The following is a 112,594-nucleotide window of genomic DNA, read 5'->3' as shown; positions in this document are numbered from 1 at the left end:
GCCCTGGTGGACGGTGGTCATGGCGGGGCGGGCGCCGTTGTAGGCGACGGTGAGGAAGGGCTGCGGGTCGAGGGCGGCGCGGGTCAGGGGCTTGGTGGGGTCCCAGCCGTTCTTGGTGACGTAGTACCGGAAGTCGGTGGTGGAGTGGTTCGCGGTGAACTGCCAGCGGAAGCTGTAGCTCTGCCCGCTGGTCACCGGGGTGGCCGGCCAGGCGCCGCCGCGCGGGTCGTCGAGCTGCGCGAACTCCGAGTGGTTGCCCGCACATATTTTGCCGTCGGCGGGACCGGCCGCGGGGAAGCCCTTGAGGCCCTCGACGCTCTGGGGCTCCCACTGGATGGGGCCGCAGTCGGACACGGTCTTGTTGGCACAGAGCTTCTGGCGGCTGATCGGGGTGTCGGTGTACCCGTGGCTGCTGGCCGTGGGGGCCGTGACGAGCGCGAGGGCGGCGACGACTCCGAGGCCGACGGTGGTGGCGGTGGCCGTGGCGGCGGCCCGCTTGGTTCTGGGCATGCGGAAGGAACGCATGAGGCTGATGCTCCTTGAACGTGGGGGGATGTCCGGAGAGAGCGTGCGCACGCGTGGGGATGGGCCGTACCGGTTTCGGCGGCACGGCCCGTTCACGAGCTCTGGTGTAGGTCTAGACCAAGTTCCACAGTATTGACGGGAGTTGGCCCTGTCCAGACCAACGGAAGAACGGGTGGTCCGGACCAACCGGATTCCACCCGTTCTCCATGGGGCCGGTGCCGGCCGGTGGGACTACTCCGTGCGGCCCGTGTAGAAGGCGACGGTCAGGTCCTTCACGAGGGCCTTGCGCTCGTAGTCGTCGAGCTCGACGATCCCGCGCGAGGTGAGGCGGTGGACCGTGTCGTCCACCGCGTCGACCACCGAGGTCAGCACGGTGTCCCGGTGCTTCGCGTCGATCGCCGCGACCCGGCGGCGGCGCATGGCGTCCGCGACCTCGGGGGCGTACTCGATCCGGGTCGGCTGCGCCGAGAACACCTCCACCCCGACCGCCTCGGTCTCGGCCGCCAGCATCCGGGTCAGCGCGTCGCCGACGGCCTCGGCGTCGCGCAGGGTCGGGGCGTCCTCGTGGAAGGCGTCGGCGGGGAGCTGGGACAGGACCCGGGCCATGGCCGACTCGACCTGCTCGGCGAGGTAGTCGACGTGGTCCTCCACGGCCAGGGTCGCCCGGGCGGTGTCCTTGACCTGCCAGACCACCTGGACCACGACCTGGAGGGCGAGCCCGCCGGAGTCCACGGCGGGCATCGGGTCACTGCGCCAGTGGCGCAGCCGGACGTCGACCCGGCGCCGCAGCAGGAGGGGGCTGATCCAGGTCAGGCCGCTGCGGCGGACGGTGCCGCGGTAGCGGCCGAAGAGGGTGAGCACCCAGGCGTGGCCGGCCCGGCCGCGGCCGAGACCGCCGAGGGCGAGCAGGGCGACGACCCCGAGGAAGGCCAGCGGCGGCCAGAACCGCGCCTGCAGCCCGCGGTACGGGCGGGGCTCCGCCCCGAAGGCCTGCGCGAGGGCGTCGGGGACGGCCCCGGCCCGCCAGAGCACGACGGCGCAGCCAGCGAGCGCGATGCCGCCGACGGCCACCGCGATCCAGCCCGGGAGCACCGGGCCGCGGTGCTCGTGGAGCCGGTCGTCGCCCCGGGGCACGCGGCGTCCGGGGGCGGCGCGGGTCACGGCGGCCTTGGCCTTCGGCTCCGGAGCCCGCCGGCCCGGCTGGGGCTTCGGCTGCGGCCGGCTCGCGCCGCGGAACGGCAGGTGCACCGGCACCTCGGTCACCGCGGCTCCGCGCGGCGGGGCGACCCGGGGCAGGTCCTGCGTGTCGTCCTCCCCGATCCGCGCGACGGCCCGCGCGACGACATCGGCGATGTCGGCACCGCCTGTCCCGTCCGTACCGGCTGCGCCGTCGGGGATCCCGGGTCCGGGGACGCCTCCGTGGCCGGTCGCGCGCTGCGGGTCGGGCCCGGCGTCGCCGGCGGGGCCAGGAGCGGGCACGGACCAGGTCGGCTCCCGCCCGTCGCGAACGGCGTCTCCCGGCTCGGACAGGTCCCGTACGAGGCCCGGGTCCGGGTCCAGGTCCGGGTCCAGGTCCAGGTCCGCGTAGGCGGCCTCCGCGGCGGGGCCCGGGACCGCGTGCTGCGGCGCACGGCCGTGCTCGGCCGGCGAACCGCCCTGTCCCGGCAGGTCCCAGGCGGCGGGCGGACCCGCGTGCCGCGGCGCGTGCTCGGTGCCGAGAGGAGCGGCCGGCGGCCAGGCCTCGTCCTGCGGGTGCGGTCGGGCGGCTTCGGCGTCGGGGTTCCGCGGCCGCAGCGTGGTCGCCCCGGTGTGGGCCGCCTCGTCCTGGGGGTGCGGGATGTCCACCCCCGGCCCGGCCTGCGCCCGAGCCGCCGGTACGTCGCTGCGCGCCGCGCCCACGACGACGAGGCCGTCCTCGTCCCGACCGCCCCCGCCCGGGACCGCGGTGTCGTCCCGCGCGGGCCCGGCCGCCTCGGCGGCAACCGCCCACCCGGTGGGCGCAGCCCACTCGGTCACGGCCACCGCGGACGCCTCCCTATCGGGCCCCGACGACGGGTGCACAACTCGCTCGGCCGCGGAGGCCGACACGTGCGAGCCCCGCCCGGCATAAGCCTGGGCTGCCACCCGGTCGGCGTCGGCCGACGCCTCCGAACCCCGCCCAGTAGCGGCACCGGCCGCAGCCCAACCGGCAGCCTGGGTGACGGCGGCCTGCGTGCCGGTGGCCTGCCCAGACGAGACCCCGTCGGACGAGAACGCCAGATCTGCAACCTGCCCAGCACCCACCACGGCGGAGCCGCTTCCTGCCAAAGCCGACCCTGCCGCGCCGGGTACGGACGCCGCCCGGTCGGCATCGACCGACGCCTCCGAACCCCGCCCAGTAGCGGCACCGGCCCCCGCCCAACCGGCGGCCCGCGTGCCGGCCGCCCGCCCGGACAAGGCCAGGTCGGACGCGGCCGACAGGTCTGCACCCTGCCCGGCACCGACCGCGGCGGAGCCGCTTCCTGCCGAGGCCGACCCTGCCGCGCCGGGTACGGACGCCGCCCGGTCGGCATCGACCGACGCCTCCGAACCCCGCCCAGTAGCGGCACCGGCCGCTGCCCAACCGGCGGCCTGGGTGCCGGCCGCCCGCCCGGACAAGGCCAGGTCGGACGCGGCCGACAAGTCTGCGCCCTGACTGGCACCGGCCCTGCCGGAGAACCACCCTGCCGAGGCCGACCCTGCCGCGCCGGACGCGGACGCGGCCGACGCCTCCGAACCCCGCTCAGCGGCGGCACCGGCCCCGGCGGGGACGCCCCCTGCCGCGGCCGACTCGTGCGATTCCCGTTCGGCACCGGACCCGGCCGCTGCCCAGCCTGCGGCGACGGGCGCAGGCGCGGACTGCGCGGACGTGGCCCCGTGGGGCTCGGCCCGGTCGGACGACGCCGACAGGTACGCGCCCCGCCCGGCGTCGGCCTCGGCGGAGACCCGCCCCGCCGCGACCGGCGCGGAGCCGGCCCCGGCATGCACGCCCGACGGGTTCGAGCCGTACTCGGCACCGACTTCGAATCCTGCCCGCCCTGCGGCGACCGCTGCGGGCGCGGGCTGCGCGGACGCGGTCCGCTCGGTGCCGGCCTCGGCCGCTGCGTGCCCCTCCGGGGCCGGCGCGGGGACGGCCCGGTCGTGGTCGGCCCAACGCGGGGCGGCAGCAGCCGGTGCGGCTACGGCCTGGTCCCGGTCGGCGCCGCCCGACGCGGACACGGTCGGCGCCGCCACCACCCGGCCGGGCTCGGCCGGTGCCGCCCACCGGGGGCCGGAGGCTGCCGGCCCGGCAGCCCCGGGCCCGGCTCCCGCCAGGGCAGCTCCCGCCAGGGTGGCTTCGACCGGCCCAGCTCCTGCCGAGGCAGCTCCCGCCTGAACGGGCCCACCCGAGGCGGCTCCCGCCTGAGCGGCTCCCGCCAGGGCAGTTCCGCCCGGGGCGACTTCCGACACGGTGGCTCCGGCCGGGCCGACTCCGGCCAGGGCGGCTCCGCCCGGGGCTACTCCCGCCAGGGCAGCTCCCGCCAGGGTGGCTTCGACCGGCCCAGTTCCTGCCGAGGCAGCTCCCGCCTGAACGGGCCCACCCGGGGCGGCTCCGGCCAAAGCAGTTCCACCCGGGGCGGTTCCCGCCACGGTGGCTCCGGCCGGGCCGGCTCCCGCCAGGGTGGCGCCGCCCGGAGTCGCCAGGGTGGCTCCCGCCGGGGGCGTCTGGGCGGGGCCCGCCGGGGGCGGCTCCGTCGGGGCAACGGCCTCCCGGTGCGGGGGTTCCGGCCGCAGGGGCGGGTGTGGGGGGATCTCGAAGGTGCCTGTGGTCGATGTCGTGCGCGTGGGGTACATCGTTGCCTCCGTCATGCGAACAGCCGGCGCCAGGTTTCCGGGCCCGGGTAGCCGTCGGCCTCGGCGCCGCGCCAGCCCTGGGCACGCTGGAACGCCTCGACGTTGCGGCGGTCGGCCTCGCCCCAGCGGGGGCCCGGACCGGTCGTGTAGTACTTGCCGAAGCCCTTCTTCACCAGCTGGCGGCCAAGGGCGGTGACGGCCGGGTGGGACGCGCCCGGCCGGAAGAAGGACGCCCCCGGGTAGGCGGGCTTGCCCGCCGGGCCCGGTGCGGCGCCCGTGGTCGGCGGGATGTCCTTGCCCTGGTGCAGGGCGAGCAGCCGCCAGGTGTGCGCGCCCGGGAGGCCGTCGGCGTCGGCGCCCGTCCAGCCCTGGGCGCGCTGGAAGGCCGCGGTCGCCAGCCGGTCGGCGTCGGACCACTTCGTGCCGACGCCCTTCGGGTAGAAGCGCAGCCCGCCCCGGTCGGACAGCATCCGGCCGAGCTGGGCGACGTAGGCGTTGTCCGCGCCCGGCCCGAACTTCGAGGCTCCGGGGAAGGTGGCCGAGACTCCGCCCGCGCCGCCCGGCGCCGGCGGCTCGCCCGTGACCGGGGGCTCGGGAACGACTCCGCCGGTCACCCCGTTGAAGCGGTACGGGAGGTACTTCGTCGCGTTGTTCCAGTAGCCGTAGGGCGTGGCGAGCTTCCGCGTGGTCGGGCGCGTCTGCTCGTAGGCGACGTAGTGCGTGCGCGTCTCGTCCACCCAGCCGCCGAAGATCACGACGTGCGAGCCCTTGTTGGGGTCGGCCGGGTTGTGGAAGAGCAGCATGTCTCCGGGGAGCAGCTCCTCCTTCGTGATCCGGGTCGCGAACTTGTCGAGGCTGCCGGTCCATTCGTTCGTGCCGAGGTTCCAGGCCATCGAGACGAAGCCGGAGCAGTCCTGCCGGTACCCGTCCGACCAGTACTCCTCCATGCTGTACGGGACCTGCGCGTTCAGCCACAGCTTCGCCCGGTTGATGATCGTGGTCCGGTCGGTGCGCCGCACCGCCGCGGGTGCTCCCGGCTGACCGGCCGGCTTCCCTGCGGTGCCCTTGCCGCCCTTCGGCCCGTGCAGCGGGGCCCGGCCGCCCTGGGGGGTGCCCGGGCCCGGGTCGTGGCCCGGGTCGTCCAGGACCGCCCGGCCGCCGGGGCCCGGCGTGGCCGCCGCGGCCACGGACGCGCCGCCTCCGCCGAGGACCACCCCCGCGGCGGTGGCCAGCACCAGTGCGCGGCGGGCTCCGCGCGCGGCGGGGTGTCCGCCGTCGCGCAGCGGTATGGCCCGGGCGCGCGCGAGCCCGCGGCGACGCTGGGCGCAGCCCTGGCACGGGCAGTCGCCGGCGGGTTCGTACTCCTCGAAGGAGGGCAGTGGCATCGGCGGGATCGCCTCGGCCATCGGCGTCACTTCGTACACATGCGTCGGAGGCTGCATCGTCATGCGGTTCCGTCCACTCCCCTGCTCGTCGCTGGTCGGCCGGGACCGCATCTGGCGGGGCATCAGATTCGGCCTGGCCCAGACATATCGTGCACGACAAAACCCCCAAACATGGGTTAATCGGACAGAACGCGCGCGGCTTGTCACGAGCACCCGCAGCGGTGGGGTAGAGTTTTGCCTGTCACCAAGCGCCGCTAGCTCAGTTGGTTAGAGCAGCTGACTCTTAATCAGCGGGTCCGGGGTTCGAGTCCCTGGCGGCGCACAGACGCAGAGAAGCCCCTCGCAGTGAAAGCTGCGAGGGGCTTCTTCGTTTTCACCCGGACGGAGCCGGACAGCGCCGGCCGCGCCGGGTCAGACCGCAGTGCCCGGGCGGACTCCGACGCCCGTCAGGTACGCCGACACGACCACGTTCGCCGAGTACTCCTTGGCCGCCTTGTCGTAGGTGCCGCCGCAGGTGACCAGCCGCAGTTCGGCCCGGCCGCGGACCCTGGGGCCGTACGCCTTCGCGGGATCGAAGTCCGCGCGCTCGTGGACCCGTACGTCCTCGATCGTGAACTCCGCCACCGAGCCGTCGGCCCGCACCACGCGGATCTTGCCGCCGGTCTTCGCCGAGCTCAGGCCGTAGAACACGGCCGGCTTCGACTTCGTGTCCACGTGCCCGACCAGCAGCGCGGTCCCGGCCGTGCCGGGCTGGGCGCCGCCGCGCCACCAGCCGACCGTGCCCGGGTTCTCGTACGGGGGCGGTTCGATCGCCCCCTGCGCGTCGAGGTCCCGGACGATCACCGGGGCCTGGACGCCCAGGGACGGTACGTCGACCCGCGCGGGCGCGGCCGGCCCCAGCGGGGTGTGCGCCGCGGGCAGTCCCGGGACGGCCGGTCCTCCGGCCTGCCCGGGCAGGGGTATCGCCACTCCGGTGATCTCCCGGCCCCACAGCCACAGCCCCAGGACCAGCACCGACCAGGCCGCGAAGGTCAGCACCCGGGAGCCGCCGGAGCTCCTCGGCTCGCCGCTCACCCGATCACCCGGTCACTCGCCGCTGCGGCGGCGGCGCAGGGTCAGCGCACGGCCGGCGACCGCGAGGGTGGCCGCGGCGGCGAGCACGGCGCCGATCACCGTGTGCGGCAGGCCCGGGCCCTGGCCCTCGTGGCTCTTCTTCGCCGCCGCGGCGAGCTGGGCCGAGTCCGCGGCATTCGCCGCGCCCGCCGCCTTCGACTTCGCGGCGATCTCCTCGGACATGCCGCCGCCGCCCGCGTGGACCGGCCAGACGGGTGTGTGGTGGGGGTCGGGGCGGTGCTCGCGGCGGCGCTCGATCTCGATCGTGCCCCACTCGCGTTCGCCGCCGCGGCCACCGCACTTGATCTTGATGTCGTGGCGGCCGGGCTCGGCCCAGGAGCGGATCATCGCGTCGCCCCACAGCGTCCGGCGGTCGTCGCGGCCGGTGGAGAGGCGGACCTCGGAGACGAAGGCGACGGACGAGGCGACGGCCCAGTCCTCCTCGCAGCCGCGGACGCGCAGTTTGACCTGCGCCCCGGGCTCGGCCGGGTTGGGGTCGGCCGAGACGCTGCCGCGTTCCCGGTTCCAGTCGTCCTCCCCCGCGAAGGCGAAGGGTGCGGTCACGGCGGACAGGGCCGTCAGGGCGACGGCCACCCCGGTGACACGGAGAGCGATCAAATCACTGCGCATGGTGAACCTCCTCAACAAGGAGATTCACGCGCGGCGCGCCGCTCCGCATCCGGAGCGGCGCCCGCTTGGCCCGTACGTGTCAGCCGTACGACCTAAACCAGATCGACCAGATCGGCGATGGAGTCGAAGGTGTGGGTCGGCCGGTAGGGGAACTTCTCGGTGTCCTCGACGGACGTCAGGCCGGTCAGCACGAGGAAGGTCTGCATGCCCGCCTCCAGCCCGGCCAGGATGTCGGTGTCCATCCGGTCGCCGATCATCGCGCTGCTGTGGGAGTGCGCGCCGATGGCGTTCAGGCCGGTGCGCATCATCAGCGGATTGGGCTTGCCGGCGAAGTACGGCTGCTTGCCGGTCGCCTTGGTGATCAGCGCGGCGACGGCGCCCGTGGCGGGCAGCGGGCCCTCGGTGGAGGGGCCGGTCTCGTCCGGGTTGGTGCAGATGAAGCGGGCGCCCGCGTTGATCAGGCGGACCGCCTTGGTCATGGCCTCGAAGCTGTACGTCCGGGTCTCGCCCAGGACCACGTAGTCCGGTTCGTGGTCGGTCAGGACGTAGCCGATGTCGTGCAGGGCGGTGGTCAGACCGGCCTCGCCGATGACGTACGCGGTGCCGCCCGGGCGCTGGTCGTCGAGGAACTTCGCGGTGGCCAGGGCCGAGGTCCAGATGTTCTCCACCGGGACGGACAGGCCCATCCGGCTCAGGCGGGCCTGGAGGTCGCGCGGGGTGTAGATGGAGTTGTTCGTCAGCACGAGGAAAGGCTTGCCGGACTCGCGCAGCCGGTTGATGAAGGCGTCGGCGCCGGGGATCGGGGTGCCCTCGTGGATGAGGACCCCGTCCATGTCGGTGAGCCAGGATTCGATCGGCTTGCGCTCTGCCACTGGACTGTTCTCCGCTCTCGGTGGCGTCTGACCTCTGTGACCTCTGGTCTCTACCACCTTATCCGGGCCGGACCGCGGACGCGGTGGGCGTCCACGGCCCGGACCGGAGGGCTGAACGGGGTGAGGGAACGGGGCCGGCGGAACGGGTGGGTACGAAGGTCCCGTCAGCCGAGCTTGACGTTGTCGACGGTCCAGTACCAGTTGTTGCTGCCCGCGTAGCGGAAGCGGACCTGGACGTCGGTGGCGCCGGCCGGGACCTGGAGCGCGATCGACTCGGAGCGGGCCACCGCGTCGGCGGTGTAGCTCTTGACGACCGACGCCGTGCCGCCGTTGTAGGAGACCAGGACCTGGGCGGTCTGGCCGGCCTCGTGGTGGTAGTGCGTCTGGAAGGTCAGGGTGCGCGTGGAGCCGCCGGTGACCGCCCACTTGGGGGTGGCCAGGGTGGAGTCGTAGGAGCCGGTGTGGCTCTTGTCGTCCCACTCGTCGGAGTCGGCGACGGCGAACACGTCACGGGAGCGGACGTTCAGCTCGCGCCACTGGTCGCGCTGGGACTGGCTCCAGAACTCGTCGGTCGCGAAGGCCCACCCGGCCCACTCGGTGACACCGCCCGTGCCCATCTTGGAGTTGTCGACCGACCAGCCGGCCGGCGGGGTGTGCGTGAAGCCCTTCGTGGCGGCCGGGATGCCCGTCTCGTCCACGCGCGCCTGGAGGTTGGGGCGCAGGGTGTCGAAGGGGTCGTTGTCGTCCGGGGCGTCCAGCGGGATGCCGTCGATCGCGGAGCCGGGATTGACCCCGACCTGGGCGAGCGCGGTCGCCGCCACGTCGACGAGCTTCACGTCGCTGCGCACCGAACCGGCGGGGATTCCGGCTCCCTTGGCGATGACGAAGGTGCCGCGCTCCTGGATGGTGGAGCCGCCGTGGCCGCCCGCGTCGGTGTGACCGTGGTCGGTGGTGACCAGGACCTTCCAGTTCTCCTGGCCGTAGGTCGGGCGGGCCTGGACGGCGGTGAGGAGCTGGCCGACCAGCGTGTCGACGCGGGCGATGGTGTTCAGGTACTCCTGGCTCGCGGCGCCGGAGGAGTGGCCCGCGTGGTCGATCTCGCCGAAGTAGACGAAGGCGGCGTCGGGGTTCTGGTCGCGGAGCTCGGCGGAGGCCGCCGCGGCGATCTTCGGGTCCTCGCTGCCGTAGCCGTCGCGGTCGCCCTTGAGGGAGAGGCGCTTGTCGACCTTGGCCGAGAAGATCGGGCCGTTCTGGTCGGTGGAGGTGATGGGCTCCCAGTCGGCGGCCGCATAGGTGTTGAGCGCCGGCTTGGCGTTCTCGATGCGGGTCAGGAAGTCCGGGTAGGCCGTGTAGTTCTTGCCGGTGAAGGAGTTGTCCTTCACCCCGTGCTTGTCGGGCCAGACGCCGGTGGCGATCGTGGACCATCCGGGGCCCGAGGAGGTGGCGGCCATCGGGTTGGCGTACAGGGTGCTGCGGGCGGTCAGCCCCTGGGCCATCAGGCCGTTCAGGTTGGGGGCGTTGGCGGCCTTGACGCGGTCCAGGACCGTGCCGTCGATGCCGATGACCAGGACCTTGTTCGTGACGGCGGCGGCGCCGGCTTCGTCGGCGGTCGCGGCGTGGGCGGCGAGGCCGGTGGCGAGCAGGGCGGTGGCGGTGGCCGCCACGGCGAGGGTCCGTCCGGACAGGACAGTGGGCACGTACTCCTCCGGGAGTAATCGTGGGGAAGGCGCAGGGGACGTACGGGGCGTGCGGTCGTACGGAGCGTGCGGGTCGTGCGGTCGTACGGGGCGTGCGGGTCATGCGGGTCGTGCGGGCGTGCGGCGGGTCCGGACCGAGGGCGAGGCTCGGTCCAGACCCGTTATCCAGACGTCACTATCCCGGTCGTGGGTGACCGGGAGGCGACCAGTCAGCTTCCGGTGGCCGACTTCCACGCGTCGACGTAGCCGGTGAGGTTCTTGTCGATGTCGGCCCAGTCCGGCTCGAAGATCTCGACCCCGGTCATGAGCTTGGTGAGCTCGACGGCGTTGGCGTCGGTGGGCTTGACGTCCGTGCGGGCCGGGAAGCCGCCGCCGATGCCGCTGACCAGCTTCTGCGCGTCCTCGCTGAGCAGGTAGTCGAGGAGCTTCTTGCCGTTCTCGGTGTGCGGGGCCTTGGCGACGAGGCCGGCCGCGTACGGGAGGGAGAAGGTGGTGGGCTTGCCGCCGTCCTTGGCGGGGAACCAGATGCCGAGGTTCGGCATGGACTTGGACTGCGCGAAGTTCATCTGGACGTCGCCGTTGGCGACGAGCAGCTCGCCCTTGTCGGTCTTCGGCGCGAGCTTGCTGGTGGAGGAGGACGGGCCGACGTTGTTGGCCTGGAGCTTCTTCAGGTACTCGTTGGCCTGGTCCTTGCCGCCGAAGTCGTGCATCGCCTTGATGAGCACGGCGGTGCCGTCGCCCGCGACGCCCGGGGTGGAGTACTGGAGCTTGCCCTTGTACTTGGCGTCCAGCAGCTCCTCCCAGGTCTTGGGGGCGGCCGGCAGCTCCTTCTTGTTGTAGACGAAGCCGAAGTAGTTGTTGACGACCGAGGTCCACTTGCCCTCGGAGGACTTGTCCGCCCCGTTGACCTTGTCGGCGCCCTGCGGGGTGTAGGCCTGGAGGAGGCCCTTGCCGTCGGCCTGCTGGATGAACGGGGGCAGCGTGATCAGGAGGTCGGCCTGCGTGTTGGTCTTCTCGCGGACGGCGCGCTGCACCATCTCGCCCGAGCCGCCCTCCACGTACTTGACCTCGATGCCGGTCTTCTTCGTGAAGTCGGCGAAGACCTTGTCGTACCAGCCGTCGCCCTTCTCGCCCTTGAGGCCGTCGGCGCTGTAGACGGTGACGACCTTCTCGCCGCCGTCCTTGGAGTCGGCGGAGGAGGAACCACCGCAGGCGGTGAGGCCGGCGGCGAGGGCGAGGCTGCCGGTGACGGCGGTGGTGATGCGCAGGAGTCTGGTGCTGGGCATGGAACTTCCTTACGGGGAAAGGGAGTCAGCAGGGGATTCAGCGGGGTGCGGCAGTGGGGGGCGGCAGTGGGGTGCGACAGTGCGGATCTAGCGGTACGTGGCCCTGGTGCGGACGCGGGAGACGGCCAGCAGGACCAGCAGGGTGGTGGCCATGAGGACCACGGCGACGGCGGATCCGCTGAAGAGCGAACCGCGGTCGGTCGCGGTGAAGATGCGGACCGGGAGGGGCATCCAGTCCGGCGGGTAGAGCATCATCGTGGCGCTCAGCTCGCCCATGGACAGGGCGAAGCAGAGCCCGGCCGCCGCGGTGAGCGAGGGCAGCAGGAGGGGGAGCTTGACCCGCCACAGCACGTACGCGGGGCGGGCGCCCAGGGAGGCCGCCGCCTGCTCGTACGCGGGGTCGAGACGCACGATGGCAGCCGAAACCGACTGGTGGGCGAACGCCGTGACAAGAATCGTGTGCGCCAGGATCACGATCGAGCTGGTGCCGTTGAGGAGCAGCGGCGGCTTGCTGAAGGCGACGAGCACGGCGAGGCCGACGACCACGGACGGCACGGCGACCGGCAGCATGAACAGCGCGTCCAGTGCGCTCTTGCCGCGCTTCTTCAGGCGTGCCGCGGCGAGCGCGGCCCAGGTGCCGACGGTGAGCGCGGTCAGGCTGGCGACCAGGGCGGTGATCAGCGAGGTGGTCAGCGCCTGGAGGGATTCGCCCCGGACGGCCGCCGCGTAGTTCTCGGTGGTGGGACCGGAGGGGAAGGCCCCGGACCAGTGCGTCGAGAAGGACGCGGCCACCACGACGAGCAGGGGCAGGGCGAAGAGGGGCAGGAAGAGGATGCCGAAGAGGCTCCAGGCGGCCCAGCGGCCGCTCTTGCTATGCACCAGCACGCTTGCTCACCACCCGGTAGAGGCCGAACAGGCCGACGGAGATCACGATGTTGACGACGGCGACCACGCAGGCGGCGGCGTAGTCGGATTCGAGGATCGCCTTGCCGTAGATGAGCATCGGGAGCGTGGTGACGTCCTTGGCTCCGGTGAACAGGACGATCCCGAACTCGTTGAGGCACATGACCAGGACGAGGCTGCCGCCGGCGGCGAGGGCCGGGAGGGATTCGGGGAGGATCACCCGGCGGACGATGCGGCCGGGCTTCGCGCCGAGCGAGGAGGCCACTTCCAGCTGGGCGGTGTCCAGTTGGGAGAAGGCGGCGAGCAGCGGGCGCATCACGAAGGGCGTGAAGTAGGTGATCTCCGCGAGGAGGACGCCCCAGGGGGTGGTCAGGAAGTGGAAGGGGCCCTCGGCGGCGCCGAACCCTTCGGTCCACAGGCCGTTGGCCATGCCGACCGTGCCGTAGATGAAGAGGAGGGCGAGGGTGATGAGGAAGGAGGGGAAGGAGAGGAAGACGTCGATGAACTTGGCGACGGCGCGGGCCCCGGGGAACGGGACGAAGGCGATGACCAGCGCGAGCGCGAAGCCGAGGACCAGGCAGCCGACGGTGGCGCCGACCGCGAGCCAGACCGTGGTGCCGAGCGCTTCGCGGAAGGAGTGCGAGGCGAAGACGGAGGCGTAGGTGTCGAAGGCCCCGCCCCCGTTCTCGGGGGACAGCGACTGCTGGACGACCAGCGCGAGGGGGTAGAGGAAGATCGCCGCGAGGACGGCGACGGGGGGCACGGTCCACAGCCAGCCGGGCACGCTACGGGGCGCGGCGGCGGCCTTCTCCGCGAAGCCGTCGGGGGCTCCGGCCGGGCTTTCGGGCGGGCCGGGGGCAGGGCCTCGTACGGGCTGGTGGGGTATGACCGCGGCTTCGGGGTCGGTGGGGGCCGGTCCGGGGTCGGGGGTGGATGCGGGGTCGGGGGCGGGGGTGGATGCGGGGGCGGGGGTGGATGCGGGGGCGGGGCCGGGGTCGGTGGGGGCCGGTCCGGGGTCGGGGGTGCGGCGGTGCGTGGCCTCAGGCATCGGAGACCCCTGCGGCCAGCAGCACCGCGTCCCGCGGCTCGAAGTGCAGGGTGACCTGGTCGCCCAGCGCCGGGGTCTCGCGCAGTTCGGGCAGGTCCGCCTTGACCCGGTGGCCCTCGATGTCCACGTAGAGCCGGTGGGTCGAACCGCGCCACTGCACCTCGGTGATGGTCCCGCTCAGCGCGTTGGGGCCGGCGCCGAGGCCGAGCAGGTGCGGGCGGACGCACAGGGTGGCGGTGGCGCCGACGGCCGCGCGGCCGGGGTCGAGGGCGAGGGGGTGGCCGGCGAAGAGCGCGCCCCCGTCGGCGACGGTGACGGGCAGCAGGTTGGCGTTGCCGACGAAGGAGGCCGTGAACTCGGTGCGCGGGGCCCGGTACAGCTCCTGCGGGGTGCCGCAGTCCTGGAGGCGGGCCTGGTCCATGACGGCGATGCGGTCGGCCAGGGTGAGGGCCTCGACCTGGTCGTGGGTGACGTAGAGGATGGACACGTCGGGGAGTTCGCGGTGCAGCCGGGCCAGCTCGGCGAGCATCCCGGAGCGCAGCTGCGCGTCGAGCGCGGACAGCGGCTCGTCCAGGAGGAGGACCCCGGGGCGGATGGCGAGGGCGCGGGCGATGGCCACGCGCTGCTGCTGTCCGCCGGAGAGCTCGCGGGGGTAGCGCTGGGCGTAGGCCGCCATCCCGGTCATCTCCAGGGCCTCGGCGACGCGGCCGGGGATGTCCGCCTTGGGCGCCTTCTGCGCCCGCAGGCCGAAGGCGACGTTGTCGGCGACGCGCATGTGCGGGAAGAGCGCGTACTGCTGGACGACCATGCCGATGCCGCGCTTGTGCGGCGGGAGCGCGGTGACGTCCCGGCCGCCGATCAGGATCCGGCCCGAGGCGGGCCGGACGAAGCCGGCCACCGCGCGCAGGGCCGTGGTCTTGCCCGAGCCGGAGGGGCCGAGCAGCGCCATGACCTCGCCGGGCTCGACGGTCAGGTCGAGGGAGTCCAGGACGGTGGCGGCGCCGTAGGCGACCGAGACGGAGTCGAAGCGGATGCCGCTCACGCGCCGGGCTCCCCGGCCGCTCCGAGCAGCGCGGGCAGTTCGGCGATGGAGCCGAGGACGTGGGTGGCGCCGTGTGCGGTCAGGGCCGCGCGGTCGTGGGCGCCGGTGAGGACGCCCGCCACGGTCCCGGCGCCGGCGCGGACGCCGCTGAGCATGTCGTACGCCGTGTCGCCGGCGACCACGGTGTCGCGTACGTCGGCCACGGCGCCGGTGCGCAGGAAGGCGGCCAGCACCATGTCCGGGTAGGGCCGGCCGCGGCCGCCCGCGTCGGCGGGGCACAGGGTGAGGTCGGCCAGGCCCTGCCAGCCGAGGGCGTCGAGGATGGCGTCCTGGGTGACGCGGGCGAAGCCGGTGGTCAGGACCACGGTGCGGCCGTCGGCGCGGAGCTTTTCGACGGCCTCGCGGGCGCCGGGGATCGGGGCGATGAGGCCGCCGTCCACGAGTTCCCCGTAGGCCTGCTCGAAGGCGGAGTTGGCGCGCTGGGCGAGGTCCTCGGCGCCGAAGAGGTGGCGGAAGACCGAGATCTTCGACTCGCCCATGGTGTCGCGGACGTACTGGAGCTTCGCGGCGTGGTCGGCGCTGCCCGGCTCGACGCCGAGGCGTTCGGCGGCCCGCTCGAAGGCGCGCTCGACGAGGCCGCCGTCGGCGACGGTGGTGCCGGCCATGTCGAGGACGATCAGCAGACGGGCTTCGCCGTGGGGGGTGTTGGCGTTGATGTCGGCGTCGGTGTCGGTGTCGGCGTTGATGTCAGTGTTGGTGTTGGTGTCGGTCATGGTGCTTACCAGCCCAGTTCGTTCGCGGTGGTTTCGGCTATGGCGGGCGAGCACGTCATGCCCCGGCCGCCGGGCCCGGTCACCAGCCAGACGCCGTCGGCCACCTGCTGGCGGTGGATGACGCGGGTGGTGTCGGTGCACTGCGCGTACACGCCCGCCCAGCGGTGCCTGATCTGCGGCAGCGGGCGGCCCAGGAAGGACTCGACGACCTCGGTGAGGTGCGTGTACGGGTCTTCGAGGGTGTCGAACGCGAAGGGGTGCTCGTACTCGTGGGTGTCGCCGATGGTCAGTCCGCCGTCCTGCCGCTGCACCATCAGGAGCTGCATCTTGTGCGCGGCGGCGATCGGCGCCTGGGCCTGCTCGGCGTTGAGCTCGTCGAGGGCGGCGCTCTTGTAGGCGGGGTAGTAGCGGAAGCTGTCGGCGTCGGCGACCGAGGTCGTCAGGATCTCGCCGAGCGGGGCGGTCTGCATCATCTGCAGCCGGACGCGGCGCACGGGCAGCTCGGGGACCAGTTCGCGGACCAGGCCGGAGAGCCAGGCGCCGGTGGCCAGGACGACCGCGTCGCCCCGGTGGACGTCGCCGTGGTCGTCGCGGACGGCGCCGGGGCCGGTGACCTCGCGCACTTCCCGCCCCGGGAGGAAGGTGTAGCGGCCGGAGGCCTTGAGGGCTTCGCGCAGGTGGAGCTGTGCGGTGCGCGGCTCCACGGCGGCGTCCCGCTCGCACCACAGGGCGGCCTCGAACGCGCCGCGCAGGGCGGGGTTGATCGCCCGGGCCTCCTCGGCGGTGACCAGCTTGTAGCCACGGGCGGCGGCGTCGGGGCGGGCCACGGCGGCCTCGGCGACGGCGTACTCGCGGGAGTTGCGCACCGGGGTCAGGGAGCCGATGGCGCGGAAGCCCAGGCCGGGCACCCGTTCGCCGATCGCCTCCCACAGCTCGCGGGCCCGCAGGGCGGTGTCGAGCTCCTCGCCCCCGGCCCGGCCGCTGACCCAGATCTGGCCGAAATTGCGCAAGGACGCGCCGCGGGCCTCCGCTTCTCGCTCGATCTGGACGACCTCGTGGCCGCGTTCCACTGCTTGCCAGGCGTGCATGGTGCCTACCACGCCGCCTCCGACGACTATGACTCTCACGTGCTCCAAGGTGGCGGCGGCCCGTGACCTCGGAGGATCCCCCGGGCGACGCTCCGGTGAACAGCCTCCGACGCTTGGACTAGACCCGTTACCATTCTGTGATATGACTTCGTCCTTTTTCCTCCCATACAGGGGTCCGGGCAGAGGCTATTCGGGCTGCAGGTGGGTCGTGAAGCTGAACCGGTCACCACGGTAGAGAGAACGCACCCGCTCCAGCGGCCTGCCGTCCCGATCCCGGGAGAAGCGGTGGATGAGCAGCATCGGGAGCGCGGGCGGGGTGCCGATCAGCAGGGCTTCGCGGGGGGTGGCCAGGACCGTTTCCAGCTTTTCGTCGGCGTCACCGAAGGAGATCCCGAGACTGTCGTGGAGGTACCCGTAGAAGGAGGAGTCCGGCTGGAAATCGACGTCGAGGCGGGGCGCGCGGGCGACCCGGACGTACGTGCTCTCCAGCCCGACCCGCTCCTCGTCGGCGAGCAGCACCCGCTCCAGGTGCCAGACCGGCTCCCCCGGCTCGGCGCCGATGCCGGGGGCCACGGGGGCCGGGCAGGGGAAGCGTTCCAGGCCGATCAGGTGGCGCCCCGGGGTGCGTCCCTGGCGGCGCACGCCCTCGGTGTAACTCGCCAGCGAGAGGGGTTGTTCGAGCTTGGGCCCGGCGGCGACGGTCCCCCGGCCGGAGCGGCGCAGCCGGCCCTCCAGCAGCAGCTCGCGCAGGGCCTGGCGGACGGTCTCGCGGGAGACCTCGTACTGCTCGGCGAGATCCCGCTCGGTGGGGAGCAGCCCTCCCTCGCCGAGCTCGTCGAGCAGCCCGGCGATGCGGGCCTTGACGGCGTAGTACTTGGGGATGCGGCCGTGCTCGGGGATGCCGGAGCGGACGGGCAGGCCGGGCTGGTGGTGGTGCGCGTAGGCGGTCGGTTCTTCCACCCTCGGACTCTACGCGGCGACTTGGGCGGGGCGGGGGGCCAGGCGGGGCGGCGGGGGCAGGGGGGCTACGGGCCTACGGGGTCTGCGGGGTCTGCGGGCTCACGGGGGCTACGGGCTTACGGGGGCTACGGGGTCTGCGGGCTTACGGGGGCTACGGGCTTACGGGGGCTACGGGCCTACGGGGTCTGCGGGCCTTGGCCCTTGCGCAGCCGGCGGGCCCCGAGCAGGAGTCCGCCGCCACCGGCCAGGGCGGCCGCGGCGCCGGCCCCGTACGCCCAGGCCGACGGGGTGCGGCCGGTCTCGGCCAGCGCTCCGGCCTCGCCGGTCTCCGTGTCGGTGCCGGTGCCCGTGTCCGTGCCCGGGCCCTGCACCTCGAACCGGTAGCCGCCCGCCTCCCCGATCCAGTCCCCGTCATCGCCCTTGCGCTGCACCAGCGCCGCGTCGGCGACGGCTTCGCCGCGCGGGGCGTCGGGGGCGAAGGCGAGCCGGACGGTGACGGTCACCGACCCGCCGGGGCCGATGGTGAAGCCGGAGAACGCGTCGCCACCGTCGAAGACGGCGACGATCTCGTCCCGGTCGGTGCGCTCCAGAGTGACGGGGAGGACATGGCCGGGCGCGTCGAACTCCATCCGGAAATGCGCGGGGCGCAGGGCGTGGGCCGGGTCGGTGAAGACCACCACGGGGTGGATGGCCGTGCACTGGGTCGTGGTGGTGTTGGTGAGGTCGAGGTACCAGGTCTGCGCCGCACCGCCGGTCCGGTACACGGCCGGTCCACCGCGGATACGGGCACCGATGGGGAACTGCGTGCTCTTCCCGTCACCGCAGCTGGCCTCCACCCGCGAGGGCAACGCGGGCGCGGGGCGCGCTCCGCCGCCGTTGCCGATGTCCGCGGACGCGCTGGTCACGGCGGGGGCGGTGGCGGCCATGAAGACGGCTGCGAGGGCGAGGGCTTTGCGCAGTCGCATGAAGAACCCCTACTCGCCGACACCAGAACGGAGACAGAACAGAGAAACAAGACCAGACCGGACCGGACCGGACCAGACCAGACCGGCCCATTAAACGATTGCCGGACAAGCCGACAATCACTCCGGCCCTGCCCGCACCCTCCCACGCCCACCGATCCCCCTGTCCAGCACCACGCCCCACCTCTCCCCATTTCCCCCCATTCGGCGCACACGTGACCCGAGGCCAGGGCACTGACCGGGGTCAGGGGCCAAGCCGGGGTCAGGGGTCAGGGGCCAGCCCGGGGCCAGGCCGGGGCCAGGGGCTGCGCCCCCTCGGCGCAATGGCCCTACTCCCCCCGCCCGAACAGGGGGCCGAGTACCAGCTCCGCCGCCCCCTCCGCCACTCCCCCCTCCGCGAGTTCCACCCTCACCGCACCCCCCACGAAGGCCCGCACCCCCAGAACCCCCCGCACCCCCTCCAGGAACACCCCCGGCGCAGCCGCCACCACCCGCCCCCCGAGCACCACCCGGTCCACGTCGAGCAGTGCGACCAGGTTCGCCGCCGCCTCCCCCACGATCCGGGCCGCTTCCTCCAGCCGGCCCGCCGCCACCGCGTCCAGGCACAGCACCTCCGCGCACCCGCGCCCCCCGCACCGGCAGGCCGGCCCGTCCAGTCGCAGCACCTGGTGTCCGAACTCCCCGGCCGCCGAGCGCCGCCCCCGGTAGACCTCGCCGCCGCCGGCCAGCCGGAGTCCCGCCCCCAGTCCGGTGCCCACGTGCACGTACGCCACGGCCTCCCCGAAGCCGCCCGCCCCCGCCGCGACCGCCGCGTTGGTGTCCTTGTCCACCCGCACAGGAAGCCCCAACCGCCCCTCCAGCACCTCTCGCAACGGGAATCCCTCCCATTCCGGGAACCCCGTCACCCTCCCCAGCACCCCGGTCCGCCAGTCCAGCGGCCCCGGCGCGGCCACCCCCACACCGAGGACCCGCCGCCCCGCATCGCCGCCGCCGCACACCCGCGCGACCGCCCGTACCGCCTCCTCGACCACCGCCTCCGGACCGGCCCCGAAGTCCAGCGGGCCGTGCCCGTCGGCGACGACGCGGCCCGCCAGGTCGACCCGTACCGCCGTGAGCTCGTCGCGGTCCAGGTGCACCCCGACCGCGTGCCGCGCCTCCGGTACCAGCCTCAGCAGCGTGCGCGGCTTGCCTCCCGTCGAGGCCTCGCGGCCGGCGTCGGCCACCAGGCCCTCGCCCCGGAGCCGCGCGGCGATCTTGCTGACCGCCTGCGGGGTGAGCCCCGTACGCGCGGCGAGGTCACCGCGGCCGAGCCCGGCGGGGCCGGCTCCGCGCAGGAGGTCCAGTACCAGCGCGTCGTTGTGCCCCCGCAGCACCGGCAGATTCACACCGCTGCCACCACTGACCTCACCCCTGCTACCCCTGTCCACCTGGCCATTGTCCACCCTCCTTGCACTTAAGCAACAGTGTTGCCAAAGTGGTCACCATGAACGCCACCGCCCCCGCCTCCCCCCTCCGCGTCGGACTCGTCGGCTACGGCCTGGCCGGTTCCGTCTTCCACGCCCCGCTCGTCTCCGCGACCGAGGGCCTGGTCCTCGACACCGTCGTCACCTCCGACCCGGGCCGCGCCGCCCAGGTTCGCGAGGCCCACCCGGACGTCCGGATCGCCGCCACCGCCGACGAACTGCTCGCCCAGAGCCCCGCCCCCGACCTGATCGTCATCGCCTCCCCCAACAAGACGCACGTCCCGCTCGCCACGGCCGCCCTCACCGCCGGCATCCCCGTGGTCGTGGACAAGCCGCTGGCCGCCACCGCCGCCGAGGCCCGCGAGCTGGCCGCGCTCGCCGAGCGGACCGGAACCTTCCTCTCGGTCTTCCAGAACCGCCGCTGGGACAACGACTTCCTCACCCTGCGCCGCCTCATCGCCGACGGCGAGCTGGGCGAGGTGCAGCGCTTCGAGTCCCGGTACGAGCGCTGGCGCCCGCAGCTCAAGGGCGGCTGGCGGGAGTCCGGCGCCCCGGAGGAGATCGGCGGGCTGCTGTACGACCTCGGCAGCCATGTGGTGGACCAGGCGCTGGTGCTGTTCGGCCCTGCCGTACGGGTCTACGCGGAGACCGACGTGCGCCGCCCGGGCGCCGAGGCGGACGACGACACCTTCATCGCCCTCACCCACGCGAGCGGGGTCCGCTCCCACCTCTACGTCAGCGCCACCACGGCCCAGCTGGGCCCGCGCTTTCGGGTACTGGGCTCCCGCGCGGGCTACGTCAAGTACGGGCTGGACCCGCAGGAGGGGGCACTGCGCGAGGGCCTGCGCCCCGGCGACCCCGAGCGCACCTGGGGCGAGGAGCCCGAGCACCTGTGGGGCCGGCTGGGCTCCGGGGAATCGCCGCTGACCGGCGGGGGCGCGCCGGTGCGGACGGCGCCGGGCGACTACCCGGCGTACTACGCGGCCGTGGCGGCGGCCCTGCGTGACGGCGGCCCGGCCCCCGTCACGGCCCTGGAGGCGGCGCACTGCCTGGACGTGCTGGAGGCGGCCCGCAGGTCGTCGCAGGAGGGGTGCACGGTGAAGGTCTGAGCTTCCCCTTCTCCAGCCGGGAAACGGGAAAGGGGCGGTGGCGTCGACGACGGCACCGCCCCTCCTGCGCGCCTGCGCACCTACGCGTCTGCACGCCTGCGCGCTTCCACGCCTACGCGCCTACGCGTCCTTGAACTCCTGGCGCTGACGGCCGAGCCCGTCGATCTCCAGCTCCACGACGTCGCCCGCCCGCAGGAACGGCTTCGGCTCCGGCTGGCCCGCGGCCACACCGGCCGGGGTGCCGGTGATGATGACATCGCCCGGGTACAGGGTCATGAACTGGCTCACGTACCGCACGACCTCGCCGACCGGGAAGATCTGGTCGGACGTGTGGCCGTCCTGCTTGAGCTCGCCGTTGACCCACAGCTTGACGTCGAGCGCCTGCGGGTCCGGGATCTCGTCCGCGGTGACCAGCCAGGGGCCGAGCGGGGTGAAGGTCTCGCAGTTCTTGCCCTTGTCCCAGGTGCCGCCGCGCTCGTTCTGGAAGGCGCGCTCGGTCACATCGTTGACCAGTACGTAGCCGCCGACGTGCGCGAGGCCCTCCTCGGGGGAGGCCAGGTAGCGGGCGGTGGCACCGATGACGACGCCGAGCTCGGCCTCCCAGTCGGTCTTGACGCTGGTGCGCGGGATCAGCACGGTGTCGTCGGGGCCGACCACGGTGTCCGGGGCCTTGAGGAACACGATCGGCTCGGCCGGCGCCTCGGCGCCCACCTCGGCCGCGTGCCCGTGGTAGTTCAGGCCGATGCCCACGACCTTGCCTATGCGGCCGACGGCGGACCCGATCCGCAGACCCTCGGCGTCCAGCACCGGGAGCTCACCGGACTCGGCCGCGTCCCGTACCCGGGACAGCACGGAGTCGTCGGCGAGCAGCGCGCCGTCCACATCCGTGATCAGGCCGGACAGGTCCCGCAGGGTCCCGTCCTGGTCGAGCAGCGCGGGGCGCTCCGACCCGACGGGTCCTACACGCAGCAGCTTCATGGGCATTCTCCCGTGGTCGAGGGTGGTCGGCCCATGGGCATGCCCCGGGCCGGACGATGGGTTGCGGCCATCGGAGGATTGGTCGATCCTCCAAGATGTTGACCTCATCCGCAAGACCCTGTTCACATGGCGGAACGCTCAGCTCCGCTGACCGCCGTCCCCGCCCGCTCCACCCGCTCCATCCGCTCCACCCGGTCCTTGCGGTACTGGAGCCAGGCACGCTCGGCCACCGACCACGCGGTGGTGGTGACCAGGTACAACCCGGCCGCCAGCGGCACCAGGGCGGCCGTGATCAGCGTCCCGAAGGACAGCAGGGGCAGTACGCCGCCCAGCTTGCGCATGAGTTCCTGCTGCTCGGCCGTCACCCCGGCGGCCGCCCCGGCGCCCCGGGTCCCGCCGGCGCCCGAGGCCTTGCCCGCCCTGGCCTTCGCCCCGGCCCCGCCGGTCTTGGCCGCGCCGGTCTTGGCCCCGCCGGCGGCAAGGGTGGCAGCGGCGGTCGCGGCCATCAGGGCCGCCGCCTTGCGTCCGCGCACCGCACTCCACGCGGCCACCACCGCGACGACGGCGAACAGCCCGAGGAACACGAGCCCCTGCTCGCCGAAGAGGCCGCCCTCCCCCAGCGCCTGGCCCCACCGGTCCCCGAGCGGCGCGGCGAACAACCGGTGGCCGAGCAGCTCGTTGGCGGCGCCGCCGATCTCCGCCGAGGAGAACGCCCGGTACATCAGGTAGAACACCGGCAGCTGGAGCAGCACCGGCAGGATGCCCGCCACCGGGGTCGCCCCGCGGAAGGCGGCCCGGCTCAGCGGGTGCAGCGCGAGCCGCACGAGCACGGTGAACAGCACGATCGCGGCAGCGGTCGCGGACTCGGCCAGCACCGGCTCCAGGAACCGGCCCAGCACAGCAACAAGATCGATGAAAACGGACACGTGGGCCCTCCGAAGGGACTCGTCGAACGTCGAAAAGAGGTGCGTTTCGGCGTGACGACCCGCGAGGGGCGGCAGGGTGAGGCGATCAGAAGCGATCAGGAGGAAGGAGCTGCGCGCCCCTACGCGGCCGTCCGAAGGAGACGGCCGGGTGCCCTGGGCCGCGACCGGCCCGAGGCGTCGGGATCGCGCTGCGGCAGGAACGCCGTGCGCTGCTCGCGATCACGTATCGCGGTACGTATGCGGTGCGGCGGGACCGGCCGGACCAGCCGGGCGGCCAGGGCCGAGGTGCCCACGGCGACGGTCGCCGCGAGGACCGCCACGATCGCTCCGAGCCCGCCCTCCCCGGCGAACAGCCCGAGGAACCCGCCGAGCAGCAGGAGGGAGGCCAGCGGGGTCAGCAAGGCGACGAGGCGCGCGGACGGCACGGCGAACCGCAGGGGGCGAAGCCCGCTGTGCTGCTCTGCCATACGAACCACCCCCTCCGTCTCCCCGCGCACGAACTCCCGTAGGAGATCGGCCACTCGCACCCGCACCGGCACTCACACCCGCACGTGCACTCGATACTAACCGTGCCCCCTGACAACGGACGGGGCCCCGCATTGATCCCCGGATCCGGACGCGGACTCGGACGCGGACTCGGACCCGGACTCGGACCCGGACCCCGGCAGCGGATCGCGCGCCAGCACCTCCTCGTCCGGCCGGGGGTCCCCCGCCCCGCTCCCCACCCGCTCCGGCGGGCCGAGCCAGGTCACCGCCAGCGCGATCGCGAGGTTCACCGCGAGGGCGATCATGCCGGCGTTCACGCCCCACACCGGGTCGTTGCCCGTGAAGACCAGCCCGCACACCACCGCGACCCCCGCGGCCAGTCCGCACACCGCGGCCACCGTCGTGAGCCTGCGCCACACCAGCCCCAGCAGCAGCATCGGCACCAGTTGCGCCATGCCCTCGTAGGACACGAGCGAGAGCCTGACCAGCGTGTTCGGCGCCGTGTACGTCATCACCAGCGCGATCGTCCCGGCCGCCACCACCACCAGCTGCGAGGCGAGCTTCTGCCGCTCGCCCGAGCTCCAGCGCGGCAGGAACGACAGCACGCTGCGCCCCCACATCGTCCCGATGACCAGCATGAACACCGCCATCGGCACGATCGACGACAGCGCCGCCGCCACCCCGATCACCCCCACCGCCCAGGCCGGCAGGGAGTCCACGACCAGCTTGAACAGCGCGAGGTTGGACTCGGCGCCCGTCAGCCCCGGTACGACGAACAGCGCCGCCATGCCCAGCAGCATCGGCACGAGGAGCAGCACGTTGTAGGCGGGCAGCAGGATGGCGTTGCGGCGCAGCGCATCGGCGTTCCGCGCGCCCAGGTACCCCGCCACGGTGGTCGGGAAGATGACGACGGTCAGCGCGTTCAGCACGGTGGTGGAGGCGAACCACCCCACCCCCAGCTCGCCCCGGCCGCCCGTCCCGCTCCCGGCGCCGGGCAGCGTCAGCCACTGGGGGCGTTCGGCCGTGAGCCGGGCGAAGAGTTCCCCGTAGCCGCCGAAGTAGTGCAGGGGCACGTAGACGGCGAGGAACCCGAGCGTGCCGATGACCAGCACGTCCTTGAGCACGGACACCCACGCACTGCCGCGCAGCCCGCTCACCACGACGAAGCCGGTGGTGACGGCGAAGGCGATGAAGTAGGCCCATTCCAGGGACACCGCCCCGTAGGTGACGGTCGAGACCACCACGCCCATGCCGGTGATCTGGAGCTGGATGTAGGGGAGCAGGAAGACGGTCGCGAGCACCGCGACCGCGGCGCCGAGCCAGGGGCGCCCGTACCGGTGGCTCACCATGTCGGCGATCCCGACCAGACCGTGCCGGCGGGCGTAGTCCCACAGCATGGGTCCGACGACGTAACCGACCGCGTAGCCGCAGGACATGTACGCGATCACGTACATCACCGGGGCGCCGTAGTTGTAGCCCCAGCCGGCCGCGCCGAGGTAGCTGAAGCTCGTGTACCCCTCGCCCGCCATCAGGACCCAGATGAACACGGTGCCCAGCGAGCGCCCGCCCACCGACCACTCGGCGAGCCCACCGCCGCCGCCTCCCCCTCCCCCTCCCCCTCCACGCCCACCGCGCCCCTGCCCCCGCCCTCGCCCCTGCCCTCGCACCGCGAGCAGTCCGAGCGCGACGGTGGCCACCATGAACACGCCGAAGACGGTGGTCGCCACGGCCACCCGGCTCACCGGTGATCACCGCGCCAGGTCAGCCAGACCGCCAGCGGGGTCAGCAGGGTCGCCCCGACGAACCAGAGGAGCAGGAACGGTACGCCGCCCAGCGCCGGCTCCACCCGGTTCGCGAGGGGCAGAGCCCCGACGAACAGGACGAACGGCACGGCGAGCCACATCAACTGCGGACGTTTCATCCTTTTCCGACGCACCGCCCCACACTAAGGCCGTCAACGCCTGAGGATCCCCCACACCACGAGCCGGTACTTGGAGCTGTACTCGGGTGTGCAGGTCGTCAGCGTGATGTACGCACCGGGCGCGCCGTACCCGGCGCCGGGCGTGACGATGCTGCGCGGGACGGGCGCGATCACCCCGGTGTCGTGCTCGGTCGTCTCCGCCAGCGTCTGCCCGACGAGGTACACGTACCGCTTCCCCCGCACGTCCACGATCAGCTCGTCCCCGGCCCTGAGCCGGTTGATGTAACGGAACGGCTCCCCGTGCGTGTTGCGGTGTCCGGCGAGCGCGAAGTTCCCCTCGGCCCCGGGCTGCGCGGTCCCGCCGTAGTGCCCGGCGTACCCCTTGTCGAGCACGGTCCGCTTGTCCACGCCCTGCGCGACGGGCACGGCGACGCCGAGACGCGGAATGCGCAGGATCCCGTACGCCCCCTCCCGCGGCGGCGGCTTCCCGGCGCGCGGCCCGGAGTTCCCGGGCGCGGCGCCCGAGGTCCCACCCGCCCCGCCGGCGCCCCCCGGCTCCCCCTCCGCACCCTCCCCGCTCCCCTCCCCGCTCTCCTCCCCGCCCTCATCCCCGCCCTCATCCGCCCCGGGCGCGGAACGGGACGCGTCCTCCTCCAGCTCCCGCACCACCTCGTGCGCGGCGCTCAGCGCCTGCCGGTTGGTCCACCACACCTGGTGCACCACCAGCAGCATCACCACCACGCCGACGGTGACGGCCAGTTCACCCGCGGCCCACAGCACCCCCGCGAGACCGACCCGGCGCGCCCGCCGTCCCCGCCGGCCCTTCCCCTGCACCACGACCCGCACGCGATCTCGCACGGGCGGCACCTTAAGTCCTCCCCCCTCAACTGACCAGCGGCAGTACGCTGCCAACCATGCGCCCCGACACGCCTGCCGAGCACATCGCCGAAGCCGAGCGCCTCATCCGCACGGCGACCCGCTACCCCGAGGACCAGGAGCCGTTGCTCCTCCAGGCCGCGGCCCACCTCGAACTGGCCGACGAACGCGAACGGGCGAGCGCCCTCTACGACCAACTCCTGGCCGCGGACACGACGGACGACCCGTCCCTCATCAAGGCCCTCCAGGCGGCCAACCTCTGGGAGTACGGCCACGAGCCCGAGGCCCGCGCCCTCATCCAGGGCATCCGTGCGGCGGCCCCCGCGGACCCCGCCCCCTGGGAAGTCATCGCCGAAGCCCTGGAAGCCCACGACGAACTCGAAGCCTCCCACGAGTGCTTCACCGAGGCCGCCACCCTCCTGGCCCCGGACAACACCCCCCTCACCCCGGCCACGACCGCGCTCCTCACCGGGCGCCACCGCGTACGCCGCCTCCTGGGGCTCCCCCACGACGACTGGGACATGGTCGCGGACACCCGCCACATCGGCCCGATCCCGCTGGACGAACTCCACGACCCCAAGCGCATCTGGGCCCTCGGCTCCGACGACCCCGCCGAACTCCGCGCCGAGATCGCCCGCCTGCGCGCCGAACTCGGCGACCGCCGCGCGGCGCTCTCCCGCCCCTTCCCGGTGGCCATCCTCCACTGGCCGGCCCGCGAACTGGCAGAGCTCCTCACCAGCTACCCCACCCTGTCCGCGGAGTACCCCTCCCACGACGCCCACCTGGCCCAGGTCGAAGCCTCCCTCCGCACCCTGGCCGCCTCGGGCACCACGAACCTGGGCATCGTCACGGCCAGCGTCCCCTCGTACGAAGCCTTCGCCGCCTCGGAGAAAACCTCCCCGTCCTCCCCGTCCCTCCTGGCGGAATACGCCACCACCCTGGCCGCCCGAGGCAAAGCCACCCCCTGGCCCCCCACCCCCACAAACCCCTGCTGGTGCACCTCGGGCCGGGCATACGGGGAGTGCCACGGAGGCTCGTAGGTCCGGGGGCTCGGCCCGGCGGCGCCGTCCGGCCAGTCAGCCGGACGGCTGGCCGAGATGACCAATCAGGGCGTGGAGGTCCGCGGTGTCCATGCCCCATGGGGTCAGGTCCTCCTCCGGATCTGCCAGTTCCTGCACCAGCGGGTCATCAAGGATCTTGCCCATGAACTCGAGTTTGCGGCCGAGCCGGTCGTGGACGATGCCGTCGATGGTCCCCCGCGCGATGAGCACCGTCACGCGCGTCTGCGTATCGGCCGCCAGTCCCAGGCGGTGGATGCGGTCCAGGCTCTGCAGGAAACGGCCCGCCGCGAAGTCCCTGTCCACGTAGACCGCGTCATGGCACACGTGATGGAGACTGATCCCTTCGCCCAGTGTCGCGGGATTGGACAGCAGGACCATGCAGTCGGGATCCTCACGGAACCGGCGGATCTCCTCGTCCCGGTCCGCTGTCCCGCCGTGCACCACCGCCGGCCTGTACCTGCCCAGCACTGTGGCGAGCGTGGTCAGGTTCCTGACGAACGTGGACCACACCAGGGTCTTCCGGCCCGCGCGGGCGTTGTCCGCGACCGTCTGCAGTACCGCCTCGTATTTGGGTGAACTCTCATATCTGGGAAGGTCCCTCATCAGTTCCTTCAGCGGGAGACCGTCTGAGGGCTGCAGCGGGGGGACGTGAAAGGGCAGCGGCTCGTAACGGTCCGAGCCTGCCTCCAGCAGCGCCGGATTGGTGCTCGCCATCATGAGGTACACGAGGATCTTGCCCAGCCTCGCGAACTCCTCTTGTTCTCTGCCCGCAAGCCCGGTGAGCTGGTTGCGCAGAGCCGAGTACAGCTTCCGGTGCGCTTCTGGAAGCTCCACATACCTGACCCTGACGTCGACCGGCGGCAGACCCAGCTCGTTCTTCGTGGTACGGGTGAACAGCGGCCGCAGGACCCTGCTCGCGTGCGCGAGGTCTCCGCCGGCCACCGCTCTGTCCACGGCGCTCCGGCCGTGCCCCGGCCACACGAAGGACAGCAGGCTCTCCAGGTCCTTGGCGCCGTTCGGAGCGGGCGTACCGGTAAGGATCAGCCGGTGGCCGGCCAGCGGCCCCAGCGCCATACAGGTGGCCCCGTAGGTTCCCCTGATGCCGAGCTTCATCCGGTGGGCCTCGTCCAGCACCATCATGGCGCGCCCCACGCTGAGCCAGTCCGCGAGTTCGGTCTGGTACCGGCTCAGCCTCTCGTAATTGACGAGCAGTATCTCGGCGTCGTTATCGGGCCAGCGCTTGAATACACGCACGGCCGGGGGTGAGGCGAAGCACAGCTCCGCTTCGTCTTGCCATGCCTCGTACGCGGACTTGGGGCTGACGACGAGCATGCGCCGGACGGCCCCGGCCTCACGCAGGGCCGCGTACACGGCCAGCGCCGTGCGGGTCTTGCCTGCGCCGGGCACGCTGAAGTTCGCTCCGTGCGTCAGGGACAGCAGCTTGGCGATGTCCCGCGTCTGGAAGTCCGTCAGAGGCGCCACCCAGGAATCTCCAAGCATCCCGAGGACGGCGGAGTCAGCAACAAGCCCCGCAACCTCCCTGCCCTGGCCGCCAGCCGTGAGACGCGCTTCGACCGCCTGGGCGTCCCGTACGGACGCCTCGGCAAGTTCCTTCAGGTCAGGCGCGAAGAGCACCCCTGCCGGGTCGTGCCAATACCCAAGCAGAGTGAGACGTGAGAGGAAGTCCTCAAGATCGACTTCAGCTGCGAGGTTCCCCCTCTGACTGCCGCTGTTGAACCGGGCAATCAGCCTGACCAGGTGGCTCTGCCCCCCAGGCACAGCCCTGAAGAGCACCTTCGTCCTGGTCTCGTCGAAACCCAGCCGGAGCGACGGCTGCGCGGTATCGAGCATCTCAGCCCTCGCTCGCCTTGATCAGCCAGTCGACACCGCGACCAGGCTTGGACACACCGCGGCTCGCCTGGCGTGCCAGCTTCGTCATGCTTCCCTTCAGCCGCAGCAGCGCGCTGTCGAAGCTCTCCACATCCAGGCTGTCTTTGCCCAGGGCTTGCACGAGGTCGTCTACGCTCTGATCGATCGCCGCCCGGGCATCGTCCAGCCGCTCCGCGGTGGTCTGCCGGACCCGCTTGAGCCTGTCATCCCGCTCCGCCTCATCGAGCGCCCGCCGCATGCCCTTGCGCGCGTTCACCACCTCCCGCTGAGCGGCTTCCCGCGTCTCGGCGGAAAGATGACGGGCGGATTCCAATGCCCTGGCGCGAAGCACACGGTCCGTCGCAGCACGGGCCTGACGGACGGGATCCGAGGCAGCGGGCACCGAAACGCCGAGCCCCGGGATCGCGACGGCGGCCGGCACATCGCTGGGGACCGCGCTCAGGAGCGCCGGCAGGTTGCCCTCCAGGTAGTCGCCCTGGAACTCGGTACCGATCAGACGCGTCTTCGTCTTCGCGAAGTCGAGGAGGATCGCAACGATCCGGTTTTCCTTGACCTGCTCGGCACGATCCTGGCTCGAAGCCGCCACCCTCATGAAAGTGCGCTGGAGTTCCTTGAGGTTCTCCTGATGCCCCTCGAAGTCGGACAGCGCCAGCTGGGCTCCTTCCGGGGTTGCACTCCGGTCGATCATGTCCCTGATGACGCCCAGGATCCACCGTTCCTGCTTGAACGTCTTGAGCTGAACGTGGAAAGCACGTGCGATGTCGGCCGCATCACGGCCCATCAGCTCCTGCTCCTCCATGGCGATCAGCCGGTTGATGTAGGAGTAGTCGCGACGCTCGTCGGGCCTCAGCTGAAGGGCCAGTTCGACTGCGTTGATGTCCTCCCAGGTGAAGTGCTGGGGCAGTACGCCGACCCGGATCGACTGCCGCTTCAGCTCCCGGAGTGCGGCGGCCCGCGTGTTGCCGTTGACCAGGATCCCTTCGTGGGTGATCAGCCCCGGCTCCTGCTGGTCAACCGACCTGAGGCTTTCCGTCAGATCTTCGAAGTCGGGGTCGATCTCGTCCGGGTTCGTCGGCTTGCCGACCAGCAGACGGTGGAGGTACCGCTGGCTCTCCGGGCTCCACGGGTCATCGTCCAGAGCACGCGCGGCCTCAGGGTCGTGCCCGCGCTGCGCCCTGATCCGGTGTGTCGCCGGGTTGTAGTAGAGAGAGCGCAGCGGGACGTCGATGACTCCCACATGGAGCGGCCGGCCATTCCATTCAACGGTGACGGTCTCCCGGACGCCTTCGGCCTCCATGGGCTCCTTGAGCCGGCGCGCGACGAACTCCGCGTTCGCCGCTGCGTCCGGAGGAAGATTGAAGTTCAGCATCTCCACAGATCTCCTTGACTCGGGCGTCCGCCCGTCTTACTGCCGGCCATCCCCCGCGCCCGCTTCACGACTGCTCGAGAGCCTGGCGGACCGTCCCCCGCGACTCCGCCGGCAGGCTCCGGTACTCCCCCCAGAGCCGCTCCAGCAGGCTGAAGTCCCTGCGGTCGACCTCAACCCATTGCGCGAAGTGCTCTCGCTCGACCTGACTCATCTGTTCCAGGCGCCCGAGTACGCCGCTCAGGTCAGTCGGCCGCCCTCTGCCGCCGATCCGGCAACGCCGGCACTCGGTCACCAGCTCGACGGTCACGCCCCCGCCGGGCCGGATGACCTCCCGTCGTGCGAGGTCCAGTTGGGCAGTTTCCATTTCGCCCTCGTAGGCCTCACCGGCCGCGATCCCGCACACACGGCACAGATGATCGTCACGATCCAGGATCTCACGTCGCTGCGGAGCCGAGATGACCGCAGCCGCCTTCACCCTTGACTGCCCGGGCTTCCAGACTTCGGCCCCCTTCTCCACGAAGCGGTGCTCGCTCGGGGTGAGCGTCGCGTCGTCCCGGTTTGTGGCGATACGCCAGCCACGGTCCCTGAGGTCCCGCATGCGGCGGTCGATCTGGGACGTCTCCGGAAAGGCCTCGCGCAGCTGGGTCTTCGTGAAGATCTCCCCCACTCCGACCTCAGTGAGGAGCCATAGGGCGCAGCGAGCCATCGTCGAGAGGTTCCCATTTCGCCACGACGGAATGTCTGCAATGGCCACGATTCATCCCCTAAATTGCGTTCCCCGGCCGGCCGTTCCCGGCCAGGCGCTCAGCGACAGAACCCCATTCTCACGGGCAGCGCACCCCGCAGATCAAGCCCATTCGGATGTTTGCGGCTTAACGCAAACACGTTCACCGCGAGGCACCAGCCAAACGCAAACACCGGAATCCGCCACCACTCCTCGCAGCGCAAACACCTTTTCCACGATTCCGAATTTTTTCGCTTGGCGCCTCACCGACGATCGCGAAGACTGATCATCCGTCAATCCACATGCTCAGGAGGTTCCATGGCCGTCGCGGGCCAAGTCGGCAGCGCCTATTGGCCTGGATGCAGTGCAGAGCGGAGGACGTACGTGGCGAGCTTCCGCACCCTCGTATCCGCCATGTCCATACAGAAGCAGGGGAACCGGGCCAGGCACCTCGGGATCCCACTGAGCACCTTGTCCAATTACTGGACCGGGCGGCGCGTGCCCTCCGCAGCAGCTCTCAGCTCGATCTACGAGGCGGTGGCCCTGAGCGCCGGATCGGCACTGGACCGGCTGGAGCGTCTTGAGCACCTGCGCAAGTCCGCGGCGCGGCGCGGCACGCGCCCCGGTCCACCGCAGGAGATGAGCGACATCCGTGCGGCGAACAGCATCTCCGGGGTCTCATCCGCCCCGCCCGCACCCCCTGGCTCATCTGGTGGCTCAACCGGCACCGTTCCGGCACGGGGACCGGCACACGACCGGCACAACAGCCAGAACGGCAAGGTGAAGGAGACAGTCCGCGCGCTCCTCGCAGCCGAGGCCGCTGGTAATCGCCGTGGTGTCATCGGCATCGCCTGGTCCGCGAGCAAGGCGCTCACCCACGGGGAGCTCAGCGTTGCTGCCGCCGACCTGTACGCAAGTGCTCACTCCACGCTCGGCGAAGCCCTGCTCCTCGGCGGCCGCGAGCGCGCCCACGAGGACACCATGCGGCTGGCGGTCACTCTGATCCGCTCCGGCCTCACCGGTCAGGCAGATCTTGTCCTGAGCGCCGCCCTGCCCCGCGGAGGCGGTGCCACAGGACAGCCGTAGCCGACCGGAGCACCCGTACGTCACCACCTGTGCCGAATCCGACAGCCCGCAGGGCAGGCCACACGATGCTCTGCCCCTCCGCCCTGCCCTGGTACGGACGGGGCGCCTGCAGCCACACCTTCCCCTCCAATGGAGTTGACCGTTCCATGCTGAACATCTCGATGTCCGCACTCTTCCTCACGATCGCCATGGCCTTCATCCTCGCCCTGCTCGTCGCCGGAGGCGCGGTCGCGCTGGCCCGGTGGGACAACCGGTCGGCGGCAGGAGCGATCATCATGGGTGCCGTCGCCTTCGCCGGCACCCTGACCCTGGCGATCCTGCTGCTCGGCCTGGTGCTCGGAGTCGGCAACTGATGGTCTCGGGCCGTCCGCCCAGCCATCCCCTGACCGCCGGTAAGCTCGGGCCATCCTGCGGTCAACTGCTGCGAGACCGCTCACCCTTCGCCAGACAGGGGGACAGCTTGCTGCCTTCGGACGTCTCCGCCGCCATGAACATCCAGAGCCAGGTGGTTCCCCAGGACGATCCCGAACTGGCATTGGTGTACTCCCAGCTGGTCCGGCTCGACCCGGACGGTCAGCGGTTCGCGAGGGTACTGAGAGACACCATCGACCAGCTCCTGAACGGCGAGGTGACCGGCCGGTACGACTGGAAAACTCTGTTCAAGACGGAGAAGACCCACGCCGGCACGGTCGTCGAGATCAATCTGCAGCGCGAGTTCGCGTTCGATGACGGCACCGAAATGGACTACCGGATCGCGGGTGTCGACGTCGACTGCAAGTACTCCCAGCTGTTCGGCGGCTGGATGATCCCGCCGGAGGCAGTGGGGCACCTCTGCCTCCTCGTGTGGGCAGACGACTACAAGAGCCAGTGGAGCGCCGGCCTGCTCCGCATAACGCCCACCCTGCTCAACGGGGGAAGCAACCGGGACATGAAGCTGACCGTCAAAGCGGAACACCGCACGAAAATCCTCTGGCTCTGGCGCGACCAGGAGCTTCCCGAGAACACCCTGCTCCACATGGACCCCGCTGACCGCGAGGCCGTATTCGCCCAGAAATCCGGCCAGGCCAGGCTGAATGAACTGTTCCGGCATGCACAGCGCCGCCGGATCGGGCGGAACGTCGTACGCACCGTCGCGCAGCAGAAGGACTACATGAAGCGCGTCCGGGGAAATGGGGGGTCCAGGTCCTCGCTCCGCCACGAGGGGATCATCATCATGGGCGACTATCGAGCACACCAGGAGATCGCCAGGCAGCTCGCCCTCCCTGTGCCACAGGAAGGTGACTTCGTCAGCGCTCGCGTCGTCCCAAGCCTCCCGGGAGACAGCAGGCCGTGCGCCGTGATCGACGGCTGCTCCTGGACCCTGGCAGAGAAGGGGGACCCGGTGACCACTGCACCCCTGCTCCCTGTCCATACGGCGCCGGCCGCAAGCGGCGTCTGAAGACATGAGCGACCCCTGGGAGCCACCCGAAGGATCTTGGGCCTCATCAGCCGCGCGGCGACGGAACATGCAGGCCATCCGCAGCCGGGACACGAAGCCGGAACGGCTCATCCGCAGCCTGCTGCACGCTCGGGGGCTGCGGTACCGCGTGGCAGCCCGACCCGTCAAAGACCTTCGGCGGACAGCCGACATCGTTTTTGGTCCGGCGAAGGTGGCCGTGTTCATCGACGGCTGCTACTGGCACGGCTGCCCCGAGCACTACGTCCCGCCAAAGACGAATCCGGGCTACTGGTCCGGCAAGGTCGCGGGGAACATGGCACGCGACCGTGACACCAACCAGCGCCTGCGAGACGCCGGCTGGACCGTGCTGCGGTTCTGGGAGCACGAAGCAGCCGCTGACTGCGCCCTGCGGATCGCAGCCGAGGTGGAGAAGCACCGTGCCCGCGGAACCGGTGCGGGCACGGGCTGACTAGGACTTGTCCGGGCGATCTCTGAGCCGACAAGTGCCTGACACTGTGAATCTCGCTGTCGAAGGGCTTGCCGAGTGAGGTAGAAGAGCGGCATGGACACCGCAGAACTTCAGCGGACGCTGAACGAGCCCATCGAAGCCGTTGTCGTGCACCACGGATACACCACCTACATGCGCGACTACGAGGTCATCATCAATGTGTGGGACGGCCCCCAAAGCCCATCGACCTACCTGCGGTATCTCTTCCGGTACTGCGTCGAGGCCCGATGCGAGACGTTCCTGTCCACGGATACCTGGCGGGATTCCTTGGACGAGCGGCTCCTCGACCGCGAAACCGCCATCGACCTCGACGGTTATGTTTGGGGCGCGAACCATCACGAGTTGTACGGAGCCGAGCTTCGTCTCAAGTCGGAGGCTGCCCTCCGCTGGTCGAAGGCTGTCGGGATCGACTTCCATGAGGTTCACATTGAGACCAACGCTCATGATCTGACCTTGGTCTTCTCAGACCTTGAGGTGAGCGAGGTGCCGGTCGGATACGCACCCTTCGTCACGGACTGAGAGTCAGAATTCGTGTGATCTTGTGACGGGCGTGGGTCCGGGTCGTTGATGTGAACATGGGGCGGGGCGATCTGAGCGATGCCGAGTGGGAACGGCTACGGCCGTTCCTGCCGGTCAGCAACAGGCGTTGTGGCAGGTGGCGGGACCACCGGCAGGTAATCGACGGGATTCTGCACCGGGTGCGCACCGGCGTTCAGTGGCGAGACCTGCCCGAACGGTTCGGCCCGTGGAAGACCGTCTACGAACGGCACCGACTGTGGTCGAGCGACGGGACATGGGAGCGACTGCTCCAACAGGTTCAGGCCGCCGCTGATGCGGCGGGTGAGATCGACTGGGACATCTCGGTCGACTCCACCATCGTGCGGGCTCATCAGCATGCGGCCGGCGCCCGCACCGACCCGCCGCGAGCACCCGCCTCAAAGGGGGACGAAGTTCCAGAACACCAGGGCGAAACAGCGTGGCAGAGCTTGCACGCCCGCCTGGTGGAGGTGGTGCTGGAGGTGAGGGCCTGGGCCGCTCGCGCGGCGGGTTCACCTCCAAGCTCCACCTGAGCGCGGACGGCCGCTGCCGCCCTCTGTCTCTGATCGTCACCCCAGGTCAGCGGGCGGACTGCACCCAGTTCAAGCCCGTTCTGGAAAAGATTCGTGTCCCGAAGCTCGGTCCAGGCAGGCCCCGCAAGAGGCCCGACAGCGTCGCCGCCGACAAGGCATACAGCAACGGGCCGTGCCGCGAGTACCTGCGGCACCGGGGCATCCGCCACACGATTCCGGAGAAGACCGACAGTCGGGCCACCCGCCTACGCAAAGGTTCACGCGGCGGACGGCCCCCGGGCTTCGACGAAGAGCGGTACAGGAAACGCAACACCGTCGAGCGGGCCATCAACCGGTTGAAGCAGCACCGGGCGGTGGCCACTCGTTACGACTGTGAGGATGTTCGGGTGCCGCTCCGGGCGGTGGCCTGACCCGCGTTACGACTGGCCCTGGTGCCTTGCGTTTGATCTGTCGGCCACTGTCTGGGGCGGTACTTGCTGCCGCTGGACCGGCGGGCGTGTCCCGATAGGGGCCTTCGCGAGAGGCACCATCACAGTCCTGACCGCCCTGACCGATCCAGCGATGGCCGCCCCGCTTCCCATGGCTGCAGGAGACAGGTGACCGTGACCAGGATGACCCAGCCCGCCCCGCTCGACCAAGGCAACCCCGACATCGTGCTGGGTGTCGACACGCACAAGGACGTCCACGTTGCCGCCGTGGTCACGGCCGCCGGTTCCTTCGTCGAGAGCCGGAGCTTTCCGACGACAGCCGAGGGCTACGAACAGTTACTGGACTGGGCCCGGACACTGGGCCACCTCAGCCAAGCCGGGGTGGAGTGCACGGGCTCATACGGCGCCGCACTCAGTCGGTATCTGCATGGTCAGGGCATCACCGTCTTCGAGGTGAACCAGCCCGACAAAGCCACCCGCCGACGCCGCGGCAAGAGCGACATTGTCGATGCCGAGGCTGCAGCCCGCGCAGTGATCACCGGCAGGGCGACCGCGACCGCGAAGGCCGGCGACGGGCCCGTGGAGATGCTCAGGCTGTTCAAGATGGCGAAGGCTTCTGCCATCAAGTCCCGGGCTCAGGCGATCAACCAACTCAAGGCCGTTCTCGTGGCCACCGACCCCGAGCTCCGCGAGTCTCTGGCCGGCCTGAGCAACCCCAAACTGATACGCGCTTGCGCCGCGCTCGACAGCTCGGCCTCCGGAACGGCAGGCGCCGCCGCCCACACGCTCAAACTGCTGGCCCGGCGGATTCAGCACCTCACCGAGGAGATCGAAGATCTCACCACCCGGATCAGAGACGTCATCACGCAGCACAATCCGCAGCTCCTGGCCTGCTACGGCGTCGGCCCCGACACTGCCGCGACGCTTCTAATCGCAGCGGGTGACAATCCGGAACGCCTCCGCAGCGAGGGCTCGTTCGCAGCCCTCTGCGGCGTCAGCCCAGTCGAAGCCTCCTCCGGGAAAACCCAGCGTCGGCGCCTCAACCGGGGCGGAAACCGGCAGGCCAACTCCGCCCTCTACACCATCGTCCTGGCCCGTCTCCGCTGGGACACCCGCACCCGCGGCTACATCGACAGGCGCGTCTCCGAAGGCAAGACCCGCCGCGAAGCACTCCGCTGCCTCAAACGCTACGTCGCACGCGAGATCCACCGGCTCATCACCCGCACCACCACCCACGTCCTGGCGGCTTGACATCCATAGGGGCATCAAGCGCCGCTACGTCTACCTCGGCACCGCAACCGTCGCAGCCCTCACCATCTGGCTCCGCACATGATCGGCCGGACAAGTCCTAGGCCTGCTTCTGATCCCGCTCGCGGGCCGCCCTGAGAACCTCGATGATCGACGTTCCTACCGCGGCGGCCACCGGCGGGGGGAAAGCATTGCCAACCTGCCGGTACTGCGCGGTCTTCCCTCCGCTGAACTCCCAGCCACGCGGGAAACCCTGGATGATCGCACCCTGCTCCACGGTGAGCATCGGTCCGACCGGACCGAGGAGGTCCCTCACCTGGGAGCCCTTCTCCTCGCACATGTCGATGGTATTGGCCACGCCCATACCCGACACGCCCAGCTGCCTCCAGGCCTCCTTGGCCCGGCTGGGACCGAGGTCGGCGCCGCCGTGCTTCTTGGAGCCGCCGACCAGCGTGGGTGCGATTCCACCGCCCTTGCCCTTCAGCTCGGCAGCCCGGGCCGTGGCTTTGTCGCGCCACTGCTCGTACGCCGTGAGGGCGCGCTCCGCAAACTCACCCTCGAAGTACTTCTCATATCGCTCGAGCATCGTCGGCTGGAGGGCTTCCACGACGCTGACCGGGTCCTCGTGGGTCGGGGTCGGCCACTCGTACTTGACGTCCTTGATCACGTCTGCACGGATGGCCACCAGGATCGCCCGCGGACGCAGCTGGGGTACCCCGAAGTCACTCGCTTCCAGAACATCCCAACGGCAGACTTCGTATCCGAGTCCGACCTCGCGCGTCTCGGTCCCGTCTTCTTCCCGGTAGGTTCCTCCGGCCAGCTTGGCCTCGATCTGCTCCCGGTATTCGGAGAACTTCGGGTCCATGATCCCGCGTACGTTTTCGATCATCACGGCGCGCGGCTTCAGCTGCTCGACCAGGGCGATCATCCGCGGGAAGAGGTCACGCTCGTCGTCCTTGCCCAGCTGCTTGCCTGCATGGGAGAACGGCGGGCAGGGAACACCGCCCGCGAGGAGATCGAGCTCGCCTGGCTGGAGGTGCGCACCCTTCTTCGTGAGGCACGCGAAGGGGTCGAAGTCCTTGACGTCCATCTCAAGCACGTCACAGTGCTGCTGCTCCCACGCCCACGTCTCGTGCGCGTCGACGTTGGTGCGCAGCGTCTCGGCCGCGAACCGGTCGATCTCCACCAGCGCGAGGTGCTTGAAGCCTGCCGCATGCAGGCCGATGGCCTGCCCTCCGGCTCCAGCACAAATCTCGATCGAGGTGAATTCCGCCTCAGTGCTGGTCATGCACCCTCCTTCAATCACGGACAACGCTGGCGCCCTGTGCCACCAGCCATCACAGAGGGTGACAGATCCCACTGACATCGACTCCGGCTCCCAATAATTGTGCGGCATCACCGCCGACGCTCCTGCCACTGTCGTGCTGACCGTGCACGCCCAGCAGGGCCGGAGCTGAAGAGCCGCAGTTGTTCGTGGCCGACCGCGCGAACCCGGGGTGGGGTGGGGCGCCTGGCCACGGCGAGGAGGGTGCGCAGTGCGGCGAGAACGTCCGCCGGGGTGTCACGGAGTATCGACGGGGTGGCGCTGACCACCAGGATCCCATGGGACTCCAGGCGCAGGCGGCGGCGGAGGGTGGCATGCCAGGCATCGCGTGTGTAGTGGTACTCGGCCGAGTCGACCTCGAGGGCCACGCCCTCATCGGGCCAGTAGGCATCCGGGCTGGCCAGAAAGGCGCCGCTTGGGCCGTACAGGCGCGCGTTCCACAAGGGAGTGGGGATGTCCGTCGTCGCGAGTGCGTCACGGGCACGGGCCTCGGCCAGCGAGCGGGTGCCGGCGATCAGTTCCGCTGCCGCCGCCCGGACCGAGGGGCGGGCCAGGAGGCGGGCCGCGCCCAGTTCGGCGTGCAGGTCGTGCGGGTGGCACCATCCGGCCTGGACCACATGGGCAAGGACGGAGCGGATCCTGTCGGGTTGTTCTTCCCGGGCTGCGAAGTCGGCTGCGGCGCGCACCGGGCGCGTGCTGGGGACGCCCGAGACCATCATCGTGGGCGGCCAGCGGGAGGTCGTCAGCGGCCGGACCCCGGAGGCGGCCGTGAGCCGGCGCGGGGCGCGGACCAGAACGTCAGCCGGGGTGTGCGGGGCCTCGCGGACGCCTAGCAGGGCGAGTGCGGCCCCACCGGTGAGGGCAGCGGTCTCCCCCGACAACGGATCCTTGTCGGGGGCGGCGGCGTACAGGACGGCAGCAAGTGCCTGCTGGCACCGGTCCGGCGCGCCGGTCTGAAGGAGGTAGACCCGGGGCAGCATCCGCTGCCAGGGGCCGCCGGGACGGGTGCGAGAGGTGATCGTGCCATCGGGAACGCCGGAACTGAGGAGCTGGTGGCGGGTGGCCAGGTTGAGCTGCCGGCAGGCTGCCCGGGTCCGCTGATGCTGTCGCTGCCCTGGAGTGATCATGCGGCGGGTATGCCCGGCAGTGAGAGGGCCGACCCCTCAGCGGTTCGGGTGGTTCGGGGACAGGAAGACGATGACGCCCGTTTCCGTGCCGGGGAGGGGTGCCACCTCGTGCCAGCCCAGGCGGCGGTACGTGGCCACCGTGTTTCTGGCCAGGCGGCTCGTCAGGAGCCAGGCCCGGTGGTCCGGGGCGTCGGTGGTGATCTCGGTGAGGAGGTCCCGGGCGGTGCCGCGGCCGCGCGCGTGGGGGCGTACCGCGAGTTCGTCTATCTCCAGCGCCCCGGTGAGGAGTTCCTTCACCCGGGCCGAACCGAGCTGCGCCGCGACCTGCGCGTACGCGCGGTTCTTCGGGAAGGCCGCCGGGGTGATCCAGCCCGTGGCGAAGCCGTCGATGCCGGTGGCGGACTGGGCCAGGGCCGTACGGAAGCCCCGGCGCCGGGCGTCGGCCGGGAGGCGGGCGGCGAATTGGCGAATGGTTTCTTCGTCTTCGTTCCACGGCGGGGCGGAGAAGACGTCGGCGTAGGCGTCGACCAGTTCGTCCGCGAGGTCGAGGACGGACTGTCCGTAGCAGATCACGATGTCCTGGCTCCTGATGTGGGTGAGGTGGGGTGGGGTGAGGTGAGGTGGGGTGGAGGGGGTGGGCGGGTGGGTGGGGCTCAGGTGGTTTGCCCCTTTGGGTGGGAGATTGAATTTATGCCCATCGGGTTCCCTCAGCAGACATCGCGCGGATCCGGCGAGTGTGCGACAAATCCCCTCGGCGCGGTCCGTGTCGGGCGGCCGGGCGGCCGCGTTGTGCACCGTGTGGACAGACTGCTTCGGGCCGTCGGCGGGTGCGGGCTCGCGTTTCTGCTCGTGTTGGGCGTGGTGGCGGTGCTGCCGCGCGGTGTACGGGACGCGGTGCCGGATCCGGTGATCGGCGGCGCCGTACTGGTGCTGGGTGCGGTGGGGGCCCGGCGGGTGGTCAAGCGGTCGGGTTAGCCTCGGGGGCGAAGAGGTGTGCGCGTAGGAACCGATGAACTGAGGGAGTTGGACAGCATGGCACGGGTACCGAGCTCTGTGGTGGCGGCCGCCGGTCTGGTCGGGGGTTACGCCGTCGCGCGGTGGACCAAGAAGCGGCCGCTCGGCGGTGTCGTGCTCGGCGCCGCGGGCGTCGTGGCCGGCCGGGAGTGGCACAAGCGCGGCGGCGCTCCGGCCGCGGCCGGGCTCGGTGCGCTGTACCTCGCCGGGTTCGCCGGGGCGCACCCGCTGGCGAAGAAGGTCGGCGCCTGGCCGGCCGTCATCGGGGCCGCGGGTGTCGTGGCCGCCGCCTCCTGGGCCGTCGCCGACCGCGGCTGAGCCCTGGCCGGGGCCCGGCCCCGCAGCGCTGTATCCGGGCCCTGTGGCCTCCCGTACGAGAAGGGTCCCCGGCATGCCCGATCGCGCACTGAGTTTCGGCGAGCGGGCGCAGGCGTACGAGCGGTTCCGGCCGGGGTGTCCCCCGGAGCTGTTCGACCTCGTGCGGGAGTACGCCGGCGGTCCGGTCCCGAGCGCCCTGGAGATCGGGGCCGGCACCGGCAAGGCGACCCGGCTGTTCGCCGCGCGAGGGGTCGCGGTCACCGCCACCGACCCGGACGGGGCCATGCTCGCCGAGCTGCGCAAGCACGTGCCGGCCGGCGTCCGGACGGTACGGAGCTCCCTCGAGGACCTGCGGCCGGGCCGGCGGCGGTACGCGCTCGTCTACGCGGTGGCTGCGCTGCACTGGACCGACCCGGAGGGCCGGTGGGCGCGGGTGGCCTCCCTGCTGGAACCGGCGGGCGTGTTCGCCTCGGCGGGCGGGCAGGTGCGGACGGCCGATCCGGCCGTGACGGAAGCCGTTCGTGCGGCACGGGCTCCCCTCCTGGAGAGCGACGAGGTCCCGTCCCCGGACGGGACGGCGTCGGACGGGATCCCGTCCCCGGACGGGACGACGCCGGACGGGACCACGTCGGACGGCGCCATGCAGTGGCCGGGGACCGAGCTGCAGCGGTCCGCCTCCGCCTCCGCGTGGTTCACCGATGTCCGGCAGGCACTGATCGGCCGCCGTTTGACGATGAGCAGCGAGGACTACCTCGGCTACCTCTCCACCGTCTCGGCCTATGCCGTGCTGCCGGCCACCGAGCGGGAGCAGGTGTTCCGCCGGATCGCACGGGTCCTGCCGGCCCGCGTCGAGATCGTCGCCGACCTCACCGTCCATCTCGCCCGGCGCCGCTGATCGAGCCCGGGAGCCGGTTGCTCGGCCGGCGCCGCCGGCCGCGGACCGCCCCCGGGCGCGACGACTCGTACGGCGCCCCCGACCACGCCAGCCCGGAGCGCGTCCCGTACGCCGCCGCGCCGCCAACCCGGCCCCGCCCGGCCCCGCCCCGCCCCCGCTACGCCCCGAAGGCCCGCGACAGGGTGTAGATCAGCAGGCCCGCCAAGGCTCCGACCACCGTGCCGTTGATGCGGATGAACTGCAGGTCGCGGCCGATGTGGGCCTCGATCTTGCGCGAGGTGTGCTCCGCGTCCCAGCCCGCGACCGTGTCCGTGATCAGGGAGGTGATCTCCGTACGGTACGTGGTGACCACGTACACGACCGCGCCCTCGATCCAGCCCTCCACCTTGTCCTGGAGGCGGCCGTCCGTGGCCAGCCTGGCGCCCAGGGACATCAGCGAGGAACGGACCCGCAGGCGCAGCGCGCTGCGCTCGTCCTCCGCCGCCGAGATGATCATCGAGCGGACCGCCGTCCAGGTGGAGGCGATCACGTCCTGGACCTCCTCCCGCTGCAGGATCTCCGACTTCAGGCGCTCCACCCGGGCCCGCGTGTCCGTGTCCGACTGGAGGTCCGCCGCGAAGTCCGCGAGGAAGCGGTCCACCGCTCCGCGCGCCGGGTGCTCCGGCATGTCCCGCATCTCCTGGACGAAGCGGAGCAGTTCCTTGTAGACGCGGTCGCCGATCTTGCGGTCCACGAACCTCGGGGTCCAGCCGGGCGCCCCGCCCTGCACCGCCGCCTCGACCGACTCGGCGTGGGTGACCAGCCAGTCGTACGCCCGCGCGCACACGAGGTCCACGACCCGGCGGTGGCCGCCGTCCGCGACGACCTTCTCCAGTGCCTTGCCGATCCCCGGCGCGATCTCCGCCGTCTCCGCCCGCCGCGTGATCGCCTCGCCCACGACGGCCTGCACGTCGGAGTCCCGCAGCACGGTCAGCGCCCCGCGCAGGGCCGTGGCCAGTTCTGCCGTGACCCGGTCGGCGTGCGCGGGCTCGGCCAGCCAGGCGCCGAGCCGGCCGCCGATGCCGAGGGCGTGCAGCCTCGTGCGCACGACGTCCGCGGAGAGGAAGTTCTCCCCGACGAACTCCCCGAGCGAGATGCCGAGCTGATCCTTCTTCGTCGGGATGATCGCGGTGTGCGGGATGGGCAGGCCGAGCGGCCGCCGGAAGAGCGCGGTGACGGCGAACCAGTCCGCGAGCGCGCCGACCATGCCCGCCTCGGCCCCGGCCGCGACGTACCCGGCCCAGCCGCCCGCGCCCGCGTGCTCCGCCCATGTCGCCGCCACGTAGATCAGCGCGACCAGGAGCAGCAGGCCGGTGGCGGTGCGCTTCATCCGGCGGACGCCGCGCCTGCGCTCCTCGTCCGCCTCGCTGAACACGAACCCGCCCCGCGCGGTCGATGCGGTCGATGCGGTCGATGACGGGGGCCGCGCCGTCCGCCTCGTCGGCTTGGTCGCCGTGCTGCCCTGCTCCACGTGCTCCTGCCTTCCCCCGGGCGACGGTTTCGTCCGCATAGCATCCGACTCCCGGGGTGCCCGGGGAGTTCCCGGCGCGCCGTACTGGTCCCCCGTACGGGGAACCGTTCCGCCCTACAGTTCCTTGCGCGGCTTCTGCTTCGGGACCGCACGCTGCTTGGGCGGCTTCACCTTGACATCGACCCCGCCCCAGAAGGCGAGGCCCGTCACGACCACCCGCGGAGCCCCCGGATCCACCGGGCCGGGGTTGCCGCCCTGGTCGAAGCCGCCCATCACGCCTATGCCCCGTACGTCGACCTCGACGCCCGGCGGCACGGTGATCTGGATGCCGCCCATGATGGCGACGCAGTTGATGACCACCTCCCGCTCCGCGAAGTTCGCCTCGCGCAGGTCGATGTCACCGCCGCCCCAGAACGCCACCGCGTGGAACCGGGCGGGCACGGTCCAGTTGCCCTTGCGCTGGAAGCCCGACATGACCGCCACGGCCATGGCCGGGCCGCCCGCCGCCCCTCCTGCGCCCACGATCCGGGCCGGCCAGGCGGCCTCCGATCCCGCCGGCGCCCCCTTCGTCAGCCCGACCGGCGTCCCCGGGGCGGCCGCCATCGGGGCCGTCTCGCCGGGCGCGGGCAGATCCCGTGTCAGGGGTTCGAGCTCCGCGTACGTACGGGACCGGTAGGCCGCGTCCAGCCGCTCCTCGAACTCGTCCATGTCGAGCCGGCCCTCGGCGACGGCGTCCCGCAGCCGGTCCACCACCCGCTCCCGGTCGGCGTCCGATGCCCTCAGCTCCGGAAGCGGTGACGTCCCGGGCAACGGCGGCAACGGCGTCTCAGGCCGCTCATCACTCATGTGGACCAGCCTATGCAGTCACCCCCGAGAGCGGTACGGGACGAACCCCGCCCGGGCTCAGGGTTGTCCCTGATTTAACCCCGCCCCGCGTACATCCGCGCGATCACGTCCTCGATGTCCGGCTCCCGCACCGACAGGTCCAGCAGCGGGTACTCCGCCGCCACCGCCGCCACCAGCGGGGCCGCCGAAGCGCGCGCCGGGAAGGCCAGCCACTGCCGTGCGCCCTCCACCTTCACCACCCGCGCCCCCGCCACCTCGATCGGCGGGAGCTCCCGCTCCAGGTCCACCACCAGCGTCCGCTCGCTCGCCGCCGCGCCGTCCGCGCCGCCCGCCGTGTGCAGTCCGCCCAGGGAGCCGTCGTACACCAGCCGCCCGTGGTCGATCACCATCACCCGTTCGCACAACTGCTCGATGTCCTGGAGGTCGTGCGTGGTCAGCAGCACCGTCGTGCCGAGCTCCTCGTTCAGCTGCCGCAGGAAGGCCCGTACGCTCGCCTTGCTCACCACGTCCAGCCCGATCGTCGGCTCGTCCAGGTACAGCACGTCCGGGTCGTGCAGCAGCGCCGCCGCGATGTCCCCGCGCATCCGCTGGCCGAGCGACAGCTGCCGTACGGGGACGTCGAGCAGCTCGGCGAGGTCGAGCCGGTCCACGCAGCGCTCCATGTTCTGCGCGAACCGGGCCGGCGGGATCCGGTACATCCGCCGCATCAGGGCGTACGAGTCCTTCAGCGGCAGGTCCCACCACAGCGTCGTGCGCTGCCCGAACACCACCCCGATCCGGTGCGCGAGGCGCAGCCGCTCCCGTGCCGGGTCGATGCCGGCGACGCGCAGCCGTCCGGCGCTCGGGGTGAGGATGCCGGTCAGCATCTTGATGGTGGTCGACTTGCCGGCGCCGTTGGGCCCGATGTAGCCGACCATCTCGCCCCGGGCCACCTCGAAGCTGATCCCGTCCACGGCTCTGACCTGCCGTTTCTCCCGGCGCACCAGGCCCACGCGGCGCCGTACGTCGAAGACCTTCTCGACCTCGTGCAGTGAAATCAGCGCATCCGACACGGCTAGCTCCCGGTACTGCGGTACGAACGGACCCCCGCGCGCCAGGCCAGCGACGCGGGAAGGAACACCACGAAGGCCACCAGCGGGCTCGCGAACGCCGCCCACCCCGGCAACCCCAGCGGATCGGGCCGGCCCAGCACGTACAGCGCGGGCAGCCAGTTGACGAAGGCGAGCGGCACGATGAAGGTCACCCCGCGCAGCAGGTCCTTCGCGAAGACGGTCGGCGGGTACTGGAGCATGGTGCAGCCGCCGTAGGTGAAGCTGTTCTGCACCTCCGCGGCGTCCCCGGCGACGAACTGGAAGGCCGCGCCGGCCACCATCACCGCGCCGAAGATCGCCGCCCCGGCGGTGATCATCACCGGCACCATCAGGGCCTTCCCGACGGTCCAGTGCAGCTGGTCCAGCTCCGAGACCGCCCACCCCAGCACCGCGAGCCCCTGCCCGACCCTCCCCAGCCGGCGCAGCGCGAAACGGTCGGCGGCCACCTGGGCGAGCACCGGCACCGGGCGCACCAGCATGGTGTCGAGGGAGCCGTCGCGGATCCGGGAGCCGATCCGGTCGGTGTTGCCGAGCAGCAGGTCGGCCAGGCCCAGCGAGGCCGAGCAGGACCCGTACAGCAGGGCGATCTCGGGCAGCGTGAAGCCGCCCAGCTCGTCTACGTGCGAGAACATGATCATGATCGCGACGAAGTCCAGGAGCGTGATGGCCGCGTTGCCGAAGGTGGAGAGGAAGAAGGAGGTGCGGTACGTCATCGTCGACCGGATCCACATCGCGGCGATCAGCCCGTAGCCGCGCAGCCCCTCCAGAACCCGGCTGCGCCCCGGGACGAGGACCCCCTCCGCGCCCGCCCGCCCCTCCGGGGCGGCCACGCCGACTCCGACTCCGCCGACTCCGCCGGCCTCCCCGGCCCCGCCCTCCACCACCCGCTCAGCCACCCTGGACCACCACCTTCCGCGTCGCGGCCGACTGCACCAGCCGGCCCAGCCCGAGCAGCGCGAGCGCCCACGCGGCCTGGAAACCCAGCAGCCCCGCCGTCCGCGCGGCCCCGCCTCCCCCGCCGCCTCCGCCTCCTCCCCCGCCGAGCAGGACGTCCACCGGCACCTGGAGCATCGCCGCCCAGGGCAGCAGGCGGACGAACTCCCCGAAGCCGCCCGGGAACACGGTCAGCGGCAGCAGCATCCCGGAGAAGAAGACGGAGACGACCGTGGCCATCATGTTGATCCCGGCCCCGTCCATCAGCCAGAACGCCGCCAGGCCCAGCAGGTAGCGCAGCGCGAAGCTCACCACCAGCCCGAGGAGCACGGACACCAGGAAGAGCAGCCAGCGCAACGGAGCGGTGGGCAGCGCCAGGTGGAAGGCGAGCCCGCCGATCACCAGCGGTACTACGCCGCGGCCCAGGAGTTGAAACCCCGCCCGGCCCAGATCACCCGCGAGCCACCACGCCTGGAGATCGGCCGGACGGTACAGGTCGACGGCGATGTCACCCGTACGGACGCGCTCTTGGAACTCCTCCTGGAAGCCGCCGCCGATCAGCGCCCCGGCGGCGAGCAGCGCCTGACTGACCCACATGAACGTCAGGGCCTCGGACTGGTCGTAGCCGCCGAGCCCGGGCCGCTCGTCCCAGAGCGCGATGTAGGTGTAGGCGAGGATGAAACCGAACACGGTGTTGGTGAACACCCCGGCCGCGGTGGCCGTTCCGTAGGTGGCGTACCGGCGAAAGCCGCCTGCCGCGACCGCCCCGTAGAGCCCGGCTCGTCCCACTACCGGCTGGCGCACCCCATCCCCTCCGTTTCCCAGGTCGTTGCTGCGTCGTTCCTACGTCGGCCAAAGCGCGCGAGCTTAGTGCGGAGGGGCGATCCACGCGAACGATTTACGCCCGTCCGGAGCGGAACCGGCGGCCATCGGGTAGACAGCATGAGGTACAGATGTGGATATTTCGTACGGCGCCGAGGAGTCCCGGAGATGAGCGACCCGTCACCACCGCCCGGCTGGACGCCTCGCGATCCCGACACCCCCGACGCGCAGCCGGCTCCGGGCCCCGACGCGTCCCGGCACGCCGGGGCACCGGCAGCGCCCGAGAACTCCATGACCGCCAAGGAGGCGAAGAGGGCGGAGAAACAGCGGGCGAAGGCGGCGAAGAAGGCCAAGCGCAAGCGCACCGGCTGGCGCCGGCTCCTCCCGACGTGGCGCATGGTCCTGGGCGCGTGCCTGCTGCTCGCCCTGCTCATCGGCGGCGCCCTCGTGGCCGGCTACCTGCTGGTCCACATCCCGCCCGCGAACGCGGCGGCCACGGCGCAGTCCAACGTCTACCTCTACACCGACGGCACCCAGCTCGCCCGCGACGGCGAGGTCAACCGCGTCAACGTGCCGCTGTCCCAGATCCCCCTGACCGTCCAGGAGGCCGTACTGGCCGCCGAGGACCGCGACTTCCACTCCGAACGGGCCGTGGATCCCGCGGCGATGCTGCGCGCCGCGTGGAACACCGCGACCGGCAAGGGCACCCAGTCCGGATCGACCATCACCCAGCAGTACGTCAAGAACTACTACCTGGGCCAGGAACAGACGATCAAGCGGAAGGTGAAGGAGTTCTTCATCGCGATCAAACTCGGTCGTGAGAAGTCGAAGAACTACATCCTCGAGGGGTACCTCAACACCAGCTACTTCGGCCGCAACGCCTACGGGATCCAGGCCGCCGCCCAGGCCTACTACGGCAAGGACGTCGGCAAACTCACCACCGCCGAAGGCGCCTACCTCGCCACCCTCCTCAACTCCCCCAGCGCCTTCGACGTCGTCGCCCACCCCCAGGGCCGCGGCCGCGCCCTCGCCCGCTGGAACTACGTGCTCGACGGCATGGTCAAGAAGGGCTGGATGACGCCCGCCGAGCGCGCGGCCACCCGCTTCCCCGAACCCGGAAAGATCCGCCCGGCCGCCGGCCTCTCCGGACAGCGCGGCTACCTCGTCGAGGCCATCAAGGACTACATCGCCGAGAACAAGATCCTCGACGACAAGACCCTCGCCGAGGGCGGCTACCGCATCACCACGACCATCGACAGGACCCGCCAGACCGCCATGGTCGACGCCGTCAACGACAAGATGGTCAGCAAGCTCGACCCCGCCAAGCGCAAGGCGGACCGCGTCGTACGCACCGGAGCCGTCTCCATCGACCCGGCCACCGGCAAGGTCGTCGCGATGTACGGCGGCATCGACTACACCAAGCAGTACGTCAACAACGCCACCCGGCACGACTACCAAGTGGCCTCCACCTTCAAGCCGTTCGTCTTCGCCTCCGCCGTGCAGAACGGCTCGCGCACCCAGGACGGCCGCACGATCACCCCGTACACGATCTACAACGGCAACAACCGGCGGCCCGTCGTCGGCAGCCGCATCCCCTTCGACCCCGAGAACGAGGGGCAGGTCAGCTACGGCAACATCACCGTCAACGCCGCCACCGACCTCTCCGTCAACAGCGTCTTCGCCCAGATGGTCGTCGACGTCGGCACCGACAAGGTCAAGCGGACCGCCATCGACCTCGGCATCCCCGAGAACACCCCGAACTTCGCCCCGGTACCGGCCATGGCGCTGGGCACCATGCAGGCCAGCGTCCTGGACATGACCCAGGCCTACGCGACCCTCGCCGACCACGGCCGCCGCACCCCGTACACCTTCGTCGAGAAGATCACCAAGGCCGGGGACGCCGTCCCGCTGCCGCCGCGCGACCCGGCCCAGGCCGTCAGCCGCGAAGCCGCCGACACCACCACGTCCATGCTGGTCAGCGTCGTGGACAACGGCACCGGTACGGCCGCCCTGGCCGCCGGCCACCCGGCCGCGGGCAAGACGGGCACCGCCGAACTGGACCGCTCGGCCTGGTTCGCGGCGTACACCCCGAACCTGGTCACGGTCGTCTCGATGATGGGCCAGGACCCGGACACCGGCTCCCTGGAATCCCTCTACGGGGCCCTGGGCGAGGCCCGCATCGGAGGCGGCGGCTACCCGGCCCGGATCTGGGCGCAGTACACGAAGACGGCCCTGGCGGACAGCGACCCCGTGGACTTCGACCTGGAGCTCATGCCCGGCGCGAACCGGCCCCCGCAGCCTCCGCCCGTGGAGCCGAACCCGAACCAGTCCGAGGAGGAAACCCCGGGCGACCGTCCCTCGGGCCGGCCGGGGCGCCCGACCCGGAGCCCGTCGACGGGCGGTCAGACGGACGGGGGCAGGACGGACGGAGGCCAGACCACCGGAGGCCGGACCGACGGAGGCCAGACCACCGGGGGCCGGACGGACGGAGGCCAGACCACCGGCGGGCAGACCACCGGGGGGCGGACCACCGGAGGCGATACCACCGGAGGCCAGACCGACGGCGGCACCACGAACGGCGCCACGAACGGCACGACGACGGGCACGACGGCGGGCACCCAGGGCGGTGCCACCGAGGGCCTGCGCCCACCGGCGGACCTCCTGGAGTAGCCGCCGCCCGACCACGACGGGCCCGGGACACCGCAAGGCCCGTGACATGACGGTGGCCGCCCCCTTCCTCGGGGGCGGCCACCGGCACGTTCATGTCCTGCGGACCGGTCAGAGCAGGTTGTAGGCCTGGAAACCGCTGCCGATCTTCACCGGCTTCGCGAACGGGGCGGCAGCGCTGCCGGTGCCCGAGTAGCGGTAGAGGTCCCCGTTGGACTTCCGCGCGACCAGGTCGGTCTTGCCGTCGCCCGTCAGGTCACCCACCGACACCAGCCGGTTGTAGGTGTTCCAGCCGGCACCGATCTTCGTGCGCGGCGCGAACGGGGCCGCGTAGTTGCCGGTGCCCTTGTAGAGCCACAGCACCCCGGAGCCGTCCCGCGCCACGATGTCGGCCTTGCCGTCACCGGTCAGGTCGCCCTGCCCGGCGATCTGGGTGTACTGGCCCCAGCCGGCGCCGATCTTGATCCGCGAGGTGACCCGGCCGTCCGGGTAGGCCAGGTACTCGTAGAGCACGCCCGCCTTGTCGACACCCAGCAGATCGGCCGACGTGCCGCCGCCGAGGTTGCCCGGGGACAGCATCGTCGAACCGTAGATCTGGTACCCGGTCCCGACCTGCTTCGACTGGACCTGGCCCTGGGCGTCCTCCCAGAGGTAGCGGACCTTGCCGTCCTTGTGCACGGCCCAGAAGGCCTCGCCGAACCCGTCCTTGTCGTTGTCCACATCAATGAAATCGGTGACGTACGAGTAGTCCAGGTCGACGTTGTACGGGGCCTGGAAACCACCCTTCCCGTTCGGGCCGAACAGGTCCAGCGAGAAGTTCTTCTTGTTGACCCCGTACAGCGGGAAGGTCGGCGTCTCGACCGAGGCCAGTGCCCGCGCCGTCGGCTGCCCACCCGGGTGCGCGCCACGCTGCGAGGCGGCGGCCTTCGCGGCTGCAGCGTCGGCCGAGCCGCCGTCGGCGAAAGCGGTACCGCCCGCGACGGCCGCCGCGAGCGCGACCGCCGTACCGACGACGACGCCGCGCAGGGCGGTGGAACGCTTACCGAAAGCCATGTGAATCCCCCTGAGAATGGACCGCGGCCCTGTTGATCACCGCCGCGGTGCCACACCCTCTCATACGTCCGGCCCGCTCTCCGCCGGGTTTTTCCGCGGTGCCGAACCCCCGGAAAAATTTCCGCCCGCACCTACAACCCTCGCCGCCCCACGGGGGTCTCACCTGTAGCACCCATGTGTTCCGGAGCCCCTGACGGGCCCGTGCGTCGACCACCACGGGCGCCGGTCCGGCATGTCCGCCGGCCCCCGGGCGAGCGGTCCGGCAGGCCCGTGCCCGCCGTTTCCCCGCCCGGTCCGGGGACCTCTGTGAGACAGCCCACCCTCGGTGGACATCAGTGGCCGGAGGTCGCCTTCAGCCCCACGACGGCGACCAGCAGCAGACAGATGAAGAAGATCCGGGCGGCCGTGACGGGCTCCCCCAGCACCACCATGCCGAGCACCGCCGCACCGGCGGCGCCGATACCGACCCAGACGCCGTAGGCCGTACCGATCGGCAGGGTCTTCGCGGCGTACGACAGCAGCACCATGCTCGCCACGATGCCCGCGCCCGTGAACACGCTCGGCCACAGCCGCGTGAACCCTTCGGTGAACTTCATGCCGATCGACCAGCCGACTTCGAGCAGACCGGCGAGAAGAAGCAGGAACCAGGCCATGACAGGCACCTCCGGAACGAGAGCGGAACGGGGTGCGTCGTCTTGTCATGCAGCCATCGGCAACAGCGCGACAGCCACCCGGTACGGCGCGTCTCGTCGGGGGTTCTTCACCACCGTAGCAAAACCGAACGAAAAGGGCCGGTGACGATGGTCACCGGCCCTTCTCCCACTCCGGACCCAGAATCCCGGGATGGATCCCAGGATCTAGAGGTAGAGCCCCGTGGAGTCCTCCGACCCCAGCCGCTCGGCGGCCACGGCGTGCAGGTCCCGCTCCCGCATCAGCAGGTACGTCGCCCCGCGCACCTCCACCTCGGCCCGCTCCTCGGGGTCGTACAGCACCCGGTCCCCCGGCTCGACCGTCCGTACGTTCTGCCCGACCGCGACCACCTCGGCCCAGGCCAGCCGCTTGCCCACCGCGGCCGTCGCCGGAATCAGGATGCCGCCGCCCGAGCGGCGCTCGCCCTCCGGCGAATCGGACTTCACGAGCACGCGGTCGTGGAGCATGCGGATGGGCAGCTTGTCGTGGGTGGTGGTGTTCTCGCTCACGCCCCGAACCTACCCGCCCACACCGGCCCCGCACCCCCCAGGGTCATCAGCGCTTGCGTCGCGCCGACAGCACCAGCAGGCCCACGACCCCGGCCGCGAGCAGCGCGACCGGCACGATCCGCTCGACGCGCGGGGCGCCGTCGTCGTGCCGCAGCCCGTCGCGGGCGTCGGTGACGAGACGGTTCACCGTCGCCACGGCGCGGCCGACGACGTGGTCGACGTTGCTGACCACCTTGGCCTTGGCGTCCCCGACGATCGTCTTGGGGTGCATGCGCACCCCGATCTCGTCGAGCGCCTCGGCGAGCTGCTCGCGGCGGCGGACGATGTCCGCCTCGATCTGTGCGGGGGTCCTGGCTTCCGGCACCGCGCTGCCTCCGTCGTCGTGGTCGGTCCCATGGCGGGCGTAGCCCGCCATGAACAGTCAGTCAGCAGCTTAGTCTCGACTTCGTACCGATCCCCTCTTGAGGAGACTGTTGAGCATGAGCGAGCGACTTGAGCCGGGCGACATCGCCCCCGCCTTCACCCTGCCCGACGCGGACGGCAACGAGATCTCGCTCGCCGACCACAAGGGCCGCAAGGTCATCGTCTACTTCTACCCGGCCGCGCTGACGCCGGGCTGCACGAAGCAGGCCTGCGACTTCACGGACAACCTGGCGGTCCTGGCCACGGCCGGCTACGACGTCATCGGTGTCTCGCCCGACAAGCCGGAGAAGCTGGCGAAGTTCCGCGAGCAGGAACACCTGAAGGTCACCCTGGTCGGCGACCCCTCGAAGGAGGTCCTGACGGCGTACGGGGCGTTCGGCGAGAAGAAGCTGTACGGCAAGACCGTCACCGGGGTCATCCGCTCCACGGTGATCGTCGACGAGGAGGGCAAGGTCGAACGCGCCCTCTACAACGTCAAGGCCACGGGCCACGTAGCCAAGATCATCAAGGACCTGGGCATCTGACCCCACCCCCCTTCCGCAGACACGGCCCGCACCCGCCCGGTGCGGGCCGCGCCGCTTCGGCGCCGCCTGCCCCGGACCGACCGCGCCCGCTCGCGCCGGTGCCCCAACTGCCATGCGCCTGCCGATACCTGGCGCCGGAATCGCCGACGGAAGTCTGTCGCCCGCGAGCGCCGGTCCGCCGTACACTGATCGGCAGCCGGTCGAGCTCGATGACAAAATTTGACCGGTTCTGAGCGGCCTTGGCGGAACGGTAGACGCCTTGCGTTTAGGTCGCAATGGGAGAAATCCCGTGAGGGTTCGAATCCCTCAGGCCGCACAGCCCGATGAATCGAAGGCCCGACTCGGAGAGTCGGGCCTTCGACGTGTGCGGGTCGGGTCGGGTCGGGTCGGGTCGGGTCGGGTCGGGTCAGCCCAGCAGTTCCCTCACCGCCGGGACCAGGGCGCGGAAGGCCTGGCCGCGGTGGGAGATGGCGTTCTTCTCCGCCGCCGTGAGTTCCGCGCAGGTGCGGGTCTCACCGAGGGGCTGGAGGATCGGGTCGTAGCCGAAGCCGCCCGTGCCCGCCGGGGTGTGGCGCAGGGTGCCCAGGAGGCGGCCTTCGACCACGCGTTCCGTGCCGTCGGGGAGGGCGAGGGCGGCCGCACAGAAGAAGTGGGCGGCGCGGTGTTCGTCGGCGATGTCGCCGAGCTGGGCCAGCAGCAGGTCGAGGTTCGCCTTGTCGTCGCCGTGGGTGCCGGCCCAGCGGGCCGAGAAGATGCCCGGTGCGCCGTTCAGGACGTCCACGCAGAGGCCCGAGTCGTCGGCGACGGCCGGCAGGCCCGTCGCCCGGGCCAGGGCGTGCGCCTTCAGGAGGGCGTTCTCGGCGAAGGTGACCCCGGTTTCCTTGACGTCGGGGATCTCCGGGTACGCGTCCGCGCCGACCAGCTCGTGCGGCAGGCCGGCGGCGGACAGGATGGCGTGGAGTTCGGTGACCTTGCCCGCGTTGCGCGTGGCGAGGATCAGACGGCTGGAAGCGCCGGCGGAGGCGGCGGGGGGCGGAGTCGGCGTCGAGGTCATGAGGCCATTATTCCGGTCCGGCGCCCGCGGGCCCCGGCCGGGCTCAGCCGGGGGTGCAGACCTTCGAGATCTCCTTCGCCGCTTCCGCGACCGGGGTGACGTCGGGGGTCGTGGTGCCGCTCTCGATGGAGGTGCGGACGTTCTGGACGGCCGTGTTCATCGAGGAAATGGCCTTGCTCAGATCGGCGTTGTCCGTCTGGTCGCCGACCTTCTTGAGGTTGGCCTCGATCGCGTTGAGCGCGTTCTGGGCGTCCTGCGGGCTGTTGCCGGCCTGCGAGACCGCCTGCTGGAGGTCGTTGGCGCCGTCCGTGATGGCGACCGCCGTGCTCGCGCAGTCCATCGCGGTCGAGATCGCGTCGCAGGAGGTGATCGCGGGTATGGCGAGCGCTGCCGTCAGGGCGACGGCTGCCAGGCGGTACTTCGGCTTCACTTCGGCCCCCAGGAGGATGTGGATCGGTGCAGGCGTGCGGATACGTGGACGGGCGCACGGCTTCGACGCCGTGCACCCGTATCCCGAGAGACGCGCGGACGGGCCGCGCGGTTGCCGTGGCTCGCGCCGGGCGGCCCGGAGTCGCTCTAGAGCGTGAGCTCCAGGGCGCTCAGCTGGAGCGCCTCCAGGTCGGCGCAGCCGCCGGCGGCCAGGTCGAGGAGGGCGTTGAGTTCCTTGCGGTCGAAGGGCTCGCCCTCGGCGGTGCCCTGGACCTCGACGAAGCGGCCGTCGCCGGTGCAGACCACGTTCATGTCGGTCTCCGCGCGCACGTCCTCCTCGTAGCAGAGGTCGAGGAGCGGGACGCCGTCGACGATGCCGACGCTGACGGCGGCGACGGTGCCGGTCAGGGGCTTGCGGCCGGCCTTGATGAGCTTCTTGCCCTGCCCCCAGGAGATGGCGTCGGCCAGGGCCACGTAGGCGCCGGTGATGGCCGCGGTGCGGGTGCCGCCGTCGGCCTGCAGGACGTCGCAGTCCAGAACGATGGTGTTCTCGCCGAGGGCCTTGTAGTCGATGACGGCGCGCAGCGAGCGGCCGATCAGGCGGGAGATCTCGTGGGTGCGGCCGCCGATCTTGCCGCGTACGGATTCGCGGTCGCCGCGGGTGTTCGTGGCGCGGGGCAGCATCGAGTACTCGGAGGTGACCCAGCCCTCGCCGCTGCCCTTGCGCCAGCGCGGGACGCCTTCGCTGAAGGAGGCGGTGCAGAAGACCTTGGTGTCCCCGAAGGAGACGAGGACGGAGCCCTCTGCGTGCTTGCTCCATCCGCGTTCGATGGTGACCGGGCGGAGCTGTTCGGGCGTACGGCCGTCGATGCGAGACATGGCCCCGAGCCTAGCCGGTGCGGGGGTACGAAAAGACCCCGTCCGGGTGCGTCCGGTCGGGGTCCTGTCGTAGGTACGGGTGCGCCCGGGGGCGCGTGCACGGGTGTGCGTGCGAGCCGGTGGGCTCAGCTCACATCATGTCTTCGATGTCGGCGGCGATCGGGTCGGCGTCGGTGCCGATGACGACCTGGATCGCGGTGCCCATCTTGACGACGCCGTGGGCGCCGGCGGCCTTCAGCGCGGCCTCGTCGACCTTGCTCGGGTCGATGACCTCGGTGCGCAGGCGGGTGATGCAGCCCTCGACCTCTTCGATGTTCTCGATGCCGCCGAGCCCGGCGACGATCTTCTCAGCCTTGGTGGCCATGTGTTTCTCCCTGAGTTCTACGAAGAACGAGTCCGACTGACATCCGGCGCCCGGCGTGTGCACGCCTGCCGCCCGACCGACCGACCAACCAGGGCGGTCCGCTTCGTCACGGTAGCCCACGATTGGACCAGCTACGCGGGCACATGCCCGGTATCTGCCGAATGATGACGATCAGCACCAACCTGCCCTCGGGCGGGTGAAATGCGATCGCCACACAAGTGGTCTACACCAGTGTGCCGCAAGTGTCGCGACTGCCAAAAACGGGCCGGTCAGGGAGGACGCGGATGAGCGCGAGCAGCGCCGCAGCAGTGCCCCAGCAGAAGTGGTGGAACGGCTTGTTCCAAGGGCTCCAGAAGATGGGCCGGAGCCTGCAGCTGCCGATCGCCGTGCTGCCGGCGGCGGGCATCCTGAACCGGCTGGGTCAGGACGACGTGTTCGGCAAGGGCGGCCTGGGCTGGACGAACTTCGCCAAGGTCGTGGCCTCTGCGGGCGGCGCCCTGCTCGATGCGGACCTCGGCCTCCCCCTGCTCTTCTGCATCGGCGTCGCGATCGGTCTGGCCAAGAAGGCCGACGGCTCGACCGCCCTCGCGGCGGCGGTCGGATTCCTCGTCTACCGGGGAGTGCTGCACGCCTTCCCCAAGTCCTGCCCGGCGGGGACGAGGGACATCAAGGGCGCCTGCCTGGGGGCGGGCGACAGCTTCCTCGGGTACACCTACCAGAATCCGGGTGTCTTCGGCGGCATCATCATGGGCCTGCTGGCCGCATGGTTCTGGCAGCGCTATCACCGCGTGAAGCTGGTCGACTGGCTCGGCTTCTTCAACGGCCGCCGCCTGGTCCCCATCATCATGACCTTCGTCGCGATCGCCTTCGCCGTGCTCTGCCTGTGGATCTGGCCGCCGATCGGCAACGCGCTGGAGAGCTTCTCGGACTGGCTCGTGGGTCTGGGATCGATCGGCGCCGGCATCTTCGGCCTCGCGAACCGCGCGCTGCTGGTGATCGGCCTCCACCAGTTCCTGAACGTGCCGGTGTGGTTCCAGTTCGGCAGCTACACCAAGCCGGACGGGCAGACGGTCCACGGCGACATCCCCATGTTCCTGGCGGGAGACCCGAACGCCGGCCAGTTCCTCTCCGGCTTCTTCCCCATCATGATGTTCGCCCTGCCGGCGGCGGCGCTGGCGATGACCCACTGCGCGAAGCCGGCCCGGCGCAAGGAGGTCGGCGGACTGATGCTGTCGGTCGGCCTGACGTCGTTCGTCACCGGCATCACGGAGCCGCTGGAGTACTCGTTCCTCTTCCTGGCACCGGCCCTGTACGCGGTCCACGCCGTGCTCACGGGTGTGTCGATGGCGGTGACGTGGGCCCTCGGAGTGAAGGACGGCTTCAGCTTCTCGGCCGGCCTGATCGACTACGTCATCAACTGGAGCCTGGCGACGAAGCCCTGGCTGATCATTCCGATCGGCCTCGGCTTCGCGGTCGTCTACTACGCCGTCTTCCGCTTCGCGATCACCAAGTGGGACATCAAGACGCCCGGCCGGGAGTCGGACGAGGAGATCGCGGTCATGCAGGCGGAGAACACCAAGGCGTAGGCCGGCAAGGACTTCCGGCCCGCGCACACCGCCGGGCGGAAGGGCCCTCAGTACCCCCGCATCCCGGCGAAGGCCCCGCCGGGGGCCGCGCGAGGCCCCCCTTCGAGGCGGCCCAAAGCCCTCTCGCGGGATGACACAAGCCCTGGCCAGGGCGGACATACGCAGGACGAAGGCCTCCGGACCCACAGGGTCCGGAGGCCTTTGCCATGTATGTCCCGGTGTGTCTTCCACCACGGAATTGGTGGGTTCCTTACGCGGACCTCACCGTGCTACAACTGGTCTACACCACTGAGTGGTGTAGACCACGTAGGCCTTTCGGCCCGGGGTCCTCCCCTTTCCTGAGACGCGGCCATCCCCCTTTCGCCATGCCCCCAGGCAGCGTCTTGTCCACTGGAGGAAGTTGATGAGTACGGCCACCGCCGCTCCCGCCAAGAAGCGGGGCTCCGGCCTGATCCAGGGTCTGCAGAAGGTCGGCCGCAGCCTTCAGCTGCCGATCGCCGTCCTGCCGGCCGCGGGTATCCTGCTGCGCCTCGGCCAGCCCGACGTCTTCGGCAAGGACGGCCTCGGCTGGGGCAAGGTCGCCACGGTGTTCGCCACCGCCGGTGACGCCGTCTTCGCCAACCTGCCGCTGCTCTTCTGCATCGGTGTCGCGATCGGCTTCGCGAAGAAGGCCGACGGCTCCACCGCCCTCGCGGCGCTGGTCGGGTTCCTGGTCTACAAGAACGTCCTCACCGCCTTCCCGGTGACCGAGGCCATCGTCAACACCACCGAGAACAAGGGTGTCGACGTCGCCGCGACGTACAACAACCCGGGTGTCCTCGGCGGCATCATCATGGGTCTGCTCGCCGCGGTCCTGTGGCAGCGCTTCCACCGCACGAAGCTGGTGGACTGGCTCGGCTTCTTCAACGGCCGCCGCCTGGTCCCGATCATCATGGCCTTCGTCGGCGTCCTCGTCGGCGTGTTCTTCGGTCTGGCCTGGGAGCCGATCGGCGAGGTCATCACCAACTTCGGCGAGTGGATGACCGGCCTCGGCTCCGTCGGTGCGGGCATCTTCGGCCTGATCAACCGCGCGCTGATCCCGATCGGCATGCACCAGTTCGTCAACGCCGTCGCCTGGTTCCAGATCGGTGACTTCACCGACGCCACCGGCGCGGTCGTCCACGGTGACCTCACCCGCTTCTTCGCCGGCGACCCGGACGCGGGCATGTTCATGACCGGCTTCTTCCCGATCATGATGTTCGGCCTCCCGGCCGCCGCCCTGGCCATCGCCCACAGCGCCCGTCCGGAGCGCCGCAAGGCGGTCACCGGCATGATGGTCTCGCTCGCCCTCACCTCGTTCGTCACCGGTGTCACCGAGCCGATCGAGTTCTCCTTCATGTTCATCGCGCCGCTCCTGTACGCCATCCACGCGGTCCTGACCGCCGTGTCCATGGCCGTCACCTGGGCGCTCGGGGTCCACGCGGGCTTCACCTTCTCGGCCGGCCTGATCGACCTGGGCCTCGGCTGGAACAAGGCCACGTCCCCCTGGATGATCCTTCCGATCGGCCTGGTCTTCGCAGCGGTCTACTACTTCGGCTTCCGCTTCGCGATCACCAAGTTCAACCTTCCGACGCCGGGCCGCGAGTCCGACGAGGAGCTCGCCGAGATGGAGAAGGCCGAGGCCAAGTAGGCCTCCCGCCCCGCACCACGCGAAAGCCCCCGCTCTCCCGGAAGGGAGGGCGGGGGCTTTCCCGTACGCCTGCGGAAGCCCGGGGCTCAGACCTCGTACACCGCGCCCGTGTACGCCAGCTCCACCGGGCCGTCGTAGACCGCGCGGGCGTCCGCCAGATTGCGCTCGGCGTCCGTCCACGGCGGGATGTGGGTCAGGACGAGCCGGCCGGCGCGGCCGGCGCGGGCGAACTCCCCGGCCTCGCGGCCGTTGAGGTGGAGGTCCGGGATGTCCTCCTTGCCGTGCGTGAAGGAGGCCTCGCACAGGAACAGGTCGGTGTCCTCGGTGAGCAGGCCCAGCTCGGGGCAGACCCCCGTGTCGCCGGAGTACGTCAGCGAGCGGCCGCCGTGCTCGACGCGGATCCCGTACGACTCGACCGGATGGCAGACCTTCTCGGTGCGGACCTGGAACGGGCCGATCTCGAAGGTGCCCGACTTCAGGGTCCGGAAGTCGAAGACCTCACTCATGGAACGCTCGTCGGGGACGTCCTCGTAGGCGGTGGACAGCCGCTTCTCCGTGCCCTCGGGGCCGTAGACGGGGATGGTGCCGCAGCGGCCGCCCTCGTGGCGGTAGAAGCGGGCGACGAAGTACGCGCACATGTCGATGCAGTGATCGGCGTGCAGGTGGCTGAGGAAGATCGCGTCGAGGTCGTAGAGCCCGATGTGGCGCTGGAGCTCGCCGAGGGAGCCGTTGCCCATGTCGAGGAGCAGCCGGAAGCCGTCGGCCTCGACGAGGTAGCTCGAACAGGCCGATTCCGCGGACGGGAACGACCCCGAACAGCCGACGACGGTGAGCTTCATGGAGCGTGAACCTCCGTGGACGGTCCGTGGACGGAATGCGGGCCGTGCGTGGGTCGAGCGTAAGGCGCGAAACGTCCGGTCGCTCCTCCGCGGCAGGCCGTTGTGGGGCGAATCACCTGAGCTGTCACCCGGGGGAGCGACGGGGCGTACCCGGGTTGCCGTGCGGGCGCCGTGTGCTGCCGTGCGCTGCCGCGCCGGGGGTGCCGGGCAGGACTACGGTCGGAGTATGGACACGTCCTGGTGGCCGGCCGTCGGCGCCGTGCTGGTCGTGATCCTGCTGGTGCTCCTCCCCCGCCGGGCGCGGCGGGCGGGGCGGGCCGCGGATCCGCCGCACGGGCCGGGCCCGCTGCCGCGGCCCCGGGCCGGCGAGCTGTGGTCGCTGGAGGACGGGCGGACCGTCCTGGTGCTGGGCGTACGGGGCCACCGGGCGCGGATCGCGCGGATCACCGGGAAGTACGACGACCGGCGCGCCGGGGTGATCCCGCTGCCACCGGGGATGGTGGGGGCGCGGGGTGCGTTCCTGGAGGCGGACCGGGTGGTGGAGGTGTCGGTATGGGAGTTCGCGAGGGCGCGGCCGCTGGGAGTGGTGGATCCGGCGGTGTGGGACGAGGTGAAGGGTCTCGGGGGGCCGGGGCCGGGGCCGTCCGGCTGAAGCGGGTCTACGATCCCCCGGAGCCGGGGCTCGACGGCGTCCGGGTGCTCGTGGACCGGCTGTGGCCGCGGGGGCTGTCGAAGGAGGCGGCGGCGGTCGACGACTGGGCGAAGGCGGTTGCCCCGTCGGGGGAGCTGCGGAAGTGGTTCCACGGGGGCGGGTCCGTGGCGGAGTTCCGGGAGCGGTACGCGGTGGAGCTTCGCTCGGAGGAGGCGGAGGCGGAGCTGGGGCGGCTACGGGGCGTGGCCTCGGCGGGGCCCGTCACGCTGCTGACCGCCGTCAGGGATCCGGAGGCGAGCCACGCGGGGGTGCTGGCCGCGCTGCTCCTCGACGCCCCGCACTCCCTCCGGCGCTAGCCGGGTCGGCCCTGCGGGGCGAAGTCCCCGACCCGCCCTTCCACCGTTCCCCGGGCCGGCCCGGACCCGCGCCTCAAACGCCGGCGAGGCTGAAGGGGGTACCGGGCTGCGCCCGGACCCCCTGGGGCTCCGCCCCAGACCCCGCGCCTCAAACGCCGGCGAGGCTGAATTGGCGCAGGACGGCTGAAGAACCCCGGGGCCGGAGGCTGCGGAGTGCCGGGCCGGGGACGGGGGCGGGGTGGGGTGTTGGCCGGGACGTAAAGCGTGATTTGTGGCGCACAGGAAAGCCACAACTGTCGAACGTTCGAACCAGGGCGCCTAAATCATGCAGTCCAGGCCGACACCCCACCCCGCCCCCGGCACCGGCCCCACCCGCAGCCAACCCAGCGCCCAGGCCAAGGCCGACCGGCACCAGGCCACCTCCGCCGCCGACGCCGACGCCAGGGCTACGCCCAGAGCTGGCCCTGGAGGACCTCGATCGCTTCTTCCGTCGTCGCCGCCGTGTAGACGCCCGTCGACAGGTACTTCCAGCCGCCGTCGGCCACGACGAAGACGATGTCGGCCGACTCGCCCGCCGCCACCGCCTTGCGGCCGACGCCGATCGCCGCGTGCAGGGCCGCGCCCGTGGAGACGCCCGCGAAGATGCCCTCCTGCTGGAGGAGTTCGCGGGTGCGGGTGACCGCGTCCGCCGAGCCCACCGAGAAGCGGGTCGTCAGGACGGAGGGGTCGTAGAGCTCCGGGACGAAGCCCTCGTCGAGGTTGCGCAGCCCGTAGACGAGGTCGTCGTAGCGCGGTTCGGCCGCGACGATCTTGACGCCGGGGACGTGTTCGCGCAGATAGCGGCCCACGCCCATGAGGGTTCCCGTGGTGCCGAGGCCGGCCACGAAGTGGGTGATCGAGGGGAGGTCCGCGAGGATCTCCGGGCCGGTCGTGGCGTAGTGGGCGCCCGCGTTGTCCGGGTTGCCGTACTGGTAGAGCATCACCCAGGACGGGTTCTGCTCCGCCAGTTCCTTCGCGACGCGGACGGCCGTGTTCGAGCCGCCCGCCGCCGGCGACGGGATGATCTCGGCTCCCCACATGGCCAGCAGGTCGCGCCGCTCCTGAGAGGTGTTCTCGGGCATGACGCACACGATCTTGTAGCCCTTGAGCTTCGCGGCCATCGCGAGGGAGATGCCCGTGTTGCCCGAGGTGGGCTCCAGGATCGTGCAGCCGGGGTACAGCCGGCCGTCCTTCTCGGCCTGCTCGACCATGTGGAGCGCGGGGCGGTCCTTGATCGAGCCGGTCGGGTTGCGGTCCTCCAGCTTCGCCCAGATGCGGACGTCGTCCGAGGGCGAGAGCCGGGGCAGGCGCACGAGCGGCGTGTTGCCGACCGCGGCCAGCGGGGAGTCGTAGCGCATTACTTCGAGCCGCCGGCCACGGCCGGGAGGATGGTGACGTTGTCGCCGTCCTTGAGGGCGGTGGAGATGCCGTCGAGGAAGCGGACGTCCTCGTCGTTGAGGTAGACGTTGACGAAGCGGCGCAGCTCGCCGCCCTTGGCCTCGTCGACGATGCGCTCCTTGATGCCCGTGTGGCGGGTCTCCAGGTCGGAGAACAGCTCGGAGAGCGTCGTGCCCGCGCCCGTGACGGCCTTCTCGCCGTTGGTGTAGGTGCGGAGGATGGTGGGGATGCGGACCTCGATGGCCATGGCAGGCTCCAGTCAGGATGGTGAAGGGAAGGCGGGCGAAGCGAAGCGGAGCAGGCGTGGGCCCGCGCGGCCCCGCGAGGGGGCCGTCGGGGCTCAGGCGGCTGTACAGATGGCGCTTGCGAGGCGGCACAGGTCGACGTGCAGCCGCGCCACAAGCAGCAGCCTGCCGGGCGTCTCGATGCTCACGTCGTGGGAAACCATGCGGTCATGTTAACGATTCCCGGTGCCTGGTTTGGAGTGTGATCCCGCATCGTGGACGGATATCGCTCACATACTGAGAAGTAGCCCCTCGGCGGTGCCTCAGTAAGCCGCTACGACCTGCACTTCTTCCTCCGTGATCACACCTTCGACGATCCGGTACGACCGGAACTGGAACTCCCCCAGGCCGTCCTTGTCCGCCGTGGAGACCAGTACGTAGTGCGCGCCGGGCTCGTTCGCGTACGTGACGTCCGTGCGCGAGGGGTAGGCCTCGGTGGCGGTGTGCGAGTGGTAGACGATGACGGGTTCCTCGTCCCGGTCGTCCAGCTCGCGGTAGAGCTTGAGCAGGTCCTTGGAGTCGAACTCGTAGAACGTGGGCGACCGGGCCGCGTTCAGCATCGGCACGAACCGCTCCGGGCGGTCCGTGCCCGCCGGGCCGGCCACCACGCCGCAGGCCTCGTCGGGGTGGTCCTGACGGGCGTGCTCGACGATCCGGTCGTACAGGTCCTGGGTGATGGTCAGCATGAGCGACAGGATAAGCAGACGGGCCCTCCCGTACCGAGGACTGGTACGGGAGGGCCCGGATGCTGGACAGGACCCTTACGAGGCCTTGGTGAAGGCGGCACCGCGCGGGTCGCGGGACTTCATCACCAGGTAGGAGACGCCGAGCAGCAGACCCCACAGCGGGGCGCAGTAGAGCGAGACCCGGGCGTCCTTGTCGATGCCCATCATCACGATGACCATGCCGATGAAGGCCAGGGCGAAGTAGCTCGTGTACGGGGCGCCGGGGGCGCGGAACGGGGACGCGGGCAGGTCGCCGCGGTCGGAGGCGGCGCGGTAGCGGATCTGGCAGACCAGGATCATGATCCAGGCCCACATGCCGGAGATGGTGGCGAAGGAGACGACGTAGTCGAAGGCCTTGCCCGGGGCGACGTAGTTGATCCAGACGCCGACCAGCATCAGCGCGGCCGAGAAGGTGGTGCCGACCAGCGGGGTGCCGCTCTTGGTGAGCTTGGTGAAGAACTTCGGGCCCTGGCCGTTGAGGGCGAGGTCGCGCAGCATGCGGCCGGTGGAGTACATGCCCGAGTTGCAGGAGGACAGGGCCGCGGTCAGGACGACGAAGTTGACGATGGCGGCACCGACGCCGAGGCCCATCTTCTCGAAGGCGGCGACGAAGGGGCTGACGCCGGGCTGGAACTCGTGCCACGGGACGACCGACAGGATCATGATGAGCGCGCCGACGTAGAAGACGGCGATGCGCCACGGCACGGTGTTGATGGCCTTGGGCAGGGTCTTCTCGGGGTCCTTGGACTCGCCGGCGGTGACGCCGACCAGCTCGACGGCGAGGAAGGCGAACATCACGATCTGCAGGGTCATCAGCGTGCCGCCGATGCCCTTGGGGAAGAAGCCGCCGTCGCTCCACAGGTTGGAGACGGTGGCGGTGGCGGCCGCGTCGGAGAAGCCGATGGTGAGGATGCCGGCGCAGATCAGGATCATGCCGACGATGGCGGTGACCTTGACCATGGAGAACCAGAACTCCAGCTCGCCGAAGAGCTTCACGGAGATCAGGTTGGCGCCGTAGAGGATGACGGTGAAGATCAGCGCGTAAGCCCATTGCGGGAAGCTGTCATGGGTCCAGTACGACATGTACTGCGCGGCGGCGGTGACCTCGGTGATGCCGGTGACCACCCAGAAGAGCCAGTAGGTCCAGCCGGTCACGTACCCCCAGAAGGGGCCGAGGAACTCCCGGGCGTAGTCCGAGAAGGAGCCGGACACCGGGCGGTACATGAGCAGTTCGCCCAGGGCCCGCATGATGAAGAAGATGACCAGGCCCGCGATGGCGTAGGCCAGGATCAGGCTGGGGCCGGCCTTGGAGATGGCCTTGCCGGCGCCCAGGAAGAGGCCGGTGCCGATGGCGCCGCCGATCGCGATCATCTGGATCTGGCGGGCTCCGAGCGCGCGGTGGTATCCGTCGCCCTCGCCCGTGTCGTGCTGCTGCTCGTCGACCTGTACGGAGGTCATGTCTTGGTGCGCCTTTCTCCACGCCGACCCGCGCCATGACTGGCAGCGGATCGGGTCCTCGATCCCCCCGGATACGGATGGAGTTGCACGCCGGCGGTCAGCCGGTTCAAGCAGGCCGGGGGGCATGGGTGGCGCCCCGTCGGCGTCGTGAAGATTTATCACGTGCTTACGGGTGCCCGAGGGGAGAAAATGTGACGCAGGGCATAAAAAAATCAGGACAGAGGTCCTGAAATGGATCAGATCACCACATCGTGGTGATCTGATCGTTATCCGGATTTGAGCGTCCGCTGAGCGAACGGCGGACGGGTTCGAGGCCCCTCGGAGGAGGGCGGGGTCAGAGGGTCCCGGCGAGCGTCTCGATGAGGGTCTCCTGGAGACCGCCGAGCCACAGGTACGCCATCACCATCGGCTTGCGCGGATCGTCGTCCGGCAGCCGGAACAGCACCGCGCTCTCGTCGTCCTCCGTGATGTCGAGGCGGGCCGCAATGGTGAGCCGCAGGTCGTTCAGGGCGCCCAGCCAGCGCAGCCGCAGCTCCCCGTCGACCTCCAGGACGGCCGCGCCGTCGCCGCCGGGGCTCAGCCCGTCCAGGCTGCGCACGACGGCCAGCGCGTCCTCGCGCTTGCGGGTGCGCAGGTCGTTCTCGGTGAAGCGGCGGAACTCGGCCGAGTGGGCCCGCAGCTCCTCCGTGTCGGCGTTCGCCGGGGTCTCCGGGCCGCCGTAGGCGTCGGGGAAGAGCCGGGCCAGGGCCGGGTCGGAGGGGGGCTCGGTCGGGCCGTCGGAGGCGGCGAAGAGCGCGGCCAGCGGGTCGGCGTCCGGTTCGGGCTCCGGTTCGCCGGGGCCGATGAGTTCCAGCAGCTGCACGGCCAGGGAGCGCAGGATCGAGATCTCGATCTCGTCCAGCGCGATGGCCGCCCCGCCGGCCTTCAGGGGCTCGAAGACGCCGCCCATCAGGTGCGGTCCTGGGACATGGTCGCCCAGAGGCCGTAGCCGTGCATGGCCTGCACGTCCCGTTCCATCTCCTCGCGGCTGCCGCTGGAGACGACCGCCCGACCCTTGTGGTGGACGTCCATCATCAGCTTGTTCGCCTTGTCCTTGGAATAGCCGAAGTAGGCCTGGAACACGTACGTCACGTAGCTCATGAGGTTGACCGGGTCGTTGTGCACCAGGGTCACCCACGGGACGTCGGGTTCGGGGACCACGAAGGTCTCTTCGGCCGATTCGGTGCGTTCGATCTCAATGGGAGCAACACTCACTTGTCCCATGCTGCCACTGACGGGGGCCCGTCGCACAAACGGGCCCCTACATCTCGTCACTTTGACGAGATGTGCGCTAGCATCCGTCGTATGAACCCTGCGGACCTGGGCCTGCCGGTGGACGTGCCGTCGACAGCGCTCTTCACGGACCATTACGAGCTCACGATGCTGCAGGCCGCGCTGGCCAGCGGCACGGCCGACCGCCGCTCGGTCTTCGAGGTGTTCACCCGCAGGCTCCCCGAGGGGCGCCGCTACGGAGTGATCGCGGGGACCGGCCGGGTGCTCGACGCGGTGGAGAACTTCCGCTTCGACGGCGCCGTACTGGAGTTCCTGCGCGAGCGCGGCGTCGTCGACGCCCGCACCCTAGACTGGCTCGCCTCGTACCGCTTCTCGGGCGACATCTGGGGCTACCCGGAGGGCGAGGTCTACTTCCCCGGCTCCCCGGTCCTGCGCGTCGAGGGCAGCTTCGCCGAGTGCGTGCTGCTGGAGACCGTGATCCTGTCGATCCTCAACCACGACTCCGCGATCGCCGCGGCCGCCTCCCGGATGGCCTCGGCCGCCGGCGGCCGGCCGCTGATCGAGATGGGCGCCCGGCGCACGCACGAACTGGCGGCCGTCGCCTCGGCGCGCGCCGCGTACGTCGGCGGATTCACCTCCACCTCGGACCTGGCGGCCGGATTCCGGTACGGGATCCCGACGGTCGGTACGAGCGCCCACGCCTTCACCCTGCTGCACGACAGCGAGCGGGACGCCTTCACCGCCCAGGTCGCCTCGCTCGGCGGCGGAACCACCCTGCTGGTGGACACCTACGACGTGGCGGAGGCGGTCCGGACGGCCGTGGAGGTCGCCGGAACGGGCCTGGGCGCCGTCCGCATCGACTCCGGGGACCTGCTGCTGGTCGCGCACCGGGTGCGCCAGCAGCTCGACGAGCTGGGGGCCACGGAGACGAAGATCGTGGTGACCTCCGACCTGGACGAGTACGCGATCGCCTCGCTGGCCGCCGCCCCGGTGGACGCGTACGGGGTCGGCACCCAGCTGGTGACGGGCAGCGGGCACCCGACGTGCTCGATGGTCTACAAGCTGGTGGCGCGGGCCGCGTCGGCGGACGTGAAGGCGCCGCTCGTCTCGGTGGCGAAGAAGTCCTCGGGCGGCAAGACCTCCGTCGGCGGGCGCAAGTGGGCGGCCCGCCGGGCGGACTCCGAGGGGATCGCCGAGGCGGAGGTCCTCGGGACCGGGCCGGTGCCGGCCGCGCTGGCCGACTCGCAGCTGCTGGTGGAGCTGGTCAAGGGCGGCGAGGTCGTGGCCCGCGAGTCGCTGGAGACGGCCCGGGCCCGCCACCGCGAGGCGCTTGCGGGGCTGCCGCTGTCCGCGACACAGCTCTCGCGGGGCGAGGCCGTGATCCCGACCGAGTACGCGTAGCGCCGGGGACGGGGCGGGGGCGGCCCTGCGGGGCTGTCCCCCACCCACCCTTCCACCGTTCCCCGGGCTCCGCCCGGACCCGGTCCTCGCACGCCGGACGGCTGGAGAAGCGGGGGCTGGGGGCGGAGCCCCCAGTTTCGGGAAGGGGCGGGGTGGGGGAAAGGCCCCGCAGGGCCCCCGCCGCCGCACGCAGGACCACACCAGCCAACCGAAGGGCACCGGACATGCACCGCGCACTGATCGTCGTCGACGTACAGAACGACTTCTGCGAGGGCGGCAGCCTCGCGGTCACCGGCGGGGCCGACGTCGCCGCCGCCATCACCGAGCTCATCGGCCAGGCCACCGCCGGCTACCGGCACGTCGTCGCCACCCGCGACCACCACATCGACCCCGGGTCCCACTTCGCGCACCCCCCGGCCCGGCCGGACTACGAGACCTCCTGGCCGGTGCACTGCGTCGCCGGGACCGAGGGCGTGGGCTTCCATCCGAACTTCGCGCCCGCGGTCGCCTCGGGGGCCGTCGCCGCCGTCTTCGACAAGGGGGCCTACGAGGCCGCGTACAGCGGTTTCGAGGGGGCGGACGAGAACGGCCTCGGGCTCACGCAGTGGCTGCGCGACCGGGAGGTCACCGAGGTCGACGTGGTCGGCATCGCCACCGACCACTGTGTGAAGGCGACCGCCCTGGACGCGGCCCGCGCGGGGTTCCGTACGCACGTACTGCTGGACCTGACGGCCGGCGTGGCCCCGCACACCACGACCCGTGCGCTGGCCGAGCTCCGGGAAGCCGGAGTGGAGCTGAGCGGGACGCCCGTGGTGGCCGGCTGACACCCGGGCCCCGTGCGCACGCCGTAAGGCCCCCGTCGGGCCCCCGTGAGGCCGCGCAGGGCCCCGCAGGGCCCGCTCCGGTCACCCCAGCAGGGCCCTGATCGGGTGCCACAGCTCCGCCGCCCGGTCGGGGGCGGAGCGCCACAGCAGGCCGTCGGGGTGGTGCAGGACGGCCGTGATCTCGTCCGGGGTGGGCGGCTGCGCGTTCCCGCGCAGGTAGACGGCGCGCAGTCCGAGGTTCCGCAGCCTGGTCAGGGCGCGGGCCCGGTTCACCGCGTGCACCAGCACGCGGACGTTCCCACCGTCGGCGGCCCCTGCGAGGCCGCTCGTGATGCCGCTCTTGACGGCGCCGACGGCGCCCTCCACGGACGGTCTGGGCAGCGTGAGCGCGACGACCACGCTGCCGCCTGGCAATCGGACGAAACCTCCACCGGGCATGTCTTCATCTCCCCCGTCAATAAGAAACTCAGCCCACGCATCTAAACGCGATCGGCCGCCGCCCGCTAGAGGGCGACGGCCGATCATGTTTTGACCTGCGGTTTTACTGAATTACTTGACGGACGGGCCGACCTCGACCGTCATGACGAGACCGTCGTAGGTCTCCTTCACGATCTTGATCTTGGTGTTGGTGTCAGTGGTCTTCACCGAGCCGGTCGGGTTCTCGTCGTAGAAGTACTTGCCCTTGTGGTCGTCGAAGACGAGCTGCGCGGGCTTGGGCTTCAGGAAGAGCTCCTGGCCGTTCTTGTGCAGGGTGATCGCGTCCGTCTTGTACGCGCTGAAGGCGGCGTCGTACGGCTGGATCTTGTTGCGCAGCAGGGTGCCGTCCGACCACTTCATCGGCTTGGCGTTGGCGTCGATCGGAAGGATCAGACCGGAGCCGGGGTGCTGGCTGGTGTTGTTGTCCTTCTGGGAGGTGTCCCACTGCCAGATCAGGAGGCCGTCCTGGTAGGCGTAGTGCTCGACCCAGTTCGGCTTCGTGTTGGCGAAGCCGAAGTTGTACGGACCGACCTTGAGGGTCTTGTCGTACGAGACGTAGCGGCGGTTCTCGGCCAGGTAGTACTGGGCGTACTCCTTGGTGAAACCGGAGCCGACGCGGGAGAAGCCCTTGCCGGTCCAGCCGTTGTCGCCGTTCTCGGCACCGTCGGTGAAGACCGTGGCACCGTCCGCCGTGATGGCGAGGGCGTCACCCGTGAAGCCCTTGCCGCCCGCGCCGCCGTCCGTCTGGTAGCGGAAGCGGAGGTCGATCTTCTTGCCGGCGTACGCGTTCAGCGAGTAGGCCAGGTTCTTCCAGCCGCCCGAGACGCCGGTGAGCGACGGGCTGTTGGAGGCGTCGACCGGGATGGCCACGCCGTCGGCGGTGCCGGCGAGCGCGGTCCAGGTGGCGCCACCGTCGGTGGAGACCTCGGTGTACAGGAAGTCGTACTCCGCCTCGATGTCCCACCAGCCCTTGAGCGACAGGGCCGCGGAGGACTTGCCGGTCAGGTCGACCGAGCGGGTGAGGGTGTTCTTGAGGTCGTCACCCATGTTGCTCCACCACTGCGACGCGCCCTCGGCGGGAGCGACGATGTCGGTGGTGACCTTCTTCTTCGGCAGCTCGACGACGAGCGCCTGCTTGTCCTTGGTGTTGTACTCCGAGACGCCCAGCTTGTGGGTGGACTGCGTCGCGGCCTTGGCCTTGTCGTAGTTCAGCCAGCCCAGCTGGAACTTGTCCCAGGCGGTCATGTCGCCCGGGAGGTCGCCTATGGAGTCCTTGCCGTTGCCGAGCCAGGAGCCGGCCGACATCAGGGACCAGAAACCGACCGAGTTCTCGCCGCCACCGGAGGTGTCGTAGAGGTCCGGGAGGCCCAGGTCGTGGCCGTACTCGTGCGCGAAGACGCCGAGGCCGCCGTTCTCGGGCTGCATCGTGTAGTCGCCGACCCAGATGCCGGAGTTGCCGATCTGGGTGCCGCCGGCCTTGTTGTTGGCCGGGCCGCTCTTGCCGGCCTCAGTGCCGTAGGCGTACCAGCGGTGGGCCCACAGGGCGTTGGTGCCCTGAACGCCGCCGCCGGCCGACTCGTCCTCGCCCGCGTGGACGATCTGGAAGTGGTCGATGTAGCCGTCGGGCTCGTTGAAGTTGCCGTCGCCGTCGAAGTCGTAGCGGTCCCACTGGTCGTACTGGGCCAGCTGCGCCTTGATCTGGGCGTCGGTCTTCCCGGCCTTCTTCTGGGCCGCGGCCCAGGCGGTCACGCCGTCCTTGACCGTGTCCCAGACGTTGGCGCAGTTGGTCTGACCGCAGTAGTTCGAGCCGTAACGGGCCTCGTTGTACGGGATCTTGACCCAGTCGGCCACCTCGCCCTCGACCGAGTAGCGGCCCGAGGAGGTCTTCTCGTAGTAGGTCTTCAGCGAGTTCTTGCCGGTGCCGGTACCGAAGTACAGGTCCTGGAAGTACGCGCGGTTGAAGTCCTTGCGCCAGGCCGTGCTGTTGTTCGTGGTGCGGTCGGGCTTGGCGATCTGGTTGTGCAGCGGGCCCGGCTCGCCGCCGTACTTGGGCACCGGCGGCTTGGGGCCGGGGCCGTCCGGGTCGAACGTGGTGGTGTTGTCCACCTGGTCACCGAAGTCGACGAGGATCGTGAAGATCTTGTCGGTCTTCTCGCGGCCGAGCTCGACGTACTTCTTGTCGGCGAGCTTGACGACCTTGGAGGCGCCCCGCTGCTCGACGCCCTTCTTGCCGTTCAGCACCTGCTCCAGGGCAGCCTTGCGGGCCTGCTCCTGCTGCTTGCTGAACGGGCCTTCGAGGTTGTGATTGACCTGCTCCTTCGAAGGAGCGGTCGGGTCCTGGCGGTCCGCGGCGGACACCTTCGCACCCGGGTCTGCCGTGGCCATCGTGAAGGCGGCGCCGGTGGCCGCCGTCGCTGCCAGGGTCACGCCGATTGCGGCGGCGCGCAGCGCTCGTCGTCTGGCCGAGTTGCTGGTCACTTGATGTCGTTCCCCTCCCGCGGCCGCGAAGTGGTGCGGAACTTCTCCGTAGGAGTGGGGGGTTCCGTGCGGCGCGCGTCTCAAGTGACGACATTTGACCGGAGAGACGCGAGAAAAGACAGACCTTGACTTGTTCCTTACAACTGCACTATGCGGTCACCGAGTTCCGCTATTCGGACGTTCGGCTGCCATAGGGGACGAACGGTACTTCTGACCCCCACCGGACCCCCGCCGGACCCTCGGCGGACCCTCGGCGGACCCTCGTCCGACCTCGTCCGGTCTCGTCCGGCCATCGCCGGTTCCCCATCGAACCCCACCGGTCCCGCCCGCCCCTTCCCGCCTCCAGGACCCCAGCGGTGCTCCCCGTGCGCCCCCTGTGCTCCGCTGCCTCCCCCCGCATGAGTGAGGTCACGCTTACCGACAGTTCCGCTCGGGCATCCACCGTCGTAGAGTCACTCGGCGCCAGCACTGGCCGAGCCGACTCCCCCTCCCGCTTCGAGGACGGATATCGCCATGCCGCGTCCGACTGCCGCACAGCTCGCCTACGGGTCCGCCACCGTCATCGTCTCGACGATCGCCATGCTGCTGCTCTCGCAGACGAGCACGGGACTCGGCATCGCGGTCATCTCCGCCGCCGCCCTCGCCCTCGGGGTCCTCGTCGCCCTCACCGTTCCGCTGCCCCGCCGGCGCGGGCGGCACGCGGCGACCCGTACGAGGACCACCGTCACCGCGGGCGCCCCGGCCGCGACTCCCGCCCAAGCCCCGGCGCCGGCGCCTGCCCCCGTCGAACATCCCGTGCACCACTGACGCGACGCCGCAGCGCGGCGCGGGCGGCCTCCCCCGTGGGGAGACCGCCCGCGCACGCCGGACCGGGTACTGCTAGGTGGCCTGGACCACCACGGTCTTGGCGACCTTGTCGTGCAGACCCTGCTTGTAGGGCTTGTCGACGACCATCGAAATGACGAGCGCGATCGGCCACAGGCAGAAGCAGCAGATCAGCGTCGGCAGCCAGAGCACGGCGGACCGGGCGAGGGCGGCGTTGGACTGCGGGACGCTGCCGTCGTTGAGCATCGCGACGCGCAGACCCATCCACTTCTTGCCGAGGGTCTGGCCGTTCTTCTTGACGAACCACCAGTCGTAGCCCACGTAGGCGACGATCGAGATCAGCGTCATGACCAGTCCGCTGCCGCTGTAGGACTTGGTGATGACCTCGGTGACGTCCTCGCCCTCGTTCGTCTTCACCGTGTAGCGGTTGCGGTCACCGGCGAACAGCTGGATGACGAACAGCGGCACGGCGATGATCAGCAGGTCGATGACGCGGGCGGCCAGCCGCTTGCCGAAGTCGGCGAGCGGCGGCATCCCGGCGAGCGGGTCGGGCATGCCGTAGCCGCCGCCCCCACCGCCGTACGGGTCGTTGCCGCCGCCGTACGGGGGCGGCGGGGGCGGGTAGCCGCCTCCCCCGGGCGGGGGCGGGGGCGGGTAGCCCCCTCCGCCTCCGGGCGGGGGCGGCGGGAAGACTCCGCCGGCGCCTGCGGGCGGTGAACCGTACGGCGAACCACCCGACGGCGGAGGCGTCGGTTCCTGGGGCTTCTTGAGGAACGGGTCGTCCTCGGGCGGCTGGCCCGGCGGCGGCTGGTCGGTGCTCATGGCCCGAGTCGAACCCGGCCCGGAGCGACCCGCAACGGGGACGCGTCCATTCGGGGGACGACGCGGTGCGCAGGGCCCGGGAGGCCCCCTAGCGGGCCACGTACGTGCGTGCGGCGCGGTCGTGGAGGGTCCGGCGCCGCTGACGGTCCGCGAGGGCCCACAGGGCCCCCGGGAGCCCGAGGAGCGCGTACACGAGCCAGCGGCGCAGCGCGGCGCCGAAGCGGGGCGGGCGCAGCGTGGCGGTGGCCAGGACCCGTACGCCGAGCAGCTTCTTGCCGGGGGTGCGGCCCCAACGGGCCGTGGGCAGGGCTTCGTAGAGGACGCCGAAGAGGAGGACGGCGCCGAGGACGAGGCCCAGCGAGCCCGCGGTGGTCCCGTCGAGCAGCCACACGGTGGTGGTCCGGCCGCCCGCCCGGGCGGCGTCGACCTTGGCCTGGAGGTGCGCGGTCGTCCCCGGTACGAGGGGCAGCGCCGCCCCGGTCGCGACGGCGGCGTACACGAGGGAGTCCAGCAGCCGGGCGGTCGCGCGGCGCACGAGCCCGGCGGGGCGCACGGCACGCTCCGCCATCCGCTCGAACACCGCGCGCCCCGTCCCTCCGGGACGCGGAGCAGGGGCCGGGGCCGGGGCCTGGGCCTGGGCCTGGGCCTGGGCCGGGGCCGGGGGCACGGGGGACCCGGCCCGCTCCGCGGCATCGGCCTGCTCCACCGGGGACACCCGCCCGGCGGGCTCCGCCGCGACCGCCGGGGCCCGGCGCTGCGCGGACCGCACGCGCTCCGCCGGCTCGGGCTCCGGGTCGCCGGGCCGCACGGGGGCGGGGGCCGGGACCGCGGCGGCGGCCTGCGCCGCGACCGGGGAGGGCGCGGACAGGATGCCGAGCCCGCCCGGGGCGGCGGACCCGGACGCCTGCGCGGGCAGGGCGGCCGGCACGGGGGCCTCCCCCGCCTGCCGGGCCGGCGCCTGCGCCGAGCGGTGGGCCTGGGCCTGGGCCAGGCGGTGCGCCTGGGGCGACACCTGGGCCTGGGCGGGCGCCTGGGGGTGCGCATGCGCCTGGGCCTGCGCCGGTGCATGGGCCTGCGCCGAGCGGTGATCCGGTGCCTGCGCCTGGGCCGAGCGGTGTGCCCGCGCCTGGGCCTGGAAGGCTGCTGCTTCCTGCGCGTGGGCCTGCGCCTGGGCCTGCAGCGGTGCCGGCGCCCGGTGCGCAGTGGGGGCCGGCAGCGGCGTACGGGCCAGGGAGATCCCGCCGGGGCGGGCGGCGGCCTCCTCCGCCTCCTCCCCGTGGCCCCAGGACACCCGGCTGTCGCGCGGCCCGCCGAACCCGGACTGGTGGAGCGGGTCGGCCTGCCATTCCGCGGACACCGACGGCGACGCGGACCCGGGCTCGGAGGCCGGGTCCGCTCCGGATGCGTGTCCCGACTCGTAACCGGAGGCCGGGTCCGCGGCCCCGGCCTCCGGCCAGGGCGCGAAGTCCGACCGCGACGCGGACTCCGCCCACGACTCCACCCCGGACCGCGCGGCCGGAGCCGCCACGGAGCCCGCGGGTTCCGGCCAGGACGCGGGGGCCGGTGCCGGTACGGGTGCCGGGGCCGGGGCGTGCCGCGGCGTCGGCCGGCGTTCCGGCTCGCGCAGCGCCTCGCTCATGCCCGTCTGGTCGAGGAACACGGGACCCGTCTCGTCGGCAGGGGCCGCGGGGCGGCTCGTACCGGGAACCCAGTTCAGGCCGTTCCAGAACCTGACGTACCCGGGGATGGACGGATCGGGGTAGTAGCCCTCGCGGGCCGCGTGCTCGCCGTCACCAGGGGAGGCCGTCAATGTCCCCAACTCCGATCGTGGCTTGAGGCTTCTTGCAGGGGTGGACCATAGCCAAGAACCGCCCCCCGACAGGTCCGGTAACGGGAGAATCCAAGCGTTCGGGGGAACGTCCACGAACGCAGGCGAACGCAGGCGAACGCAGGCGAACGCAGGCGAACAGAGTCGAACGCAGACGTACGCAGACGTACGCGCGGTCCCGTACGGAAGAATTCGGTCAGCCGATAGATTTCGGCCATTCCTCGATGTGCCTCGCGAACTCGCGTCATACCCGGGCACTTCGGCGCTCTCTGCGGGTGGGGGGCCGCTCCACGGCCCCGCGCACCACCCGCACACGTACCCCGTACCGAAGTGAGGCCGCCATGCAGCACCCCGTCGTCGAGCGCGAGCTGGAACTGAAGCTGGTCCTGTCCCCCGAGCGCAGCGTGCCCGTCCCGGCCCGCCTGCTGTACCTGACCGACGACCCGTACGCCGTGCACATCACCTTCCACACCGGCTCCAGCACCCCGGTCAACTGGACCTTCGCCCGCGAGCTGCTGGTCGAGGGGGTGTTCCGGCCGTGCGGCCACGGCGACGTGCGGATCTGGCCCACGAAGGTCGGCCAGCAGGCCGTCCTGTGCATGGCGCTCAGCTCCCCCGACGGCGACGCCCTGCTGGAGGCCCCCGCCGTGTCGGTGTCGGCCTGGCTGGAGCGCACCCTGCGGATCGTGCCGCCGGGCACCGAGGCCGACCGGCTCGGCCTGGACGCGGCGCTGGCCGAGCTGCTCGCCCCGACACCGGCCGACGAGCTGTGGATGCGCGACCCGTGGCCGTCGGACGAGTCCGCGGACGGCGAGGTGTGACAGGGCGAGGTGTGACAGGCGGAGCCGTGGCAGGGCGAGCCGTGGCGGGGAGCTCTGACACGGTGAGCTCCGGCTCAGAACAGTTTGCCCGGGTTGAGCAGCCCCTCCGGGTCGAAGGCGTGCTTGACCGCGCGCTGCATCTCCAGTCCCACCGGGCCGAGTTCGCGGGCGAGCCAGTCCTTCTTCAGGACGCCGACCCCGTGTTCCCCCGTGATGGTTCCGCCCAGTTCGAGGCCCAGCGCCATGATCTCCTCGAAGGAGGCCCGGGCCCGCCGGGTCTCGTCCTCGTCGGCGGGATCGAAGCAGACGATGGGGTGGGTGTTCCCGTCGCCGGCGTGCGCGCAGACCCCGATGAGCAGGTCGTGCGTACGGGCGATGGCGGCGGTCCCGTCCAGCATCTCGGCGAGCCGGGTGCGCGGTACGCACACGTCGTCGATCATCGTCGCGGGCCGCAGGGCCTCCAGGGCGGGCAGGGCCATCCGGCGCGCCTGGAGCAGCAGTTCGGACTCCGCGGCGTCCTCGGCCGGTACGACGGCGCTCGCCCCGGCGGCGGTGCACAGCTCGCCCACGGCGGCCAGGTCCTCGGGCGCGTGCGGGGTGTCGAAGGCGGCGAGCAGCAGGGCCTCGGTGGTCTCGGGCAGACCCATCTTGCCCAGGGCGTTGACGGCGCGGACGGTCGTACGGTCCATCAGCTCGAGCAGCGAGGGCGTCAGACCGGCCTCCATGACGGCGCAGACGGCTTCGCAGGCGGCCGCGGCGGAGGGGAACTCGGCGGCGAGCGCGAGCTGGCGGGGCGGGGCCGGGCGCAGGGCGAGGACGGCCCGGACGACGACGCCGAGGCTGCCTTCGGAGCCGACGAAGAGGCGGGTGAGGTCGTACCCGGCGACGCCCTTGGCGGTGCGCCGGCCGGTCTGCAGGAGCCGGCCGTCGGCGAGGACCACGTCGAGGCCGAGGACGTACTCGGCGGTGACCCCGTACTTGACGCAGCACAGACCGCCGGCGGCGGTGCCGATGTTCCCGCCGATGGTGCACTGCTCCCAGCTGGAGGGGTCCGGCGGGTAGTGCAGTCCGCGCTCGGCCACGGCGCGCGAGAGGACGGCGTTGACGACGCCCGGTTCGACGACGGCGATCCGGTCGACGGTGTCGATCTCCAGGATCCGGTCCATCTTCACGAGGGACAGCACGATGCAGCCGTCGGAGGCGTTGGCCGCGCCCGACAGGCCCGTGCGGGCCCCCTGGGGGACCACGGGGACGCGGAGCGCGTGGGCGGTGCGCAGGACGTGCTGGACCTGTTCGACGGTCCGGGGCAGCACCACGGCGGCCGGGGTGCCGGCGGCGCAGAAGCTGGCCATGTCGGTGGCGTAGGAGGCGGTCACCTGGGGGTCGGTGAGCACGGCCTCGGGCGGGAGGCCCTCGAGGAGCCGCTCGTGCAGCGGCTCGTGGAGCTCGCGTGAAACGTCATCAGCCATGGTGCCAGCGTGACAGCCGGGGCCATCGGTGTGAACACGGCCGCGACGCTCTTCGGACACCTCGGCGAACTCTTCATATTGACGCACAGTGACCCCATGGACCCTATGCGCGACGCATCCGTCTCCCAGGAGAGGCGGCAGCAGGCTGCTCCGCCCGTGACCTTCACCGGCCGCAAGACGCTCGTGGCGGCGGCGGCCATGGTGGTCCTGATCGCCGGAGCCCTGCTGATCCGCCCGGCCCGCACGGGCGACGACGCGCGCCCGCCGGGGCCCAGCGAACGGGCCCGCGCGGCCGTCGGCATGGGTGCGCCGGTGGCGGCGGTGGACCTGTCGGCGCTGGTCGCGGACCGGGAGAAGTGGGTCGCGGAGCACCCGGACGACGAGGGCTCGTGGGCGGTGCTGGGATCGGCGTACCTGGAGCAGGTGCGGCGGACGGCCGATCCCGCCTGGTACCCGAAGGCGGAGGCCGCCCTGAAGCGCTCGCTGGAGCTGCGCCCGGCCGAGAAGGGCAACTTCGACGCGATGACGGGCATGGGCACGCTGGCCAACGCCCGGCGGGACTTCGGGACCGGGAAGAAGTGGGGCGAGCTCGTACGGGCGCAGGCGCCGAAGCGGTGGACGGCGTACCCGGTGCTCGTCGACGCGTACGGCGGTCTCGGGGACTACAAGGCGGCGGAGAAGGCGATGGAGCGCCTGGTGGACCTGCGGCCGGGGCTGGCGGCCTTCATGAAGGCCTCGCAGGTCTACCGGGACCGAGGCTGGCGCGAGGACGCGGCCATGTCCATGGAGCACGCGGGCGGCGCGGCGAAGGCCCCGGCGGAGAAGGCGTACGTGCTGTTCCGCCTCGGGGAGCTGGCCTGGGAGCGCGGGGACGACGCGGAGGCGCTGAAGCAGTACGAGGCCGCGCTGCGCACCGATCCGGGCCAGGCGGCGGCGCTGGGCGGGCGGGCGCGGGTGCTGGCGGCGCTGGGCCGCGGCGGTGAGGCCGTACGGGACTACCGCCTCGCGCTGGGCCGGGCGGCGGTGCCGGCGCTGTCGCTGGAGCTGGGCGAACTGCTGGAGTCGCTGGGCCGGGGCGAGGAGGCGCGGGCGGTGTACGGCGGGATCGCGGCGCAGGCCGCCCGGAGCGGGGTGAACGAGGAGCTGCTCCTGGGCCGCTTCGAGGCGGACCACGGCGATCCCTCGGCGGCGGTACGGCGCCTCACGGCGGAGTGGGCCCGGCACAAGAGCCTGCCGGTGGCGGACGCGCTGGGATGGGCGCTGCACAAGACGGGCGACGACACGGCGGCGCTGGAGTACGCGAAGAAGGCCACGGAGCAGGGTTTGCGGCTCGCGGAGTTCTCGTACCACCGGGCGGTGATCGAGCGCGGCCTGGGCGACGAGGCGGGGGCGCGGCGGCACCTGGAGGAGGCGATGCGGACGAACCCGAAGTTCTCCCCGGTGCGGGCGCCCCTGGCGAAGGAGGCCCTGGCCTCGATCGGCAAGCCCCCGGCGGGCGGCCCGGAGAACATGCAGCCCACCACCCCGTGGGTGGCCCCGGAACTCCCGAAGGCGGCCAAGCCGTCCCCCAAGCCGAAGCCGAAGCCGTAGGACCACCGCCCCGCCCCTTCCCGGAACCGGGGCTCCGCCCGGAGCCGTCCGGGGCGCCGCCCCAGTCGGCGGGGTCCTGGGGCGGAGCCCCGGCAGTGGGGCCGCGGGGGGGGCGGTTGGCGCAACCCGTTAGAGGTTGCCCCGCTTCTCCTGCTCCCGCTCGATCGCCTCGAACAGGGCCTTGAAGTTGCCCTTGCCGAAGCCCATCGAGCCGTGCCGCTCGATCATCTCGAAGAAGACCGTCGGGCGGTCCTGGACCGGCTTCGTGAAGATCTGCAGCAGGTAGCCGTCCTCGTCGCGGTCGACGAGGATCTTCAGCTCGCGCAGGATCTCGACGGGGACCCGGGTCTCGCCCGCCCACTCGCCGAGGGTGTCGTAGTAGGAGTCCGGGGTGTTCAGGAACTCCACGCCCGCCGCCCGCATCGCCCGCACCGTGCGGACGATGTCGTTCGTCGCGAGCGCGATGTGCTGGACGCCCGCGCCGCCGTAGAACTCCAGGTACTCGTCGATCTGCGACTTCTTCTTCGCGATCGCCGGCTCGTTGATCGGGAACTTCACCTTCAGGGTGCCGTCCGCGACGACCTTCGACATCAGCGCCGAGTACTCGGTCGCGATGTCGTCGCCCACGAACTCCTTCATGTTCGTGAAGCCCATGACCTTGTTGTAGAACGCCACCCACTCGTTCATCCGGCCGAGCTCGACGTTGCCCACGCAGTGGTCGATGGCCTGGAAGGTGCGCTTGGCCGGGGGCTCGACCATCGGGGCGACGGAGACGAAGCCGGGCAGGTAGGGGCCGGTGTAGTCGCCGCGCTCGACCAGGGTGTGGCGGGTCTGGCCATAGGTGGCGATCGCCGCGAGGCGGACCGTGCCGTGCTCGTCGGTGAGCTCGTACGGCTCGTCCAGGCCGCGCGCGCCGTGCTCGACGGCGTAGGCGTAGGCCGCCTTCACGTCCGGGACCTCGATCGCCAGGTCGACGACGCCGTCGCCGTGTTCGGCGACGTGCTCGGCGAGGAAGCGGCCGCGGTCGGTGGAGGCCTTGATGACCGAGGTGAGGACGAACCGCGCGGCGCCGTTGGTCAGGACGTAGCTGGCCGTTTCGCGCGTGCCGTTCTCCGGTCCGGAGTAGGCGACGAGCTTCATGCCGAAGGCGGTCGAGTAGTAGTGCGCGGCCTGCTTGGCGTTGCCCACGGCGAAGACGACCGCGTCCATGCCCTTGACGGGGAAGGGATCGGCCTTGGCGGCGGTGCGCGGTGCGGTGTCGAGCGGCTGGGTCTCAGTCATGACGGCAGACTCCCGCCGTTCCACAAGCTGCGCAATAGTTTCCGTTTCCGCTGTACAGACTGACCAGTCCTGGCCCACCATGGCTGGAATATCTGTGCACTATGACCACCGACCGACCGCCCCGGAGGCAGCCATGGGAATCGACGAACTCGACGGCCGGCTCATCGTGCTGCTCGCCCGCGAGCCCCGGATCGGGGTGCTGGAGGTCTCGCGCCGGCTCGGCGTGGCGCGCGGTACGGCGCAGGCCCGGCTGGACCGGCTTCAGTCGAACGGAGTCATCCGGGGCTTCGGTCCGCAGGTGGATCCGGCGGCCCTGGGGTACCCGGTCACGGCCTTCGCCACGCTGGAGATCAAGCAGGGCCAAGGGGCGGACGTACGGGCCCACTTGGACGGGGTGCCGGAGGTGCTGGAGCTGCACACGACGACCGGGCACGGAGACATGCTGTGCCGGCTCGTGGCCCGGTCCAACGCGGATCTCCAGCGGGTGATCGACCGAGTTGTCGCGTTTGATGGGATCGTGAGGGCTTCGACGGCGATTGTTATGGAAAATCCCGTACCCTTGCGGATCATTCCCCTGGTCGAACAGGCGGCCGAGGACGACTGACGACTGAACCACTGACCACTGACGTGCGGCAACGACGGATGGGGTGACGCGGCGTGAGTTTCTGGACCTACCTGTCCAACCGCCACCAGCAGCTCCTGACCGACGCCTTCCAGCACGCCAGCGCCGTCTTCCAGTGCATGGTGATCGCGACCGCCCTCGGCGTCGCCATCGGCGTCCTCACCTACCGCAGCGGCTGGGCCGGGAACCTCGCGGTCACCTCCACCTCCACGGTGCTGACCGTCCCCTCCCTGGCCATGATCGGCCTGCTGATCCCGATCGTCGGCCTCGGCGTCGCGCCGACCGTGATCGCCCTGACCCTGTACGGACTGCTGCCCATCGTCCGCAACTCCATCGTGGGGCTGCGCGGGGTGGACCCGGCCCTGGTCGATGCGGCGAAGGGCATCGGGATGTCGCGCAGCGCCCAGCTGCTGAAGGTGGAGCTGCCGCTCGCCTGGCCGCCGATCCTGACGGGCATCCGGGTCTCCACGCAGATGCTGATGGGCATCGCGGCCATCGCCGCCTACGCCTCCGGGCCGGGCCTGGGCAACGAGATCTTCCGCGGGATCGCCTCGCTCGGCAGCGCCAACGCCATCAACCAGGTCCTGGCGGGGACCCTCGGCGTCGTCATCCTCGCCCTGCTCTTCGACGCCGCCTACGTCCTGCTCGGCCGTCTCACCATCCCGAGGGGAATCCGTGTCTGAGCCGACGCCCGCGCCGACCACGAGCACGCAGCCGGAGGCGAGTCCGCGGCCGGCCGCGGCCCCCACCACCTCCGGCGCCACCATCGAGCTGGAGAACCTCACCAAGCGCTACCCCGGCAACCCCAACCCCTCCGTCGACGACGTCTCGATGGAGATCAAGGCGGGCGAGCTGGTGGTCTTCGTCGGCCCCTCCGGCTGCGGGAAGTCCACCACCCTCAAGATGATCAACCGGCTGATCGAGCCCACCTCCGGCCGGATCCGCATCGGCGACGAGGACGTCACCGACATGGACCCGGTCAAGCTCCGGCGCAAGATCGGGTACGCGATCCAGTCCTCCGGGCTCTTCCCGCACATGACCGTCGCCGAGAACATCGCCCTCGTCCCGAAGATGACCGGCTGGTCCAAGTCCCGGGTGAAGGACCGGGTGGAGGAGATGCTCGACCTCGTCGGGCTGGATCCGCGCGAGTTCCACGGCCGCTATCCGCGCCAGCTCTCCGGCGGCCAGCAGCAGCGCGTGGGCGTGGCCCGGGCGCTCGCCGCCGACCCGCCCGTCCTGCTCATGGACGAGCCCTTCGGCGCCGTGGACCCCATCACCCGCGACCACCTCCAGGACGAGCTGATCCGGCTCCAGCACGAGCTGCACAAGACCATCGTCTTCGTCACGCACGACTTCGACGAGGCCATCAAGCTGGGCGACCGGATCGCCGTCCTGCGCGAGCGCTCGCACATCGCGCAGTTCGACACCCCCGAGGCGATCCTCACCAACCCCGCCGACGACTTCGTCTCCGGGTTCGTCGGCGCCGGCGCGGCCCTCAAGCGGCTCAACCTCACCCGGGTGCGGGACGTGGAGATCGCCGAGTTCCCGACCGTCTCCGTGGACGACCCGCTCCAGAAGATCTTCAACACCCTGCGCGCCGGCCAGGTCAACGAGCTCCTGATGCTGGACCGGCGCGGCCGCCCGTACAAGTGGCTGCGCCGCGGCGACCTGATGCGCGCCAAGGGCTCCCTCGCCCGGGCCGGCCAGCTCGTGCACGACACGGTGACCCGGGACGCGACCCTGCACGACGCCCTGGAGGCCGTACTGACCGACAGCGGCGGCCGGGTGGCCGTCACCGGGCGGCGCGGCGAGTACATCGGCGTCGTGGACATGGAGACCCTGATGAACTCCGTGCACGAGATGCTGGAGGCCGACCGGCTGACGGCCGCCGAGCACGCCCACGACCTGGAGGAGCTGCGCCACCACCGCGTCGAGCGGGACCTGGAGGGGCTCCGGGACGATGCGGGGCCCCGGGACGGCTCGGAGCGCTCATGAGCCCGCGCAACCCGGTCTCCCCCGAACGCCCGCCCGGCGAGCACGAGCTGAAGGGGCACGTCTTCCGGGACCCGGGGGAACCCGAGCCCGCCGAGGACGTCATGGCCTCGATCGCGCCGCCCCGGCCGGGAAGCCGGCTGACCTGGGGCCGGCTGGTGACCCTGCCGATCGTGCTGGCGCTGGTGCTGCTGGCCACGTACCTGTGGATCACCAACGCCACCCTGGACACGATCGCCGAGAACTCCCTCAAGGACGGCAACGTCGAGCTCCGGCTGTGGCAGCACGTCCAGCTCACCGCGATCTCCACCTTCTGGGTGCTGATCATCGCGATTCCGCTCGGCATCGCCCTGACCCGCCGCGGCCTGCGCCGGGCGGCCCCGCTGGTCACCGCGATCGCCAACATCGGGCAGGCCACCCCGGCCATCGGCCTGCTGGCCCTGCTCGTCATCTGGCTCGGCATCGGCCCCTCGACGGCGATCATCGGCATGGTCGCCTACGCCGTCCTGCCCGTGCTGTCCAACACGGTCGCGGGGCTGCGCGGGATCGACCCGCAGCTGGTGGAGGCCTCGCGCGGCATCGGGATGTCCTCGATGGGAACCCTGATGAAGGTGGAACTGCCGCTGGCCGTCCCGCTGATCCTGGCGGGCGTACGGACGGCCCTCGTCCTCAACGTCGGCACCGCGACCCTGGCCACCTTCGGCGGCGGCGGGGGCCTCGGCGACCTGATCACCTCCGGGATCCAGACGCAGCGGATGCCGGTGCTGGTGCTGGGCTCGGTGCTGACGGTGGCGCTGGCGCTGTTCGTGGACTGGCTGGCCTCACTGGCCGAGACGGTCCTGACCCCGCGCGGGCTGGAGGCGTAGATGGCCAGGCTCTCCCACTCCCCCTCCCACTCCCCCTCCCACTCCCCCTCCCACTCCCATTCCCCCCGGCTCGCCGTACGGACGGCCGCGGCGGCCTGTGCGGCCCTGCTGCCCGTGCTGGCGCTCGCGGGCTGCGGGCTCAAGAGCGGGTCCCCGATGGTGGACGACGTCGTACCGGGCTCGGTCGGGCAGGGGCTGCCCCTCAAGGGCGCCTCGCTCACGGTCACTTCGAAGAACTTCAGCGAGAACATCGTGCTCGGCCAGATGATCGGCCTGATCTTCAAGGCGGCCGGCGCGGAGGTCCTCGACCGCACCAACCTCCCCGGCTCGATCAGCGCCCGCGAGGCGATCATCCAGGGCGACGCGGACGCCATGTACGAGTACACGGGCACGGCGTGGATCACCTACCTGGGCAACGACAAGCCGATCACGGACCCGTACGCGCAGTGGAAGGCGGTGCGGGACGCGGACGTGAAGAACGGCGTGGCGTGGCTGCCGCCGTCCACGCTCAACAACACCTACACGCTGGCCATCAGCAAGAAGAACAACGCCAAGTACAAGCTGAAGACCATGTCCGACGTGGCGGCGCTGTCGCAGCGCGACCCCAAGGCGGTCACGGTCTGCGTGGAGAACGAGTTCGCCTCGCGCGAGGACGGGCTGCCCGGGATGGAGAAGGCGTACGGGATGAAGATCCCGGCGGGCAACGTCATGAAGATGGACGCAGGGATCATCTACACCCAGGTGTCGAAGTCCGATTCCTGCCTGCTGGGCGAGGCCTTCACCACGGACGGCCGGATCAGGGCCATGGACCTGGACACCCTCGCCGACGACCGGCACTTCTTCCCCAACTACAACGCGGCGCCGGAGCTGCACGCGAAGACCCTGGAGAAGTACCCGGCGATCGCCGGCCTCCTGGACCCCCTGTCGAAGCGGCTGACGACAGAGACGGCGCAGCGGCTCAACGCGCTGGTGGACGTGGAGGGGCAGGACCCGCACGAGGTGGCGAAGGACTGGCTGATCGAGGAGGGGTTCATCAAGGAGGGCTGAGCCGGGGCGAGTTCCAAAGGAACGGATGCAAAGAAGTAGTTGCAAAGAAATCCTTGCAGAGAGTTCTTTGCAACTCTACTGTTGAGGCATGCCCGAGAAGAACGCCGAACCGCAGCTCCGCAAGCTCGACGCCCACTCCCTGCGCGGCCTGGCCCACCCGCTGCGCATCCGCCTGCTGGGCGACCTGCGCCTGCACGGGCCTGCCACCGCCTCGCAACTGGCCCAGCGGCTAGGGGAATCGAGCGGGGCCACCAGCTACCACCTGCGCCAGCTCGCCGCGTACGGGTTCGTCGAGGACGCCCCCGAGCACGGCAAGGGCCGTGAGCGCTGGTGGCAGCCCTGCCAGGACGGCACGATCTTCGACGAGGCACTGGTCTACGACACCGACCCGGCCACGCGCGGCGCCGCGGAGGTCTTCCTCGCGGAGATCGTGAAGATCCACGAACAGGAGCTGTCCTCCTGGCTGGGCGAGGCGCACACCTGGTCGCTGGAGTGGCGCCGGAGTTCCGAGCTCAGCGACTTCTCGCTCCAGCTGACCCCCGAGCAGAGCCACGAGCTGGTCCTCAAAATGCACGACCTGATCAACAGCTACCGCGATCTGCCGTCCTCGGAAGGCACGGAGACGGTCCGCGTCCACACGCATGCCTTCCCGGTGCGCACCAAGTAGCCCCCTCCACCACCCCTTTCGCAGAAGGAGTCCTGCCGTGCACGCCTTCAGCCATGCCCGGATCCACGCCGACACCCACGCCACCCGCACCGCCGAGGCCGCCGCCTGGCGCCGCGCGCGGGAGGCCGCGCCGCACACCCCCCGCGTTCCCCGGCTCCGCGCCCCCGCCCTGCGCAACCAGCTCGGCGAGACCCTGATCGCGCTCGGCATCCGCCTGATCCAGCCCGCGCACCTGCACGCACGCATCACCCGCAACACCCGTATCTCCCGCCCGCACGGCGGCATCGCGTGAGCCGTCGCCCCTTCACCGCCGTCCTGCTCGCCAACACGATTTCGATAGCCGGGAGTTCGCTGACCCTCATCGGCGTCCCCTGGTTCGTGCTCCAGACCACCGGCAGCGCCGGCCGGGCCGGGATCGTCGCCTTCTGCGCCACCCTGCCCGTGGCGGTGGCCGCCCTCGTCGGGGGCCCGGTCATCGACCGGCTCGGGCGCCGCCGGGTCTCCGCCGTCTCCGACCTGGTGTGCGGCCTGTCCGTGGCCGCGGTCCCGCTGCTGCACCACGCCGGGCTGCTGGAGTTCTGGATGCTGTGCGCGCTGATGGCCGTCTGCGGCCTCGTGCACACCCCCGGACTGACCGCGCGCTACGTCCTGCTCCCCCACCTCGCCGAGCACGCCGGCACCACCATCGCCCGCGCCGCCAGCCTCTACGACGCCGTCTCGCGCGGAGCCCGCATGATCGGGGCCGCGGTGGGCGGCGTACTGATCGCCACGATCGGCGCCGAGTCCGTCCTGCTCCTCGACGCGGCCAGTTTCGGCGCTTCCGCCCTGCTGGTCACCGCGTTCCTGCGCGGGATAACGGCCGCCGAGCCGCAGCGCGCCGCCACGAAGGCGTCCCTGGCCGGCTACCGGGCCGAACTCGCGGAGGGCTGGCGGTTCCTGACCCGCGCCCGGCTGCTGCTCGGCATCACGGTGATGGTGATGATGACCAACGGCCTCGACCAGGGCTGGTCCTCGGTCCTGCTGCCCGTGCACGGCCGCGACGCCCTCGGCGGACCCACCGCGCTCGGCCTGATGATCGCCCTCTTCGGCGGGTTCGCCCTGCTGGGGGCCCTGCTCTACGGAGCCTGGGGCGGGCGGTTCCCCCGTAGGGCCGTGTTCGCCGCGGCGTTCCTGCTCTGCGGGGCACCGCGCTACGCGGTCGCCGCCTTCACCGACACCCCGCTGCCGCTCGCGGTGACGATGGCCCTGTCGGGGCTGGGCGCGGGCGTGCTCAACCCGATCCTGACCACGGTGATGCTGGAGAAGGTGCCCGACGCCCTGCGCAGCCGGGTCTCGGGCGTGACCCAGGCGGGCTGTGAACTGACCATGCCGCTGGGCGGACTGGCCGCGGGGCTGCTCATCGACGGCTTCGGGGTGACGACGGCGCTGCTGGCGTTCGGCGGGGTGTACTTCCTCGCCACGCTCTCCCCGCTGGTGTTCCCGTCCTGGCGGACCATGGAGGCGCCCGCACCGGCAGCACCGGCCGGACCGGCCTCGCCGGCCTCGCCGGCCTCCGCGGTCAGCAGGACGGAACCGACGCGCCCTTCTGCAGAGCACGCAGCGCGTCGACCGCACCCGTCAGCGAAGTGACGGGCACCAGACGCAGCCCTTCGGGGAGTTCGGACTTGGCGTCCGAGCACTCCGCGGCCGGTACGAGGAACACGCTCGCCCCGTCGCGCCGCGCGGCCTGGGTCTTCAGGGCCACCCCGCCGACCGCGCCGACCTCGCCGTCCGCGCTGATGGTGCCCGTACCGGCGATGGTCCTGCCACCGGTGAGATCGCCTCCGCTGCCGTTCCCGTCGAGCTTGTCGACGATGCCCAGCGAGAAGAGCAGTCCGGCGCTCGGACCGCCGACGTCGGCGAGGTTCAGCTCGACCTTCACGTCCTTCGGGTCCTTGTGGAGGTAGCCGAGGGCGGCCTTGGAGGCCGTCGACTGCGACGTGGTCATCTCCTCCAGGTTGTGCTCCTCGATCTCCTTGTCGCTTCCGCCCGACGGGTAGACCGCCTCCCTGGGCATGACGGCCCGGGTGGTGTCGAACCAGTCGCCGATCAGCTCGGGCAGGGCGACGGAGGTGGAGGGACCGGTGGCCTGGATGGTGGTCATCCGCAGCTGGCCCGTGGTCTCGCGGGTGGGTGCCCCGGTGATGCTGATGACCTGCTTGCCGTCGCGGGAGCCCAGCACGTCGGCCGTGAGGCCCGGCTGCGCGATCACGAAGGGCAGCGGGGCGAGGGCCGCGACGGCGAACAGCGCGAGCACGGGCACGGCGCAGACGGCGAGGGCGGCGGGACGCGGCAGACGTGTGAGGCGAGAGAGCACCGGGCCAATCTAGCGCGGGTGCCCGGCAACGGGTCGAGCCGCGCCCCCCGGTGATCGGGGACGCGGCTCGGTGTCCTTGCGGTGCGCCTGTGTGCCCGGTGGCGGCCCGGGCGGTGTGCCCTGAGCTAGCGCAGGGCGTCGGCCACCTCTCGGGCGGCGTCCACCACGCGGGGGCCGACCCGCTCGGGCACGGCGTCGGCCAGCATGACGACGCCCACGCTGCCCTCCAGCCCGGTGATGCCCACGAGGGGCGCGGCAGCGCCGCTGGCGCCCGCTTCGAGCTCGCCGTGGGTGAGCGTGTACCCGGGCTCGATGAGCGTGCCCTGACGGGCGGCCAGGATGGCCCGGCCGGCCGCCCCGCGGTCCAGCGGATGGCGGAAGCCCGGCCGGTAGGCCACGTGGTAGTCGGTCCAGGTCGGCTCGACGACCGCCACGGCGAGCGCTTCGGTTCCGTCCACGAGGGTCAGGTGCGCGGTGGCGCCTATGTCCTCGGCGAGGGAGCGCAGCGCCGGCAGGGCCGCCTCGCGCACGAGGGGGTGCACCTGGCGGCCGAGGCGCAGCACTCCGAGCCCGACGCGGGCGCGGCCGCCGAGGTCGCGGCGGACCAGGGCGTGCTGTTCGAGGGTGGCCAGGAGGCGGTAGACCACGGTGCGGTTCACACCGAGGCGGTTGGAGAGCTCTGTGACGGTCAGACCGTGGTCGGTGTCGGCGAGCAGTTTGAGAACTCGGAGTCCTCGGTCGAGAGTCTGGGAGGTTTCCGCGGTCACGACGCCTCTCCCTCTTTCGGTGGGCGGCGGTGACTCTCTGGGGATAGCGCCGCCGGTCCCTCGGCGACGCACGGAGAGGCCGCCGGTAGCGGCCATGGCACCGGCTGCGCTCCCGCGGCGGCGTTGCCACGGGGCGTTCGATGCGGGGACAGTAGCGAGCAGGTTCGCTCAGCGGAAGGGCTCGTCCAGAATCCGGGCGCCTACTGGCGTTTTGTGCCGGTTGAAAATGTACATCGCCGTCGATTCGTGACCTTCGGCCCCCCTGCACCTGCTGTGCGCCGGCCCCTGGCCCCGGGCCGCCCGGGCCGGCCCGTCAGTGCCTCCCATCACGGGTGCGGCGTCCCCGGTACGAGGGCCCGGGCGGGCGGGGGCCGTACAAATCTCCCCGCACCGCCCGTGCCGGATTCGTAGGAAATCACCGCATCCGGGTGGCCCACTCCTGGACCTTCTTGATCCGCTCGCGCAGCTGTCCCGCCGTGGCTTCCGCGCTCGGCGGTCCGCCGCACACGCGGCGCAGTTCGGTGTGGAGCACGCCGTGCGGTTTGCCGCTCTGGTGGACGTAGGCGCCCACCATCGTGTTGAGCGACTTCCGCAGCTCCAGCAGTTCCTTGTGCGAGACCACGGGCCGCCGCTCGGCCGGCAGCTCCAGCAGGTCCGCCTCGCCGTCGGGCTTGCGCTTGCTGTGCGCGATCTGCCGCGACTGCCGCTTCTGGAGCAGCATCTGCACCTGGTCGGGCTCCAGCAGCCCGGGGATGCCGAGGTAGTCCTGCTCCTCCTCGCTGCCCGGGTGCGCCTGCATCCCGAACTCGGCGCCGTCGTACAGCACCCGGTCGAAGACGGCGTCGGACTCCAGCGCCTCGAAGGACATCTGCTCCTCGTCGCCGGTGTCCTCGTCCTCCTGCTTGTTCGCCTCCTCCATCTCCTTCTCGGAGTCGGCGTACGGGTCCTCCTCGCCCTGCTTCTTCGGCTTGTCGAGGACGTGGTCGCGCTCGACCTCCATCTCGTTCGCGAAGCCCAGCAGGTAGGGAATGGTCGGCAGGAACACCGAGGCCGTCTCGCCGCGCCGGCGCGAGCGCACGAAGCGTCCGACGGCCTGCGCGAAGAACAGCGGGGTCGAGATGGTGGTGGCGTACACGCCGACCGCGAGCCGCGGTACGTCGACGCCCTCGGACACCATGCGGACGGCGACCATCCAGCGGTCGTTGCTCGCGGCGAACTCGTCGATCCGCTTCGAGGCACCGGTGTCGTCCGACAGCACGACGGTGGCCTTGCTCCCGGTGATCTCCCGAATGAGCTTGGCGTAGGCCCGCGCGGAGTCCTGGTCGGCGGCGATGACCAGCCCGCCGGCGTCCGGAATGCCCTTCCTGACCTCGGTCAGCCGCTGGTCGGCGGCGCGCAGCACGTTCGGCATCCAGTCGCCGCGCGCGTCGAGCGCCGTACGCCAGGCCTGCGAGATGGCGTCCTTGGTCATCGGCTCGCCGAGGCGCGCCGCGATCTCGTCGCCGGCCTTGGTGCGCCAGCGCATGTTGCCGCTGTAGGAGAGGAAGATGACCGGCCGGACGACCCCGTCGCCCAGCGCGTTCCCGTAGCCGTACGTGTAGTCGGCGGAGGACCGCCGGATCCCGTCGTTCCCCTCCTCGTAGGCCACGAAGGGAATGGGATTCGTATCGGACCGGAAGGGCGTACCGGTGAGGGCCAGCCGCCGGGTCGCCGGGTCGAAGGCCTCCAGGCAGGCCTCGCCCCAGGACTTCGAGTCACCGGCGTGGTGGATCTCGTCGAGGATCACCAGGGTCTTGCGCTGCTCGCACCGGTTGCGGTGCAGCATCGGCCGCACGCCCACACCCGCGTACGTGACGGCGACCCCGTGGTAGTCCTTGCTGAGCGGACCGGCGGAGTAGTCGGGGTCCAGGCGGATCCCTATCCGGGCGGCGGCCTCCGCCCACTGCTTCTTCAGGTGCTCGGTGGGCGCGACCACGGTCACCTGCTGCACCACGTGGTGGTGCAGCAGCCAGGACGCGAGGGTCAGCGCGAAGGTGGTCTTGCCGGCGCCGGGGGTGGCGACGGCGAGGAAGTCGCGCGGCTGGGTCTCCAGGTACCGGTCCAGCGCACCCTGCTGCCAAGCTCGCAGGGCGCTGGCGGTACCCCACGGCGCGCGGCCGGGGAAGGCGGGTGAGAGGTGGTGGGAGGCGGTAGTAGTCACGGTCTCCGGTTCGGTCTCTCGGCGGCGTTTCCGTTCCGGGCGCGCGTCCGGGCATCTTCCGGGCGTGCGGTCCGGGCGTCGGTACGGCCGGCGGTACGGGCAGTCGTACGTAGGACAACCGGGCCACCTTACCGGCCCCGGCCCGCCCCTCGCGGAGGGACAGGCCCGTGACCTCGGCGCGTGCGGCGAGCGTCACACTCGCCGGGTCGGCGCCCGCAGCCGCTCCACGATCCGCCCGACGTGCTCCTCGTCCCCGGCGGCCACGCCGATGACCAGGCCGTACGCCACGCCCTGCCCGCCGTCCCCGAGATCACCGAGATCCCCGAGATCGGCTCCGTTGAGGGCGAGGAAGGTCGCGGCGGCGAGCCAGGCGGCGCGCTTGTTCCCGTCGACTGTCCTCGTCGACTGTTCCCGTCGGCGAGGGACGGGGGGATGGTTCGTCGCGATCCCGTGCGGCAGCACGCCCGCCTGCTCGAAGGTGTCCTCGTACGCGGAGGTCCCGAACACAGGCCCGACGACCCCCCGGTGCTCCGCTCAGGCTGTGACGCTGTCCTCGGCCCCTGCTCCGGTCCCGGAGCCGGGGGCGGTCCCGGAGCCGGGGGCGGTCCCGGAGCCGGCCCCGTCCCCCGCCCCCGGCCCGGCCACGGACCCGACTCCGGCTCCGGCCACAGACGCGGTCACGGGCCCGGCTCCAGCTCCAGCTCCACCCCAGTCACGGGCCCGGCTCCGGCCACGGACCCGACTCCAGCTCCAGCTCCGGCCACAGACCCAGTCACGGCCCCGGCCCCGGCCGCGGACCCGGCCGCGGGCCCGGCTCCGGCCACGGACCCGACTCCAGCTCCAGCTCCGGCTCCGGCTCCGGCCATAGACCCAGTCACGGGCCCGGCTCCGGGCACGGGCCCGGTCCGGTCACGGCTCCGGCTCCGGCTCCGGCTCCGGCCACAGACCCGGTCACGGGCCCGGCTCCGGCCACAGACCCGGTCCGGCCGGGTCCCCGCCATGCCCCCGGGACGAGGTCCAGGCGGGTGGCGACCCACACCCCCACCAGCGCCACGCAGGCCATCGGCAGGAACACCACCACGAAGGCACCGGGGTGCGAGGCACCGGCACCCTCCGCCACGGAGTGCGAAGCCCCCACCGCTCCCCCGCCCAGCGCGGCGAACGCCGCCCCGCCCGCCGCCAGCAGCACCACGTTCGCCAGCGCGTCGGAGATCTGCAGCGAGGCGGAGTTCGCCCCCGCCTCCTCCGGCGCCGACAGCTTCAGCAGCAGCACGCTAGTGGAGCCGATCACCAGCCCCATCCCCAGGCACCCCAGCGCCCACACCAGCGCGAGGATCCACACCGGCACCCACTCCACGAGCACCGCCGGCGCCCCGGCGATCGCCGCGGCGACCATGATCATGCCGAGCACCATCAGCCGTTCCCGGTACGGCGCCGCCCGCCCCTGCGACTGCACCCACGAGCCGCCCGCCCAGGTCACCCCGCCCAGCGCCAGCGAGAACCCGGCCAGCGTCGGGCTCAGCCCCCGCTGCGTGACCAGCATCAGCGGTACGAAGCTCTCCGCCGCGATGAACGACCCCGCCGCCACACCCCGCAGCAGCACCACCGACGGCAGCCCGCGCCGCGCCCGGTAGGTCCCGCGCGGCAGCAGCCCCAGCACCGCGGGCACCAGCAGGGCCGCCCCCGCGAGCCCCGGCAGCAGCGACAGCCACCGCAGGTCCTGCGCGGCGTACTGCAGCAGCCCCGCCCCGGCCGAGATCCCCAGCGCCAGCCGGATCCGCCGCCGGTCGAACGCCACGGGCGGAGCCAGCGGATCCACCGGCCCGGAGGCATTGCGCCGGATCGCCGGCAGCGCCACGGCCAGCGGTACGAAGACCAGCGCCGGGATCCCGAGGAAGACCCAGCGCCACCCGAGGTGCTCGGTCACCGTCCCCGCGGCCAGCGGCCCGACGATCGACGGCACGACCCAGCTCGCCGCGAAGGCCGCCATGATCGCGGGCCGCAGCCGCTCCTCGTAGGCCCGGCTGACGACCACGTAGAGCGCGACGATCACCAGCCCGCCCCCGAACCCCTGAACGGCCCGCCCGAGCACGAACATCCACATCGCCCCGGCGGTCCCGGAACACACCAGCCCGGCCGCGAAGCACACGATCCCCACGGCCAGCGGCCGCAGCGGCCCCTGCCGGTCGGCCCACTGCCCGGAGAGCACCATCCCGAAGAGGCTGGTCGTGAAGTAGGCGGAGAAGGCGAAGGCGTAGAGCGCGATCCCGTCCAGCTCCCGCGCGGCCACCGGCATGGCGGTCCCGACGGCGGTGGCCTCGAAGGCGATCAGAAAGACAACGGAGATGATCCCGATGCTGAGCGTCCGGTACGCGGGCCCGAGGATCCCGTCCTTCGGGTCGTCGGGTATCGCTTCGGCGGGTGCGGCAGCAGCTCGCGGGGGGAGGACGCTCATCGCCCCAGAGTAAGGCCCGTACCGCCTTTTCGACCCTGTCATTCCGACCGATCCCACCCCCGCCCCCAGCCCTAGGCCAAAGGTCCCGCGCCCACCCGCTCACCGCACTCTGTGAACGCAGCATGGCAGTCGCATTGCACGCCCCCCGAAACCCTTCCCCACCCTCCCTCCCCCTCGTACGGTCATACACATCACCACCACCCAGCCGTGTGCCCGAGTGGTTGAGGGACTCGCCTGCAAAGCGAGTTACGCCGGTTCGATTCCGGTCACGGCTTCTGATGGCCCGACCAGCCATGACGGATGGGCGGCACCCCACACGGGGTGCCGCCCATCCGGCCGTTCGTCTCAGTTGCCGTCCCACTTGGCCGGTACGAGCATGCCGCCGGCCGCGCCGTTGTCCGCCCACGCTGAAGCGTCCGCCACCAACCCGTGCGTGAGCACGTCGGCCGCCTCCGCGGTGGAGGCGGCGGCGTGCTTGCCGTCGGCGGAGAGCCGGGTGTGGAGCTTGCAGGCCTCGGAGCCGACCTCGCCGATGTGGTCCTGGTCGAGCTCCGGATCGGGACCCTTCCTCGTCGAACGGGTCTGATGGTGCTGCCCAGGTCAGCGGCTCCGGCGCCGGAGGGCAACCGCGGTGACGGCTCCACCGATGAGCACACAGGCACCGAGCCCGAGCGCGAGCCAGGGCAGGCTGCTGCCGCCCTCTTCCTTCGCCGCGGCCTGGGGGGCGGGAGTCGCCGCCTGGCCGGAGGAGGGAGCCGAGGGGGCCTTCGTCCCGGCGCTGCCGCCGGCTGCGGCGAGGTCGGGGAGCGGGTAGACGTCCGCGGGGCCGGGGTCGCCGGGGTTGGGTACCGCGATGCGGGGGCGGACGGTGCCGTAGCCGATGAAATCACTGCGCTCGGCGCCGTCGACGGGCTTGCCCGCGGTGTTCATCATGACCCGGAGCACCTGGTTGTTCGTCCAGTCGGGGTGGGCGGACCAGATCAGCGCGGCCGAGGCGGAGGCGAGGGCGGTGGCGTCACTCGTGCCGTGGTTCTTGCACAGTTGGGTATCGCTGGCACAGGCCGTAACGATGTCGACCCCCGGGGCAGTCAAGTCGACCTGGGACCCGTGCTGTGACTCGGCAGTTGCTTTCCCGTTCCTGTCGATGGCACCAACGCCGACCACGCCTGGCGTCGCAGCCGGGTACAGGACACTGTTTCCTGCATCACCCTCATTACCAACGGAAGCAAAGATCAACTTCCCTTTGGAGAGGGCGTACTTAACGGCATCGAGCCGAGCGGGGTCATCCTTGGACATGCCCAGCGAGACGTTGATGATCTTGGCATCCGAATCCGCCGCATAGCGGATCGCCTCGGTCCAGGAAGGAGCCGTCTCGCGAGACTCATGCGGGACACGGACCGGAAGGATCTTGGCTCCTGGCGCAAGTCCGAAGGACCCATCACCGCTTGGATGCTTACCCGTCGCTGCGATCAACGCAGCCATGGTGGTGCCGTGTTTCCCATAGTCGGTACGTTCGTCGCCCTTGTTCTCCGTGGCAAGGTCTTTGCCAGGGAGAACCTGCCCCTCCAACTCGGGGATGCGGCCGACACCCGTATCGATCACAGCGACCGTGATTCCCTTGCCGGTGCTGATCTTCCAGATCTCATCGGCCTTCATCAAGGTGAGATGCCACTGCTGAGCCCTAACCGTTTCTGCATGGGCTGGGGTTGCGGCAACCCCAGCCAGCAGAAAGCCTGCCAAGGCTGCGGTCGCCCTGCGCATACGCATCCCGTGCAACGTCCGCTCCACTCAGTCGATCACCGGCGGAACGACACGACCATCGCCCTGCCACGTCTCTTCGTCCTCAGCCAGGTAGTCAGGGCGCTCACCCTGCCGACCCTCACTCCGCCGGCCCGGAACATGCGCACCAGCGCCGCCGTGGCCCATGGGACCGCCTACCGCACCAGCACCCGAACCGCCGCGAACCAGCCCGGAGCCACCTTGTGTAAACGGCTGGCCACCCGACACTGCGCGACCACCCGCACCCCGCTGTCCCGCGCCAAAGACACCGCCCGGCTCGCTGGCGAGGCGGCGACCGGCCATGGGGTTGCCGAGCCCGCCGTGCGCTCCGCCACCGCCCACACCCATGCCACCGCCCATGCCCACACCGCGACCGCCCGCCTGGGCGCCCTCAGCACCGATGACCGTGCCACGGGGAATGCTCGTGCCAGGCCCTCCGGGAGTGACCGGCCGACCACCCGAGATCCCGGTGTCGCGCGGAGGCAGGCCTACAACACCGCCTAGTCCACCACCCTTCCCGCCGATCCCACTGGGACCGGGGATGGTCCCACCGGGCACGAAGCCGCCAGGGCCGACACCCCCGATCGGCTTTGATGCGCCACGACCCGGTGGGAGCGTCAAGGGTGGGACAAACCCGCCGGGGGTGACCCCCGAACCGCCACCACCCGGACCAACCGGACTCGGGCCTCCGGGTACTCCCGGAGCCGGAGGAAGGGTCGCACTCGGCGTCGGGCCGACGGTGTCGAGACCGGTACCAATATCCCGGTCAGGGGGTACGGGAACGAGGCCCGGGGCCGGGCCCGTCGGCGTCGGGCCCGTCGGCGTCGGGCCGGGCCCGTTCCCACCACCCGTGGGGCCAAAGTCGGACGACGAACCACCGGGCCCCGCCGTTGCCGGTACGTACGACGATCCCCCGGCACCAGCGGTCCCTGTCGAGCCGCTCGAAGAGCGCTCCAACTGTTGCCCGCCATCCCTGAACTGCGGAACGAATTCCTCCGGCGTCTTCGGAAACGTCGGGATCTCCGCCATCTCCATGCCGGTAGCCGAAGCCTCGTACCCCTGCGCCAGCTTCGTCATCTGCTGAATCGCCTGCTGCCGGTCGCCGCTCAGCTTCGAATGGGCCTGCTGGCCGATCTGCTGCGCGTCCGGGTCGTTGTGGTACTCGCGGGCCGCCTCCAGGTTGGCGGCCGCCGACGCGTCGTACTTCGGCATGTTGGCCTTGACCTCGATGACGACCTGGCTGGCCTGCGTCAGCTGCTTGCCGCCCTCGGCGCTGTACTCGCTCAGGCGCAGTGTCGCGTTACCCGTGCGGCTGACCCAGTCCTGGAAGGTCGTGGCCGATTTACCTTCCCAGCCGGTCACCCGGTGGTCCTTGAGACTCTCGCCGATCTCCTTGATGATCGCCGCGGCATCCGTCAGCTGAGCACCCCGCGTCTTGAGGGTCTCCGCGTCGGCCGAGGCGAGCATGGCCAGCAGCTGCTGGTGGGTGTGACTCTCAAAGTTCGTCGCCATCAGACACCCTCACCCTGGCTGACTCCCTGCCCAGTCCCCTGCGCAACCGAACCGTGCGGCGGCGGTGGCGCCAACGGGTCCCGTTCCGGGACGTAGTTCGCGTCGGCCTGCTTGCTGATCGCCAGCATCCGGCGCTTCGTGTCCTCGTCCACGCCCTCGAAACCGTGTTTGCTCGTCTGGATGGCGATGCTGAGCCCCTCGATCTGGTCAGCCAGCCCCTTGGACAGCGCAAGCAACTGCGTATGCACGTTCGAGTAGGCCGTGAACAGCCGCTTGGCCTCCGCGAAGCCCTCGCCGAGGGAGTTCTCCGGGAGGGTGCCGTGCGCCAGTTTCTTGTCGCTCGCCGGGGAGCCCTCCAGCTTTTCCAGCAGACCGTCGACCCGCTTCTTGCAATCAGCCATCGATTCGTACTCGACCTGCAGCGCACCCAGAGCCTCTGGTGAGGCCACGCCCACACCGAAGTCCACGCCGAACACGCCCGGCCCATAGTCCACTGCCACGATGGCCTCCCCGACTCCCCGTCGTCCCCGTTCGCACCCGCTTCGCACGCATTCGCACACGCACGTCGCCAGTGTCCACAAGCACTCTATCGAGAGACTCCGACAGTCCCAAGTTCCGAGTTGCAGGTGCAATCAGGGTCACAAGGTTACGAGTTGGGCGCCGCCACCGCCGCCGATGGCCGGATCGGGAGCCTGTTGACCGGCCGGCCCGTGGCCGCGCGGACCGCCGAGGCCACCGCCGCCGGGGCCGTGACCACCGGGACGGCGCTCGCCGGCTTGGCGCCGAAGGGGGCCACCACGTCGCGTTCCTCGACGAGTTTGACGATGCGGACCGCCGGGGCGTCCAGGGAAGTGGGCAGGGCGTAGCCGGTCAGGTCCGGGTGGCGGATCAGGCCCGAAGCCGTGCGGAGGTTCTCCGTGAGGGCCGCGCCCACGCCCTGGACGACGCCCGCTTCGATACGGGCTGCCAGCTGGCGGGGGTTGAGGACGCGGCCGACGTCCTGGGCGACCGCGAGCTCCACGACGCGCACCGAGCCCAGCTCGATGTCCACGTCGACCACCGCGCGGATCGCGCAGAAGGCGAGGCCGACGAAGGCGTCGCCCTGGCCGTCGGCGTCCAGCGGCTCCGTCGGGTGCGGGCGGCACTGGGCCGTCGCCCAGAGCTCCTTGCCCTCCATCGCTTCCGCGACGGTCGTCGAGAAGGCGCCGTCGTACGACGTGATCCGGCCATCCGCGATCTGGAGGAGCTCGGTGGACATGCCGAGTTTGTGGGCCATGGGCTGGAGGAGCTGCGTACGGACCATCTTCGCCGCGCGTTCCACCGCGCCGCCCGAGACCCAGGTGTGGCGGCCGTGGGCGGAGGGGCCCGCCGGCGGCTGGTCGGTGTCGACCGGGGCCGTGACGACCTCGTCGACGCCCAGGGTCTCCTGGACGATCTGGCGGGCGAGCGTGGAGAAGCCCTGGCCGGTGTCGACGGCCGCGCAGATGACCGTGGCCGCGCCTCCGACGATCTTCACCGTGGCCGTGGACACCTCGTCGGTGCCCTCCGCGCCGAGCATGTGGACCATGCCGACCCCGTACCCGACCCCGCGCCGCACCGCGCCCGGCTCGCCCGCGCCCTCCAGGCCGCCCGGGAGCAGCCACTCCTCCTCCGGGGTGTCCTTGGGGAGGGCAGGCAGCTCGTGGTCGCGCACCGCGCGCAGGAGTTCCGCCACGGGGGCGGGGCAGGTGACCGTCTGGCCCGTCGGGAGGAGGTCGCCGGTGGCCAGGACGTTGCGCAGGCGAAGCTCGGCGCCGTCGATGCCGAGGGCGGCCGCCAGCTTGTCCATCTGGCCCTCGTAGGCCGCGCAGACCTGCAGGGCGCCTTCGCCGCGGACATGGCCCGACGGGGGGTTGTTCGTACGGACCGCCCAGCCTTCCACGAAGGCGTGCGGGACGACGTACGGGCCGCAGGCGAAGGCCACGGCTGCCGCGAGGGACTCCGAGGAGGCGTCGGCGTAGGCGCCGCCGTCCATCAGGATCTGGGCCTCGACCTTGACCAGCCGGCCCTCGGCGTCCGCGTGGTGGCGGTAGCGCAGCAGCGTCGGGTGGCGGTGGGCGTGGCCGAGGAAGGACTCCTCGCGGGTGGCGGCCAGCTTCACCGGGCAGCCGGTGCGCAGGGCCAGGAGGCCGAGCGGGAGCTGGAACGCCGCGTCCTCGCGGTCGGCGGTCGCGCCCGGAACTCCGGTGACCACGACCCGTACGCGGTCCGGGTCGAGCCCGAAGCAGGCGGCGGCCAGGTCGCGGTCGGTGTGCGGGTCGGTGGAGGCGGTGTAGATCTCCACGCCGCCGTCCGGGCGCGGCACGGCCAGCCCGGCCTCGGCGCCGATGGGGGCGGGGTCCTGGCGGCCGATGCGGTAGAGGCCCTCGACGACCACGTCGCCGGTGGCTTCGGGGTCGCCGTAGCGCAGCGGGATGTGCCGGATCAGGTTGCCGTCGGGGTGCAGGTCCGGGGCGCCGAAGGCCTGTTCGGGGTCGGTGACCGGGTCGAGGAGCTCGTACTCGACGGCGATCGCGGCGGCCGCGAGGCGTGCGGTGTCCGGGTGGTCGGCGGCGACGGCGGCGATGGGCTCGCCGTGGTGGCGGACAACGTCGTGCGCGAAGACGGGCCGGTCGGCGATGCGGCGGCCGTGCGTGGTGGCGCCGGGGACGTCGGCGTGGGTGACGACGGCCCGCACGCCGGGCATGCCCGCGGCGGCGGAGGTGTCGATGGAGAGGATGCGGGCGTGGGCGTGCGGGGAGCGCAGCACGGCGGCCCAGAGGAGGCCCTCGGCCCACAGGTCGGCGGCGTAGGGGAAGGTGCCCTCGGTCTTGGCGCGGGTGTCGGCGGCCGGGACGGACGCGCCGATGCCGCGCGGGACCGCCGACTCCGACGGCTCCGCGGCGCCCTCGGGCGCCGGCGTCGTGACGGCTGCCGGGACCGTCGCCGCGTCATGGGCGCTCACGCCGTGCCTCCCTCGTGGTTGCCGTGGTTGCCGTGGTCTCCGAAGAGTCCCTGGTCGCCCTGGGTTCCGTGGTCGCCCTGGTCGCCCTGATGGCCCTGATGGCCCTGCATCCCGTGGAACCCGCCCTCGCCCGGCGGGGCCTGGTGCGGGATCCGCACCTCTGCCGTGGCCGCGGCGGCGGCTTCCGCCGCCGAACCGCGCTCGGCCACGACCTCGCGCACAGCCTCGATGACGCCCGAGTACCCGGAGCAGCGGCAGAGGTTGCCGCACAGTGCCTGGCGGGTCTCCAGCTCGCTGGGGGCGTGGTTGCCCTCCAGCAGATCATGGATGGTCATGGCCATGCCGGGCACGCAGAATCCGCACTGCACCGCACCCGACCTGCACAACGCCTCTTGCACGTCCGACAGTTCCCCGTCGGTCGCGAGACCTTCCACGGTCCGGACCTCACTGCCCGCCGCGGTGGCGGCGGGGACGAGGCAGGAGGCGACGAGCCGGCCGTCGACCTGCACGGCGCAGGCACCGCATTCGCCCTGCGAGCAGCCGTCCTTGGCGCCGGCGAGGCCGAGGCGCTCGCGCAGCACGTAGAGGAGGGACTCGCCGATCCAGGCGCCGGTGACGGGGCGGTCGGCCCCGTTGACGCGCAGGACGTAGGAGGCCGACGGGTGCTCGTGCTGGGCGACGGCCCCGGCGTCCGCTCCGTCGGCGGTTTCTTCTTCGTACGTCTCCCCCACGGCCGGAACCCCTTCGGCCGTCCCCGCCGAAGCCGCCTCGACAGCCAGGTCGGCGTCGTCCGCACTCGGCGCGGGCGCGGCCCCGGCTCCGCCGGCGGCCGGCACGGCCGCGCCGTCACCCGGCTCCGCCCCGACGGCCCCGGCTCCGGCCTGCTCCCCGGCCCGGGGACCGTCCTGCTCCCCGGCTTCGCCCTCGGCCCCGTCCCGGACTTCGCCCCCGTCGTCCGGGGCTTCGGCGCCACCCCGGGCCTCGCCCTCGGACGCCGGATGCTGCCGCTCCCCCGAGTCCGGCGCCTGCGCCGGGCCGTGGACGGCTTCGATGTCGTGCGGGGCCGGGTGGACCGGCTCCCCGTCCAGCGGGGTACCGACGCCCGGGCCGCCCAGCACACGGGGCCCGCGCCCCAGGGCCGGGGCCGGGGCCGGTACGGAACCCCCGGGAAGCACCCCGGAGCCCAGCGGGTCGGAACCCAGCGGTCCGGAATCCAGCCCGTCGGAACCCGCCCCCTCCCCGCCCGGCTGCTGCGCCGCGTACCCGCGCGCACCCTCGAAGTCCGGATGCGTCGCCCACGGGGCCGCGGCCCCGCCCGGCAGTGTCGCGGGGGCCTGGCTCCAGTCGGCCGAAGCCGCGAGCTGCCCGAAGCTGCCCGTGTCGCCGGCGCCGCCCGGGGTCCACACGTCGCTCGCCGCCGCCTCGGGGAACCGCCATTCGGCGGTCGACCCCGGTTCGTGCGCGCCGGCCCGGCTCCCCGCGAAGGGCTCCCCGTGGGGCTCCCCGAAGGACTCCGCGTAGGGCTCCCCGAAGGACTCCGCGTAGGGCTCCGTGAACGGCTCCGCGAAGGGCTGTCCGAACGAATCCCCGCGCGCGTCCCCGAACGTGTCCCCCCGCGCGTCCCCGCGCGAGTCCCCGAACGCGTCCCCGAAAGTCTCCCCGTAGGGCTCCGCGACGGGCTCGGCCACCGGCTCCGCCGCCGGATCCGCGAACGCCGCGGCCACCGACGCCGGGATCGGCACCGACGCCGGGATCGGCGCCCGCACGGCGGTGCCCGAAGTCCCCGCACCCGCGCCCGCGTCCGCGCCGGCTCCGGCGCCCGCGTCCGCCGGAGCCGCCGAACCCGCCTCGGGCCACTGCACCGGGATCGTCCACGTTCCCGTGGCCGCGGGATCCGTACTCCCCGAACCGAGCGGCACGATCATCGGCGGCGGCACGTAGCCGTGCCCGGGGGCCGCGAGGGGCTCCCCGGTGCCGAGCGCGTCCAGCATGTCCTGCGGCAGTTTCACGAAGGCCGTCGCGTCGGAGTCGTACTCGCCGCCGTGCGGCACCGGCTCCCAGCCCCAGTGGGGTCCCGCGGACCCCGCGGTACCCGTGTTGTCGTTCTCACTCATGAGCTCAGCGCCCTCCCCAGGGCCCTCCGTGCCAGCACGGCCACCGTCCGCCGCAAATGCAGTACTGCGGGAGCCACCGGCTCCCCCTGGTCGGGCACGCACGCCGCCGCGACGTACTCGCCGAAGGCCTCGAGCGCCTCGGGGGCCAGACTGCGGTCCCCGTCCCAGTCGATCAACGAAGCAACCCACTGCTCGGCTTCCAGCGGCCGCAGCGGCATCGGGGCGACCGCGCCGATCGCGCAGCGCACACCCCGGCGCGCGGGGTCCAGTACGAGCCCCACGGACGCCATCGCGCGCCCCGGGCCCGTACGGCCCGTGGCCTTGAGGAAGACCTGCGGCGCGTGCAGCAACGGCACCCGCACGAAGCCGATCAGCTCTCCGGGGCGGAGCATCTCCCGGCCGGCGAGCAGGTGCGAGACCGGGATCTCGCGCCGGGATCCGCCGGGCCCGACGATGACGAGCACGGCCTCCAGCGCGGCCAGTACGGGCAGCGCGTCACCCGTCGGCGCGGCCGTGGCGATGTTGCCGCCGAGCGTGCCGGCGTTGCGGATCTGCGGCGGGCCCGCGGCGCGCGCGGCGGCGGCCAGGGCCGGGATCAGGGCGGCGAAGTCGGGCCGGCCCATGCGCGCGTGCGTGAGGCCGGCGCCGAGCAGTGCGTGGCCGTCCTGGTACTGCCATCCGCGGATCTCGTTGATCCGGCCGAGGCCCACCAGGGCGGCGGGGCGCAGGAGTCCCGCGTTGACGGCGGCCATGAGGTCGGTGCCGCCCGCCACGGGGACGGCGGCGGGCATGGCCGCGAGCGCCGCCACGGCCTCGTCGAGCGAGGCCGGCAGCGTCACGGACTGCGCCGCGTTCCCCGCCCGCGGGTCGCTGCGGGGCCCCTGGGACGAGTCCCGTGCCTGCGGTGCGTGCGGTGCGTGCGTGGTCAACCCAGCTGCCCCTTCCCGATGTCCCGGTCCCGGCGCTCACGCCTGTCCGCCGTACGGTACGTGCTCACCGCCGGGAGGTGGCAACTCTGGCACATCTTCCGGAGCACCTGACGCGAGGGTCCACCGCCCGCGCACCACCGGCGCACCACCGGCGCACCACCCCCGCGGGGCACCGTCCGCGGCCCCCCGCACGCCCCCGCCCGGCCCGTGCGAACCAGCCGCGAACCAGCCGCGAACCGCCCGCGTCCCAGCCGAGAACCAGCCGCGTCCCAGCCGAGAACCAGCCGCGTCCCAGCCGGGAACCAGCCGCGCCCCGGCCGCGAACCCGCCGCGCCCCGCCCGCGATCGGGCCGGGGCGCACCGCCGGGGCCCGTCACACGTTCGGGGGCGCTCCCTCGATCGGGCGGCCGGGCACCCCGGGCCGGCGCTGCCACGGCAACGGGCCGCCGGGCGGCCGGTAGTCGACGCCGAGGGCGTCCAGGCGCCGGTAGTGGACCGTCATCCGTGCCTCGAAGCCGGCGTAGTCCCGTTCCCCGGGCTGCGGCAGCCGGGACCACACCGCCTCGGCGAAGGCCGCGAGGCGCGGGAACACCTGGTAGTCGACGCGGCTCTGGTCCTCCATCACCTCGGTCCACACGTTGGCCTGGGCGCCCAGCACGCGGGCGGCGGCCTCTTCGGACAACTTCGGCGGTACCGGCTCGAACCGGTACACATCCTCCAAAGTCCGTACGTACCCGATGGGCATCGGCTCGTCCCCGCCGCCCGCCTGACGGTGGTTCAGGTACACCTGCTGCTCGGGGCACATCACCACGTCGTGGCCGGCCTCCGCGGCGGCGATGCCGCCCGCGTAGCCGCGCCAGGAGGACACGGCCGCTCCCGGGGCCAGTCCGCCCTCCAGGATCTCGTCCCAGCCGATGAGCCGGCGGCCGCGCTCGGCGAGCCAGCCGTCGAAGTGCCGGATGAACCAGGACTGCAGACCGTCCTCGCCGTCGACCCCCAGCTCCCGGATCCGTTCCTGCGCCAGCGCGGAGGCCTTCCACTGCGTCTTGGGGCACTCGTCGCCGCCCACGTGCACGAAGGGCGAGACCTCCGCCGGGAACACCTCCAGCAGTTCCTCGAAGACCCCTTCGTAGAACCGCAGGACGGCCTCGGTGGGCGCGAGCACGTTCTCGTTGATGCCCCAGTCGTCCCACACGTCCAGCGCCGCCGTGTCCACCACGTCCGCGTTCCCGAGCTCCGGGTACGCGGCGATCGCGGCCTGCGAGTGCCCCGGCACGTCGATCTCCGGCACCACCCGCACGTGCCGCTCCGCCGCGTACGCGACGATCTCGCGCAGGTCGTCCTGGGTGTAGAAGCCGCCGTGCGGGGTCTCCCTCCACAGCGGCGAGGCCCGGTGGCCCCACCGGCTGCGGGCCCGCCACGCGCCGACCTCGGTGAGCCGCGGGTAGCGCTTGATCTCGATCCGCCAGCCCTGGTCGTCCGTCAGGTGCAGGTGCAGGACGTTGAGCTTGTGGGCGGCGAGCAGGTCGATGTACCGCAGCACCGCGTCCTTGGGCATGAAGTGCCGGGCGACGTCGAGCATCAGCCCGCGCCAGCCGAAGCGCGGCCCGTCCTGGAGGTCCCCGGCCGGCAGCCGCCACACCGCGCCGGGCAGCGGCGCCCGCCGGAAGGCGTCCGGCCCGAGCAGCTGACGCAGCGTCTGGGCGGCGTAGAAGAGGCCCGCCCCGTCGGCGCCGGCCAGGAGGACGGCGCCGGGCCCGGCGTGGAGCTCGTACGACTCCGCCCCGGCCTCCCACGCGAGGCCGGGGCGCAGTGCGAGCCGGATCACCGGGCGGCCGGCGCGGTCCTCCCCGCCGGCCGGGGCGGGCAGCGCCCAGCCGGTGGCGGCGCCGAGCTCGCGGCGCAGCCAGCGGGCGGTGCCCTCGGTGCCGGGTCCGGCGTCGAGGAGCGGGTCGGTGAGCTCGAACGTGCCGTCGTCGGCCGGGAATCGCGCGGTCCGGGGCTGCGGGATCAACTCGGGCATGGCCTCGACTCCTCCACCGTTGCATCATGTGCAACGAACGTTTCACAGGGCGCTATTGCGGCGACCCTAACCCGCCCCCGGGGCATGGCAAAGGCCCCCGGGCGCACGGATGCGCACCGGGGGCCTTCGTCCCGTTCCAGGAGGGCCGGACGGCTACTTCCCGTCCTTGCCGCCCTTGTCCTTGTCCCCGCCGGGGCCCATGGACTCGTAGATCTCCTTGCACATGGGGCAGACCGGGTACTTCTTCGGGTCCCGGCCCGGTACCCAGACCTTGCCGCAGAGCGCGACGACGGGGGTGCCCCCGAGCGCGCTCTCCATGATCTTGTCCTTCTGGACGTAGTGGGCGAAGCGCTCGTGGTCGCCGTCGCCGTGGGACACCTGCGGCGTCGGCTCTACGAGGGTCCCCGTACCAGTCCCGCGATCGGGCTCAAGAGTGCTCATGACTGCCAGGGTACCGAGTCCCCCGCGCGCGAGGGATCCGCGGCCGCCACCCCGGCTCCGCCCCCGTCCCGCCCCGGCCCCGCCCGGGTCCCGCCCTGTCCCCCGCCCCCGCTCCGGGCTCAGTTCAGCGACGGGTCGTCCGCGTACGTGGCCACCATCGCCAGCTCGCTGCGCTGGCGCCGCAGCACCGCGCGCCACAGCCGTTCCGGATCCGGGAAGGAGACGTCGCCCGGCTCGGAGTCGACGACGTACCAGGCGCCCACGCCCAGTTCCTCCTCCAGCTGTCCCGGGCCCCAGCCCGAGTACCCGGCGAAGATGCGCAGGGCCCCCAGGGCCGCCGCGAGGAGTTCGGGCGGGGCCTCCAGGTCCACCAGGCCGATCGCCCCGTGCACCCGGCGCCAGCCCAGCGGCCCCTCCTCGCCCGGGATGACCGCCAGCCCCAGCGCCGAGTCCAGCGCCACCGGGCCGCCCTGGAAGACCACTCCGGGGTCCTTGGCCAGCGGCGCCCAGGGCAGCAGGACGTCACCGACGCCCACCGGGGTGGGGCGGTTGAGGACGACACCGAGCGATCCCTGGTCGTCGTGGTCGAGCAGCAGGACGACCGCGCGGTCGAAATTCGGGTCCGCGAGGGCGGGGGTGGCCACGAGCAGCCGCCCTGTGAGGGAGGACACCTCGGTCATGGCCACATGGTCTCGCACATTCGCCCGTGAGGGGGAGTGGGCGGCGCATCCGGACCCCGTGCAGCTCAAGGCGCACGGCGGCAGCGCGGGGCGCGCACGGCCCGCCGGCCGGACACCGGCCGGAAGGGGACGCTCCGCCACCTGGCGGGCACCCAGGGTGTTGTGCCGAATTCATGACAGTCCTACGGCCCCGTCAGCCTTACGAACAGGGGGGTCATGCCCCTTACCCTTTTCACTGGCCCCCTGCCCACCCCTCTCCGGAACGCGAGATTCATGACCGGCATCAGTGACGATGTACTGCTTGTCCACGGCGGAACCCCGCTCGAGGGCGAGATCCGTGTCCGCGGCGCGAAGAACCTCGTACCCAAGGCGATGGTCGCCGCCCTGCTCGGCAGTGAGCCCAGCCGGCTGCGCAACGTCCCCGACATCCGGGACGTCCGGGTCGTGCGCGGGCTGCTCCAGCTGCACGGGGTGACCGTCAGGCCCGGCGACGAACCGGGCGAGCTGGTGCTCGACCCCTCCCACGTCGAGAGCGCGAACGTCGCCGACATCGACGCCCACGCGGGCTCCTCGCGCATCCCGATCCTGTTCTGCGGCCCGCTGCTGCACCGGCTCGGCCACGCCTTCATCCCCGGCCTCGGCGGCTGCGACATCGGCGGCCGGCCGATCGACTTCCACTTCGAGGTGCTGCGCCAGTTCGGCGCGACCATCGAGAAGCGCGAGGGCGGTCAATACCTGGAGGCCCCGCAGCGGCTGCGCGGCTGCAAGATCCGCCTGCCCTACCCCTCGGTCGGCTCGACCGAGCAGGTGCTGCTGACGGCCGTCCTGGCCGAGGGCGTCACCGAGCTCAGCAACGCCGCCGTCGAACCGGAGATCGAAGACCTCATCTGCGTCCTGCAGAAGATGGGCGCGATCATCTCCGTCGACACCGACCGGACCATCCGGATCACCGGTGTGGACCGCCTCGGCGGCTACAACCACAAGGCGCTCCCGGACCGGCTGGAGGCCGCCTCCTGGGCGTCCGCGGCGCTGGCCACCGGCGGCAACATCTACGTGCGCGGCGCGCAGCAGCGTTCGATGATGACCTTCCTGAACACCTTCCGCCGGGTCGGCGGGGCATTCGAGATCGACGACGACGGCATCCGCTTCTGGCACCCGGGCGGTCCGCTCAACGCCATCGCGCTGGAGACGGACGTCCACCCCGGCTTCCAGACCGACTGGCAGCAGCCGCTGGTCGTGGCGCTGACCCAGGCCAGCGGCCTGTCGATCGTCCACGAGACGGTCTACGAGTCCCGCCTGGGCTTCACCTCCGCGCTCAACCAGATGGGTGCGCACATCCAGCTCTACCGGGAGTGCCTGGGCGGCAGCGCCTGCCGGTTCGGGCAGCGCAACTTCCTGCACTCGGCCGTCGTCTCGGGGCCCACCAAGCTCCAGGGCGCCGACCTGGTCATCCCCGACCTGCGCGGCGGGTTCTCGTACCTGATCGCGGCGCTCGCCGCCGAGGGCACCTCGCGGGTCCACGGCATCGACCTGATCAACCGGGGCTACGAGAACTTCATGGAGAAGCTCGTGGAACTGGGCGCCAAGGTCGAGCTCCCGGGCGGCGACATCGTCTGACGGGTGGATCCGCCCGGAGCCTGCCGGGTAGATCCGCCCAGACCGTCCCAGAACGCCCCCACGGGCCCCGTACAGGGCCTGTGGGGGCGTTCTGGCTCCCGGGGGCCACCACGGGCCCCGGGAGCGCCGAGAGGCGGCCACCCGGTGCCGGATGGCCGCCTCTCGCGTACTGCCACTACGTACTACGTACTACTGCCGTCCCGGGGGCCGGTGCGGCCCTCGGCACAAGGGCGTACTACTTGCCCTTGGCGGCTTCCTTGAGCTTGGAGCCCGCGGAGACCTTCACGCTGTAGCCGGCCGGGATCTGGATGGGGTCGCCGGTCTGCGGGTTGCGCGCGGTGCGAGCGGCACGGTGGGTGCGCTCGAAGGTCAGGAAGCCGGGGATGGTGACCTTCTCGTCGCCCTTGGCGACAATCTCGCCGACGGTCTCGGCGAGCGCGGCCAGAACGGCGTCGGCGTCCTTGCGGGTCACCTCGGCGCGCTCGGACAGAGCGGCCACCAGCTCACTGCGGTTCATGTTGTACTCCCGTGTTCAACGTGCCTTAGAGGCGTGAGATCGAAGCCGATGCTGCCAGGGCCCTAGGACAGTCCCCGGACCCGGGTCTGACGTCAGACCCTCTCGCCCGGTTACGCATCCTGCCCCCACCACCGGCGGGAAAGCCAATCCGGCACCCGCCGGGGTCACACGAAAAGCGCCACAGTCACGCCGCGGTGACGCTCCGTCCGCACCGGAAGGCGCCCCGGATGGTGTCCGGATGCCGTCCGTGGACGCGGACCGTGGGCCACGCGGGCATCCCCGCAACCCTATGGGCGGCCCGGGGGGCCCGCATCCCGCGACGCGCCGGGGATCAGACGGAGGTGGGCGCCGTCACAGCCGTGGAGGCGGCCTTGCGGACGGCTCCGGCGACCGCGCCGGCGACCTTGTCGTTGAAGACCGACGGGATGATGTAGTTCGCGTTCAGCTCGTCCTCGCCGACCACGTCGGCCAGGGCGCTCGCGGCGGCCAGCATCATCTCGGTGTTCACGGTGCGGGACTGGGCGTCCAGCAGGCCGCGGAAGACGCCCGGGAAGACCAGCACGTTGTTGATCTGGTTCGGGAAGTCGGAGCGCCCGGTGGCCACGACGGCCGCGGTCTGGCGGGCGATCGCCGGGTCCACCTCGGGGTCCGGGTTCGCGAGCGCGAACACGATCGCGCCCTCCGCCATGGCGGCCACGTCCTCGCCGGACAGCACGTTGGGGGCCGAGACGCCGATGAACACGTCGGCGCCGACCACGGCCTCCTTCAGGGTGCCCGTGTAGCCCTCGGGGTTGGTGTTGTCGGCGATCCAGCGCAGCGGGGAGTCCGCGGCCGCGTCGACGAGGTCGGGGCGGTCCGCGTGCACGACACCGTGGATGTCGGCGCTGACGGCGTTCTTGACGCCGGCCGCGAGGAGCAGCTTGAGGATGGCGGTACCGGCGGCGCCGGCGCCCGACATGACCACCTTGACGTCGCCAACGGCCTTGCCCACCACGCGCAGTGCGTTGGTGAGGGCGGCGAGGACGACGATGGCGGTGCCGTGCTGGTCGTCGTGGAAGACGGGGATGTCGAGGGCCTCGCGCAGCCGGGCTTCGATCTCGAAGCAGCGCGGCGCGGAGATGTCCTCCAGGTTGATGCCCGCGAAGCCGGGGGCGATGGCCTTGACGGCGGCGACGATCTCGTCGGAATCCTGGGTGTCCAGGCAGATCGGCCAGGCGTCGATGTCGGCGAAGCGCTTGAAGAGGGCGGCCTTGCCCTCCATGACCGGCATGGCGGCCATCGGGCCGATGTTGCCCAGGCCCAGCACGGCGGAGCCGTCCGTCACGACTGCGACGGTGTTGCGCTTGATGGTCAGGCGCCGCGCGTCCTCGGGGTTCTCGGCGATCGCCATGCACACGCGGGCCACGCCCGGGGTGTAGATCATCGAGAGGTCGTCGCGGTTGCGGATGGGGTGCTTGGACGACATCTCGATCTTGCCGCCGAGGTGCATCAGGAAGGTTCGGTCGGAGACCTTGCCGAGGCTGACGCCCTCGATCCCGCGGAGCTTCTCGACGATCTCGTCGGCGTGCGCCGTGGACGTCGCGGCGATCGTCACGTCGATACGGAGCTTCTCGTGACCGGATGCGGTCACGTCGAGGCCGGTGACCGAGCCACCGGAGGACTCCACGGCGGTGGTGAGCTGGGAGACCGCGGTTCCGCTCGCGGGCACTTCCAGGCGGACCGTCATCGAGTACGAGACGCTGGGCGCCGTTGCCATGGCCGTGTTCCTCTTCTGTCCCTGGTTCTTTTCTACACAGGGCCCAGCTCTGCTCCGGCCGAAACGTGGCAGGTGCGGCAGGACCTGTTGTCCGATCGTCCCACCTACCAGCCGGTACAAGGTAACCAGCTACAAATTTCGGAAGAACTCTTCCACCATACGAGATAACTCTCTCCTGGGGAATGGGTGGCCCATACAAAAAAGGTCCGCGCCCCCCACTGAGTGGAGGACGCGGACCTGGTGATTCCTACGTCTATGACACCGACCCGCCATGCTCGCCTCGCGGCAAGTGGTCGCTCTAGGCGACGAAGGTTGGGCCCGGGGGCTTGGATCGAGTCGGTGCCGTAACCCAGGCTAACAAAGGTTCGCCCGAAGTGATCCCCCTACCGGCGACCGGTTGTCGGGACCACGCCCTTGGCCGCCGACCAACCGGCCCTGTGCAGGTGCCGTGCCGGCCCCGCGCCCGTCCTACGCCCGTCCTACGGCTTGAGCAGCGCCGCGACGCCCTCCGCATCCGGCTCGTCCTGGCCGGTGGAGATCACCGTGAGCTGCTGGGTCGCCCGGGTCAGGGCCACGTAGAGCACCCGCAGACCCGCCGGGGACTCGTTCGCGATCTCCGCCGGGGAGACCACGACCGTGGCGTCGTACTCCAGGCCCTTCGCCTCCAGGCTGCCCAGGGCGACCGCCCGCTCCCCCAGGTCCGCGAGCCAGCCCGCGGCCTCCGCGCGCCGGTCCATGGCCACGACCACGCCCACGGTGCCGTCCACCTGCTCCAGCAGCCGGCGGGTCTCCTCCACGACCGTGGAGCGCAGGTCCCCGCCCTCGGGAGCCACCGCCGTGAAGCGCGGCCGCAGGCCCGTGGACCGCACGGCCGTCGGCGGCTCCGTGCCCGGCGCCGCCAGCTTCAGCACCCGCGAGGCCACCTCGGCCACCTCGGCCGGGTTGCGGTAGTTCACCGTCAGGGTGAACTTGCGCCGCGGCCGCGTGCCGAGCGCCTCGTCGCGCGCGGCGGCCGCCTCCTCGGGATCGGTCCACGAGGACTGCGCCGGGTCACCGACCACCGTCCACGTGCCGCCCCGGCCGCGGCGGCCGACCATCCGCCACTGCATCGGCGTCAGGTCCTGCGCCTCGTCGACGATGACGTGCGCGTACTCGGTGCGCTCCGCCGCGAGCCGCTCGGCCCGCTCCCACTGGGTCTCCTCGCGGGTCGGCATCAGCTCCTCCAGCCCGCTCAGCTGGTCCAGCGGGTTGAGCTCGCGCTTGCGCTTGGGCCGGGCGGGCGCGCCCAGCAGCTGCTGGAGCTCGTCCAAGAGCGCCACGTCGTGCACCGACAGGGCGCCCTTGCCGTCCGGGCCGACCCGGCGCAGGGAGCGTGCCACCTGCCGGGTCTCGCGCGGGTTCAGGTCGCGGCGCGACCAGCGCGACAGGCGCCGCTCGTCCGCCATGGAGGCCAGCACCCCGCGCGGGGTCAGCTCGGGCCACCAGGCGTTCAGGAAGTCGATGAACGCGTCCTCCGTCGAGATGTCCTCGTCGAAGGCGGAGCGCAGCTCGGCCGCGAGCTCCGGGTCGCTGTGCCGGCCGGCCCCGCCGGACTTGGAGTACAGGGCGTCCAGCAGGAGCTTGCGGGCGCGCGGGCGCAGCAGGTTGACCGGGGCGGTGCCGGACAGGACGTTCTGCCGGATCCGGTCGAGGTCGGGGGCCTCCAGCTCCTGGCGGCGCCCGAAGGCCACCACGCGCAGCCGGTCGGGGGCGGGGGCCCCGCCGGGACCGCCGAACTCCAGGGCTCCCCGTACGGCCTTGCGCAGCACCTTCAGCATCCGGGACGAGCCCTTGATGCGTGCGGTGGACGGGTCGTCGTACGTGGTCGCCTCGGCGCCGTCGACGAGCGAGCCGAGTGCCCGGATGGCGACCTGGCCCTCCTCGCCGAGGGAGGGCAGGACGCCCTCGGTGTAGGCGACCAGGAGCGGGGTCGGGGAGACGATCAGGATGCCGCCGGAGTAGCGCCGCCGGTCCTGGTAGAGCAGGTAGGCGGCGCGGTGCAGGGCGACGGCGGTCTTGCCGGTGCCCGGTCCGCCCGCGACCTCGGCGACCGAGGCGGCGGGCGCCCGGATGACGAGGTCCTGCTCGGCCTGGATGGAGGAGACGATGTCGCGCATCGAGTGGGTACGGGCCCGCCCGAGGGCGGCCATCAGGGCGCCGTCGCCGATGACGGGCAGCTCGCCGCCGTCGAGGAAGGCGGTCACCTCGGGGCGCATCAGGTCGTCCTCGACGCCGAGCACCTTGCGCCCCTTGGAGCGGATGACCCGGCGGCGCACGACGCGGCCGGGCTCCTTGGGGGTGGAGCGGTAGAACGGCGCGGCCGCGGGGGCCCGCCAGTCGATGACGAGCGGCGCGTAGTCGGAGTCGAGGACACCGATGCGGCCGATGTGGAGCGTCTCGGCGATGTCGGCCGTGAGGTCGGCGCGGATCGCGTCCTCGGCGGGCTCGACGGAGGTGAAGGCGCCGTCGGGGCCCCGCTCCCCGTCCTTGCCGAGGACCAGGTCGATGCGGCCGAACAGGAAGTCCTCGAACTCGTTGTTGAGACGGTTGAGGTGGATCCCGGCGCGGAACACCTGCGCGTCCCGTTCCGCGAGGGCGCCGGGCGTGCCGACCTGCCCGCGCTTGGCGGCGTCGTTCATCAGGAACTCCGCCTCGTGGATCTTCTCCTCAAGGCGTCGGTACACGTGATCGAGATGCGTCTGCTCGACCGCGATCTCCCGATCGCGGACGGAATCCGCCGTGCTGTCGACAGCGGCATTCTGCGCGGCCACCAAGGCCCCTTTCTGACGTGCATGGGCAGCCGTCAACCGTACGCCAAGGGGCCCGCCCGCGCACGCCCCTTCCGGGACGGCTCGCGGATCAGGACGAAGATCACGTCCCGCGAAGGGCCCGCGAGGCGCCCGCGACGGCCGCGGGCGGGGTCAGCCGGGGCGCGATTCGAGGACGCGGCGACGGTGGCGGGCCACGCGCTCACGGTTGCCGCAGAGCTCGCTGGAGCACCAGCGGCGGCGGTGTCCGCGCGAGGTGTCGAGGTAGACCCGGGCGCAGCCGTCGCCCTCGCAGACCCGCAGCAGCTCCCGTTCGCCGGGGTCGGTGAGCAGTTCGACGGCGTCCCGGGCCACGGCGGCGAGCAGCCCGGCGCATTCGACCCCGCCGCACAACTCCCGTACGAGGTGACCTTCTTGGTCCTGCACTGCACACAGTCCCGGGGGTGGACCGGCGGCCGCCGCGTTGACCCGGGCCAGTGCGGCCCGCGGCGGCGCGGCTCCGGTCAGCTCGGCCCGTACGAGGCTCTCGACGTCGGCGCGCAGCACCCGGAAGGCGTGCACCCAGTCGTCCCCGACCCGGCCGAGCGGCGTCCGGTCGGGCACCAGCCCGGCTCCGGTGAGCCACAGCCGCAGCCCGTCGCCGTTCCGGATCCCCTCGGTGCCCCCGGGGTGCCCGTGGGGCGAAAAAGTAGCCACCAGGTCCAGGCAGACCCGCCCGGAGTCGAACCACATGCCCGTCACCGCCTCCCTCTTGGGGCGTGCCCCCAGAGTGCCCGTCGCGCGGGCACTCGGCTAGGGGGCGGGCGGCTCGTCGTTCAGGAGCAGCTGGAAGAGGCGGTGGTCCTGCCAGTCCCCGCCGACGTGCAGGAGCCGGGGCGCGAGCCCGTACGGCTCGAAGCCGGCCTTCTCCAGCACCCGCTGGGAGGGCAGGTTGTCGACCCTCGTGCCCGCTTCGAGCCGGTGCAGCCTCTCCTCGTCGCGGGCGATCCGGCAGACCTCGTGCAGGGCGGCGGTGGCCAGCCCCTTGCCGGTCCAGGCCTGGTCGATCCAGTAGCCGATGGAGGCGCTGAGCATCGGCCCGCGCACGATGTTCTGGAGGTTGATCGCCCCGACCTGCGTGCCGTCGGCGGCGACCAGCACGAAGGTCCGCGCCCGGCCGCCCTCCTGCTCGGCGAGGAGCC

General features: G+C 71.7%; 105 protein-coding genes, 3 tRNA genes, 1 pseudogene and 1 riboswitch (2 of these 110 only partly in view). Of the genes and pseudogenes, 35 read left to right on the top strand and 74 right to left on the bottom strand.

The window, feature by feature from the left end:
* From ACWCP2_RS08020 to ACWCP2_RS08010, 3 genes are all read right to left on the bottom strand, one after another.
* Positions 1-525, bottom strand: partial view of a lytic polysaccharide monooxygenase auxiliary activity family 9 protein gene (locus ACWCP2_RS08020; RefSeq protein WP_450907726.1) — the 5' portion only. Its footprint begins 102 nt before the window's first position; 525 of the gene's 627 nt are visible here — the first part of the coding sequence; its start codon is at positions 523-525; the stop codon falls past the left edge of the window.
* A gap of 231 nt (positions 526-756) precedes the next feature.
* Positions 757-2,547, bottom strand: coding sequence for an SPFH domain-containing protein (locus ACWCP2_RS08015; protein WP_450907725.1), 1,791 nt, complete (start codon positions 2,545-2,547; stop codon positions 757-759).
* Positions 2,548-4,388: 1,841 nt separating this feature from the next.
* Positions 4,389-5,762, bottom strand: coding sequence for a peptidoglycan-binding protein (locus ACWCP2_RS08010; protein ID WP_450907793.1), 1,374 nt, complete (start codon positions 5,760-5,762; stop codon positions 4,389-4,391).
* A gap of 248 nt (positions 5,763-6,010) precedes the next feature.
* Between ACWCP2_RS08010 and ACWCP2_RS08005 the strand changes: the two genes are divergently transcribed.
* A tRNA-Lys gene (locus ACWCP2_RS08005) sits at positions 6,011-6,084 on the top strand.
* An 89-nt stretch (positions 6,085-6,173) separates the two neighbouring features.
* On the opposite strand, the gene ACWCP2_RS08000 is transcribed toward ACWCP2_RS08005, so the two are convergent.
* The 13 genes from ACWCP2_RS08000 to ACWCP2_RS07940 form a co-directional block, all read right to left on the bottom strand.
* The gene (locus ACWCP2_RS08000) at positions 6,174-6,836 is read right to left on the bottom strand and encodes a class F sortase (RefSeq protein WP_450907724.1); all 663 of its coding nucleotides are present in this window, start codon (positions 6,834-6,836) and stop codon (positions 6,174-6,176) included.
* Positions 6,837-6,848: 12 nt separating this feature from the next.
* Entirely contained in the window at positions 6,849-7,505 is a 657-nt protein-coding gene (locus tag ACWCP2_RS07995) for a hypothetical protein (RefSeq protein ID WP_450907723.1), read from the bottom strand.
* A gap of 92 nt (positions 7,506-7,597) precedes the next feature.
* A complete protein-coding gene (locus tag ACWCP2_RS07990) occupies positions 7,598-8,377 on the bottom strand; it encodes an HAD-IIA family hydrolase (protein WP_243337185.1) in 780 nt (259 codons plus the stop codon).
* Between the two features lie 164 nt (positions 8,378-8,541).
* Positions 8,542-10,074, bottom strand: coding sequence for an alkaline phosphatase family protein (locus ACWCP2_RS07985; protein ID WP_450907722.1), 1,533 nt, complete (start codon positions 10,072-10,074; stop codon positions 8,542-8,544).
* Positions 10,075-10,283: 209 nt separating this feature from the next.
* Positions 10,284-11,360: a 2-aminoethylphosphonate ABC transporter substrate-binding protein gene (locus ACWCP2_RS07980; RefSeq protein WP_450907721.1), complete on the bottom strand. Its 1,077-nt coding sequence runs from the start codon at positions 11,358-11,360 to the stop codon at positions 10,284-10,286.
* An 87-nt stretch (positions 11,361-11,447) separates the two neighbouring features.
* On the bottom strand, positions 11,448-12,245 hold the full coding sequence (locus tag ACWCP2_RS07975) for an ABC transporter permease (RefSeq protein WP_450907720.1): 798 nt from the start codon (positions 12,243-12,245) through the stop codon (positions 11,448-11,450).
* Complete coding sequence (locus tag ACWCP2_RS07970; RefSeq protein WP_450907719.1) at positions 12,232-13,311, bottom strand: 2-aminoethylphosphonate ABC transporter permease subunit; 1,080 nt, start codon at positions 13,309-13,311, stop codon at positions 12,232-12,234. The genes ACWCP2_RS07975 and ACWCP2_RS07970 overlap by 14 nt, the downstream gene beginning before the upstream one ends.
* Positions 13,304-14,353 (bottom strand): ABC transporter ATP-binding protein, encoded by a 1,050-nt coding sequence (locus ACWCP2_RS07965; protein ID WP_450907718.1) that lies wholly within the window; start codon positions 14,351-14,353, stop codon positions 13,304-13,306. Before ACWCP2_RS07965 ends, ACWCP2_RS07970 begins: the two co-directional genes overlap by 8 nt.
* Entirely contained in the window at positions 14,350-15,018 is a 669-nt protein-coding gene (locus ACWCP2_RS07960; protein ID WP_450907792.1) for an HAD family hydrolase, read from the bottom strand. The genes ACWCP2_RS07965 and ACWCP2_RS07960 overlap by 4 nt, the downstream gene beginning before the upstream one ends.
* 113 nt (positions 15,019-15,131) lie before the next feature.
* On the bottom strand, positions 15,132-16,253 hold the full coding sequence (locus ACWCP2_RS07955) for a TIGR03364 family FAD-dependent oxidoreductase (RefSeq protein WP_450907717.1): 1,122 nt from the start codon (positions 16,251-16,253) through the stop codon (positions 15,132-15,134).
* Positions 16,254-16,400: 147 nt separating this feature from the next.
* On the bottom strand, positions 16,401-17,174 hold the full coding sequence (locus ACWCP2_RS07950) for a GntR family transcriptional regulator (RefSeq protein WP_450907716.1): 774 nt from the start codon (positions 17,172-17,174) through the stop codon (positions 16,401-16,403).
* Positions 17,175-17,350: 176 nt separating this feature from the next.
* Complete coding sequence (locus ACWCP2_RS07945; RefSeq protein WP_450907715.1) at positions 17,351-18,139, bottom strand: hypothetical protein; 789 nt, start codon at positions 18,137-18,139, stop codon at positions 17,351-17,353.
* Between the two features lie 326 nt (positions 18,140-18,465).
* A complete protein-coding gene (locus tag ACWCP2_RS07940) occupies positions 18,466-19,563 on the bottom strand; it encodes an ROK family protein (protein ID WP_450907714.1) in 1,098 nt (365 codons plus the stop codon).
* A 56-nt stretch (positions 19,564-19,619) separates the two neighbouring features.
* On the opposite strand from ACWCP2_RS07940, the gene ACWCP2_RS07935 reads away from it, so the two are divergent.
* The gene (locus ACWCP2_RS07935; RefSeq protein WP_450907713.1) at positions 19,620-20,708 is read left to right on the top strand and encodes a Gfo/Idh/MocA family oxidoreductase; all 1,089 of its coding nucleotides are present in this window, start codon (positions 19,620-19,622) and stop codon (positions 20,706-20,708) included.
* Between the two features lie 120 nt (positions 20,709-20,828).
* On the opposite strand, the gene ACWCP2_RS07930 is transcribed toward ACWCP2_RS07935, so the two are convergent.
* From ACWCP2_RS07930 to ACWCP2_RS07905, 6 genes are all read right to left on the bottom strand, one after another.
* Positions 20,829-21,686: a fumarylacetoacetate hydrolase family protein gene (locus ACWCP2_RS07930; RefSeq protein WP_450907712.1), complete on the bottom strand. Its 858-nt coding sequence runs from the start codon at positions 21,684-21,686 to the stop codon at positions 20,829-20,831.
* A 122-nt stretch (positions 21,687-21,808) separates the two neighbouring features.
* Entirely contained in the window at positions 21,809-22,612 is an 804-nt protein-coding gene (locus ACWCP2_RS07925; protein WP_450907711.1) for a hypothetical protein, read from the bottom strand.
* Between the two features lie 119 nt (positions 22,613-22,731).
* Complete coding sequence (locus ACWCP2_RS07920; protein WP_450907710.1) at positions 22,732-23,079, bottom strand: DUF6412 domain-containing protein; 348 nt, start codon at positions 23,077-23,079, stop codon at positions 22,732-22,734.
* Between the two features lie 96 nt (positions 23,080-23,175).
* A complete protein-coding gene (locus ACWCP2_RS07915) occupies positions 23,176-24,798 on the bottom strand; it encodes a sodium:solute symporter family protein (RefSeq protein WP_450907791.1) in 1,623 nt (540 codons plus the stop codon).
* Between the two features lie 38 nt (positions 24,799-24,836).
* The gene (locus ACWCP2_RS07910; protein WP_450907709.1) at positions 24,837-25,019 is read right to left on the bottom strand and encodes a DUF3311 domain-containing protein; all 183 of its coding nucleotides are present in this window, start codon (positions 25,017-25,019) and stop codon (positions 24,837-24,839) included.
* Positions 25,020-25,052: 33 nt separating this feature from the next.
* Positions 25,053-25,877: a class E sortase gene (locus tag ACWCP2_RS07905; RefSeq protein WP_450907708.1), complete on the bottom strand. Its 825-nt coding sequence runs from the start codon at positions 25,875-25,877 to the stop codon at positions 25,053-25,055.
* 56 nt (positions 25,878-25,933) lie between these two features.
* Between ACWCP2_RS07905 and ACWCP2_RS07900 the strand changes: the two genes are divergently transcribed.
* A complete protein-coding gene (locus ACWCP2_RS07900) occupies positions 25,934-26,935 on the top strand; it encodes an SEC-C metal-binding domain-containing protein (protein ID WP_450907707.1) in 1,002 nt (333 codons plus the stop codon).
* 36 nt (positions 26,936-26,971) lie between these two features.
* Here the strand turns inward: ACWCP2_RS07900 and ACWCP2_RS07895 are convergent, their stop codons facing one another.
* The 3 genes from ACWCP2_RS07895 to ACWCP2_RS07885 form a co-directional block, all read right to left on the bottom strand.
* Positions 26,972-28,807, bottom strand: coding sequence for a DEAD/DEAH box helicase (locus ACWCP2_RS07895; RefSeq protein WP_450907706.1), 1,836 nt, complete (start codon positions 28,805-28,807; stop codon positions 26,972-26,974).
* Position 28,808: 1 nt separating this feature from the next.
* On the bottom strand, positions 28,809-30,215 hold the full coding sequence (locus ACWCP2_RS07890) for a transcriptional regulator (protein WP_450907790.1): 1,407 nt from the start codon (positions 30,213-30,215) through the stop codon (positions 28,809-28,811).
* A gap of 64 nt (positions 30,216-30,279) precedes the next feature.
* Positions 30,280-30,969 carry a hypothetical protein gene (locus tag ACWCP2_RS07885; protein WP_450907705.1) on the bottom strand — a complete coding sequence of 230 codons (690 nt, stop codon included), beginning with the start codon at positions 30,967-30,969 and terminating at the stop codon, positions 30,280-30,282.
* Between the two features lie 384 nt (positions 30,970-31,353).
* Between ACWCP2_RS07885 and ACWCP2_RS07880 the strand changes: the two genes are divergently transcribed.
* The 7 genes and pseudogenes from ACWCP2_RS07880 (at position 31,354) to ACWCP2_RS07850 (ending at position 36,720) form a co-directional block, all read left to right on the top strand.
* Positions 31,354-32,025 (top strand): hypothetical protein, encoded by a 672-nt coding sequence (locus ACWCP2_RS07880; RefSeq protein ID WP_450907704.1) that lies wholly within the window; start codon positions 31,354-31,356, stop codon positions 32,023-32,025.
* Positions 32,026-32,171: 146 nt separating this feature from the next.
* Positions 32,172-32,378, top strand: coding sequence for a hypothetical protein (locus tag ACWCP2_RS07875; RefSeq protein ID WP_450907703.1), 207 nt, complete (start codon positions 32,172-32,174; stop codon positions 32,376-32,378).
* Positions 32,379-32,512: 134 nt separating this feature from the next.
* A complete protein-coding gene (locus tag ACWCP2_RS07870) occupies positions 32,513-33,463 on the top strand; it encodes a NaeI family type II restriction endonuclease (RefSeq protein WP_450907702.1) in 951 nt (316 codons plus the stop codon).
* Between the two features lie 67 nt (positions 33,464-33,530).
* Positions 33,531-33,932: a very short patch repair endonuclease gene (locus tag ACWCP2_RS07865; RefSeq protein WP_450907701.1), complete on the top strand. Its 402-nt coding sequence runs from the start codon at positions 33,531-33,533 to the stop codon at positions 33,930-33,932.
* Between the two features lie 93 nt (positions 33,933-34,025).
* Positions 34,026-34,490 carry a YxiG-like protein gene (locus ACWCP2_RS07860; protein WP_450907700.1) on the top strand — a complete coding sequence of 155 codons (465 nt, stop codon included), beginning with the start codon at positions 34,026-34,028 and terminating at the stop codon, positions 34,488-34,490.
* Between the two features lie 56 nt (positions 34,491-34,546).
* Positions 34,547-35,451, top strand: a pseudogene (locus tag ACWCP2_RS07855) (IS5 family transposase).
* 201 nt (positions 35,452-35,652) lie between these two features.
* Positions 35,653-36,720, top strand: coding sequence for an IS110 family transposase (locus tag ACWCP2_RS07850; RefSeq protein WP_450907699.1), 1,068 nt, complete (start codon positions 35,653-35,655; stop codon positions 36,718-36,720).
* A gap of 97 nt (positions 36,721-36,817) precedes the next feature.
* Here the strand turns inward: ACWCP2_RS07850 and ACWCP2_RS07845 are convergent, their stop codons facing one another.
* The 3 genes from ACWCP2_RS07845 to ACWCP2_RS07835 all read right to left on the bottom strand — a co-directional run bounded on the left by ACWCP2_RS07845 (position 36,818) and on the right by ACWCP2_RS07835 (position 39,741).
* Entirely contained in the window at positions 36,818-38,005 is a 1,188-nt protein-coding gene (locus ACWCP2_RS07845; protein ID WP_450907698.1) for a DNA cytosine methyltransferase, read from the bottom strand.
* Positions 38,006-38,112: 107 nt separating this feature from the next.
* Positions 38,113-39,168: a hypothetical protein gene (locus tag ACWCP2_RS07840; RefSeq protein ID WP_450907697.1), complete on the bottom strand. Its 1,056-nt coding sequence runs from the start codon at positions 39,166-39,168 to the stop codon at positions 38,113-38,115.
* Between the two features lie 36 nt (positions 39,169-39,204).
* On the bottom strand, positions 39,205-39,741 hold the full coding sequence (locus ACWCP2_RS07835; protein WP_450907696.1) for a GNAT family N-acetyltransferase: 537 nt from the start codon (positions 39,739-39,741) through the stop codon (positions 39,205-39,207).
* Positions 39,742-39,966: 225 nt separating this feature from the next.
* On the opposite strand from ACWCP2_RS07835, the gene ACWCP2_RS07830 reads away from it, so the two are divergent.
* The 3 genes from ACWCP2_RS07830 to ACWCP2_RS07820 all read left to right on the top strand — a co-directional run bounded on the left by ACWCP2_RS07830 (position 39,967) and on the right by ACWCP2_RS07820 (position 41,395).
* A complete protein-coding gene (locus tag ACWCP2_RS07830) occupies positions 39,967-40,143 on the top strand; it encodes a hypothetical protein (RefSeq protein ID WP_450907695.1) in 177 nt (58 codons plus the stop codon).
* A 57-nt stretch (positions 40,144-40,200) separates the two neighbouring features.
* Positions 40,201-40,500 carry a hypothetical protein gene (locus ACWCP2_RS07825; protein ID WP_356509099.1) on the top strand — a complete coding sequence of 100 codons (300 nt, stop codon included), beginning with the start codon at positions 40,201-40,203 and terminating at the stop codon, positions 40,498-40,500.
* 73 nt (positions 40,501-40,573) lie between these two features.
* Positions 40,574-41,395, top strand: a complete 822-nt coding sequence (locus tag ACWCP2_RS07820; protein ID WP_450907694.1) for a class I SAM-dependent methyltransferase — start codon at positions 40,574-40,576, stop codon at positions 41,393-41,395.
* Positions 41,396-41,552: 157 nt separating this feature from the next.
* Here ACWCP2_RS07820 and ACWCP2_RS07815 read toward each other — a convergent pair whose 3' ends face one another.
* The 5 genes from ACWCP2_RS07815 to ACWCP2_RS07795 form a co-directional block, all read right to left on the bottom strand.
* A complete protein-coding gene (locus ACWCP2_RS07815) occupies positions 41,553-42,944 on the bottom strand; it encodes a DUF445 domain-containing protein (protein ID WP_450907693.1) in 1,392 nt (463 codons plus the stop codon).
* 75 nt (positions 42,945-43,019) lie between these two features.
* Positions 43,020-43,751 carry a DUF1707 SHOCT-like domain-containing protein gene (locus ACWCP2_RS07810; protein WP_450907692.1) on the bottom strand — a complete coding sequence of 244 codons (732 nt, stop codon included), beginning with the start codon at positions 43,749-43,751 and terminating at the stop codon, positions 43,020-43,022.
* 74 nt (positions 43,752-43,825) lie between these two features.
* Positions 43,826-44,803: an ABC transporter ATP-binding protein gene (locus ACWCP2_RS07805; protein WP_450907691.1), complete on the bottom strand. Its 978-nt coding sequence runs from the start codon at positions 44,801-44,803 to the stop codon at positions 43,826-43,828.
* Between the two features lie 2 nt (positions 44,804-44,805).
* Complete coding sequence (locus ACWCP2_RS07800) at positions 44,806-45,738, bottom strand: ABC transporter permease (RefSeq protein ID WP_450907690.1); 933 nt, start codon at positions 45,736-45,738, stop codon at positions 44,806-44,808.
* Positions 45,731-46,579, bottom strand: coding sequence for an ABC transporter permease (locus tag ACWCP2_RS07795; RefSeq protein ID WP_450907689.1), 849 nt, complete (start codon positions 46,577-46,579; stop codon positions 45,731-45,733). Before ACWCP2_RS07795 ends, ACWCP2_RS07800 begins: the two co-directional genes overlap by 8 nt.
* A 186-nt stretch (positions 46,580-46,765) precedes the next feature.
* Between ACWCP2_RS07795 and ACWCP2_RS07790 the strand changes: the two genes are divergently transcribed.
* Entirely contained in the window at positions 46,766-49,267 is a 2,502-nt protein-coding gene (locus ACWCP2_RS07790) for a transglycosylase domain-containing protein (RefSeq protein WP_450907688.1), read from the top strand.
* 108 nt (positions 49,268-49,375) lie between these two features.
* Here ACWCP2_RS07790 and ACWCP2_RS07785 read toward each other — a convergent pair whose 3' ends face one another.
* The 4 genes from ACWCP2_RS07785 to ACWCP2_RS07770 form a co-directional block, all read right to left on the bottom strand.
* The gene (locus tag ACWCP2_RS07785) at positions 49,376-50,317 is read right to left on the bottom strand and encodes an FG-GAP repeat domain-containing protein (RefSeq protein WP_450907687.1); all 942 of its coding nucleotides are present in this window, start codon (positions 50,315-50,317) and stop codon (positions 49,376-49,378) included.
* A gap of 332 nt (positions 50,318-50,649) precedes the next feature.
* Positions 50,650-50,970, bottom strand: coding sequence for a DMT family transporter (locus ACWCP2_RS07780; RefSeq protein WP_450907686.1), 321 nt, complete (start codon positions 50,968-50,970; stop codon positions 50,650-50,652).
* Between the two features lie 31 nt (positions 50,971-51,001).
* A riboswitch (guanidine-III (ykkC-III) riboswitch) is annotated at positions 51,002-51,087 on the bottom strand.
* An 87-nt stretch (positions 51,088-51,174) separates the two neighbouring features.
* A complete protein-coding gene (locus ACWCP2_RS07775; protein ID WP_250741151.1) occupies positions 51,175-51,516 on the bottom strand; it encodes a GroES family chaperonin in 342 nt (113 codons plus the stop codon).
* 46 nt (positions 51,517-51,562) lie between these two features.
* The gene (locus ACWCP2_RS07770; RefSeq protein WP_450907685.1) at positions 51,563-51,931 is read right to left on the bottom strand and encodes a DUF3618 domain-containing protein; all 369 of its coding nucleotides are present in this window, start codon (positions 51,929-51,931) and stop codon (positions 51,563-51,565) included.
* A 64-nt stretch (positions 51,932-51,995) separates the two neighbouring features.
* Between ACWCP2_RS07770 and bcp the strand changes: the two genes are divergently transcribed.
* Together bcp and ACWCP2_RS07760 are read left to right on the top strand one after the other, a co-directional pair.
* Positions 51,996-52,463, top strand: a complete 468-nt coding sequence (gene bcp / locus ACWCP2_RS07765) for a thioredoxin-dependent thiol peroxidase (protein WP_250741149.1) — start codon at positions 51,996-51,998, stop codon at positions 52,461-52,463.
* Positions 52,464-52,696: 233 nt separating this feature from the next.
* A tRNA-Leu gene (locus ACWCP2_RS07760) sits at positions 52,697-52,779 on the top strand.
* Positions 52,780-52,869: 90 nt separating this feature from the next.
* Here the strand turns inward: ACWCP2_RS07760 and rdgB are convergent.
* The 4 genes from rdgB to ACWCP2_RS07740 form a co-directional block, all read right to left on the bottom strand.
* Positions 52,870-53,517, bottom strand: a complete 648-nt coding sequence (gene rdgB / locus ACWCP2_RS07755; RefSeq protein WP_450907684.1) for an RdgB/HAM1 family non-canonical purine NTP pyrophosphatase — start codon at positions 53,515-53,517, stop codon at positions 52,870-52,872.
* Positions 53,518-53,560: 43 nt separating this feature from the next.
* Complete coding sequence (locus ACWCP2_RS07750) at positions 53,561-53,947, bottom strand: hypothetical protein (protein WP_450907683.1); 387 nt, start codon at positions 53,945-53,947, stop codon at positions 53,561-53,563.
* Positions 53,948-54,093: 146 nt separating this feature from the next.
* Positions 54,094-54,825 carry a ribonuclease PH gene (rph, locus tag ACWCP2_RS07745; RefSeq protein ID WP_383948597.1) on the bottom strand — a complete coding sequence of 244 codons (732 nt, stop codon included), beginning with the start codon at positions 54,823-54,825 and terminating at the stop codon, positions 54,094-54,096.
* A gap of 130 nt (positions 54,826-54,955) precedes the next feature.
* A complete protein-coding gene (locus tag ACWCP2_RS07740; RefSeq protein ID WP_450907682.1) occupies positions 54,956-55,252 on the bottom strand; it encodes a glucose PTS transporter subunit EIIB in 297 nt (98 codons plus the stop codon).
* Positions 55,253-55,473: 221 nt separating this feature from the next.
* Here ACWCP2_RS07740 and ACWCP2_RS07735 point away from each other — a divergent pair, with 221 nt between their 5' ends.
* Both ACWCP2_RS07735 and ACWCP2_RS07730 read left to right on the top strand, forming a co-directional pair.
* Positions 55,474-56,775: a PTS transporter subunit EIIC gene (locus tag ACWCP2_RS07735; RefSeq protein WP_450907681.1), complete on the top strand. Its 1,302-nt coding sequence runs from the start codon at positions 55,474-55,476 to the stop codon at positions 56,773-56,775.
* A gap of 403 nt (positions 56,776-57,178) precedes the next feature.
* Positions 57,179-58,444 carry a PTS transporter subunit EIIC gene (locus ACWCP2_RS07730; protein WP_450907680.1) on the top strand — a complete coding sequence of 422 codons (1,266 nt, stop codon included), beginning with the start codon at positions 57,179-57,181 and terminating at the stop codon, positions 58,442-58,444.
* Between the two features lie 86 nt (positions 58,445-58,530).
* Here ACWCP2_RS07730 and ACWCP2_RS07725 read toward each other — a convergent pair whose 3' ends face one another.
* On the bottom strand, positions 58,531-59,283 hold the full coding sequence (locus ACWCP2_RS07725) for an MBL fold metallo-hydrolase (RefSeq protein ID WP_266908447.1): 753 nt from the start codon (positions 59,281-59,283) through the stop codon (positions 58,531-58,533).
* A gap of 226 nt (positions 59,284-59,509) precedes the next feature.
* Here ACWCP2_RS07725 and ACWCP2_RS07720 point away from each other — a divergent pair, with 226 nt between their 5' ends.
* Both ACWCP2_RS07720 and ACWCP2_RS07715 read left to right on the top strand, forming a co-directional pair.
* On the top strand, positions 59,510-59,935 hold the full coding sequence (locus tag ACWCP2_RS07720; protein ID WP_450907679.1) for a hypothetical protein: 426 nt from the start codon (positions 59,510-59,512) through the stop codon (positions 59,933-59,935).
* Positions 59,884-60,291 (top strand): DUF488 domain-containing protein, encoded by a 408-nt coding sequence (locus ACWCP2_RS07715; protein WP_450907678.1) that lies wholly within the window; start codon positions 59,884-59,886, stop codon positions 60,289-60,291. Before ACWCP2_RS07720 ends, ACWCP2_RS07715 begins: the two co-directional genes overlap by 52 nt.
* 446 nt (positions 60,292-60,737) lie before the next feature.
* Here the strand turns inward: ACWCP2_RS07715 and ACWCP2_RS07710 are convergent, their stop codons facing one another.
* From ACWCP2_RS07710 to clpS, 7 genes are all read right to left on the bottom strand, one after another.
* Positions 60,738-61,688 carry a PLP-dependent cysteine synthase family protein gene (locus ACWCP2_RS07710; protein ID WP_250741132.1) on the bottom strand — a complete coding sequence of 317 codons (951 nt, stop codon included), beginning with the start codon at positions 61,686-61,688 and terminating at the stop codon, positions 60,738-60,740.
* Positions 61,688-61,975 carry a MoaD/ThiS family protein gene (locus tag ACWCP2_RS07705; protein WP_450907677.1) on the bottom strand — a complete coding sequence of 96 codons (288 nt, stop codon included), beginning with the start codon at positions 61,973-61,975 and terminating at the stop codon, positions 61,688-61,690. The genes ACWCP2_RS07710 and ACWCP2_RS07705 overlap by 1 nt, the downstream gene beginning before the upstream one ends.
* A 93-nt stretch (positions 61,976-62,068) precedes the next feature.
* Complete coding sequence (locus tag ACWCP2_RS07700) at positions 62,069-62,176, bottom strand: putative leader peptide (RefSeq protein WP_323182362.1); 108 nt, start codon at positions 62,174-62,176, stop codon at positions 62,069-62,071.
* A 99-nt stretch (positions 62,177-62,275) separates the two neighbouring features.
* On the bottom strand, positions 62,276-62,698 hold the full coding sequence (locus ACWCP2_RS07695) for a Mov34/MPN/PAD-1 family protein (RefSeq protein WP_450907676.1): 423 nt from the start codon (positions 62,696-62,698) through the stop codon (positions 62,276-62,278).
* Positions 62,699-62,773: 75 nt separating this feature from the next.
* Positions 62,774-64,195, bottom strand: coding sequence for an amino acid permease (locus ACWCP2_RS07690; RefSeq protein ID WP_450907675.1), 1,422 nt, complete (start codon positions 64,193-64,195; stop codon positions 62,774-62,776).
* Positions 64,196-64,529: 334 nt separating this feature from the next.
* Complete coding sequence (locus ACWCP2_RS07685) at positions 64,530-65,144, bottom strand: DUF2017 domain-containing protein (protein ID WP_450907674.1); 615 nt, start codon at positions 65,142-65,144, stop codon at positions 64,530-64,532.
* Positions 65,144-65,458, bottom strand: a complete 315-nt coding sequence (gene clpS / locus ACWCP2_RS07680) for an ATP-dependent Clp protease adapter ClpS (RefSeq protein ID WP_450907673.1) — start codon at positions 65,456-65,458, stop codon at positions 65,144-65,146. The genes ACWCP2_RS07685 and clpS overlap by 1 nt, the downstream gene beginning before the upstream one ends.
* Positions 65,459-65,539: 81 nt before the next feature.
* On the opposite strand from clpS, the gene ACWCP2_RS07675 reads away from it, so the two are divergent.
* Both ACWCP2_RS07675 and ACWCP2_RS07670 read left to right on the top strand, forming a co-directional pair.
* Positions 65,540-66,868 (top strand): nicotinate phosphoribosyltransferase, encoded by a 1,329-nt coding sequence (locus tag ACWCP2_RS07675; RefSeq protein WP_450907672.1) that lies wholly within the window; start codon positions 65,540-65,542, stop codon positions 66,866-66,868.
* Positions 66,869-67,092: 224 nt separating this feature from the next.
* Complete coding sequence (locus tag ACWCP2_RS07670; protein ID WP_450907671.1) at positions 67,093-67,692, top strand: isochorismatase family protein; 600 nt, start codon at positions 67,093-67,095, stop codon at positions 67,690-67,692.
* A gap of 81 nt (positions 67,693-67,773) precedes the next feature.
* On the opposite strand, the gene ACWCP2_RS07665 is transcribed toward ACWCP2_RS07670, so the two are convergent.
* On the bottom strand, positions 67,774-68,130 hold the full coding sequence (locus ACWCP2_RS07665; RefSeq protein ID WP_450907670.1) for a hypothetical protein: 357 nt from the start codon (positions 68,128-68,130) through the stop codon (positions 67,774-67,776).
* A 111-nt stretch (positions 68,131-68,241) separates the two neighbouring features.
* Positions 68,242-70,647 (bottom strand): immune inhibitor A domain-containing protein, encoded by a 2,406-nt coding sequence (locus ACWCP2_RS07660; RefSeq protein WP_450907669.1) that lies wholly within the window; start codon positions 70,645-70,647, stop codon positions 68,242-68,244.
* 513 nt (positions 70,648-71,160) lie between these two features.
* Between ACWCP2_RS07660 and ACWCP2_RS07655 the strand changes: the two genes are divergently transcribed.
* Positions 71,161-71,454 (top strand): hypothetical protein, encoded by a 294-nt coding sequence (locus tag ACWCP2_RS07655; RefSeq protein WP_450907668.1) that lies wholly within the window; start codon positions 71,161-71,163, stop codon positions 71,452-71,454.
* A gap of 72 nt (positions 71,455-71,526) precedes the next feature.
* Here the strand turns inward: ACWCP2_RS07655 and ACWCP2_RS07650 are convergent, their stop codons facing one another.
* Together ACWCP2_RS07650 and ACWCP2_RS07645 are read right to left on the bottom strand one after the other, a co-directional pair.
* Positions 71,527-72,294, bottom strand: a complete 768-nt coding sequence (locus tag ACWCP2_RS07650) for an RDD family protein (RefSeq protein ID WP_450907667.1) — start codon at positions 72,292-72,294, stop codon at positions 71,527-71,529.
* Positions 72,295-72,382: 88 nt separating this feature from the next.
* Complete coding sequence (locus ACWCP2_RS07645; RefSeq protein ID WP_450907666.1) at positions 72,383-74,104, bottom strand: RDD family protein; 1,722 nt, start codon at positions 74,102-74,104, stop codon at positions 72,383-72,385.
* Between the two features lie 359 nt (positions 74,105-74,463).
* Here ACWCP2_RS07645 and ACWCP2_RS07640 point away from each other — a divergent pair, with 359 nt between their 5' ends.
* Positions 74,464-74,943, top strand: a complete 480-nt coding sequence (locus tag ACWCP2_RS07640; protein ID WP_450907665.1) for an SsgA family sporulation/cell division regulator — start codon at positions 74,464-74,466, stop codon at positions 74,941-74,943.
* Positions 74,944-75,017: 74 nt separating this feature from the next.
* On the opposite strand, the gene ACWCP2_RS07635 is transcribed toward ACWCP2_RS07640, so the two are convergent.
* A complete protein-coding gene (locus ACWCP2_RS07635; RefSeq protein ID WP_450907664.1) occupies positions 75,018-76,412 on the bottom strand; it encodes an FAD-binding oxidoreductase in 1,395 nt (464 codons plus the stop codon).
* Positions 76,413-76,508: 96 nt separating this feature from the next.
* Between ACWCP2_RS07635 and ACWCP2_RS07630 the strand changes: the two genes are divergently transcribed.
* On the top strand, positions 76,509-78,002 hold the full coding sequence (locus ACWCP2_RS07630; protein WP_450907663.1) for a tetratricopeptide repeat protein: 1,494 nt from the start codon (positions 76,509-76,511) through the stop codon (positions 78,000-78,002).
* Between the two features lie 129 nt (positions 78,003-78,131).
* Here the strand turns inward: ACWCP2_RS07630 and hppD are convergent, their stop codons facing one another.
* Positions 78,132-79,283 carry a 4-hydroxyphenylpyruvate dioxygenase gene (hppD, locus tag ACWCP2_RS07625; protein ID WP_450907662.1) on the bottom strand — a complete coding sequence of 384 codons (1,152 nt, stop codon included), beginning with the start codon at positions 79,281-79,283 and terminating at the stop codon, positions 78,132-78,134.
* Between the two features lie 133 nt (positions 79,284-79,416).
* Between hppD and ACWCP2_RS07620 the strand changes: the two genes are divergently transcribed.
* From ACWCP2_RS07620 to ACWCP2_RS07585, 8 genes are all read left to right on the top strand, one after another.
* Positions 79,417-79,887 carry an Lrp/AsnC family transcriptional regulator gene (locus ACWCP2_RS07620; protein WP_112448141.1) on the top strand — a complete coding sequence of 157 codons (471 nt, stop codon included), beginning with the start codon at positions 79,417-79,419 and terminating at the stop codon, positions 79,885-79,887.
* A 53-nt stretch (positions 79,888-79,940) separates the two neighbouring features.
* A complete protein-coding gene (locus tag ACWCP2_RS07615) occupies positions 79,941-80,588 on the top strand; it encodes an ABC transporter permease (protein ID WP_450907661.1) in 648 nt (215 codons plus the stop codon).
* Between the two features lie 82 nt (positions 80,589-80,670).
* Entirely contained in the window at positions 80,671-81,900 is a 1,230-nt protein-coding gene (locus ACWCP2_RS07610) for a betaine/proline/choline family ABC transporter ATP-binding protein (RefSeq protein ID WP_450907789.1), read from the top strand.
* On the top strand, positions 81,897-82,763 hold the full coding sequence (locus ACWCP2_RS07605; RefSeq protein WP_450907660.1) for an ABC transporter permease: 867 nt from the start codon (positions 81,897-81,899) through the stop codon (positions 82,761-82,763). The genes ACWCP2_RS07610 and ACWCP2_RS07605 overlap by 4 nt, the downstream gene beginning before the upstream one ends.
* A gap of 156 nt (positions 82,764-82,919) precedes the next feature.
* Positions 82,920-83,810, top strand: coding sequence for a glycine betaine ABC transporter substrate-binding protein (locus ACWCP2_RS07600; protein ID WP_450907788.1), 891 nt, complete (start codon positions 82,920-82,922; stop codon positions 83,808-83,810).
* Positions 83,811-83,898: 88 nt separating this feature from the next.
* Positions 83,899-84,477, top strand: coding sequence for a helix-turn-helix domain-containing protein (locus ACWCP2_RS07595; protein ID WP_450907659.1), 579 nt, complete (start codon positions 83,899-83,901; stop codon positions 84,475-84,477).
* A gap of 37 nt (positions 84,478-84,514) precedes the next feature.
* On the top strand, positions 84,515-84,769 hold the full coding sequence (locus ACWCP2_RS07590) for a hypothetical protein (protein WP_450907658.1): 255 nt from the start codon (positions 84,515-84,517) through the stop codon (positions 84,767-84,769).
* A complete protein-coding gene (locus tag ACWCP2_RS07585; protein ID WP_450907657.1) occupies positions 84,766-86,106 on the top strand; it encodes an MFS transporter in 1,341 nt (446 codons plus the stop codon). Before ACWCP2_RS07590 ends, ACWCP2_RS07585 begins: the two co-directional genes overlap by 4 nt.
* Here ACWCP2_RS07585 and ACWCP2_RS07580 read toward each other — a convergent pair.
* The 5 genes from ACWCP2_RS07580 to ACWCP2_RS07560 form a co-directional block, all read right to left on the bottom strand.
* Positions 86,036-86,833 carry a S16 family serine protease gene (locus ACWCP2_RS07580; protein ID WP_450907656.1) on the bottom strand — a complete coding sequence of 266 codons (798 nt, stop codon included), beginning with the start codon at positions 86,831-86,833 and terminating at the stop codon, positions 86,036-86,038. The genes ACWCP2_RS07585 and ACWCP2_RS07580 overlap by 71 nt on opposite strands.
* Before the next feature lie 125 nt (positions 86,834-86,958).
* Complete coding sequence (locus ACWCP2_RS07575) at positions 86,959-87,600, bottom strand: IclR family transcriptional regulator (RefSeq protein ID WP_054222485.1); 642 nt, start codon at positions 87,598-87,600, stop codon at positions 86,959-86,961.
* Between the two features lie 415 nt (positions 87,601-88,015).
* On the bottom strand, positions 88,016-89,800 hold the full coding sequence (locus tag ACWCP2_RS07570; protein ID WP_450907655.1) for a DEAD/DEAH box helicase: 1,785 nt from the start codon (positions 89,798-89,800) through the stop codon (positions 88,016-88,018).
* A 192-nt stretch (positions 89,801-89,992) separates the two neighbouring features.
* A complete protein-coding gene (locus ACWCP2_RS07565; protein WP_450907654.1) occupies positions 89,993-90,307 on the bottom strand; it encodes a hypothetical protein in 315 nt (104 codons plus the stop codon).
* A gap of 367 nt (positions 90,308-90,674) precedes the next feature.
* Positions 90,675-92,255, bottom strand: coding sequence for an MFS transporter (locus ACWCP2_RS07560; RefSeq protein WP_450907653.1), 1,581 nt, complete (start codon positions 92,253-92,255; stop codon positions 90,675-90,677).
* Positions 92,256-92,458: 203 nt separating this feature from the next.
* Here ACWCP2_RS07560 and ACWCP2_RS07555 point away from each other — a divergent pair.
* Positions 92,459-92,530 (top strand) — tRNA-Cys (locus ACWCP2_RS07555).
* A 325-nt stretch (positions 92,531-92,855) separates the two neighbouring features.
* Here the strand turns inward: ACWCP2_RS07555 and mycP are convergent.
* From mycP to ACWCP2_RS07510, 9 genes are all read right to left on the bottom strand, one after another.
* A complete protein-coding gene (mycP, locus tag ACWCP2_RS07550; protein WP_450907787.1) occupies positions 92,856-93,911 on the bottom strand; it encodes a type VII secretion-associated serine protease mycosin in 1,056 nt (351 codons plus the stop codon).
* 132 nt (positions 93,912-94,043) lie between these two features.
* Positions 94,044-95,546, bottom strand: coding sequence for a WXG100 family type VII secretion target (locus ACWCP2_RS07545; protein WP_450907652.1), 1,503 nt, complete (start codon positions 95,544-95,546; stop codon positions 94,044-94,046).
* Complete coding sequence (locus tag ACWCP2_RS07540; protein WP_450907651.1) at positions 95,546-96,046, bottom strand: hypothetical protein; 501 nt, start codon at positions 96,044-96,046, stop codon at positions 95,546-95,548. Before ACWCP2_RS07540 ends, ACWCP2_RS07545 begins: the two co-directional genes overlap by 1 nt.
* A 146-nt stretch (positions 96,047-96,192) precedes the next feature.
* Positions 96,193-98,529, bottom strand: coding sequence for a xanthine dehydrogenase family protein molybdopterin-binding subunit (locus ACWCP2_RS07535; RefSeq protein WP_450907650.1), 2,337 nt, complete (start codon positions 98,527-98,529; stop codon positions 96,193-96,195).
* Positions 98,526-100,643 (bottom strand): 2Fe-2S iron-sulfur cluster-binding protein, encoded by a 2,118-nt coding sequence (locus ACWCP2_RS07530; RefSeq protein ID WP_450907649.1) that lies wholly within the window; start codon positions 100,641-100,643, stop codon positions 98,526-98,528. Before ACWCP2_RS07530 ends, ACWCP2_RS07535 begins: the two co-directional genes overlap by 4 nt.
* Complete coding sequence (locus ACWCP2_RS07525) at positions 100,640-101,572, bottom strand: FAD binding domain-containing protein (RefSeq protein WP_450907648.1); 933 nt, start codon at positions 101,570-101,572, stop codon at positions 100,640-100,642. The genes ACWCP2_RS07530 and ACWCP2_RS07525 overlap by 4 nt, the downstream gene beginning before the upstream one ends.
* Before the next feature lie 373 nt (positions 101,573-101,945).
* Entirely contained in the window at positions 101,946-103,595 is a 1,650-nt protein-coding gene (locus ACWCP2_RS07520) for a beta-N-acetylhexosaminidase (protein WP_450907647.1), read from the bottom strand.
* A gap of 153 nt (positions 103,596-103,748) precedes the next feature.
* A complete protein-coding gene (locus tag ACWCP2_RS07515) occupies positions 103,749-104,036 on the bottom strand; it encodes a DUF3039 domain-containing protein (protein WP_243337322.1) in 288 nt (95 codons plus the stop codon).
* Between the two features lie 119 nt (positions 104,037-104,155).
* Positions 104,156-104,716 carry a YqgE/AlgH family protein gene (locus ACWCP2_RS07510; protein ID WP_450907646.1) on the bottom strand — a complete coding sequence of 187 codons (561 nt, stop codon included), beginning with the start codon at positions 104,714-104,716 and terminating at the stop codon, positions 104,156-104,158.
* A gap of 273 nt (positions 104,717-104,989) precedes the next feature.
* On the opposite strand from ACWCP2_RS07510, the gene murA reads away from it, so the two are divergent.
* The gene (gene murA, locus ACWCP2_RS07505) at positions 104,990-106,333 is read left to right on the top strand and encodes a UDP-N-acetylglucosamine 1-carboxyvinyltransferase (RefSeq protein ID WP_450907645.1); all 1,344 of its coding nucleotides are present in this window, start codon (positions 104,990-104,992) and stop codon (positions 106,331-106,333) included.
* A gap of 235 nt (positions 106,334-106,568) precedes the next feature.
* Here murA and ACWCP2_RS07500 read toward each other — a convergent pair whose 3' ends face one another.
* The 5 genes from ACWCP2_RS07500 to ACWCP2_RS07480 form a co-directional block, all read right to left on the bottom strand.
* Complete coding sequence (locus tag ACWCP2_RS07500) at positions 106,569-106,850, bottom strand: HU family DNA-binding protein (protein WP_007264399.1); 282 nt, start codon at positions 106,848-106,850, stop codon at positions 106,569-106,571.
* Positions 106,851-107,181: 331 nt separating this feature from the next.
* Positions 107,182-108,606, bottom strand: coding sequence for an NAD-dependent malic enzyme (locus ACWCP2_RS07495; protein ID WP_274552943.1), 1,425 nt, complete (start codon positions 108,604-108,606; stop codon positions 107,182-107,184).
* Between the two features lie 479 nt (positions 108,607-109,085).
* Positions 109,086-111,416, bottom strand: coding sequence for a HelD family protein (locus ACWCP2_RS07490; protein ID WP_450907644.1), 2,331 nt, complete (start codon positions 111,414-111,416; stop codon positions 109,086-109,088).
* 150 nt (positions 111,417-111,566) lie between these two features.
* Positions 111,567-112,145, bottom strand: coding sequence for a CGNR zinc finger domain-containing protein (locus ACWCP2_RS07485; protein ID WP_450907643.1), 579 nt, complete (start codon positions 112,143-112,145; stop codon positions 111,567-111,569).
* 60 nt (positions 112,146-112,205) lie between these two features.
* Positions 112,206-112,594, bottom strand: partial view of a GNAT family N-acetyltransferase gene (locus tag ACWCP2_RS07480; RefSeq protein ID WP_450907642.1) — the 3' portion only. 157 nt of this gene lie beyond the right edge of the window; only the last 389 of its 546 coding nucleotides appear in the window; its start codon lies beyond the right edge, outside the window — the gene reads right to left on this strand; the stop codon is at positions 112,206-112,208.

It is taken from the genome of Streptomyces sp. NPDC002104 (assembly GCF_053593795.1).
This window is presented reverse-complemented; position numbering and strand designations above follow the sequence as displayed.

Coding starts and splice junctions, on each gene's coding strand:
- ACWCP2_RS08010 (WP_450907793.1), bottom strand. CDS start 5,762: ATGCCACTGCCCTCCTTCGAGGAGTACGAACCCGCCGGCGACTGCCCG.
- ACWCP2_RS07995 (WP_450907723.1), bottom strand. CDS start 7,505: ATGCGCAGTGATTTGATCGCTCTCCGTGTCACCGGGGTGGCCGTCGCC.
- ACWCP2_RS07980 (WP_450907721.1), bottom strand. CDS start 11,360: ATGCCCAGCACCAGACTCCTGCGCATCACCACCGCCGTCACCGGCAGC.
- ACWCP2_RS07970 (WP_450907719.1), bottom strand. CDS start 13,311: ATGCCTGAGGCCACGCACCGCCGCACCCCCGACCCCGGACCGGCCCCC.
- ACWCP2_RS07960 (WP_450907792.1), bottom strand. CDS start 15,018: ATGGCCGGCACCACCGTCGCCGACGGCGGCCTCGTCGAGCGCGCCTTC.
- ACWCP2_RS07945 (WP_450907715.1), bottom strand. CDS start 18,139: ATGCGACTGCGCAAAGCCCTCGCCCTCGCAGCCGTCTTCATGGCCGCC.
- ACWCP2_RS07935 (WP_450907713.1), top strand. CDS start 19,620: ATGAACGCCACCGCCCCCGCCTCCCCCCTCCGCGTCGGACTCGTCGGC.
- ACWCP2_RS07930 (WP_450907712.1), bottom strand. CDS start 21,686: ATGAAGCTGCTGCGTGTAGGACCCGTCGGGTCGGAGCGCCCCGCGCTG.
- ACWCP2_RS07920 (WP_450907710.1), bottom strand. CDS start 23,079: ATGGCAGAGCAGCACAGCGGGCTTCGCCCCCTGCGGTTCGCCGTGCCG.
- ACWCP2_RS07915 (WP_450907791.1), bottom strand. CDS start 24,798: ATGGTGGCCACCGTCGCGCTCGGACTGCTCGCGGTGCGAGGGCAGGGG.
- ACWCP2_RS07910 (WP_450907709.1), bottom strand. CDS start 25,019: ATGAAACGTCCGCAGTTGATGTGGCTCGCCGTGCCGTTCGTCCTGTTC.
- ACWCP2_RS07900 (WP_450907707.1), top strand. CDS start 25,934: ATGCGCCCCGACACGCCTGCCGAGCACATCGCCGAAGCCGAGCGCCTC.
- ACWCP2_RS07895 (WP_450907706.1), bottom strand. CDS start 28,807: ATGCTCGATACCGCGCAGCCGTCGCTCCGGCTGGGTTTCGACGAGACC.
- ACWCP2_RS07890 (WP_450907790.1), bottom strand. CDS start 30,215: ATGCTGAACTTCAATCTTCCTCCGGACGCAGCGGCGAACGCGGAGTTC.
- ACWCP2_RS07880 (WP_450907704.1), top strand. CDS start 31,354: ATGTCCATACAGAAGCAGGGGAACCGGGCCAGGCACCTCGGGATCCCA.
- ACWCP2_RS07875 (WP_450907703.1), top strand. CDS start 32,172: ATGCTGAACATCTCGATGTCCGCACTCTTCCTCACGATCGCCATGGCC.
- ACWCP2_RS07870 (WP_450907702.1), top strand. CDS start 32,513: ATGAACATCCAGAGCCAGGTGGTTCCCCAGGACGATCCCGAACTGGCA.
- ACWCP2_RS07865 (WP_450907701.1), top strand. CDS start 33,531: ATGCAGGCCATCCGCAGCCGGGACACGAAGCCGGAACGGCTCATCCGC.
- ACWCP2_RS07860 (WP_450907700.1), top strand. CDS start 34,026: ATGGACACCGCAGAACTTCAGCGGACGCTGAACGAGCCCATCGAAGCC.
- ACWCP2_RS07850 (WP_450907699.1), top strand. CDS start 35,653: ATGACCCAGCCCGCCCCGCTCGACCAAGGCAACCCCGACATCGTGCTG.
- ACWCP2_RS07845 (WP_450907698.1), bottom strand. CDS start 38,005: ATGACCAGCACTGAGGCGGAATTCACCTCGATCGAGATTTGTGCTGGA.
- ACWCP2_RS07840 (WP_450907697.1), bottom strand. CDS start 39,168: ATGATCACTCCAGGGCAGCGACAGCATCAGCGGACCCGGGCAGCCTGC.
- ACWCP2_RS07825 (WP_356509099.1), top strand. CDS start 40,201: ATGGCACGGGTACCGAGCTCTGTGGTGGCGGCCGCCGGTCTGGTCGGG.
- ACWCP2_RS07820 (WP_450907694.1), top strand. CDS start 40,574: ATGCCCGATCGCGCACTGAGTTTCGGCGAGCGGGCGCAGGCGTACGAG.
- ACWCP2_RS07815 (WP_450907693.1), bottom strand. CDS start 42,944: ATGCGGACGAAACCGTCGCCCGGGGGAAGGCAGGAGCACGTGGAGCAG.
- ACWCP2_RS07810 (WP_450907692.1), bottom strand. CDS start 43,751: ATGAGTGATGAGCGGCCTGAGACGCCGTTGCCGCCGTTGCCCGGGACG.
- ACWCP2_RS07790 (WP_450907688.1), top strand. CDS start 46,766: ATGAGCGACCCGTCACCACCGCCCGGCTGGACGCCTCGCGATCCCGAC.
- ACWCP2_RS07785 (WP_450907687.1), bottom strand. CDS start 50,317: ATGGCTTTCGGTAAGCGTTCCACCGCCCTGCGCGGCGTCGTCGTCGGT.
- ACWCP2_RS07780 (WP_450907686.1), bottom strand. CDS start 50,970: ATGGCCTGGTTCCTGCTTCTTCTCGCCGGTCTGCTCGAAGTCGGCTGG.
- ACWCP2_RS07770 (WP_450907685.1), bottom strand. CDS start 51,931: ATGGCGGGCTACGCCCGCCATGGGACCGACCACGACGACGGAGGCAGC.
- bcp (WP_250741149.1), top strand. CDS start 51,996: ATGAGCGAGCGACTTGAGCCGGGCGACATCGCCCCCGCCTTCACCCTG.
- rdgB (WP_450907684.1), bottom strand. CDS start 53,517: ATGACCTCGACGCCGACTCCGCCCCCCGCCGCCTCCGCCGGCGCTTCC.
- rph (WP_383948597.1), bottom strand. CDS start 54,825: ATGTCTCGCATCGACGGCCGTACGCCCGAACAGCTCCGCCCGGTCACC.
- ACWCP2_RS07735 (WP_450907681.1), top strand. CDS start 55,474: ATGAGCGCGAGCAGCGCCGCAGCAGTGCCCCAGCAGAAGTGGTGGAAC.
- ACWCP2_RS07730 (WP_450907680.1), top strand. CDS start 57,179: ATGAGTACGGCCACCGCCGCTCCCGCCAAGAAGCGGGGCTCCGGCCTG.
- ACWCP2_RS07725 (WP_266908447.1), bottom strand. CDS start 59,283: ATGAAGCTCACCGTCGTCGGCTGTTCGGGGTCGTTCCCGTCCGCGGAA.
- ACWCP2_RS07720 (WP_450907679.1), top strand. CDS start 59,510: ATGGACACGTCCTGGTGGCCGGCCGTCGGCGCCGTGCTGGTCGTGATC.
- ACWCP2_RS07710 (WP_250741132.1), bottom strand. CDS start 61,688: ATGCGCTACGACTCCCCGCTGGCCGCGGTCGGCAACACGCCGCTCGTG.
- ACWCP2_RS07705 (WP_450907677.1), bottom strand. CDS start 61,975: ATGGCCATCGAGGTCCGCATCCCCACCATCCTCCGCACCTACACCAAC.
- ACWCP2_RS07700 (WP_323182362.1), bottom strand. CDS start 62,176: ATGGTTTCCCACGACGTGAGCATCGAGACGCCCGGCAGGCTGCTGCTT.
- ACWCP2_RS07695 (WP_450907676.1), bottom strand. CDS start 62,698: ATGCTGACCATCACCCAGGACCTGTACGACCGGATCGTCGAGCACGCC.
- ACWCP2_RS07690 (WP_450907675.1), bottom strand. CDS start 64,195: ATGACCTCCGTACAGGTCGACGAGCAGCAGCACGACACGGGCGAGGGC.
- ACWCP2_RS07685 (WP_450907674.1), bottom strand. CDS start 65,144: ATGGGCGGCGTCTTCGAGCCCCTGAAGGCCGGCGGGGCGGCCATCGCG.
- clpS (WP_450907673.1), bottom strand. CDS start 65,458: ATGGGACAAGTGAGTGTTGCTCCCATTGAGATCGAACGCACCGAATCG.
- ACWCP2_RS07675 (WP_450907672.1), top strand. CDS start 65,540: ATGAACCCTGCGGACCTGGGCCTGCCGGTGGACGTGCCGTCGACAGCG.
- ACWCP2_RS07670 (WP_450907671.1), top strand. CDS start 67,093: ATGCACCGCGCACTGATCGTCGTCGACGTACAGAACGACTTCTGCGAG.
- ACWCP2_RS07665 (WP_450907670.1), bottom strand. CDS start 68,130: ATGCCCGGTGGAGGTTTCGTCCGATTGCCAGGCGGCAGCGTGGTCGTC.
- ACWCP2_RS07655 (WP_450907668.1), top strand. CDS start 71,161: ATGCCGCGTCCGACTGCCGCACAGCTCGCCTACGGGTCCGCCACCGTC.
- ACWCP2_RS07650 (WP_450907667.1), bottom strand. CDS start 72,294: ATGAGCACCGACCAGCCGCCGCCGGGCCAGCCGCCCGAGGACGACCCG.
- ACWCP2_RS07640 (WP_450907665.1), top strand. CDS start 74,464: ATGCAGCACCCCGTCGTCGAGCGCGAGCTGGAACTGAAGCTGGTCCTG.
- ACWCP2_RS07635 (WP_450907664.1), bottom strand. CDS start 76,412: ATGGCTGATGACGTTTCACGCGAGCTCCACGAGCCGCTGCACGAGCGG.
- ACWCP2_RS07630 (WP_450907663.1), top strand. CDS start 76,509: ATGGACCCTATGCGCGACGCATCCGTCTCCCAGGAGAGGCGGCAGCAG.
- hppD (WP_450907662.1), bottom strand. CDS start 79,283: ATGACTGAGACCCAGCCGCTCGACACCGCACCGCGCACCGCCGCCAAG.
- ACWCP2_RS07620 (WP_112448141.1), top strand. CDS start 79,417: ATGGGAATCGACGAACTCGACGGCCGGCTCATCGTGCTGCTCGCCCGC.
- ACWCP2_RS07605 (WP_450907660.1), top strand. CDS start 81,897: ATGAGCCCGCGCAACCCGGTCTCCCCCGAACGCCCGCCCGGCGAGCAC.
- ACWCP2_RS07600 (WP_450907788.1), top strand. CDS start 82,920: ATGGTGGACGACGTCGTACCGGGCTCGGTCGGGCAGGGGCTGCCCCTC.
- ACWCP2_RS07595 (WP_450907659.1), top strand. CDS start 83,899: ATGCCCGAGAAGAACGCCGAACCGCAGCTCCGCAAGCTCGACGCCCAC.
- ACWCP2_RS07560 (WP_450907653.1), bottom strand. CDS start 92,255: ATGAGCGTCCTCCCCCCGCGAGCTGCTGCCGCACCCGCCGAAGCGATA.
- mycP (WP_450907787.1), bottom strand. CDS start 93,911: ATGAAGGCCGATGAGATCTGGAAGATCAGCACCGGCAAGGGAATCACG.
- ACWCP2_RS07545 (WP_450907652.1), bottom strand. CDS start 95,546: ATGGCGACGAACTTTGAGAGTCACACCCACCAGCAGCTGCTGGCCATG.
- ACWCP2_RS07530 (WP_450907649.1), bottom strand. CDS start 100,643: ATGAGTGAGAACGACAACACGGGTACCGCGGGGTCCGCGGGACCCCAC.
- ACWCP2_RS07520 (WP_450907647.1), bottom strand. CDS start 103,595: ATGCCCGAGTTGATCCCGCAGCCCCGGACCGCGCGATTCCCGGCCGAC.
- ACWCP2_RS07515 (WP_243337322.1), bottom strand. CDS start 104,036: ATGAGCACTCTTGAGCCCGATCGCGGGACTGGTACGGGGACCCTCGTA.
- ACWCP2_RS07510 (WP_450907646.1), bottom strand. CDS start 104,716: ATGACCGAGGTGTCCTCCCTCACAGGGCGGCTGCTCGTGGCCACCCCC.
- murA (WP_450907645.1), top strand. CDS start 104,990: ATGACCGGCATCAGTGACGATGTACTGCTTGTCCACGGCGGAACCCCG.
- ACWCP2_RS07500 (WP_007264399.1), bottom strand. CDS start 106,850: ATGAACCGCAGTGAGCTGGTGGCCGCTCTGTCCGAGCGCGCCGAGGTG.
- ACWCP2_RS07495 (WP_274552943.1), bottom strand. CDS start 108,606: ATGGCAACGGCGCCCAGCGTCTCGTACTCGATGACGGTCCGCCTGGAA.
- ACWCP2_RS07485 (WP_450907643.1), bottom strand. CDS start 112,145: ATGTGGTTCGACTCCGGGCGGGTCTGCCTGGACCTGGTGGCTACTTTT.